This window comes from Rothia uropygialis (genome assembly GCF_004137765.1).
Lineage (GTDB): Bacteria > Actinomycetota > Actinomycetes > Actinomycetales > Micrococcaceae > Rothia.
The window spans coordinates 115344-230686 of sequence record NZ_NOIS01000001.1 but is presented as its reverse complement, the minus strand read 5'-3'; the positions used below and the strand labels follow the sequence as shown (position 1 = coordinate 230686).

Annotated in this window: 107 protein-coding genes, 2 tRNA genes, 2 pseudogenes and 1 riboswitch (2 of these 112 cut by a window edge); of the genes and pseudogenes, 46 read left to right on the top strand and 65 right to left on the bottom strand. The window is 61.2% G+C overall.

Features of this window, described 5'->3' with window-relative positions:
• The 4 genes from EWV35_RS01050 to EWV35_RS01035 form a co-directional block, all read left to right on the top strand.
• Positions 1–1067, top strand: the 3' portion of a protein-coding gene (locus EWV35_RS01050) for an ABC transporter ATP-binding protein (RefSeq protein WP_129657383.1). Its footprint begins 862 nt before the window's first position; the window shows 1067 of its 1929 coding nt (coding positions 863–1929); its start codon lies off the left edge, out of view; the stop codon is at positions 1065–1067.
• On the top strand, positions 1060–2898 hold the full coding sequence (locus tag EWV35_RS01045; RefSeq protein WP_129657381.1) for an ABC transporter ATP-binding protein: 1839 nt from the start codon (positions 1060–1062) through the stop codon (positions 2896–2898). The genes EWV35_RS01050 and EWV35_RS01045 overlap by 8 nt, the downstream gene beginning before the upstream one ends.
• A 25-nt stretch (positions 2899–2923) precedes the next feature.
• A complete protein-coding gene (locus tag EWV35_RS01040) occupies positions 2924–5851 on the top strand; it encodes an FAD-binding and (Fe-S)-binding domain-containing protein (RefSeq protein ID WP_129657379.1) in 2928 nt (975 codons plus the stop codon).
• 122 nt (positions 5852–5973) lie between these two features.
• Positions 5974–6050 (top strand) — tRNA-Pro (locus EWV35_RS01035).
• A 112-nt stretch (positions 6051–6162) separates the two neighbouring features.
• On the opposite strand, the gene EWV35_RS01030 is transcribed toward EWV35_RS01035, so the two are convergent.
• The gene (locus EWV35_RS01030) at positions 6163–7650 is read right to left on the bottom strand and encodes an MFS transporter (protein ID WP_129657377.1); all 1488 of its coding nucleotides are present in this window, start codon (positions 7648–7650) and stop codon (positions 6163–6165) included.
• Between the two features lie 176 nt (positions 7651–7826).
• Here EWV35_RS01030 and EWV35_RS01025 point away from each other — a divergent pair, with 176 nt between their 5' ends.
• Positions 7827–8894, top strand: a complete 1068-nt coding sequence (locus EWV35_RS01025; protein ID WP_129657375.1) for an NAD(P)-dependent alcohol dehydrogenase — start codon at positions 7827–7829, stop codon at positions 8892–8894.
• Between the two features lie 123 nt (positions 8895–9017).
• Here EWV35_RS01025 and EWV35_RS01020 read toward each other — a convergent pair whose 3' ends face one another.
• From EWV35_RS01020 to EWV35_RS01000, 5 genes are all read right to left on the bottom strand, one after another.
• Positions 9018–9578 (bottom strand): hypothetical protein, encoded by a 561-nt coding sequence (locus EWV35_RS01020; protein WP_129657372.1) that lies wholly within the window; start codon positions 9576–9578, stop codon positions 9018–9020.
• A gap of 109 nt (positions 9579–9687) precedes the next feature.
• On the bottom strand, positions 9688–10029 hold the full coding sequence (locus tag EWV35_RS01015) for a hypothetical protein (protein ID WP_129657370.1): 342 nt from the start codon (positions 10027–10029) through the stop codon (positions 9688–9690).
• Positions 10026–10340, bottom strand: coding sequence for an ATP-binding cassette domain-containing protein (locus EWV35_RS01010; protein ID WP_129657368.1), 315 nt, complete (start codon positions 10338–10340; stop codon positions 10026–10028). Before EWV35_RS01010 ends, EWV35_RS01015 begins: the two co-directional genes overlap by 4 nt.
• Before the next feature lie 89 nt (positions 10341–10429).
• Positions 10430–10690: an ATP-binding cassette domain-containing protein gene (locus tag EWV35_RS01005; RefSeq protein ID WP_274542929.1), complete on the bottom strand. Its 261-nt coding sequence runs from the start codon at positions 10688–10690 to the stop codon at positions 10430–10432.
• A gap of 143 nt (positions 10691–10833) precedes the next feature.
• The gene (locus EWV35_RS01000; protein ID WP_129657364.1) at positions 10834–11037 is read right to left on the bottom strand and encodes a hypothetical protein; all 204 of its coding nucleotides are present in this window, start codon (positions 11035–11037) and stop codon (positions 10834–10836) included.
• Positions 11038–11384: 347 nt separating this feature from the next.
• Between EWV35_RS01000 and udk the strand changes: the two genes are divergently transcribed.
• Positions 11385–12005: a uridine kinase gene (gene udk, locus EWV35_RS00995; RefSeq protein WP_129657362.1), complete on the top strand. Its 621-nt coding sequence runs from the start codon at positions 11385–11387 to the stop codon at positions 12003–12005.
• Between the two features lie 36 nt (positions 12006–12041).
• Here the strand turns inward: udk and EWV35_RS00990 are convergent, their stop codons facing one another.
• From EWV35_RS00990 to EWV35_RS00980, 3 genes are read right to left on the bottom strand one after another with little or no spacing between them, the layout of a single operon-like run.
• Positions 12042–12923, bottom strand: coding sequence for a hypothetical protein (locus EWV35_RS00990; RefSeq protein ID WP_129657359.1), 882 nt, complete (start codon positions 12921–12923; stop codon positions 12042–12044).
• Entirely contained in the window at positions 12920–14425 is a 1506-nt protein-coding gene (locus EWV35_RS00985; RefSeq protein ID WP_129657357.1) for a CoA transferase, read from the bottom strand. The genes EWV35_RS00990 and EWV35_RS00985 overlap by 4 nt, the downstream gene beginning before the upstream one ends.
• The gene (locus EWV35_RS00980) at positions 14422–15288 is read right to left on the bottom strand and encodes a 3-hydroxyacyl-CoA dehydrogenase NAD-binding domain-containing protein (protein WP_129657355.1); all 867 of its coding nucleotides are present in this window, start codon (positions 15286–15288) and stop codon (positions 14422–14424) included. The genes EWV35_RS00985 and EWV35_RS00980 overlap by 4 nt, the downstream gene beginning before the upstream one ends.
• A gap of 166 nt (positions 15289–15454) precedes the next feature.
• On the opposite strand from EWV35_RS00980, the gene EWV35_RS13500 reads away from it, so the two are divergent.
• Positions 15455–16339: a LysR family transcriptional regulator gene (locus EWV35_RS13500; RefSeq protein ID WP_165168268.1), complete on the top strand. Its 885-nt coding sequence runs from the start codon at positions 15455–15457 to the stop codon at positions 16337–16339.
• 39 nt (positions 16340–16378) lie between these two features.
• Here EWV35_RS13500 and EWV35_RS13595 read toward each other — a convergent pair.
• From EWV35_RS13595 to EWV35_RS00950, 4 genes and pseudogenes are all read right to left on the bottom strand, one after another.
• Positions 16379–17080, bottom strand: a pseudogene (locus tag EWV35_RS13595) (HNH endonuclease family protein); the annotation flags it as partial.
• A gap of 209 nt (positions 17081–17289) precedes the next feature.
• Positions 17290–17934, bottom strand: coding sequence for a LutC/YkgG family protein (locus EWV35_RS00960; RefSeq protein ID WP_129657353.1), 645 nt, complete (start codon positions 17932–17934; stop codon positions 17290–17292).
• Positions 17935–17936: 2 nt separating this feature from the next.
• Positions 17937–19697 (bottom strand): lactate utilization protein B, encoded by a 1761-nt coding sequence (locus tag EWV35_RS00955; protein WP_129657351.1) that lies wholly within the window; start codon positions 19695–19697, stop codon positions 17937–17939.
• Positions 19698–19699: 2 nt separating this feature from the next.
• Positions 19700–20503 carry a (Fe-S)-binding protein gene (locus EWV35_RS00950; RefSeq protein ID WP_129657348.1) on the bottom strand — a complete coding sequence of 268 codons (804 nt, stop codon included), beginning with the start codon at positions 20501–20503 and terminating at the stop codon, positions 19700–19702.
• Positions 20504–20924: 421 nt separating this feature from the next.
• Here EWV35_RS00950 and EWV35_RS00945 point away from each other — a divergent pair, with 421 nt between their 5' ends.
• Together EWV35_RS00945 and EWV35_RS00940 are read left to right on the top strand one after the other, a co-directional pair.
• Entirely contained in the window at positions 20925–22589 is a 1665-nt protein-coding gene (locus EWV35_RS00945) for an L-lactate permease (RefSeq protein ID WP_129657346.1), read from the top strand.
• 36 nt (positions 22590–22625) lie between these two features.
• Entirely contained in the window at positions 22626–23357 is a 732-nt protein-coding gene (locus EWV35_RS00940; protein ID WP_238653987.1) for a FadR/GntR family transcriptional regulator, read from the top strand.
• On the opposite strand, the gene EWV35_RS00935 is transcribed toward EWV35_RS00940, so the two are convergent.
• The 3 genes from EWV35_RS00935 to EWV35_RS00925 form a co-directional block, all read right to left on the bottom strand.
• Entirely contained in the window at positions 23321–24244 is a 924-nt protein-coding gene (locus EWV35_RS00935; RefSeq protein ID WP_129657344.1) for a phosphoribosylaminoimidazolesuccinocarboxamide synthase, read from the bottom strand. The two genes, EWV35_RS00940 and EWV35_RS00935, sit on opposite strands and share 37 nt — an antisense overlap.
• A 73-nt stretch (positions 24245–24317) precedes the next feature.
• The gene (purD, locus tag EWV35_RS00930) at positions 24318–25610 is read right to left on the bottom strand and encodes a phosphoribosylamine--glycine ligase (protein ID WP_129657342.1); all 1293 of its coding nucleotides are present in this window, start codon (positions 25608–25610) and stop codon (positions 24318–24320) included.
• A gap of 91 nt (positions 25611–25701) precedes the next feature.
• Entirely contained in the window at positions 25702–26796 is a 1095-nt protein-coding gene (locus EWV35_RS00925) for an LLM class flavin-dependent oxidoreductase (protein WP_129657340.1), read from the bottom strand.
• A 336-nt stretch (positions 26797–27132) separates the two neighbouring features.
• Here EWV35_RS00925 and EWV35_RS00920 point away from each other — a divergent pair, with 336 nt between their 5' ends.
• From EWV35_RS00920 to EWV35_RS00910, 3 genes are read left to right on the top strand one after another with little or no spacing between them, the layout of a single operon-like run.
• The gene (locus tag EWV35_RS00920) at positions 27133–28116 is read left to right on the top strand and encodes an ABC transporter substrate-binding protein (RefSeq protein WP_165168266.1); all 984 of its coding nucleotides are present in this window, start codon (positions 27133–27135) and stop codon (positions 28114–28116) included.
• An 8-nt stretch (positions 28117–28124) separates the two neighbouring features.
• Positions 28125–28988: an ABC transporter ATP-binding protein gene (locus EWV35_RS00915; protein WP_129657336.1), complete on the top strand. Its 864-nt coding sequence runs from the start codon at positions 28125–28127 to the stop codon at positions 28986–28988.
• Positions 28989–28995: 7 nt separating this feature from the next.
• The gene (locus EWV35_RS00910) at positions 28996–29865 is read left to right on the top strand and encodes an ABC transporter permease (RefSeq protein ID WP_129657334.1); all 870 of its coding nucleotides are present in this window, start codon (positions 28996–28998) and stop codon (positions 29863–29865) included.
• Positions 29866–30066: 201 nt separating this feature from the next.
• Here the strand turns inward: EWV35_RS00910 and EWV35_RS00905 are convergent, their stop codons facing one another.
• On the bottom strand, positions 30067–30684 hold the full coding sequence (locus tag EWV35_RS00905) for a TetR/AcrR family transcriptional regulator (protein WP_238653985.1): 618 nt from the start codon (positions 30682–30684) through the stop codon (positions 30067–30069).
• Between the two features lie 116 nt (positions 30685–30800).
• Between EWV35_RS00905 and EWV35_RS00900 the strand changes: the two genes are divergently transcribed.
• The 6 genes from EWV35_RS00900 to purM all read left to right on the top strand — a co-directional run bounded on the left by EWV35_RS00900 (position 30801) and on the right by purM (position 37148).
• The gene (locus EWV35_RS00900) at positions 30801–32312 is read left to right on the top strand and encodes an MDR family MFS transporter (protein WP_129657330.1); all 1512 of its coding nucleotides are present in this window, start codon (positions 30801–30803) and stop codon (positions 32310–32312) included.
• 128 nt (positions 32313–32440) lie between these two features.
• Complete coding sequence (locus EWV35_RS00895; RefSeq protein ID WP_129657328.1) at positions 32441–33436, top strand: asparaginase; 996 nt, start codon at positions 32441–32443, stop codon at positions 33434–33436.
• A gap of 3 nt (positions 33437–33439) precedes the next feature.
• On the top strand, positions 33440–33850 hold the full coding sequence (locus EWV35_RS00890; RefSeq protein WP_129657326.1) for a sterol carrier family protein: 411 nt from the start codon (positions 33440–33442) through the stop codon (positions 33848–33850).
• Entirely contained in the window at positions 33847–34203 is a 357-nt protein-coding gene (locus EWV35_RS00885; RefSeq protein ID WP_129657324.1) for an MFS transporter, read from the top strand. The genes EWV35_RS00890 and EWV35_RS00885 overlap by 4 nt, the downstream gene beginning before the upstream one ends.
• A gap of 113 nt (positions 34204–34316) precedes the next feature.
• Positions 34317–35966, top strand: coding sequence for an amidophosphoribosyltransferase (gene purF, locus EWV35_RS00880; protein WP_129657322.1), 1650 nt, complete (start codon positions 34317–34319; stop codon positions 35964–35966).
• Positions 35967–35996: 30 nt separating this feature from the next.
• Entirely contained in the window at positions 35997–37148 is a 1152-nt protein-coding gene (gene purM, locus EWV35_RS00875; RefSeq protein WP_129657320.1) for a phosphoribosylformylglycinamidine cyclo-ligase, read from the top strand.
• A 159-nt stretch (positions 37149–37307) separates the two neighbouring features.
• On the opposite strand, the gene EWV35_RS00870 is transcribed toward purM, so the two are convergent.
• Entirely contained in the window at positions 37308–37514 is a 207-nt protein-coding gene (locus EWV35_RS00870) for a DUF3073 domain-containing protein (RefSeq protein ID WP_129657318.1), read from the bottom strand.
• Positions 37515–37686: 172 nt separating this feature from the next.
• Positions 37687–38631: a Sir2 family NAD-dependent protein deacetylase gene (locus tag EWV35_RS00865; protein ID WP_238653983.1), complete on the bottom strand. Its 945-nt coding sequence runs from the start codon at positions 38629–38631 to the stop codon at positions 37687–37689.
• Positions 38632–38730: 99 nt separating this feature from the next.
• Here EWV35_RS00865 and EWV35_RS00860 point away from each other — a divergent pair, with 99 nt between their 5' ends.
• Positions 38731–39993 carry an alpha-hydroxy acid oxidase gene (locus EWV35_RS00860; RefSeq protein WP_129657314.1) on the top strand — a complete coding sequence of 421 codons (1263 nt, stop codon included), beginning with the start codon at positions 38731–38733 and terminating at the stop codon, positions 39991–39993.
• A gap of 137 nt (positions 39994–40130) precedes the next feature.
• Here EWV35_RS00860 and clpB read toward each other — a convergent pair whose 3' ends face one another.
• Together clpB and EWV35_RS00850 are read right to left on the bottom strand one after the other, a co-directional pair.
• A complete protein-coding gene (clpB, locus tag EWV35_RS00855; RefSeq protein ID WP_129657312.1) occupies positions 40131–42731 on the bottom strand; it encodes an ATP-dependent chaperone ClpB in 2601 nt (866 codons plus the stop codon).
• 167 nt (positions 42732–42898) lie between these two features.
• Complete coding sequence (locus EWV35_RS00850) at positions 42899–43486, bottom strand: hypothetical protein (RefSeq protein WP_129657310.1); 588 nt, start codon at positions 43484–43486, stop codon at positions 42899–42901.
• Between the two features lie 120 nt (positions 43487–43606).
• Between EWV35_RS00850 and EWV35_RS00845 the strand changes: the two genes are divergently transcribed.
• The 4 genes from EWV35_RS00845 to trmB all read left to right on the top strand — a co-directional run bounded on the left by EWV35_RS00845 (position 43607) and on the right by trmB (position 47459).
• A complete protein-coding gene (locus EWV35_RS00845; RefSeq protein ID WP_342210821.1) occupies positions 43607–44272 on the top strand; it encodes an HAD family hydrolase in 666 nt (221 codons plus the stop codon).
• Between the two features lie 132 nt (positions 44273–44404).
• Positions 44405–44836, top strand: coding sequence for a hypothetical protein (locus EWV35_RS00840; protein WP_129657306.1), 432 nt, complete (start codon positions 44405–44407; stop codon positions 44834–44836).
• A 227-nt stretch (positions 44837–45063) separates the two neighbouring features.
• A complete protein-coding gene (locus EWV35_RS00835; protein WP_129657304.1) occupies positions 45064–46584 on the top strand; it encodes an alanine/glycine:cation symporter family protein in 1521 nt (506 codons plus the stop codon).
• Between the two features lie 95 nt (positions 46585–46679).
• Positions 46680–47459, top strand: coding sequence for a tRNA (guanosine(46)-N7)-methyltransferase TrmB (gene trmB / locus EWV35_RS00830; protein ID WP_129658202.1), 780 nt, complete (start codon positions 46680–46682; stop codon positions 47457–47459).
• A 39-nt stretch (positions 47460–47498) separates the two neighbouring features.
• On the opposite strand, the gene EWV35_RS00825 is transcribed toward trmB, so the two are convergent.
• From EWV35_RS00825 to EWV35_RS00805, 5 genes are all read right to left on the bottom strand, one after another.
• Positions 47499–47939, bottom strand: coding sequence for a heat shock protein transcriptional repressor HspR (locus EWV35_RS00825; RefSeq protein ID WP_129358974.1), 441 nt, complete (start codon positions 47937–47939; stop codon positions 47499–47501).
• A gap of 3 nt (positions 47940–47942) precedes the next feature.
• Positions 47943–48962, bottom strand: a complete 1020-nt coding sequence (locus EWV35_RS00820; RefSeq protein ID WP_129657302.1) for a DnaJ C-terminal domain-containing protein — start codon at positions 48960–48962, stop codon at positions 47943–47945.
• Between the two features lie 178 nt (positions 48963–49140).
• Complete coding sequence (locus tag EWV35_RS00815; protein WP_129657300.1) at positions 49141–49764, bottom strand: nucleotide exchange factor GrpE; 624 nt, start codon at positions 49762–49764, stop codon at positions 49141–49143.
• Positions 49764–51623: a molecular chaperone DnaK gene (gene dnaK, locus EWV35_RS00810; RefSeq protein ID WP_129657298.1), complete on the bottom strand. Its 1860-nt coding sequence runs from the start codon at positions 51621–51623 to the stop codon at positions 49764–49766. Before dnaK ends, EWV35_RS00815 begins: the two co-directional genes overlap by 1 nt.
• Before the next feature lie 225 nt (positions 51624–51848).
• Complete coding sequence (locus EWV35_RS00805; RefSeq protein ID WP_129657296.1) at positions 51849–52583, bottom strand: hypothetical protein; 735 nt, start codon at positions 52581–52583, stop codon at positions 51849–51851.
• Positions 52584–52801: 218 nt separating this feature from the next.
• On the opposite strand from EWV35_RS00805, the gene EWV35_RS00800 reads away from it, so the two are divergent.
• From EWV35_RS00800 to fmdA, 7 genes are all read left to right on the top strand, one after another.
• Positions 52802–53380 (top strand): DUF4282 domain-containing protein, encoded by a 579-nt coding sequence (locus EWV35_RS00800; protein WP_129657294.1) that lies wholly within the window; start codon positions 52802–52804, stop codon positions 53378–53380.
• A gap of 39 nt (positions 53381–53419) precedes the next feature.
• The gene (locus tag EWV35_RS00795; protein ID WP_129657292.1) at positions 53420–53926 is read left to right on the top strand and encodes a low molecular weight protein-tyrosine-phosphatase; all 507 of its coding nucleotides are present in this window, start codon (positions 53420–53422) and stop codon (positions 53924–53926) included.
• Complete coding sequence (locus EWV35_RS00790; RefSeq protein ID WP_129657290.1) at positions 53923–54525, top strand: nucleoside/nucleotide kinase family protein; 603 nt, start codon at positions 53923–53925, stop codon at positions 54523–54525. Before EWV35_RS00795 ends, EWV35_RS00790 begins: the two co-directional genes overlap by 4 nt.
• A gap of 75 nt (positions 54526–54600) precedes the next feature.
• On the top strand, positions 54601–55800 hold the full coding sequence (locus EWV35_RS00785) for a multidrug effflux MFS transporter (protein WP_238653982.1): 1200 nt from the start codon (positions 54601–54603) through the stop codon (positions 55798–55800).
• A 55-nt stretch (positions 55801–55855) separates the two neighbouring features.
• Entirely contained in the window at positions 55856–56737 is an 882-nt protein-coding gene (locus tag EWV35_RS00780; RefSeq protein ID WP_129657286.1) for an aminotransferase class IV, read from the top strand.
• 91 nt (positions 56738–56828) lie between these two features.
• Positions 56829–57116, top strand: coding sequence for an FmdB family zinc ribbon protein (locus EWV35_RS00775; RefSeq protein ID WP_129657284.1), 288 nt, complete (start codon positions 56829–56831; stop codon positions 57114–57116).
• A 41-nt stretch (positions 57117–57157) separates the two neighbouring features.
• Positions 57158–58414 (top strand): formamidase, encoded by a 1257-nt coding sequence (gene fmdA / locus EWV35_RS00770; RefSeq protein ID WP_129657282.1) that lies wholly within the window; start codon positions 57158–57160, stop codon positions 58412–58414.
• Between the two features lie 69 nt (positions 58415–58483).
• Here fmdA and EWV35_RS00765 read toward each other — a convergent pair whose 3' ends face one another.
• The 5 genes from EWV35_RS00765 to EWV35_RS00745 all read right to left on the bottom strand — a co-directional run bounded on the left by EWV35_RS00765 (position 58484) and on the right by EWV35_RS00745 (position 63944).
• Positions 58484–59902: an FtsX-like permease family protein gene (locus EWV35_RS00765; RefSeq protein ID WP_129657281.1), complete on the bottom strand. Its 1419-nt coding sequence runs from the start codon at positions 59900–59902 to the stop codon at positions 58484–58486.
• 1 nt (position 59903) lies between these two features.
• The gene (locus EWV35_RS00760; protein WP_129658200.1) at positions 59904–60641 is read right to left on the bottom strand and encodes an ABC transporter ATP-binding protein; all 738 of its coding nucleotides are present in this window, start codon (positions 60639–60641) and stop codon (positions 59904–59906) included.
• A 194-nt stretch (positions 60642–60835) separates the two neighbouring features.
• The gene (locus tag EWV35_RS00755; RefSeq protein ID WP_129657279.1) at positions 60836–61627 is read right to left on the bottom strand and encodes an energy-coupling factor transporter transmembrane component T family protein; all 792 of its coding nucleotides are present in this window, start codon (positions 61625–61627) and stop codon (positions 60836–60838) included.
• Positions 61615–63276, bottom strand: coding sequence for an ABC transporter ATP-binding protein (locus tag EWV35_RS00750; RefSeq protein WP_129657277.1), 1662 nt, complete (start codon positions 63274–63276; stop codon positions 61615–61617). The genes EWV35_RS00755 and EWV35_RS00750 overlap by 13 nt, the downstream gene beginning before the upstream one ends.
• Complete coding sequence (locus EWV35_RS00745) at positions 63273–63944, bottom strand: ECF transporter S component (RefSeq protein ID WP_129657275.1); 672 nt, start codon at positions 63942–63944, stop codon at positions 63273–63275. Before EWV35_RS00745 ends, EWV35_RS00750 begins: the two co-directional genes overlap by 4 nt.
• 56 nt (positions 63945–64000) lie before the next feature.
• A riboswitch (TPP riboswitch) is annotated at positions 64001–64100 on the bottom strand.
• Between the two features lie 141 nt (positions 64101–64241).
• Here EWV35_RS00745 and EWV35_RS00740 point away from each other — a divergent pair.
• A complete protein-coding gene (locus EWV35_RS00740; protein WP_129657273.1) occupies positions 64242–64514 on the top strand; it encodes a DUF4235 domain-containing protein in 273 nt (90 codons plus the stop codon).
• A 72-nt stretch (positions 64515–64586) separates the two neighbouring features.
• On the opposite strand, the gene mnhG is transcribed toward EWV35_RS00740, so the two are convergent.
• The 6 genes and pseudogenes from mnhG to EWV35_RS00710 all read right to left on the bottom strand — a co-directional run bounded on the left by mnhG (position 64587) and on the right by EWV35_RS00710 (position 71382).
• The gene (mnhG, locus tag EWV35_RS00735; protein ID WP_129657271.1) at positions 64587–65060 is read right to left on the bottom strand and encodes a monovalent cation/H(+) antiporter subunit G; all 474 of its coding nucleotides are present in this window, start codon (positions 65058–65060) and stop codon (positions 64587–64589) included.
• Between the two features lie 126 nt (positions 65061–65186).
• Positions 65187–65444: pseudogene (locus tag EWV35_RS00730) on the bottom strand (monovalent cation/H+ antiporter complex subunit F); the annotation flags it as partial.
• Entirely contained in the window at positions 65441–66025 is a 585-nt protein-coding gene (locus EWV35_RS00725) for a Na+/H+ antiporter subunit E (protein WP_129657268.1), read from the bottom strand. The pseudogene EWV35_RS00730 and the gene EWV35_RS00725, both read right to left, overlap by 4 nt.
• 1 nt (position 66026) lies before the next feature.
• The gene (locus EWV35_RS00720) at positions 66027–67652 is read right to left on the bottom strand and encodes a Na+/H+ antiporter subunit D (RefSeq protein ID WP_129657266.1); all 1626 of its coding nucleotides are present in this window, start codon (positions 67650–67652) and stop codon (positions 66027–66029) included.
• Complete coding sequence (locus EWV35_RS00715; RefSeq protein WP_129657264.1) at positions 67649–68224, bottom strand: Na(+)/H(+) antiporter subunit C; 576 nt, start codon at positions 68222–68224, stop codon at positions 67649–67651. The genes EWV35_RS00720 and EWV35_RS00715 overlap by 4 nt, the downstream gene beginning before the upstream one ends.
• Positions 68221–71382: a Na+/H+ antiporter subunit A gene (locus EWV35_RS00710; RefSeq protein ID WP_129657262.1), complete on the bottom strand. Its 3162-nt coding sequence runs from the start codon at positions 71380–71382 to the stop codon at positions 68221–68223. The genes EWV35_RS00715 and EWV35_RS00710 overlap by 4 nt, the downstream gene beginning before the upstream one ends.
• A 207-nt stretch (positions 71383–71589) precedes the next feature.
• Between EWV35_RS00710 and EWV35_RS00705 the strand changes: the two genes are divergently transcribed.
• Entirely contained in the window at positions 71590–72927 is a 1338-nt protein-coding gene (locus tag EWV35_RS00705) for an MFS transporter (protein WP_129657260.1), read from the top strand.
• Here EWV35_RS00705 and EWV35_RS00700 read toward each other — a convergent pair.
• The 3 genes from EWV35_RS00700 to dcd are packed head-to-tail and all read right to left on the bottom strand — an operon-like array spanning position 72848 to position 75831.
• The gene (locus EWV35_RS00700) at positions 72848–73930 is read right to left on the bottom strand and encodes a MauE/DoxX family redox-associated membrane protein (protein ID WP_129657258.1); all 1083 of its coding nucleotides are present in this window, start codon (positions 73928–73930) and stop codon (positions 72848–72850) included. The genes EWV35_RS00705 and EWV35_RS00700 overlap by 80 nt on opposite strands.
• Positions 73927–75237 (bottom strand): P-loop NTPase family protein, encoded by a 1311-nt coding sequence (locus tag EWV35_RS00695; protein ID WP_129657256.1) that lies wholly within the window; start codon positions 75235–75237, stop codon positions 73927–73929. The genes EWV35_RS00700 and EWV35_RS00695 overlap by 4 nt, the downstream gene beginning before the upstream one ends.
• 9 nt (positions 75238–75246) lie before the next feature.
• A complete protein-coding gene (gene dcd / locus EWV35_RS00690; protein WP_129657254.1) occupies positions 75247–75831 on the bottom strand; it encodes a dCTP deaminase in 585 nt (194 codons plus the stop codon).
• A gap of 95 nt (positions 75832–75926) precedes the next feature.
• On the opposite strand from dcd, the gene EWV35_RS00685 reads away from it, so the two are divergent.
• Positions 75927–76000: transfer RNA gene (locus tag EWV35_RS00685), tRNA-Gly, on the top strand.
• Between the two features lie 81 nt (positions 76001–76081).
• Here the strand turns inward: EWV35_RS00685 and EWV35_RS00680 are convergent.
• Together EWV35_RS00680 and EWV35_RS00675 are read right to left on the bottom strand one after the other, a co-directional pair.
• Entirely contained in the window at positions 76082–76735 is a 654-nt protein-coding gene (locus EWV35_RS00680; RefSeq protein WP_129657252.1) for a class I SAM-dependent methyltransferase, read from the bottom strand.
• Between the two features lie 9 nt (positions 76736–76744).
• The gene (locus tag EWV35_RS00675; RefSeq protein WP_129657250.1) at positions 76745–77452 is read right to left on the bottom strand and encodes a hypothetical protein; all 708 of its coding nucleotides are present in this window, start codon (positions 77450–77452) and stop codon (positions 76745–76747) included.
• 59 nt (positions 77453–77511) lie between these two features.
• Here EWV35_RS00675 and EWV35_RS00670 point away from each other — a divergent pair, with 59 nt between their 5' ends.
• Positions 77512–78504, top strand: coding sequence for a hypothetical protein (locus EWV35_RS00670; RefSeq protein ID WP_165168262.1), 993 nt, complete (start codon positions 77512–77514; stop codon positions 78502–78504).
• Positions 78505–78525: 21 nt separating this feature from the next.
• Here the strand turns inward: EWV35_RS00670 and EWV35_RS00665 are convergent, their stop codons facing one another.
• From EWV35_RS00665 to EWV35_RS00590, 16 genes are all read right to left on the bottom strand, one after another.
• Entirely contained in the window at positions 78526–80460 is a 1935-nt protein-coding gene (locus EWV35_RS00665) for an NHL domain-containing thioredoxin family protein (RefSeq protein WP_129657246.1), read from the bottom strand.
• Between the two features lie 168 nt (positions 80461–80628).
• Positions 80629–82899 (bottom strand): cytochrome c oxidase assembly protein, encoded by a 2271-nt coding sequence (locus tag EWV35_RS00660; RefSeq protein ID WP_129657244.1) that lies wholly within the window; start codon positions 82897–82899, stop codon positions 80629–80631.
• Between the two features lie 79 nt (positions 82900–82978).
• A complete protein-coding gene (locus tag EWV35_RS00655) occupies positions 82979–84301 on the bottom strand; it encodes a Dyp-type peroxidase (RefSeq protein ID WP_129657242.1) in 1323 nt (440 codons plus the stop codon).
• Between the two features lie 13 nt (positions 84302–84314).
• The gene (locus EWV35_RS00650; protein ID WP_129657240.1) at positions 84315–84992 is read right to left on the bottom strand and encodes a copper chaperone PCu(A)C; all 678 of its coding nucleotides are present in this window, start codon (positions 84990–84992) and stop codon (positions 84315–84317) included.
• A gap of 14 nt (positions 84993–85006) precedes the next feature.
• Positions 85007–85654, bottom strand: a complete 648-nt coding sequence (locus EWV35_RS00645; protein ID WP_129657238.1) for a copper resistance CopC family protein — start codon at positions 85652–85654, stop codon at positions 85007–85009.
• Between the two features lie 79 nt (positions 85655–85733).
• Positions 85734–86372 carry a hypothetical protein gene (locus EWV35_RS00640; protein ID WP_129657236.1) on the bottom strand — a complete coding sequence of 213 codons (639 nt, stop codon included), beginning with the start codon at positions 86370–86372 and terminating at the stop codon, positions 85734–85736.
• 184 nt (positions 86373–86556) lie between these two features.
• Positions 86557–86841 carry an HU family DNA-binding protein gene (locus EWV35_RS00635; protein WP_129314580.1) on the bottom strand — a complete coding sequence of 95 codons (285 nt, stop codon included), beginning with the start codon at positions 86839–86841 and terminating at the stop codon, positions 86557–86559.
• A 68-nt stretch (positions 86842–86909) separates the two neighbouring features.
• Entirely contained in the window at positions 86910–87215 is a 306-nt protein-coding gene (rpsN, locus tag EWV35_RS00630) for a 30S ribosomal protein S14 (protein WP_129358897.1), read from the bottom strand.
• A gap of 5 nt (positions 87216–87220) precedes the next feature.
• Positions 87221–87391, bottom strand: coding sequence for a 50S ribosomal protein L33 (gene rpmG, locus EWV35_RS00625; protein ID WP_030015328.1), 171 nt, complete (start codon positions 87389–87391; stop codon positions 87221–87223).
• 2 nt (positions 87392–87393) lie between these two features.
• Positions 87394–87630 carry a 50S ribosomal protein L28 gene (rpmB, locus tag EWV35_RS00620; protein WP_129314578.1) on the bottom strand — a complete coding sequence of 79 codons (237 nt, stop codon included), beginning with the start codon at positions 87628–87630 and terminating at the stop codon, positions 87394–87396.
• A 276-nt stretch (positions 87631–87906) separates the two neighbouring features.
• Positions 87907–88764 (bottom strand): SGNH/GDSL hydrolase family protein, encoded by an 858-nt coding sequence (locus EWV35_RS00615; protein WP_129657234.1) that lies wholly within the window; start codon positions 88762–88764, stop codon positions 87907–87909.
• Between the two features lie 130 nt (positions 88765–88894).
• Positions 88895–89878: a siderophore-interacting protein gene (locus EWV35_RS00610; protein ID WP_129657232.1), complete on the bottom strand. Its 984-nt coding sequence runs from the start codon at positions 89876–89878 to the stop codon at positions 88895–88897.
• Positions 89875–90696: an ABC transporter ATP-binding protein gene (locus tag EWV35_RS00605; RefSeq protein ID WP_129657230.1), complete on the bottom strand. Its 822-nt coding sequence runs from the start codon at positions 90694–90696 to the stop codon at positions 89875–89877. The genes EWV35_RS00610 and EWV35_RS00605 overlap by 4 nt, the downstream gene beginning before the upstream one ends.
• Before the next feature lie 5 nt (positions 90697–90701).
• Positions 90702–91778, bottom strand: a complete 1077-nt coding sequence (locus tag EWV35_RS00600) for a FecCD family ABC transporter permease (RefSeq protein WP_238653978.1) — start codon at positions 91776–91778, stop codon at positions 90702–90704.
• On the bottom strand, positions 91775–92815 hold the full coding sequence (locus EWV35_RS00595) for a FecCD family ABC transporter permease (RefSeq protein WP_129657228.1): 1041 nt from the start codon (positions 92813–92815) through the stop codon (positions 91775–91777). The genes EWV35_RS00600 and EWV35_RS00595 overlap by 4 nt, the downstream gene beginning before the upstream one ends.
• Before the next feature lie 12 nt (positions 92816–92827).
• Positions 92828–93889: an ABC transporter substrate-binding protein gene (locus EWV35_RS00590; RefSeq protein WP_129657226.1), complete on the bottom strand. Its 1062-nt coding sequence runs from the start codon at positions 93887–93889 to the stop codon at positions 92828–92830.
• Between the two features lie 270 nt (positions 93890–94159).
• Here EWV35_RS00590 and EWV35_RS00585 point away from each other — a divergent pair, with 270 nt between their 5' ends.
• The 4 genes from EWV35_RS00585 to EWV35_RS00570 all read left to right on the top strand — a co-directional run bounded on the left by EWV35_RS00585 (position 94160) and on the right by EWV35_RS00570 (position 98179).
• Positions 94160–94894 (top strand): HAD family hydrolase, encoded by a 735-nt coding sequence (locus EWV35_RS00585; RefSeq protein WP_129657224.1) that lies wholly within the window; start codon positions 94160–94162, stop codon positions 94892–94894.
• Between the two features lie 271 nt (positions 94895–95165).
• Positions 95166–95858 carry an MFS transporter gene (locus tag EWV35_RS00580; RefSeq protein WP_129657222.1) on the top strand — a complete coding sequence of 231 codons (693 nt, stop codon included), beginning with the start codon at positions 95166–95168 and terminating at the stop codon, positions 95856–95858.
• A 57-nt stretch (positions 95859–95915) separates the two neighbouring features.
• Entirely contained in the window at positions 95916–97418 is a 1503-nt protein-coding gene (locus EWV35_RS00575; RefSeq protein ID WP_129657220.1) for an FGGY-family carbohydrate kinase, read from the top strand.
• A gap of 14 nt (positions 97419–97432) precedes the next feature.
• Positions 97433–98179 carry a GolD/DthD family dehydrogenase gene (locus EWV35_RS00570; protein WP_129657218.1) on the top strand — a complete coding sequence of 249 codons (747 nt, stop codon included), beginning with the start codon at positions 97433–97435 and terminating at the stop codon, positions 98177–98179.
• A gap of 70 nt (positions 98180–98249) precedes the next feature.
• On the opposite strand, the gene xylB is transcribed toward EWV35_RS00570, so the two are convergent.
• From xylB to EWV35_RS00550, 4 genes are all read right to left on the bottom strand, one after another.
• A complete protein-coding gene (gene xylB / locus EWV35_RS00565) occupies positions 98250–99638 on the bottom strand; it encodes a xylulokinase (RefSeq protein WP_129657216.1) in 1389 nt (462 codons plus the stop codon).
• A gap of 89 nt (positions 99639–99727) precedes the next feature.
• Positions 99728–101233, bottom strand: coding sequence for a mannitol dehydrogenase family protein (locus EWV35_RS00560; protein WP_129657214.1), 1506 nt, complete (start codon positions 101231–101233; stop codon positions 99728–99730).
• Between the two features lie 65 nt (positions 101234–101298).
• On the bottom strand, positions 101299–102990 hold the full coding sequence (locus EWV35_RS00555; RefSeq protein WP_129657212.1) for a dihydroxyacetone kinase family protein: 1692 nt from the start codon (positions 102988–102990) through the stop codon (positions 101299–101301).
• 129 nt (positions 102991–103119) lie between these two features.
• Positions 103120–104214 (bottom strand): zinc-binding dehydrogenase, encoded by a 1095-nt coding sequence (locus tag EWV35_RS00550; protein WP_129657210.1) that lies wholly within the window; start codon positions 104212–104214, stop codon positions 103120–103122.
• A 143-nt stretch (positions 104215–104357) separates the two neighbouring features.
• Between EWV35_RS00550 and EWV35_RS00545 the strand changes: the two genes are divergently transcribed.
• Complete coding sequence (locus tag EWV35_RS00545) at positions 104358–105305, top strand: sugar-binding transcriptional regulator (RefSeq protein ID WP_129657208.1); 948 nt, start codon at positions 104358–104360, stop codon at positions 105303–105305.
• A gap of 818 nt (positions 105306–106123) precedes the next feature.
• Positions 106124–106297 (top strand): hypothetical protein, encoded by a 174-nt coding sequence (locus EWV35_RS13110; protein ID WP_165168258.1) that lies wholly within the window; start codon positions 106124–106126, stop codon positions 106295–106297.
• Positions 106298–106640: 343 nt separating this feature from the next.
• Here EWV35_RS13110 and EWV35_RS00540 read toward each other — a convergent pair whose 3' ends face one another.
• Positions 106641–108071 carry an RbtT/DalT/CsbX family MFS transporter gene (locus EWV35_RS00540; RefSeq protein WP_129657206.1) on the bottom strand — a complete coding sequence of 477 codons (1431 nt, stop codon included), beginning with the start codon at positions 108069–108071 and terminating at the stop codon, positions 106641–106643.
• Positions 108072–108482: 411 nt separating this feature from the next.
• Here EWV35_RS00540 and EWV35_RS00535 point away from each other — a divergent pair, with 411 nt between their 5' ends.
• The 3 genes from EWV35_RS00535 to EWV35_RS00525 all read left to right on the top strand — a co-directional run bounded on the left by EWV35_RS00535 (position 108483) and on the right by EWV35_RS00525 (position 111266).
• Entirely contained in the window at positions 108483–109370 is an 888-nt protein-coding gene (locus tag EWV35_RS00535) for a MetQ/NlpA family ABC transporter substrate-binding protein (RefSeq protein WP_129657204.1), read from the top strand.
• Between the two features lie 127 nt (positions 109371–109497).
• Positions 109498–110556 carry a methionine ABC transporter ATP-binding protein gene (locus EWV35_RS00530; RefSeq protein WP_394342424.1) on the top strand — a complete coding sequence of 353 codons (1059 nt, stop codon included), beginning with the start codon at positions 109498–109500 and terminating at the stop codon, positions 110554–110556.
• Positions 110556–111266 carry a methionine ABC transporter permease gene (locus EWV35_RS00525; RefSeq protein ID WP_129657202.1) on the top strand — a complete coding sequence of 237 codons (711 nt, stop codon included), beginning with the start codon at positions 110556–110558 and terminating at the stop codon, positions 111264–111266. The genes EWV35_RS00530 and EWV35_RS00525 overlap by 1 nt, the downstream gene beginning before the upstream one ends.
• A gap of 88 nt (positions 111267–111354) precedes the next feature.
• Here EWV35_RS00525 and EWV35_RS00520 read toward each other — a convergent pair whose 3' ends face one another.
• A complete protein-coding gene (locus EWV35_RS00520; RefSeq protein WP_129657199.1) occupies positions 111355–113061 on the bottom strand; it encodes a long-chain-fatty-acid--CoA ligase in 1707 nt (568 codons plus the stop codon).
• 48 nt (positions 113062–113109) lie between these two features.
• On the opposite strand from EWV35_RS00520, the gene EWV35_RS13105 reads away from it, so the two are divergent.
• Genes EWV35_RS13105 through EWV35_RS00510 form a run of 3 tightly spaced genes read left to right on the top strand, consistent with a single transcriptional unit; the run spans position 113110 to position 115087 of the window.
• Complete coding sequence (locus tag EWV35_RS13105; RefSeq protein ID WP_165168256.1) at positions 113110–113253, top strand: hypothetical protein; 144 nt, start codon at positions 113110–113112, stop codon at positions 113251–113253.
• A gap of 53 nt (positions 113254–113306) precedes the next feature.
• Positions 113307–114038, top strand: coding sequence for a sugar O-acetyltransferase (locus EWV35_RS00515; RefSeq protein ID WP_129657197.1), 732 nt, complete (start codon positions 113307–113309; stop codon positions 114036–114038).
• A complete protein-coding gene (locus EWV35_RS00510) occupies positions 114035–115087 on the top strand; it encodes a hypothetical protein (RefSeq protein ID WP_129657195.1) in 1053 nt (350 codons plus the stop codon). Before EWV35_RS00515 ends, EWV35_RS00510 begins: the two co-directional genes overlap by 4 nt.
• A gap of 156 nt (positions 115088–115243) precedes the next feature.
• Here EWV35_RS00510 and EWV35_RS00505 read toward each other — a convergent pair whose 3' ends face one another.
• Positions 115244–115343 carry the final stretch of a dihydrolipoamide acetyltransferase family protein gene (locus EWV35_RS00505; protein ID WP_129657193.1) on the bottom strand. The gene runs 1586 nt beyond the window's last position, so 100 of the gene's 1686 nt are visible here — the last part of the coding sequence; its start codon lies beyond the right edge, outside the window; it ends in the stop codon at positions 115244–115246.

The following is a 115343-nucleotide window of genomic DNA, read 5'->3' as shown; positions in this document are numbered from 1 at the left end:
CGGCGGTCATCGTGACCGGCCGGCTGCGCAGCGCAGGCATGATCATCAATCTCTATGAGGCCTCCCATGTTGCGGCGGAGCGACACCGGCAGGTCATGACCCAGCCGGATGAAGAGTCAGTTCCGGTCCTCGGCGTCACTCATCCGGCTGCGGGCTGGGATCCTGACGACCTGGATGCGATGCCTCCGCCGGCCGCATCCTTGGCGTTCGACGGAGTGAGCTTCGCCTACCCGAAAGACTCCGGAGGGAGCCGCAGCGCGTTCGACACGTCGGGGGCAGGTACGACGAACGACATCCGGGCATCGGAGAGGGCAACAATGGTCCTCGAAGATGTCTCCTTCGACGTATGCCCTGGAGAAACCGTCGCTCTGGTCGGAACCACCGGCTCAGGAAAGTCCACGATTCTGTCCCTCGTGGATCGTCTCTACTCCCCCTCGACAGGACGAATACTGGTGGACGGCAAGGACACGGCGGATTGGGCTCTCGACGAGCTCCGTTCACAAATCGCCATCGCTTTCGAAGAACCCACGTTGTTCTCGACGAGCATTCGAGAGAACGTCCTCTTCGGCCTGCCTGAGCCTGTGGGCCGTGGCCAGGAGCCCATCGATTGGGAAGACCTCGACGACGCCCGTCGAACCAAACGTCAGAAAATCCTGTCCGAAGCGCTCCACGTCGCGGACGCCGCATTTGCACTGACTCTTCCGAACGGCGTCGAGACCCAGATCGGGGAAGAAGGTCTGAGCCTCTCCGGCGGACAACGTCAGCGCATCGCCCTGGCACGGGCGATCGCGGCCCACCCGAGGATCCTGCTGTTGGACGACCCGTTGTCGGCCCTGGACACCAAAACCGAGGAGACCGTCGTCAGACGACTGCGCGAGACACTGACGAATACGACCACACTTCTCACGGCGCACCGCCCATCCACCGTGGCATTGGCGGACAGGGTCGCGCTCTTGGACGAGGGCAAGATCATCGCTTACGGGACCCACCGAGAGCTCATGTCGCGGGCCGAGTACCGACACATCATGACGGCAGAAAACACCCTCGAGGAGGGCTACCGTGAGTGAACGACGCGCCGAAGGCGTAGGTGTCCGCAATGAGGACAAAATCGATCTGACCAAGAGCGAGAGCAAGGCCGTTCGCAAACGGTCCTTCCGCTTGCTGGCCTCCCTCGTCAAGCCGGTTCTCTGGCCTGCTGTGGGGACGTTGGCCCTGGTCATCGTGTCCGAGGGATTAGGCGCATTGGGTCCCGCGCTGACCGGCTGGGGCATCGACATCGGATTGCCTCAATTGAAGCAAGGCCATCCGGCGGCGCTGATTGCGATAGTCGTCGCATATATCGTCTCGGCGGTGATATCTGCCCTGACGGTCTACCTGAACGAGACGATCACCGCCAAAATTTCTCAATCGATCCTGTACCGGATTCGGCGTAGAACCTTTGCGCACGTCCAACGGCTCAGTCTGGATTTCCACGAGAAGTACACCTCGGGCCGCGTGATTTCCCGCCTCACCTCCGATTTGGAGACGATGCGTGAATTCCTGGATTCGGGGCTCTCGCAGATCGCCTCCTCGTTGTTGTCGATGGTCATGATGGCCGTCATCGTGATCGCCCTCGACTGGCACTCCGCTGTCGTGATCGGAATCGCGCTGATACCGATGATCGCGCTGACGGTCTGGTTCAGAAAGAGATCCGAGGTCCAGTACAGAGCCCAACGCATCTCATCTGCCCAACTGATCGGCAACTTCACGGAAACCATGACCGGTATTCGCGCCGTCATGGCCTTCCGTCGCCAACCGAGTGCACGGCGTTCCTACATGAAATTCGCGGATCGATACCGGCAACAGAACCTCAGATCGGTCCGTCTCTTCGGCATATACATGCCGGGAGTCATGCTGCTGTCCAACCTGACGGTCGCGGTAGTCCTGGTCGTTGGAGGGTACAACGTTCTGCACGGTGTTATCGCGGTCGGGGCACTCTTGTCCCTGGTGCTCTATACGCAACGGATTTTCGACCCGCTGATGGATCTCTCGAGCTTCTACAACACGCTCCAGTCCGCTACGGCTGCGCTCGAAAAGGTCTCCGGTCTTCTTCAAGAGCGCCCCAGCGTCGCAGACCCCGACCGGCCACGCGCTCCGGGAGGCACCTCAGAGTCTCGTGGCAGATTGCAATTCGACCAAGTCACGTTCAGTTATCGCGAGGAATCCACCAACCCGGTCCTGCCCACCCTCGATCTGAACATTCCGGCTGGCCAAAAAGTCGCCCTCGTCGGCCAGACGGGCGCAGGCAAGTCGACCATCGCAAAACTGATTGCCCGGTTTTACGACGTCAGTTCGGGGAGGATTCTTTTGGACGGCGTAGACCTACGGGATCTGCGAGATACCGATCTTCGCCAAGAGATTGTCATGGTCACTCAGGAGTCGTACCTCTTCTCGGGTTCGGTGGCCGACAACATCGCCCTGGGACGCCCCGGCGCGACTCGCTCGGAAATTGTCCGGGCTGCTCAGCAAGTGGGTGCGGACGAGTTCATTCGCAAACTGCCCGAAGGGTACGATACGGATCTCAATAGACGCGGCGGACGGGTTTCGGCAGGTCAACGGCAGTTGCTGTCATTTGCCCGCGCTTTCCTGGCGGATCCGGCCGTCCTGATTCTGGACGAGGCAACCGCATCCATGGATCTGCCTTCCGAGAAGCTCGTGCAGCGCGGTCTGTCCGAGCTGTTGGGCGGCCGAACCGCCGTCGTCATCGCCCATCGTCTGTCGACCATCTTGGATTCGGACCGCGTGCTGGTCGTCGCCGACGGTCGCGTGGTCGAGGACGGATCCCCTCAGACCTTGATCGACGCGGGCGGACGATTCTCGGAGTTGCATGAGGCATGGCTATCCTCCGTAGAACGGTGATTGCCACCCTCCTAAGATGGAAAACATGAGCTCCACCACACCGTTGACACCACCCGCGCATTCCCCGCTCACCGTATCGGAGGCCCCGCCGAGCCCCGATTTCGAAGCCCTCGCGGAGAGTCTTGAGGCCGGCTCCAGCGCCGCGGCGTCTTCGAAGGAAATTGACCGGCTCGCTATGGCGCACGACGCATCGCATTATCTTCTGGTTCCTCAAGGTATTGTGCGACCGCGTTCGGCAGACGACGTCGCCGCCGTCATGTCTTCGGCGTCGAAAGCCGGGTTGCCCGTCACCTTCCGGTCGGGCGGCACCAGCCTTTCCGGCCAGGCCGTCTCCGACGGGGTCATGGTCGACACTCGCCGAGCGTTCCGCGGGCTTGAGGTGTTGGACGATGGCCGGAAAGTTCGTGTGCAGCCCGGCGCTACCGTCGGAGCGGTGAACGGCGCTCTTCGACGGTACGGACGGAAAATCGGGCCCGACCCCGCTTCCTCGTCCGCGTGCACAATCGGCGGGGTGGTCGCGAACAATTCCTCAGGGATGTCCTGCGGAACCGAGTTCAATACGTACCGGACCCTGGATTCCATGGTCTTGATCCTTCCCTCGGGGACCATGATCGACACGTCGGAGGCCGACGCGGATGCTCAATTGCGTCGGCGAGAACCGCAAATCCACGAAGGGTTACGACGATTGCGACGCCGGGTGGTCGAGAACCCGGAATCGCGTCGTATCATCGCGCATCAGTATTCGATGAAAAACACGATGGGTTACGGGATCAACGCGTTCCTCGATTTCGAGGAACCGTTGCGCATTCTCGAGCATTTGATTATCGGTTCCGAAGGGACCCTCGGCTTCGTGGCATCCGCAACCTTCAGAACCCAGGAGATACTTCCCTCCGCATCGACCGGGCTCTTGGTCTTTCCGGACCTCATCTCGGCGACTTCCACGGTTCCTGGCCTCGTCGAGGCCGGTATGGCGACCGTCGAACTCCTCGACTCGACCTCGATTCGCGTGGCCCAGCGCTCGGGCAAGGTCGCCAACGCTCTGGCCCAGGTCGACGTCGACCAGCACGCGGCCCTGTTGGTGGAGTTCCAGGCCACGACCCCCGAGGAAGTCGTTGAAAGGCACGAGGGCGCTCGCTCGATGCTGGAGTCCTTGGATCTTTCATCTCCTGCGGAGATGACCACGGATCCCGGTCAACGCTCTCTCTTGTGGGCGGCTCGGAACAACTTGTACGCGACCGTGGCGGGCAACCGACCCACCGGAACCAACGCACTGCTCGAGGACGTTGTGGTCCCCGTAGGGACCCTAGGGGAGACCTGCCGAGACCTCGGCACCATGTTCGACGCGCACGGGTACGAGGATTCGGTGATCTTTGGCCACGCGAAGGACGGCAATATCCATTTCATGCTCAACGAGCGCTTCTCGGAGCCCAGCAAGCTGGAACGCTACCGCGAGTTCACCGAAGACATGGTTTCGCTGATCTTGGGAAATCAGGGGTCGCTCAAAGCCGAGCACGGGACGGGCCGCATTATGGCTCCGTACGTGCGCCGTCAGTTCGGGGACGAGTTGTACGGGGTCATGTGCGAGGTCAAACGCTTGATCGATCCGAGCAGCATGCTGAACCCCGGCGTCGTCATCAACGACGATCCGGATGCGTATGTGCAGAACCTCAAGGTTGCGGAGACCGTCGAGGAAGAGGTAGACCGTTGTGTCGAGTGCGGCTATTGCGAGCCGGTATGCCCTTCCCAAGACCTCACGCTGACTCCTCGGCAACGGATCGTGATGCGTCGGGAGCTCGAGGCAGCACGGGCGCGAGGGGATCACGCTCTCGTCCGGAAGCTGGAGGCCGACTGGGACTATGAAGGCGAACAGACCTGCGCCGTGGACGGCATGTGTGTCACCCGCTGCCCCGTGGACATCAACACGGGTGACTTGATTCGCCGTTTGCGCTCGGAAAAACAGCAGCCCACCGAGAGCGCAGGGTGGAAGGTCGCGGCCGAAAATTGGGGTCCCGCAAATATCGCAGCCAATTATGGGCTGCGCGCAGCCAAGCGCCTCCCCTGGCCCGTGCCGGTCGCCGCGACGAAACTGGGCCGGAAAATCGTTGGCGAAGACGTCATCCCCCAGTACAACAAGCAATTGCCCTCGGGTGGCCGACGCCGTGCGAGTCGCGTCGATGGCGGAGCCACCTTCGTTTTCTTCCCAGCCTGCGTCAATTCGATGTTCGGTGCGGTCGATGGGGCAGGGGCCCCTGCCGCGGAGAGCGCGACGTCATCGCTGATGAATTTGGCTCATCGAGCCGGCTTGCGGTGGAACACGCCGGAAGGCATCGATTCGATGTGCTGCGGGACGCCGTGGAAGTCCAAGGGGTTCACCGATGGTTATTCCGTGATGTCCGATCGGGTGCTGGAGGGGCTCTGGTCTGCGACCCGCGGCGGAGAATTGCCCGTCGTGTGCGATGCGTCGTCGTGCACCGAGGGGCTCGAAACCATGAAGTCCAAGGTGCTCGACGCCGCGACCACAGGCTCCCAGCAGGCTCCGGATGGCGAGGTTCGGGACTTCTCACGGATCCGATTCGTCGACTCGGTCGAATTCGTCGCGACGGCGATCTTGCCGCTCCTCAAGATCCATCGGAAGCTCGACTCACTGGTCCTGCATCCGACGTGTTCGCTGACCCATTTGGGTCTGGGGCCTCAGCTCGAGGAGCTGGGCAACGCCGTTGCCGAGGAATGCCACGTTCCGCTCGAATGGGGCTGTTGCGCCTATGCGGGCGACCGCGGCATGCTCCATCCTGAGCTCACCCAATCCGCAACCCGCGCCGAGGCAACCGAGGTCAATGCGCGACACTACTCGGCCTATGCTTCGTCGAACCGGACTTGCGAACAAGGCATGACCGAAGCCACCGGACACACATACCAGAACATTCTGCAGCTCGTGGAGTGGGCCAGCCGATAGCCGGAGGGAACACGACGTGCCCGGGGCCACTCTCGGCCGGTTTGCCGGGCTATGGTGGATCCGCTATTCTAGAGAAGTTGCTTGACGCGATATTCGGGTTTCCCGTGCGGACAAGTCAACATCGGGATGTGGCGCAGCTTGGTAGCGCGCGTCGTTCGGGACGACGAGGTCGCAGGTTCAAATCCTGTCATCCCGACCACCTGTTCGAGCCGCGAGATCATCAACATGATCTCGCGGCTCGAACTTTTTTGAGGCCGTAGGTCCATCCGAGATGAGCCTACGGCCTCTTGAGTTTCGAGACCCGTATCCGGCTACGAGGCGACGCGTTCTTCCCGACGCCCCTGAACCAAGTCGCGAATCCCGATGCACCCGGCGAGGATCACCACGACCGCAATCACGAGAAGCCCGACGACCATCGCCGTCGACCAATCGGACTTGGCAACCAGGGCGAAGACGATTCCGGTGATTGCCGCGATGCCGATGGACGTGCCCACGCGTTGCCCGGTCTGGAGGACGCCTCCGGCCGACCCCGCGTAACGCATCGGAACATCGGCCAAGGTCAGTGTCTGATTCGGGCTTACGACGAGGCCCTGGCCGCCACCGACGAAGGTCAGGCTGAGAAGCATCCACCACTCGCTGAGGCCAATTCGTCCGTGGAGGAAAACCAGCAATGCTGTCACCAGCAATCCGAATAGGACCGAACTCATTCCGATCAGTACCAGGGGACGGCCGATTTTCACGATGTATCGACCCGCGACCGGTGCACTGATGGCACTTGCGGTCGCCGCGGGGAGACCCATCATCCCGGATGCCAGAGCCGTGTGTCCCAGACCTGACTGCATGTAGAGGGCAACCAGAACCCAGATACTGGTGACACCGACGAAGTACAAACCGATCAGCATGGTTCCGTTGGCGAACGATCGGGTCTTGAACAGTTCCATGTCGATCATGGGTTCGCCACCGTTCCTCCGGTAACGCCTCTCCCAGAAGGCCCAGAAGACCAGCAGGGCTGCGGCCACGACGATGGACCCCCAGATCCACGGTCCGACCGAAGATTCCACGAACGGGAGCATTACGAGAAGCACGGCAAGACCGAAGGTCACCAGACCGACCGGGTCCAGATCGGCTTTTCGTTTGGGTGCGGCACTCGTCGGGTCGATGACTGGCAACGACGACGTCGAGTGCTCGGGAGGAACCGGTTTCCAAGCGGTATCCGGAAGCCAAGCCCTGACGAGCAAGAGGGCCACGATACAGATCGGAACGTTGACGAGGAAAGCTGCCCGCCAGCCTATTTCCTGCCCGAACAGGCTGATCAGAACGCCGCCGAGCACGGGACCGATGGCCACGGATACGCCGACGACGCCGCCGAACATTCCGAAGGCTTTGCCTCGTTGGGTCCCCTTGAAATATTGCTGAATGAGTCCAATGGCCTGCGGGTTGAGGAAACCCGACCCCAACCCCATCGCCACTCGGGCAATATTGAGCACGATGGCCGACGGCGCGAGCCCTGACACCAGAGCCCCCAGACCGAAGAGGCTGACACCCAGAATGAAAAGACGCCCCCTCCCGTACACATCCCCGGCACGGCCTGCCGCTACCAGGAGGACGCCGAATGCCAACGCGTAGCCGGAGAGGACCCATTGCAATTCGGAGCTGCTGGCACCGATGGACGTCTGCACGGCGGGAAGTACGACGTTGACGATGGACACGCTGAGCAGGGACATGAAGAGAGGCACCAGGGTCAGTGCCAGGATCCTCTTCTGCTCGGTGTTGAACTTTCCTGAGGAATCTAAGGGCATAACTTCTACTTCTACTCGGGCCAGTCCGGCACGTCCATGCCCGGTTGCACATCCTGAGTCATAATTCTGAGGAAACTCACACCCAATGATGCGTACGGCGAACGGCCCGGACATCACGGAGACATAGTCGTAGATTTATAAGTGATTCATCTAGTACGACTTCAGGAGACAGTTTCATGCCCATTTCAGTCAAGGCTCTCCAGAAAACCGGCCCGGACCAGCCGTTCAAGGTCGCCACGATCGACCGTCGCGATCCCCGGCCTGACGATGTCCTGATCGACATCAAAGCAGCCGGCATTTGCCACAGTGACATTCACACCATCCGCAACGAATGGGGCGAGGCTCATTTCCCGCTGACCGTCGGTCACGAGATTGCGGGTGTCGTCGAGGCCGTGGGCTCCGACGTGACCAAGTACAAGGTCGGAGATCGCGTCGGCGTCGGCTGCATGGTCAATTCCTGCGGCGAATGCGAGGAATGCCGAGACGGACAGGAACAGAACTGCACCCGTGGCGGAATGGTCGGTACATATGATTCCGAAGACGTCGACGGCAGCATCACGCAGGGTGGTTACGCGGAGAAGGTCGTGGTGAACCAGGACTTCGTTCTCCGCATCCCTGATGCCCTGGACTTCGACGTCGCCGCCCCGCTGCTGTGCGCCGGCATCACCACCTACTCGCCTCTTGCAACGTGGGATGCGGCACCGGGGAAGAAGGTCGCTGTTCTGGGTCTCGGTGGCTTGGGGCATATGGGTGTCCAGATCGCCGCTGCGAAGGGCGCCGAGGTGACGGTGTTGTCGCGCACGCTGAAGAAGGAACAGGATGCAAAGGAACTGGGCGCTACCCGAACCCTTGCCACGTCGGAGGAGGACTTCTTCAAGAATCATCGCGGTGAATTCGATCTGATCCTGAACACGATCTCCGCATCCATTCCGGTGGACAAGTACATGAGTTTGCTCAAGCCGCGGGGTGTCATGGCAGTCGTCGGTTTGCCGCCGGAGAAGCAGGAGTTCAGCTTCGGTTCGGTCATCGGCGGCCGCAAGGCGATTGCCGGTTCAAACATCGGCGGGATCCCTGAGACCCAGGAGATGCTCGACTTCTGCGCCGAGCATGGTTTCGGGGCCAAAATCGAGACGGTTTCGGTTCACGAGGTCGACGACGCTTACGATCGCGTCGTTGCCGGTGATGTGAAGTTCCGCTGCGTCATTGACACTTCCACGTTCGACGACGTCGAGGTCGAGGCCTGATCCTCACCACCTCGCCTTCCGGGACATCGCAACGTCCCGGCGTTCCGGGCGGCGCCTCCGGCCTTCGAAAGGCTGGAGGCGCCGCCCGGTTTTGCTTTTCTGATGCACTGTCTTCTCGCCCGCTTACAGGGATGGGTCTTCTACGCCCCTCTGGTAACTCGGTGCGGTTTCGGCGGCGTCCGTGATCGGCTCCCCGCTGAACGCAGGGTCACATGAGCGGAACCAGGTTCGAAGTCCTCGGCGGAGTCCCCTCCCGTCGCCGAAGCACGGAAGCAGAAATAGTCCGTGCCCCAGCCAGAACATGCTCATAGCCCTTTCCCCTACGGCGGCAATGACAAGCCCGAGGGCGATGCAAGTGCACGAACGTGAGATGGCAATACCAACCAACCACAACGGCGACATCTCTCCTTCCATGCCGACAGAGATCCTGAAGTTTGTGGTCTCAACCCAAACCGTAGAGACCCCAGGTGCTTTCGTGGCCAACACAAGGTGGGATGCCTCATGCAGGGTAAAAGGGAGAATCACGCCTCCCAGAAGGTAATACGTGAATCCGGACATCACCACAACAAGCGAGTCATTGTGGTCGAACACCGCAACCCAGGACGCGACCACCCAGCCGATTGCGTCAAACGCCAAAATCAACGTGAGGCGACCCATCACGACGAGAGCAATCAGAAACAGCATCCGAAAACAGTGCACGGGGATTCCTCACTCGACTCGGTGATTTGGAGGATCTAATCCAGCAAATTCCTCCTGTACGCTGCGAGTCTCCGATAAAAATACTGGGACAGGCTCACATCCGCACGCGGTTGGTGACGGGCAATTGGAATGTCAGAGCTAGAACTTCGTCGGATTTGGCAAATAGCACCTTGACGAACATGAAGAGAATAATCACCCACGTCATCGATGTGACGCCGGCGAGGCGCAGGAGCCAGACAGCCGCCGCAGACTCAATGTCCAAGTCCCGCAAGAAAACGTACGCCACCAATGACATGGCGGCCAGAGCAACGACCAACCCGGAAAGCAGGATAGCCCGCCTCAACCGGTTACGGAACAGGCCCGCCGATAGGACGCGCCGAACGAAGAAGGTTGCTAGATAACGGGTCAAAATGCCGATCGAAAGCGCAAGTTTCACCGCGGCTTCACTTCCGTGAGAAGCTCTTCGACCATACGGCCGAGGGTTCCGTAGTCCTGCACAAGGGTCGTCTTCGACTCGGACACGACAACGTTCCCCTGAATCATGAAGACAATCCGGTCAGCAATTCGCTCGAGTAGCCCTAAATCATGCGAACAGAGAAGCAGGCTGGACCCGTTTTTTGCGAGAGAGAACAGATCCGCCTCGCTACGTGCCAGCGCTTCGAGGTCCAGCCCGTTCAGCGTTTCATCGATCACCGTTAATTTACGACGTAATAACAAAGCCGAAACGAGCTGAAGCTTCTTCTTCATGCCGTGTGAGTAGTCCTCAATGAAATCGTGTGCCCTGAGACCCAAGGCGTAGCGGTCGAGAACCTCATGGACAGAGTTACTGCCGACCTCTAACTGTAGAGCTTGAACAACAGTTCAAGATATTCCATCCCGGTAAGAAACTCTGGCAGATCGTCATTATTCGATAAATAAATAGCTTCGCGTTTTGCTTTGAGGCCAGCATGGTCACTGCCACACACTGTCACACTTCCTGCAGCCGGTTGCAACACGTCAAAAATACACTTGATAAGAGTTGATTTCCCAGATCCATTCGGCCCGACAAGTCCTACTACCTCGTTATCGTCCATGTCTAGACGTATATCCTGAAGCAACAGAGCGGACCGTGTGTAGGAAAAGCTGAGATCTCGAATTGAGAGTAACGTGCAAGTTTCCCGCCAAACATATCGGTGCTGCCCGCACCGTCGAATCCTCCGCGACTACGGGCGGCTTTGAAGGGCCTCGAGACGCCAACCTCTCAACGGCGGCACTCCATCGACACCGAGAAACCGTTGGCCCAGCGCCAGTGACCGGTGAACCGACCATGGCGCTTAACCACGCACCACGCCGCCATACCCAAGAGAAGCGTCGCCCCCAGGGCCAGAAGAACTGCTACAAAGACAAGGAACCAAGCGTCGTAACGCAGAATTGCCTTGTCAAAGCCATGCTTCGCCGAGGACATGATCACATTTGTTCGACGATTAGCATATAAAGATTCTGTGATGTAGTGAACCTGAGGAGTACGTGCCGCATTCACTGCTTCATCCTTTCCGTGGGCCAGAATCTTCAGGTAGCAGCCAAAATTTTAACTACGTATGTGGCCTAAGACAACATACTTTCGGGGAGGAATTATGACGGCAACAGAAAAATATACATAGTTTTCTTAGCTTTATTTCTTCCGTAGGGCTGTCTGCCGAAGTCACATCGTGGCGCGTCTCGCACGACTGTTCGTTGAGGTGGCACGCATAATGGACCAAGCAAGGTGTCCGTTGAGGAAAATTTGGGAGCCCTTTCAGAAAGGCCACACACATGAAACCACTGGTCATCGGCATTGCCGGAGGCACTGGATCCGGTAAGACAACCTTGACCCGTGAGCTGGTCGCCAGCTTCGACAAACACGTCTCTGTGGTCTACCACGACAACTACTACAAGCGCCGCGACGATCTGTCCTATCAGGAGCGATGCCAACTTAACTACGATGCCCCAGAAGCCTTCGACAACGAGCTGCTGATCCACCATGTGGATCAGTTGGTCGCAGGAGAGAGCATCGAGTGCCCGATGTACGACTACACGGCTCACAATCGGGCCGACGAGACCATGATCATCGACTCCCAGCCGATCGTGATCCTCGAGGGGATTCTCATATTCGCCGAGGACAAGATCTGCGAGCGCTGTGACATCAAATTGTTCGTGGACACGGATGCCGACGTCCGCATTCTTCGCCGTATCAAGAGGGACGTTTTGGAACGCGGCCGTTCGGTGGAATCGGTGGAGAGCCAGTACCTCTCGACCGTGAAGCCCATGCATGAGCTGTATGTCGAACCGTCCAAGAGGCGTGCGGATCTGATCATTCCCGAGGGAGGCGGCAATCTGGTCGCCTTGGACATGCTGATTCACCGGATCAACCGTCAGCTGGAGACCAGCGGCTGAAGATATGACGGATGCCGACGTCGTCCGGTTCCGGGATCAGCACATGGCCAGACCTGTCATCGGACCTTCGAAAGTAGCGAGAATCCGGTCCTTACCGCTCGAACCGGGAAGCGGGACCGCTCGGATGGTCCCGGACAGGTCCGAGACGAACACCAGCCCACGTTCGACGTCAACGGCAAGGCCGATCGCTTCCTGGAACCCTTGGGCCAGGATCTCCGGTTCCTCACCTTTCCTGGCTGGCGCGGGTATCGCACCGCGGTTGAGGGTGTTGCCCTCCGACCCTGCTCCCCTGTCGGTCCAGTAGATGTACCCGCCGCTGAGCTCGATATCGATGGGTTCCGGCAGGTTCTCCCACAACGTCTCGACGCCGGGAAGGTCTGCCCTGTTGTCGGCCCGGTTCAAGGGCGCGCGCAGGATCCGCCCGAGGCCACCCTTGGAAGGACCTTTCTGTGTCCAATAGATCCACCCTCGCTGCTCGTCGACGGCCACGCCAACGCATTCATCGAGTTGGTCCCCGGGCTCTTTCGACACCAGATTCGCCAGCTTCGTCCCGTCCGTCCGGCAACTCGAGACTCGACAACCCTCGCGGTCGGACCAGTAAAGCCGTGTGCCGTGTCCTGTGAGTTGTTTTCCGGTCGTGAGGCTCCCGTCAGGGACGAGATCGCGGGCTCCGGTCCCATCCAGACGGACAGCATGGAGACCGCCGTTGCTCCGTGAGAAGTCGAGACCGGTTTCGTCGGCGAGGGAGAAGTCCCCTGCAGGCTCCCCCATGGTCGTCCAATACACCGTGCCGTCTAATACGACGATGCCGTCTGGGAACGGCCCGGCGTCCTCGACGAGAATGTCTGCTCGCCCGGTCGAAGGGTCGATGCGGAAGATCCTCGAGGGCACAAGCTGAAGGGCCAGCAAGTGCGTCACCTGTCATCTCCTCCGATCCATTGTGGCTTATGCGATCCCCGTGGGATCAACGGATACGCATATGCTCCGGGCGTCTGGGACATGCTGACCTGTTCGGCAACACCTTGGTAGCGTCCGAGAGGCGTTTCCGCAGTGAAGGTTTCCGGCGGCAAGTATTCGTGACCCGGCGCCTTTCCCGCGGTCGCCTGGGCGTACTCCTTGTCGAAGATCCCGAGTCCGCGCATCCAAAGGGCTGTACGGGTCAAGGAGACGGATACCTTGTAGGAGCCTCCGTGCTCGGCTCGCAGCATGAGAGCACGCAGGATTCCGAGCTCCAAGAACCACGATGTGATGTAGTCGTTGACCACCGGAACCTGAGGGAGCGACGGCACCCCGTCCTGGCCCTCTTCAACCAAGACACCCGCAAGTGCCCCGGCTGTCTGGTCGAATCCAACGCGCCCCGCCCAGGGGCCTGTTTCACCGTTGAGGTTAACACTCGCGTGGATGATTCCGGGACGAGCAGCTGACGCATTCTCGGCGTCCAGGTTGTGTCGACCTAAGTAACCTGGTCGGCGGTTGGCGAAGAAGATGTCCGCGCCCCGAAGAAGGTCCTGCATGGTTGCCGCATCCTCCTCGCGCCTGAGGTCCAAAGTGGTCGAGCGCATGCCTACATTGGACGTTCCGTAGAGCAGCGGGAGCTCGTATTCGTTCGGATCCCATACGTTCAGGACATCGGCCCCGTGGAGGGCAAGGGCGCGTCCGGCTCCGGCCCCCGCGATGATGTGGGCCCTCCCCAGGGCGCGCACGCCCTCAAGTGGATGGTCGACGCCGCCGGGAAGGGGCTCAGGGTCGCTGTCCCCGATTTTTTCCACTACGACGGGAGGCATGGTGGAGAGCACTTGTTCGTACTGTTGGGTCGCGATCAGCTCGTCCGTGGTCCGGCACATCGGCATGATCACGCCAGCCTTTTCGCCTGCCTCCTCAAGATCAAGCCCGTTCCACCGCGATATCGCTTCTGCCACGCGTTCCGGACGCTCAGGCACGTCCAGAAGTTCCGCGGTGTCGTGACGGAGTTTCGGATAGGGCCCCATGGGATGCATCCAGCGCCCGTCCGCGGTCCTGTAGAAGCTCGAAGTCGAGAACGCGTCGCTGACGGCTACCGGATCGCCCATCGGGTATCCATTGAGCAGTTCCCACCGTTTCTCGTAGAACGGGCATAACCGGCGAGGTGCGGTGCGCAGATCCATCGAAATATCTTGACCTCGGCCGCCCCTCATGCGCCAGAGCGCCGCAACAGCAACCGATTTGGCGACAAGAGCTATCGAGGTGCCGCCCGCCAAACGCAAAACGTCGGGAAGCACGGGATCGCTCCCTAGGAAGTCGATCGTCCCTCCGGAGTCCTTCGGGGATAGCCCCACGCTTCCGAGGAGGTCCGTCAGGGCGGCATGCGGGTCGAAATCGTCTCCCGTTGCGGGGGCGCTGTGCAGGCGGGCCGTCAATTCGTTGTTGGGTTCTTGGCTCATCGGGTTTCCTCCTCGTCGGACTTGGTCAGTGCATCCAGTACCGCTCTGGTTCGACGGTCCCGTCTTTCCACCAATTGGGCGTACGCGGCCTCGCCGACCCCGTAGGCATCTTCGACTGCTTCGTGAAGTTCGCCTTTGCGGCTCGGGTCCGGATGGCCGCTGCAGAAATCCATCTGGGCTCCGACGTGGGCGTCCAGATGTCGAATGCCTCCTGGTCCTCCGCCGAGATGACGGGACTCGAACGGCCCGATGGTCGACCACCGCAATCCGAGCGAGTTCCGGACCAGGGTGTCCAGCTCGTCGGGGGCGATGATGTTTTCCTGGACCAGGTAGGCTGCCTCGTCGTTGAAGGCTTTCTGGAGCCGGTTCCCAACGAATCCGCGGATTTCCCTTTTGAGACGTACGGGCTGGCGTCCGAGTTCGCGGTACACCTCTACGGCTCGTCGCACCGAGTCACCGGACGTGCTCTCCGAAGGGACGACTTCGACCAGGGGCATGAGCTGCGGAGGGTTGAAGGGGTGACCGACAAGGATGCGTTCAGCGGCCGGATTTCCCTCGCTCATGGCCGAGGGCAGGAGAGAAGAAGAGGACGATGCGAGGATCGCGTGCGGGTTCGCGTGCTCGGCGGCCGCCGCGAAGAGATCCTTCTTGACCTCGATTCGTTCGGGGCCATTCTCCTGAACGAAGTCAGCGCTCTCCAGGGCACGGACTAGATCCGGCTCAGCTGTCGCGCGGATTCCGGTCAGGACCTCCTCAAGGTCGGGTCGTGGATCGGATACGCGGACCTCCCAGCCGGCTTCCGAGAACAAGCGCGCCCAGGACTGGCCGATAACCCCGGCCCCAATAATCGTGACAATTGACAATTCTTTGTGCTCCTTCCAGCGACGGGAGCAAAGGCACCGACTCGGTCCGTCCCCTACGACGGGCACTGCGTTTCCTCTCGCTTCCGGTACCGAATCTAGGTCGTTGCCGTTTTCGAGGGAATGACCAAGTTTGCGGTCCGATTATGATCAATGCGATAACAATGGTGTGGACGTCAAACATTTGCGCTATTTCCTGGCCGTAGCTCGCGAACTGAATTTCACCCGGGCGGCCCGTTCCCTCTATATCTCGGTGCCTCCGTTGTCCCAGCGAATACGCGAGCTTGAAGCCGAACTCGGAAGCACCCTGTTCGAACGCAATACGCGCCACACCAGCCTCACTCCCGAGGGAGAACGACTGTTGCCCTTGGCCGCACGTATCGTCGCGGATATGGATCGCGTTCCCGAAACCGCACAGGGCACGGATCGACGTGTGCACGTGAGCCTCGGCATACCCGACCTCCTGGGCATGCCTCAGCGGAAACGGCTCGGGGAGCTCATGGACAAGACATCACGCGACTTCGACATCAAGGTTCGACACACCGCTTCGCTCGATATCGACAGAGCGCTGATAACCCGAACTATCGACGCCGGACTCTCCAGGGTCCGCTCGACCCACCCAGATCTCACGGAGGAAGTGATTCTTTCCGAGCGGTTGTCGATCGTCTGCGATGCCTCTCACTTCCCCGAGATCCAAACCATCCGACCACCGGATCTGACCGGATTCACGGTCGTGGAGGGCCCCCCGTACTGGGACCTGAGATCGGAAGCGGAACGCGCGCCTCTCCGCAACGCCGGTATCCGATTCGACCCGTCCCTCACGTACACAGATCTGGGCGGCATGCTGCTGTTGCTGCGGAAGCATCCACGGTTCAGCATCGTCCCGACGGACGCCGACATGATCCGTGGTCTGGACCCGAACGACTTTTCCGTGCATCCGCTGAGCAAGGATGTTCCCCCGATGACGCTGAGCCTCGTACGGCGCAGGTCGGACGGCTGGCTCCAGGACTTTGCGAGGCGATGCGTGATCATGCTCCGTGATAACGAAGGCTGAGAGACGGTACTCGGGGCAGTCTCCCAAGACCTTGAGAATCGCTCCCTTTTCTTCGGGCGTTACGCTCAGGCTGTACCGGGCCTTGATCTTCAGTTGCCGCGTCACATACGGGCAGTGAAATTCTCGACGGGGCGGAAGCCAATGAGAGGCATCGCTGCCGCCCTTGTCCTCATTCGCCCGGCCGTCCACTGCCAGGAGGTTATCGGGGTCGTTGGCGAAAGTCCGTCGCTTCTCGTTCGTCCACTCCGATGCCCCGGAGGCCCAGGCATTCGACAACGCCACCACGTGATCGATCTGGACTTTTCGCGATTCCTTCCCCGCGATGAATTCGACCGACTGACCCGTGTAGGGGTCCTCAAGCGTACCTTTCTCGACGACGCACAACCGCCGATCCCGAAAAGTCACCCTGGCCAGGTCCCTGGCCAGAATGTCATTCCGTGTGTCGCAACCGTTGTGGTCCTCGTCCGACCACGCCCGCCCGAAGGATTCTCTGTCGTACGCGTCCCGGACCTTATTGTTTTCCACGGAGAGCGCGGCCAAATATCCGGCCGAGTCCTCCGAGAGAACGACGCTTCCCGCCCCGCCCTGGGTCCAGGCGTGGACCCGTTGCCCGAGCCCCTCTCCAGCACGGCCATAGAGAATCCCCAAGCAAAACAGCACCAAGACGGCCAAAGCGACGACCGCGGACCAGACCGGGACCCGGAGAACCTGACCGGGAGACTTCACATTTTTCGACCTCATGGTCAGAAAGATTCCACGGTGCCGGGAAGCCGACCTTCAGCGCGGGTCGATAAACCCGTTCCTGTGAGCCAAAAAGCACAGATCGGCAATTCCTGAGGGCCTGTGGAGGCACCTCAGACAAAATACCCCCCCCCGGTCGCCGCGGTTTTCAAACTGCCGGGGCCCGGGGGGGTGCTCTTCTTCTCACCGGGAAAGAACCCGTGTCCGGCCTATTGATCGAGAATGATCACGTCCAGGGTCCTGGGGCCGTGAACCCCTTCGACTCGCTGAAGCTCAATATCCGAGGTCGCCGAGGGTCCGGAAATCATCGTAATCGGGCGTTCCACATTGACACGGCGCAAGGATTCCGGGATCAACTCGACAATCGTGCCCGCCGGGACCACACAAATGTGGTGATCCGGCACCAGAGTGATCGCACGGCGCCCCTCCGAATCCGAGGCGTTGAGGAATATCGTTCCTGTCTCCGCGCAGGAGACGGTCGACGAGGTCACCACCGCGTCGACGGCGTCCAGTTCACGATCGGTCAACGACCCGGCCTTCTGGCCATTTCCCGAGTCGACGAGGTGACGCCGGGCGGCACTGTCCTCGGGTAACCACGCAAGATCCAGCCCCTTCGGAATCACGTACCGGGACGACTTGCCCAGGAGCTTCTCGATGCGTTCGGCCACCGTCTCGACGGTTTCCTCATAGACGTTCGCCTTGTAATCGACCAGGCGGTCAACCAGCATTTCGCGGACCTCCTGCGCGGATTTCTCCGATTCCGTCCGGTAAGCCCGCGTGGCGACGGGCGCCACCGGGCTATCGACCAGCGATGCCCGAACCCGTCTCAGAATCTCTGCCTTTGCTTCCGACATAGTCAGTCGCGCCCTTCCTGCGAGCCTTGGGCCTTGCCCGGCTTATTTGCCGAGTCCGGTTCAGCGTCCTTGAGCAACTCATTCTCCCGCCGGGCGATCTCGGGATCCCGCCGCTGCTCCTTCTTGAGCTCGTGGGCTTGCTTCTCGGCCCCTTCGCGTTGGTCCTGAGCCACAGTGGCATACTGATCGTGCAGCTGCTCTGCGAGTCCGGCATTCTTCGCCATCAGAGCGTCGATATCAACTTTCTCGGATCCCGCACGCTGCTTCGAACCGTTCTTCTTGTTCTTCTTCCACCAGTGGCGGAAGGCCTGCTTGGGCGGCTGCGGAATGTCACGGTATTTCGTCCAGCCGCCGACGAGGCCAGGGAGCCAGTTGATCTTGTGATCACGTCCCGCCGCGAGACGCCCCGCCGGCAAGCCGCGTTCCGCAAGACCGAGGAGTTTGGAGTTGGAGAACATCGCCTTGGCACCGGCCATAATCGCGTCCATTTGGTCGGGTGCCTGCCGCTTCGTGCCTTCGTCGCCCTTGCCGTGTTTGGCATCCACGTCTTTGCCGCGCAGGTGAACCAGCACATCAGGGATGTTGATCTTGACCGGGCATGCCTCGTAGCAAGCACCGCACAACGACGATGCGTAAGGCAACGAGTTGTTCTCTTCTGCTTCGACTCCGGTCAGCAACGGCGAAAGGATAGCGCCGATCGGGCCCGGGTAAACCGACCCGTAGGCATGTCCGCCGGCCCGCTCGTAGACGGGGCAAACGTTCATGCACGCCGAACACCGGATGCAGTGGAGCGCTTGGCGCCCCATCTCATCGGCCAGGGCCGCCGTGCGGCCGTTGTCCATGAGGATCACGTGAAGATTCTGGGGCCCATCCCCGGGTGTCACACCGGACCACATCGAGGTATAGGGGTTCATGCGCTCGCCCGTCGAGGAACGGGGCAGCAGCTGCAGGAAGACTTCCAGATCCTGGAAAGTCGGGACCAGCTTCTCGATGCCCATGAATGAAATGAGCGTGTCCGGCAGAGTGAGGCACATACGGCCATTGCCTTCGGACTCGACGATGGTCAGCGTGCCGGAATCAGCAACGCCAAAGTTGGCGCCCGATATCGCGACCTTGTTACGGAAGAATTTCTCGCGCAGGTGGTGACGGGATGCCTCGGCCAACTCCGCGGGGTTGTCCGAAATACCTGGATTGATGCCCGGCATCTTCTTCAGGAAGATGTCGCGGATCTCCGAGCGGTTGCGGTGAATTGCGGGAACCAGGATGTGCGATGGCTTGTCCTCGCCCATTTGCACGATTTCCTCGGCCAAGTCAGTCTCGACCGCGGAGATGCCTTGTTCCTCGAGGAACTCGTTGAGGCCGGTTTCCTGGGTCGCCATCGACTTGATCTTGATGACTTCTTCGACTTCTTGTTCCCGGATGATGTCGAGAGCAATCTGATTCGCCTCGTCGGCGTCCCGTGCCCAGTGAACGTGTCCGCCGCGCTCGGTGAAATTCTTCTCGAACTCCTCGAGGAGCTCGGGGAGGCGAGCCATGACGTCTTGTTTGATCTCGGATCCGGCGGTCCGCAGATCTTCCCAGTCGGGAAGTTCCCCGACGACGTTGGCGCGCTTCTCGCGAATCGTATGCGTCGCGAATCCGAGGTTGGCGCGCAATTGCTCGTTCTTGAGCTCCCGGCCGGCGAAGGACGTGAAGGATTCTTCGGCAACGATATTGCCGGTTCCGTGGAAGACCTTGGGCATGCCCAGCTGTGTAACGGTCATGGCTATTTTCCTCCTGTAGTGGTGGTCATCGCCACCGGTCCGGAGACTTCGAGCGGGTTTTCTTTGGTGCTGGCGAGGATCTCGGCGAAGTGGAGGGTCGTGACGTCGGATCCCTTGCGCGAGAGGGCTCCATCGATATTCATGAGGCAGGAGACGTCGCCGCCCGCGCACAACTCGGCACCCGTAGATTCGATGTTCTTGACCTTGTCAGCGGCCATCGCCCCGGACGTATCAGCGTTCTTGAAGGAGAACGTACCGCCGAAACCGCAGCATTGGTCGATGTCGGGGAGCTCAGCGAATTCCAGACCCTCCACGGTACGCACCAGGTCCGATTGGCGCGTGCCCAACTTCATGATCCGCATGCCATGGCAGCTCGAATGGAACGTGACTTTGTGCGGGAAGTAGGAACCGAGTTGCTCCGAGGCATTCGTGATCCCCAAGACGTCGATCAGCAGCTTCGACAGTTCGAAGGTCTTACCTGCAACCTCTTCGGCCGCAATGGCCGTTCCCTCGTCACCGGCGTGCCGAGCAATCATCGGTTGCTGGTGGCCCAGGGAAACGACGCATGAGGCCGAGGGCGCGACGGCGACGTCGTAGTCCCAGTCCGAGAACGACTCGACGTGGTTCTTGACGATGGGGTATGCGTCGTCGAAGTAGCCGCTGTTGACGTGCATTTGGGAACAACACGTCTGGCCCGGAGGGAAAATCACGTCGTGGCCGAGTCGTTCCAGGATGTCCACGGTCGCCTGGGCGACCCGCGGGTACATCGCGTCGACGATGCACGTTGAGAAAAGTGCGATCCGCATGGCGTCTCCATTCCAATAAGTGCGGGCCATCCTCCTCAAAATGGGACCAGGAGGAGGTCCGCCAGACATCCCCCACCTTAGTGACAATTTATTAACGACCTCCAATAAGGAGCGCCTAAGTTGCTCGAATCGGACCCCGGAAACCTTAACTTGCGCGTCATTTCAGGAAACACGAGCGAATTAGAAAAGGTTTTTATCTCCTAAAGACCTATTACACGGCCACGGCGCTCGCGCCGCACCCCGCCCGCGTTGGCTCCGGTTTTGATTTCTTCACGAACATCGGTATGGTGTCGGTCTGACCACAGAGTAATGCGGGACACATCTCCCTATGAGATCCTTAGCATTAGTGGCTTAATTCACTCACTGCATCAGCGTTGATGCTCGTCGAAACGCGTGCGTCAACCCACTCCAAGGAGACCGCGTGGACACATTCACAGCCACGACCAACGCCGTCGGCGGTTCAATAGGGCTCTCGGCACTCGTCGCGATACTTCCGCTCCTGGCCTTTTTCATCATGCTGCTCGGGGTCAAAGCCAGCGCACATATCTCTGCACTCACGGCCCTTCTCGTATCCATCATCGTCGCGGTCATCGGCTTCAACATGCCGTTGGGACTGACCTTGATGTCCGGGACCCAGGGACTCGCTTACGGCGCGTTCCCTATCGTCTGGATCATCGTTACGGCGCTGTGGTTCTACCAGGTCACGGTCGAGTCCGGACGTTTCGAAGATCTTCGTCTGACCTTCGACCGCATCGGCGGCGGAGACATTCGCATCCAGGCAATACTGATCGCCTTCTGTTTCGGTGGGCTCCTCGAGGCCCTCGCCGGCTTCGGGGCCCCGGTCGCGATCACCGCGACCATGATTCTTGCCCTGGGCGTCAAACCGCTGCGAGCAGCGGTCACCGTCCTGGTTGCCAATACCGCGCCGGTGGCTTTCGGTGCTCTGGCCATTCCGATCACCACCGCCGGAACCCTGACCGGTGAGAACCCTGCACATATCGGCGCCATCGTCGGCCATCAGGCCCCATTCGTCGCAGCGCTCGTTCCCTTCATCCTGCTCTGGCTCCTCGACGGATTCCGAGGGGTTCGCGAGGCCTGGCCTGCGGCCCTGGTCATCGGGCTCTCCTTCGGCATCGCACAGTGGTGGTCGGCGACGCACTTCTCGTATGAGCTGACTGACATCGTGGCTTGCCTGGTGTCCCTCGGGGTCGCCGTGTTGTTCCTCAAGGTCTGGAAGCCGCGCGGCACGGAGGCTTTCCGCGAACGCTTCGGCATCAAGGCCCCGCCGGCCTCCGAGAAGCTCCAGCCGGTGCGTATTTGGATGGCGTTGTTGCCCTATCTGGTAGTCGTCGGAGTCTTCGCGATCGGCAAGTTGTGGAAGGCGGGAGTGAGCATTCCCGCAGCACTGGCGAAGACGGACATCCGGATCCCATGGCCCGTCACGTCCGGAAACATCGTCAACGCGTCCGGCAAACCGATTTCCGGAACCACCTACAGCTTCCAGTGGCTGTCCAACCCGGGAACCATGCTGCTCATAGCGGGTTTGATCGTGACGGTGCTCTACGGCGTATTCAACGAGAAGGGCCGTTACAAACTGGGCTTCGGCCATGCGATAGCCCAGCTCTGGCACTGCTTCTACCGCATGCGGTGGTCGGCTCTGACGATCGTCTCGGTCCTGGCCCTCGCGTACGTCATGAATTTCTCAGGACAGACCGTGTCCATCGGAACATATCTGGCTTCGTTGGGCGGGATCTTTGCCTTCCTCGCGCCAACGCTCGGCTGGCTGGGAACCGCAGTAACTGGATCAGACACCTCTGCCAATGCGCTGTTCTCGAACCTGCAGCACACCGCGGCCTCCAACGCTGGTCTCGACCCGAACCTGATGCTCGCGGCCAACACCAGCGGTGGTGTCGTAGGCAAGATGATCTCTCCCCAGTCCCTCGCCATCGCGGCCACCGCCGTTGAAATGGAGGGCAAGGAATCGGAAATCTTCAAAAAGGTTGTGCCATGGTCCCTTGCCATGCTCCTGATCATCTGCACCCTCGTGTTCTTGCAGTCGAACGTCTTGTCCTGGATGCTCCCTTAAACACCAAGTAGTAATCCGAAGCTAGGGTTGTGTTCTGTGGAGAACAAGATCTACAGCATTGTGCTACAGAATATCGAGGACCGGTTGCGCAACGGCGAGCTTTCCGTGGGCGACCGGCTCCCTTCGGAACGCACTCTCGCGGAAGAGTTCAGCATTTCTAGAGCTTCTGTCAGAGAAGCTATTCGAGTCTTGGACGCAATGGGCCTCGTCCGCTCAGGCGTCGGCTCTGGCCCCAGCGCAGGAGCGGTAGTCGTCTCCGAACCTTCTGCCGCCCTTGGCTGGGGCCTTCGCATGCACTTGGCGTCCAACTTCCTGCCCGTGCGGGACGTGGTGTCGACCCGCGAGCAATTGGAGTCCCAAGCCGCGGCGGAGGCAGCGACCCGCTGGTCGAACACGCAGGACAAAGTGGTGCTGACCAAAGCAAACCGCTATCTCGACGAGATGGACGACCCCCTATTGCCGGATGCCCGATTCCACGAGTTGGATGCGCAATTCCATTTGCTCATTTCGAGCCTCGGAGGCAACGTCGTGGTCACCACGATCTTGGATTCCCTACGGCAAGCAACCGTCGGTTACGTCCGAGAGGGAGTTCCTCGTCTGGGAGACTGGCCCCAAGTTCGACGCCGTCTCCAGGAACAGCATCGAGCCATCCTTGCCGCGGTTCGCGAACGCCGGCCCGAAACGGCTGCCGAACGCGTTCGCGAACACATCCAATGGTTTTATGGCGTCGCTTATGCAGAGAATTCGAAGCCGGTCAATTTTTCATAGGCCTCGACATAACGTGCGCGGGTCTTGTCAACGATTTCCGCGGGCAACTCGGGCGGCGTCGACGAGCCGTCCCATCCAGAAGCTTCGGAGGACAACCAGTCCCGCACGAATTGCTTGTCGAAGCTGGGTTGCGGCCGTCCCGGGCCCCATTGTGCACCATCCCAGAACCGTGACGAATCCGGGGTGAGTACCTCATCGCCCAAGGTTACTTCCCCGCGGTAGGAGTCCAGTCCGAACTCAACCTTGGTATCCGCCAGAATGATTCCGCGTTCACGGGCTATTTTTTCTGCGGTCCCGTAGATGTAGAGCGTCAGTTCCCGAATTCTCTCGCCCATCGCGCGGCCGACGGCATCCGTCATTTCTTCGTATGTGATGGCTTCGTCGTGCTCACCAACCTCTGCCTTGCCCGTGGGCGTGAAGATGGGTTCCTCAAGGCGGGATCCGTTGACCAAGCCGTCCGGCAACTCGATTCCGCATATTGCGCCCGTGCGCTGATATTCCTTGAGGCCCGAGCCCGTCAGATAGCCGCGCGCGATGCACTCGACCGGGAACATCGACAGCGACTTGCAGATCATTGCTCGGCCCGCCACTTCGTCCGGGACGTTGGTCGAGAGCACGTGGTTGGGTACCTGATCGAGTTGCTCGAACCACCAGAGGCTGAGCTGGGTCAGGATTTTTCCCTTGTCAGGGATGGGAGTAGCCAGGATGTGATCATATGCGCTGACCCGGTCCGTGGCCACGACCATGACGGACCCGGCGCGGGCCTCGGCATTGTCGGCGAAGGAACATCCGATGACGTCATTGCCCTCCTCGGGGACGTAGAGGTCCCTGACCTTGCCAGAATAGATGTGCTTCCAGCCCGGAATGGTGGTGGGCTCTGGGGACATGCGCTGCGCTCCTGGGTGTGTGGTTGATGATCAGCCCCACGCCGCACGCGCGAGGCCCGATGCGAAGTGAAATCTATAGGGTAGGCACTTGGATCTGGCCTGCCGCGGCTTTCTGCGCGATATCTCGACGGTACTGCGCGCCTTTCCAATCGATCTTCTCGACGCCCTTGTAGGCTCTGCTTCGGGCGTCGTCGAGGTCCTCCCCCAAAGCAACCACGGCGAGCACTCGTCCCCCCGAAGTCACCACGGACGTGGTCCCGCTCAGCGACCGCTCGCGCCGGGTTCCCGCATGCATGACCGAAACGCCCTCCAAGGCTTCCGCCTCCTCGAGTCCGGAGATTTCGTCGCCCTTACGCGGAGTACCCGGGTAATTCTCGGCCGCCATGACCACGTCTACCGCGGTGCGAAGGTCCCACCGGAGGGATTCCCGCCCGTCGAGTTCGCCTTGGGCCGCGGCGAGAAGCAGTTGCCCCAAGGGCGTCTTGAGACGGGCCAGCACCGCTTGGGTCTCCGGATCCCCGAAGCGAGCATTGAACTCGATGACTCGGATCCCACGCCTTGTCAGGGCCAATCCGCAGTACAGCACGCCCACGAAGGGAGTTCCTCGGTCCGCCATCACGTCAACCGTTGGCTGGGCGACGCGCCGGACGACCTCTTCGGTGAAGTCTTCGGGAAGCCACGGCAACGGGGTGTACGCCCCCATCCCTCCGGTATTGGGGCCCTCATCGTCATCGTGGATTCGTTTGAAATCCTGTGCCGGACTGAGCGGGACTGTTCGCTGCCCATCGCAGATCACGAAGAGCGAGACTTCGGGGCCGTCCAGGAATTCCTCGATGACGACCGACGAGCCGGCGTCGAAGCAGGATTGGGCGTGAGCCAGAGCCTCATCACGATCCTGGGTGACGACCACGCCTTTGCCAGCGGCAAGGCCGTCGTCTTTGACAACGTACGGCGCGCCAAAAGCATCAAGACAATCCCTGACGGTCGCGGCGTCGTGAGCAACCCGGGCCATGGCGGTCGGAACATTGGCCTCGGCCATAATTTCTTTGGCGAAGGCTTTCGAGCCTTCCAGCTGGGCGGCGTCGGCGTTCGGACCGAATACCGGGAATCCGGCTTCACGCAGGGCGTCGGCGACTCCGGCGACCAACGGGGCTTCAGGCCCTACGACGATCAGGTCGGCATCCAACCGTTCTGCCAGCGCAGTTGCCTCTTCGGGACTGTTGGCGTCGATGGCATGGGTCGGAACAACTGCGGCGATTCCCGCATTGCCGGGAGCCGAATGCACTTCCGTGACTGCCGGGTCGCGCAGCAGCGCAGCGATAATTGCGTGTTCACGCCCACCCGGGCCAAGCACCAAAACCTTCATAGAGCAACAATAGCGAATAGGTAACGACGAGTAGGCATCGCATGCTATCGGGCCCGGCTGGAGCGGTTAATACAGCTACATCCTGCGAAGGCTAGATGAGCCCGTCCGACTCGAGGAGGGGCCGAACCCCTTCACCGAACCAGAATGCTTCCTCTAGGCACGGATACCCGGAGAGCACGAACTCGTCGAATCCGACCGATACGTATTCCTTGATCAGATCGGCCACCTCACGGTGGGATCCCACCAGTGCCGTCCCGGCGCCGCCGCGGACCAGGCCGACACCGGCCCACAGCCCGGGGTGGATCTCCAATTCGGAGGAGGAACCTCCGTGCAGATCAAGCATCCGGCGCTGGCCCTCCGACTCGGATTTTCGCAGGGCCTCCTGCTGCTTTCGGATCAGTGCGGGGTCGATATTGGCCAGCATCTTCTCTGCCACGGCCCAGGCCTCCGCCGAGGTATCCCTCGAAATCGTGTGCAGTCTTATACCGAACCGAACCGTGCGACCTTGTTCCTCGGCCAATCCACGGATCCAGTCGATCTTCTCTTTCGCTTGCTGCGGCGGCTCCCCCCAGGTGAGGTACACGTCCGAATGCGCCGCGGCAACCCGCCCTGCCGCCGGAGAGGAACCGCCGAAGTAGATTTCCGGGCGCGGGTCGGGCGGGTACGCCAACCGAGCTTGTTCGACGTGGACATGCTCACCGGAGTAGTCGAAAGGGTCTTCGTGATCCCACAATCGGCCGACGACATCCAGGAATTCGCCGGTTCTCTCATAGCGGCCTTCTTTGTCGTTGAAGTCGCCAAAGGCTTTCTGCTCGGCCGATTCGCCCCCTGTCACGATGTTGATGTTGAGGCGGCCATTGGTGATGTCCTGATACGTGGCCGCCATCTGAGCGCCCAAGGTCGGCGAGATGGCGCCCGGCCGGAACGCGACCAAGAACTTCAGCGTCTCGGTGTGCTGGGAAATTGCGGCCGTGGTCAGCCATGAATCTTGGCACCACAAGCCCGTTGGCGTCAGGACGGATTCGAATCCGTTGTACTCGGCGGCTTGAGCCACTTGGGTCAGGTAGCGCAGGGAAGGGGGACGGATCGCAGCCGTACCCTTCACTTCCGCACCGTGGCCGCCGCCGACAACACCCCGGGAGTCGGAGCTCGTCGGCAAGAACCAATGCAGTTTTATCGCGCCCATGGAATTCCTTAGGTTCGTGATCTTGATTTGCTCGACACGGTACGCCCCCGAGTTCACGGTCGAAATCGCTGACGACATGCGGAGAAAAGCGGCGTCATAAATTACGCCCAATTCTCTCTTTTCCTTTTCTTACCCGCTTATTGATGCAGGGGAACCGGGTTCGTATTGTCTATTCTCAAGAATTATCGGAAACCTGAATTAGATGAACCGAGTCGCCTTCAGGCACACCGCAAAAGCAGCTGATACCAATTTCCGTGGAGGAGAACGCCCTTGGTCGCCCCCGTCACTCCCCCGAATTCACCGCCCGGCCTCCGCCTTATCGGAAGGCGAAGGGCTTTGTCGGGCTTGGCCGGGTTGGCCGGAATCGCTGCCACGGCGTCGCTCGCCGGTTGCGGGCAGTCCTCCCAATCCGCAGAGGTCAGCCGGGTGGTGCGATATCAGGGTTGGCCGCAGACAGTGCTGTTCGCCGAGCTCGCCCAGGATCTGGGGTACCTGCCCACGGCGGAGCTGAAGTACATCGGCAATACGACGAGCGGACCACAGGACATACAAACCGTTGCGACGGGAGATTCCGACATCGGGCACGCCTTTTCCGGAGCCGTGATCAAACTCGTGGAGGCCGGAATTCCGATTCGGGCGGCGTCCAATTATTACGGATCCGACGAAGAGACTTATGTCGGGCTATATTCTTCGAAAGACGCAGACACCAAGAACCCTCTGGACCTCATCGGAAAAACCGTAGGAATGAATACTCTGGGCGCACACTCGGAAGCTTTTATCTTTCAGTTGTTGGAACATTCCGGCGCCACCCCGGAGCAGGTCAAGAACGTCACTTTGGTCCCCATCCCTCCCAGCGACATCGAGATCTCCATTCTTCGGGGCCACATCGATGCGGGTGTGATCGACGGCATCGCGCAGGATCTCGTCCGGGAGCACGGAACACTCCGTGAGATGGCCCGCGACGTCGACCTTTTCGGCAAATTCTCCGCTGGCCAAATGGTCATGCGCCAGGAATGGATCGACCAGAACCCGGGCCTCGCCCGGGAGGTGGCTCACGGCTCCGACCGAGCCGTTCGCTGGGCCACCGAACAACCTCGCGAAAAGGTCGTCGAGCGCATGGTGAAGATCGTCAGCGACCGAGGACGGGGCGAAGACCCCGCTCCCCTCCAGTATTGGAAATCCACCGGGCTCACCCATGGCGGGATCATGCAGGACAACGATTTTACCCGGTGGGAAGAGTGGCTCCGCACTCGGAAAATCGTCAGCCAACCGGTCGAACCGGGAAAGTACTACACCAACGATCTCATCCGGCAGTCTTGAGGAGTCCCATGAGCGAGCATGTATCGAAAATAGAAATCAAAGGTCTCGGCAAGGAGTTCTCCACGCCCGGCCGGTCTGCGTCAACGCCCACGATCACGACCGTTCTGGACGATATCAATTTCAGTATCGAGCAGGGACAATTCGTCACTCTGGTCGGTCCGTCCGGGTCAGGTAAAACGACGATCCTCGACCTCTTGGCCGGATTGACCTCGGCGACTACGGGGCAGATCTTGATCGATGGAAAGCCTCTTCGGGGGCCAGGACGCAACCGCGGTGTCGTCTTTCAGCAATATGCGTTGTTGCCGTGGAAGTCCGCCCGGGACAATGTGGTGTTCGCGCTCAAGAACACCGCGGCCAAAGGTTCGCATCTCAAGACTCACGACCTGCGCGAGAAGGCCGACCGTTTTCTTCGGTTGGTTGGTCTGGACGGATACGAGGACCGGTATCCGCATCAACTCTCGGGAGGAATGAAGCAGCGGGTCGCAATCGCGCGGGCATTGTCCTACGAGCCGGAGATTCTCCTGATGGACGAGCCGTTCGGCGCACTCGATGCCCAGACCAGGGAGACTCTTCAGACCGAGCTGATTCGCATTTGGCAGGACACCGGGACGACGGTCCTGTTCATCACGCACTCGGTCGAAGAGGCCGTATACCTGGGCCAGCGCGTCGTCGTCCTTGAGTCCCGGCCCGGTCGGGTCAAAGACGTCGTCGAGGTCGCGAACCATACGGTCGAGCCCGGACGGGACGTCCGTTCGAGCGAAACCTTCGTCAGGGCACGCCACGAGGTATGGAGCCTGCTGCACACTCCAGCTTCCGAAGATCCGGCCTCCCCGGAGGCCAAGACAGAACCCGCAACCGCCGGTACGCGTTAGGAAACCCATGAGCACCACAACCGCGCAAGCATCTGTTGATTCCGCTTCGCCTACGTCACCCGACGCGGGCCGTGCGACTTCGCCCGGCCGCCGCCCCCGTGGTCCGTCCCAACAGCGGCCGCGGCTCCGGAAATCGGTTCTGGGTTCCATTCCTATCGTCCTTTTCGCGGTGCTCTGGGAATTCGCTCCGCTTCTCGGAAGCCCCACCTTCCAGGTTTTCCTTCCCCGATTCCATGTGGTGGTCGGCGCGTGGTGGGATCTTCTGGTATCGGGCGAACTGTGGTCGCATTTCTCGGCCAGCCTCGCCCGGTCGTTAGTGGGATTCGTGATCGCCGCGGTCCTCGGAATCGCATTCGGTTTGGTCATCGGCTGGTACCGGGCCGCCTACGAGATACTGAATCCGCTTCTGGAGATTTTCCGAAACACGGCCGCACTGGCCCTGTTGCCAGTCTTCGTCCTGCTTCTGGGGATCGGAGAGCTGTCCAAGGTGGTGATCGTCATCTACGCGGCGTTCTTCCCGGTTTTGCTCAACACGGCGGCAGGTCTCAAAACGGTGGACCCGCTCTTGATCCGTTTCGGCAAGACGCTCGGGCTGAGCCAGGCAGCGCTGTTTCGGCACATCATTTTGCCCGCGGCCGTCCCGACGATCTTCACCGGCATTCGCATCGCGGGTTCGGCCGCGATCCTGGTGCTCATCGCGGCGGAGATGGTCGGGGCGAAGTCCGGGCTGGGGTTCCTCATCACTTCCAGTCAGAACAGCTTCCTGATCCCGCAGATGTATGCCGGCGTCCTGACCATTGCGCTGCTGGGACTGATTGTCAATTCACTGCTGGTTGGACTGGAATCGCGTTTCTCCCGGTGGCGCACGGATCAGTAGGTCTGCGCGAGACGCGGGTTATTTTCCCTGTACCCTGCGGCAGATCCGAGGACAACGACACCGCTCACCCTGCATATCAGGAACCGACTGAAGAGATTCTCCGGCAGGTAACCTAACATCACGGTCTGGCTAGCACCAGTCATGACGGAAGGAACCAAGGCATATCTGGGTGCTCGACTCGCACATCCATCCCGCATCACATCATCGACGCAATAACCCCGTCCCGACGATACTCCGCAACTGCGCGCGGCATTCGCGGTAGACATCTACTGGTTCCTTCACTGTCCCCTGGATAGCCTGTTCACCCCATTGTCGCCAGGCGACATGCCACCCCATCAGGGCCGTCTCGCAGATCAGGAGCCCTTGAAGCCCTGCATAGTCGGGAAGCTGTTCCCTGAGTCGGTCGAGGAGTCTCTCGAGGAGCTCTTTTTCCTCTCCCGTAGCCGCCACAGTGAACTCCGGGTCTCTGGCTAGGAGCCGAGAGATACGACGGTGGTCCTCGATTTCGGACGCGGCTGGTTCGGACAGGGTCGCCTCCATCATGTCTTCCACAGTCTCGAGGACCGCGGTCGGTTCGGAGGCCGAGAATTCCACTCGGTCGATGGCCCGCGCCATGGTGCGTTGGATCGGCAACGCGGCTTCTTCCTTGGTCGAGAAGTAACGAAAAAAGGTGCGTGGAGAAACACCCGCTCGAGCCGCGATCTCCGGAACTGTCGTTGCCCGGACGCCTTGCTGTTCGAAGAGTTCCAAGGCTGCACGATGTATCTCCCGCTCAGTTTGCAGTTTGCGTCGTGTTCGCAGGTCAACCGTCTGATCCATGGGGACCCCTTTCGACATTACGGCCATGCCAAATATCACACGCCCATGGCACTTACGCCAAAGTGGCACTCCGTGACATCATCGGGGTTCACCCCTCACAGAAATCAGGTACGTGCATGTCCCCTGGTCCTTCGCCAGCGAGCCCGCAAACAGGGCAATTCTCGGAAGTCGTCGCCACCGAGGCGCGAGCCACCCCCGAGGACCAACCCGAGGCTCTACCGACCAAACACATCGTCGGCGTATTGGCTGTACTCGTAGTCTCCGCCCTCATCATGATCCTCAACGAGACGGTCCTGACCGTTGCCCTACCGGACATCATGGCGGACTTCGAGATCAGTGCCGCCACCGCACAGTGGCTCACCACCGGCTTTCTCCTCACGATGGCCTGCATCATTCCGACGACGGGCTGGATGCTCGAGCGATTCACCATCAAACGCCTGTTCCTGGTCGCGCTGTCGCTCTTCGTCATGGGCACGGCAATGGCTGCTTTCGCACCGAATTTCGCAACGATTCTGGCGGGGCGCGTCATTCAGGCGGGCGGCACGGGGATTGTTCTGCCTCTCCTCATGACGTCCACCCTGATCATGGTCCCGCCGGCGCACCGAGGCACCGTCATGGGCCTCAACTCGGTTGTCATCGCGGTGGCCCCTGCCGTTGGCCCAACTCTCTCCGGAATCATTGTCAACGCGCTGAGCTGGCACTGGGTTTTCCGCATGATGCTCCCGTTGGGCGTCATCGTCCTGCTCGTCGGTTTCTTCCTCCTCAAGCCCACGGGCCACACTCGGAAGCTCCCCTTGGACCTGGCTTCCGTCGTATTGGCAGTTCTGGGCTTCGGCGGCATCGTCTACGCACTGGGCTCCGTGAGTGCAATCGCAGAAGGCCGCTTGACCCCGCTGATCGGTTTGGTCATCGGCATCATCGCGCTGGTCCTCTTCACCTCGCGCCAACGGAAACTTCAGAAGGCATCCGGATCGGCTTTGTTGGATCTGCGGCCCTTTGCCGTGCGCAACTTCCGGCTGGCGGTATCCGTGCTCATGATCGCGATGGCCGTGATGTTGGGATCCGTGATGGTCCTGCCGATTCTGATGCAGTCCGGTATGGGCATCAATGTGATGACGGTCGGGCTGGTCATGTTGCCCGGCGGCCTCCTGCAGGGTCTGCTCTCGCCGCTGATCGGGCGCGTCTACGACAAATTCGGGCCTCGCCCCATGGTCATTCCCGGCACGGTGATGCTCACTGCCGGGCAGTGGCTCTTCTTCCTGATTCATCCGGATACCAGCGTCGGGTTCATCGTCGGGGTCCACATCGTCTTCAGCCTCGGCATGGCCATGATCATGACGCCGATGATGACCGTCGCCTTGGGATCTCTGCCCCAGAACCTCTACAGCCACGGTTCGGCCATCATGAATACCCTCCAACAACTCGGTGGGGCCACGGGCACGGCGATCCTGACCGCGGCTCTGACCGTGGGCACCGGAATCGCGGTCGCCACAGGCTCCTCGGCCGGGGAGGCACAAGTCAGCGGCTCTCACGCGGCCTTCTTCGTCGGAGGGGTTCTGGGTATTGTTGCGCTCGTCGTGGCGCCTTTCATCCGCAAGATCACGGAAACACACCGCACGATCGACTAGTGCGGCGTCCTATAGGGATCGGGGCGGCGTCAACGCAGACAGGCTTTCACCACGAGGCCGCCTGCTTCTGCGCTCGGCCGACGGGCGGGCACAGCCGTCACACGGGCGGTCGTGGAACAATGACCTCTATGCAGACTTTCAGCTGGGAAAATGCGGCCGAGCTGGCCCTCGTCGAGCGGAGCGGCTTCGTGGAGTCCCGCCACATTGGCGCGGCCGCGGTGGTCTCACCCGACGGCGAAATCGCCCACACGGTCGGCGACACCGATGCCCCGATCTTCCCCCGCTCGACCCTCAAACCGTTTCAGGCCATCGCCTCGCTCAAGGCAGGCGCTCCCTTGCGCGGCGCGGAGGTGGCCATCGCCGCAGGCTCGCACGAGGGCTCATTCGAACAGATCCAAGTGGTCGCGGACATCCTGCAGAATGCGGGGCTCTCGCCGCGCGATCTGCAGTGCCCCGAGGCCTTCCCCAAGGACGAACGCGCGCACTCCTACTTGCTCTCACATGACATGGGAAAACAACGTATCGCCTTCAACTGCTCCGGAAAGCACGCCGCGTTCCTTGCAGCCTGCGTCCACAACGAGTGGGACACCGGGACATATTTGGACCCCGAACACCCTTTGCAACGACTCGTCATGGAGATCGTGGAAGAGTTCACGGGCGAACCGGTCCAGACCATTGGTGTGGACGGATGCGGCGCACCCGTTCCGGCATTCAGCCTGAACGGTTTGGCGCGCGCATACGGAACTCTGGGCGAGGCAATACGCAATATCAAGGCGGATGCCCGAACCGCGACCTTGGCGACCGCCATGGCCGACTATCCGGAAATGGTCCAGAACCACGGCAAGCCCAATACCCTCGTCATGGAACAGCTCGACGTCATCGCCAAATTCGGCGCGGAAGGGGTCTTGGCCATCGGCACCCGGGACGGGGCGGCGGTAGCAGTCAAGTCGTTGGACGGGTCCTTCAGAGCTGTCACGTTGGTAGCTCTGACTCTCCTGGCTCGGCAGGGATACATCGCCCAGGACTCGGTCGAAGCGCTCCTGCCCCGCGTGCTCCAGCCCATCACAGGCGGAGGCAAGCCGGTCGGCCAGGTTCGGCTCGGATCCGCGTTCGAGGAGGACTGACCCATGGCCCGGCGCAAGATCACCGACGAGGTCGGCCTGGCAGCACTCCATTCGTGGGAATCCGACCCAACGGCGACGGATCGCAAGACCAAAGCCACCGCCGTCCGATACGCTCTCGAGGAATTGGCCCACCGTGCCCCCGGCAATTCGGTCGAGGTCCGGGTCCCGCCCTTCGGAGTCACGCAGGCCGTCGAAGGCCCGCGGCATACCCGCGGCACTCCCCCGAACGTCGTCGAGACCACGGCGGAAACATGGTTGGGCCTTGTTACCGGCCTCATGACTTGGGAAGAGGCCCGCGCAGGTGGCTCGGTGGATGCCTCTGGGAACCGTAGCGACCTCTCATCCCTCCTACCCCTCTTCTCAACCCGGACCGCGATGAAGCGCGCGTCGGAAAAAGGTAACCTGAAGCAATGACCGACTCCTCTTCTGCTCCCCCGGAATCCGACGAGCCCTCGGCCCCCCGGGAGTCTCCGAATTCTGACCGTGGTCCCGCCGAACGCGAGGTGCTCGTCCGTCGCGCGCCCTCGGTCATTGCCTTCCTCGTCACCGGCCTGGTGCTGGGCCTGATCGTCGCCGCGATCTCAACGTTCTTGGGTCCTGCGGACCAGAAATACACCCTTGGCGCAATCTTCGGCATGATGGCCGTCATCTTTGGAACCCTGGGCGCGGTTCTCGGCGCCGTTGTCGGGCTGATCGCCGACAGAATTTCCCGGAAGAAAGCCACAAGGTTCCGCGCGGTACGCATTGACGAGGATCCTGAGGACTGATTCACCTCTCGCAGGACGGCTAGTTCCGGATAGACTTGGACTTGTTCCCGTTGCTCAGCGCCGGCGGCAACGGCGCTGAAGAACACTGACCGCACATTCAGGAAGAAGCTTTCGTGGTTCGACCCGACGGAAAACTGTCACACGACCTCCACCCAGTTGACAAAGGCCCACAGGATGAATGCGGTGTTTTTGGTGTCTGGGCTCCGGGCGAGGACGTAGCGACTCTCACCTATTTCGGTCTTTACGCATTACAGCACCGCGGACAGGAGTCCGCGGGCATCGCGACGAGTAACGGCGAACGCATCTCGGTCTACAAGGACTTGGGCCTGGTTTCCCAGGTATTCGACGAAACCATCCTCGGCACACTCGGTGGACACATGGCAATCGGGCATTGCCGTTACGCCACCACCGGCGCGACCACGTGGGCCAATGCCCAGCCGACCCTCGGATCAACGCCGCACGGCACCGTTTCTCTCGCGCACAACGGCAATCTCACCAATTCGGCGGATCTCTACGATCGGCTCATCGACAAGTCAGGTTTCCCATCAGCAGGTGAAGTCGCTCAAGGAAATACCACCGACACGGCGTTGGTCACCTCGCTCCTCGCAGAGCACCCGCACGATTCACTCGAGGAAGCAGCAATGAAGCTGCTCCCCACCGTGCAGGGCGCGTTCTGCCTCACTCTGATCGATGAGAACACGCTTTATGCTGCCCGTGATGCTTACGGCGTCCGTCCGCTCGTTCTCGGCCGTCTCGATCGCGGGTGGGTCGTGGCCTCGGAGTCGGCTGCTTTGGACATTGTGGGTGCAACCTATGTCCGCGATGTCGAGCCCGGTGAATTCATCGCGATCGACGAAGACGGTGTGCGTTCCCGTCAATTCGCCGAGCCGACGCCGGCCGGCTGCGTGTTCGAGCACGTGTACCTGTCGCGTCCGGATGCGGTGATCAACGGCCGCGCGGTGTACGAGTCCCGCGTGGAGATGGGCCGCCAGCTGGCACGAGAACATGGCGTCGAGGCCGATTTGGTCATGCCCACGCCCGAATCCGGGGTCCCTGCTGCCATCGGCTTCGCAGAAGAATCAGGGATTCCGTACGGAAACGGCTTGGTCAAAAACTCGTACGTCGGACGAACCTTCATCCAGCCGACCCAGACGATGCGGCAAATGGGGATCAAGCTCAAGCTGAATCCGTTGCGTAGCGTCGTTGCGGGCAAAAAACTGGTCGTCGTCGACGATTCGATCGTTCGCGGCAATACTCAGAGGGCCCTGGTGCGGATGCTCCGAGAGGCCGGTGCAGCTGAGGTCCACGTCCGCATTTCGTCCCCGCCGGTCAAGTGGCCCTGTTTCTACGGAATCGACTTCGCTTCCCGGGCCGAGCTGATCGCCAACGGTATGTCCGTCGATGAAATCGGCAAGTCCCTCGGCGCGGATTCACTCGGGTACATCTCGGAAGCCGGAATGATCCAGTCCACCGAGCAGCCCAGGGAGCGGCTGTGCACCGCGTGCTTCACGGGCGATTATCCCATTGCTCTGCCCGATGCCGATCGTCTCGGGAAGAACTTCTTCGATGCGCATCGTTCCTCGTCCGCGGGCTCGACGAGGTCGACTCGAGCCCCGCGCCCGATCTCGTCCGATCCCTCGGCACCCAGAGTCACGCCGGAAGACGAGCAGACAATGGCCGAGAACTCCTCGTGCGAACCCGGGCCGGATTCGGATCTGGAATCGCTGATTCTCCCTCAAGACCGAGCTTCACACAAGAACTGACAGCACCCCACCGATTTCAAAGGACCATAGATGGCTCAACCCCACCAGACCACCGCGCCCCTGACGTACGCGAGCGCAGGCGTCGATGTCGAGGCCGGTGATCGTGCCGTCGAGCTCATGAAAGAAGCCGTCAAGCAGACGCACAAACAAGGCGTCGTCGGCGGTGTCGGCGGGTTTGCGGGGCTCTTCGACATTTCGGCCCTGACGCAATACCGGAAGCCGTACCTTGCGACGTCGACGGACGGTGTGGGAACCAAAGTGGCGATCGCCCAGGCTCTGGATATTCACGACACGATTGGTTACGACCTGGTCGGCATGGTGGTCGATGACATCGTCGTTGTCGGTGCCAAGCCGCTGTACATGACCGACTACATAGCCTGCGGCCGCGTGGTTCCCGAGCGTATCGCGGACATCGTACGAGGAATCGCTTCCGCATGTTCCGTCGCGGAAACCGCCCTGGTGGGCGGGGAAACCGCGGAGCATCCGGGCCTCCTGGGCGAGCATGAGTACGACGTCGCCGGTGCGGCCACCGGAATCGTCGAAGCTGACGAGCTCCTCGGACCGGATCGCGTGCGCGAGGGCGACGTCGTGATCGGCATGGCTTCTTCCGGCATCCACTCGAACGGCTATTCACTGGTCCGCAAGGTCATCAATCTGGCCGGCTGGTCCCTGGACCGGGAGGTCTCCGAATTCGGACGCACCTTGGGCGAAGAGCTGCTGGAGCCGACCCGGGTCTACGCCGCAGACGTCCTCGATCTGGCCCGCACCTTCCCGGTGCTGGGCGGAGACGGCCAGCTCGGTCACGGCGTCCGCGGATTCTCGCACGTTACCGGCGGAGGGCTTGCGGCCAATCTGGCCCGCGTTCTCCCCCAGGGCCTCGAGGCTCGCGTGGATCGGGCTTCCTGGGAGATCCCCGCGATTTTCCGCGTCATCGCCGAGTTGGGGAAAGTTCCGGAGCCGGATCTGGAACGTACGCTGAACCTCGGTGTGGGCATGGTCGCGATCGTGGATCCGTCCGTGGCGGAGGACGCTGTGAGGCACCTCAACGATCGAGGCGTGAATTCGTGGACGCTGGGAACCGTTGCTCAAGCGAATCCGCCTGCAGACAAGGGTCCCGACTACGTCCAGGGCGCTAAAGGCGTCAACGGCGGCGCGGTCCGCATGGTGGGATCCTACAGCTAGACCTCCGACCGTTTGACAGACGGCGCTCCGTGCCATTGTGGTGTGCGGCGCCGTCTGCGGATCGGTTCAAACAGAATATTAGACAGAAGCGCACCGGTTGACGTTGTCAACCGGTGCGCTTCTGACGATTGGGTGGCAGGCGCCAACGCCCGAATGAGCTTATCGATCCTCTGCGGGATCGTCGCCGTACTCGTCTGCGTAACCCGAGTACTCGTCCTCATTCGAGTGGACATCGTCTCGCTCGGCTCGCCGATCCTTCGCCGCGCTAAGTTCTCGTTCGAGCGCCGAATAATCGGTTTGCGGGCTGAAGTACTTGATCTCCCGCGCCTGCCTCGTTGCCTTAGCCTTCTGACGGCCGCGCCCCATGGCGTGACCCCCTCTTATCGCTCGCTCCGGCGGCGGCACTGTGATGGGCACACAATGCGGCACCGGAATATCCGTCAATCTTCCGTCTGTTAAGGGTACATGGTTTGTCAGTAGTATGCTCACCGGGGAACGTAGGTGACACGGGCATCCGGTTCAGCCCTGGAAGAAAGCGCTATAGTCCCAGCTCATCAAGCAGCGAGAGAAAGGCCGGTTCCACCGGGCTCCGCCAGAGGTAAGTGGCCCTCGTATCCGCGCGTCCGGGGCCACCATTGATGATGGCCAATGGCTTTCCTTGCCGCAAACCGTCCAGGACGATGCGCAATCCGCTCATGACGGCCAGCGACGACCCCGCCACGAGAACTGACGTGCATGCGGCGAGCATCTCACGAGCGGCCTGTTTCCGAACGGTCGGCACGGGTTCACCGAAGTACACGACGTCGGGCTTGAGGAGCGTCGAGCCGCACACGAGGCAACCGACCATGTGAAAACGTTCGACCCATTCCCCCGTGAGCTCGACGTCGCCGTCCGGGTTCACCAGGCTCGGGTCCAGGGTAATGGATTCCAGGTACCCCGGATTCGCAGCCTTGAGGCGGAGGTCGAGGGCACGCCGATCTTCCGTGTGCCCGCACACGAGACATGCGACCCGACTGAGGTCCCCGTGCAATGGCACGAGCCTCTTGCTTCCAGCCTGCGCATGGAGCCCGTCGACATTCTGTGTCACGACGCCGCCCACGAGGCCTTCCTGCTCGAGCTCCGCCAGAGCGTAGTGAACAACATTGGGTGCGGCTTGGTTCATGAGGCGCCAGCCTACGAATGATCTGGCCCAGTAGCGGTGCGAGGCATCCGGGTCGTGCCGGAATTCCTGGTAAGTCATGGGGCGATGTCGACGGAGGGAGCCCTTCGGTCCCCTGTAGTCCGGTATCCCGGACCCTGTCGAGACCCCGGCTCCCGTGACGATAAGCGCCGGGCCCTGCCGGAGAAGTTGGGCGATGCCTTCGCGAGCTTCTCTTTCCGGTGTCGGTGTCGCCGTTTCGTCCACCACCCTGGCGATGGAACGAAGTGCCGCTTGATGCGCGTTGCCGAGGCGATCCGCGGCGTCGGGTGCTGGAGAAGTCACACTCCCACAGTATCGGACGTCCATGAGCTCCTCACAGGCGATTGGCGCTGCGCAAAGACTAGGGTGAAAGCGCAGACCCGCTCGAGGAGAAGGAGAGCCATGTCCATAAAGTCCGCCAGGAAGAACCGTCTGGCCCCGCTGACCAGGCAGTTCCCGGACCGTCAGATGCTCAAGGATTTCATCAAGCTCGAAGGTCTGCCGGTGGACAGACGAGCTCACCGCCTCGAACGTGCCCAGGACATTTGGGATCTTCGCGAGATCGCCCGCCGCCGCACACCCAAAGGCCCCTTCGATTATGTGGATGGTGCGGCAGAGCGTGAGTTGTCCCTCGGTCGGGCCCGGCAGGCCTACGACGATGTGGTCTTCCATCCTCAGGTTCTTCGCGACGTTTCCGATGTGAACCTCACGAGGAGCGTCTGCGGCTCCGAAGTCTCGATGCCCTTGGCGATCGCACCGACTGGCTTCACGCGCATGATGCACAGCGAAGGCGAAATTGCCGGCGTGCGTGCAGCCCATGCGGCTGGGATCCCGTTCTCGTTGTCGACGATGGGGACCGAGACGATCGAGCGCGTCGCCGAAGCAGGCCCGGACGGGCGCACATGGTTTCAGCTCTACCTCTGGAAGGAAGATCGGGAGACATCTTTCTCCCTCGTGGACAGAGCCGCGCGAGCAGGCTTCGATACCCTGCTCGTTACGGTGGATACACCGGTTGCCGGTGCACGCCACCGCGATGCGCGCAACGGCATGTCCTTTCCGCCTCGGCTCACACCCAAGACATTCCTCAATGCTTCCTATCGACCGGAGTGGTGGATCAATTTCCTGACCACGGCCCCGCTGGGCTTCACGAATTTCGGTGGGACACCGAGCCACAGCCTTGCAACGATTGGTGACATGTTCGATCCAAGTCTCGACATCAGCGAATTGACGTGGCTTCGTTCCCATTGGGACGGGCATTTGATCGTCAAAGGCATCCAGACCCCCGAGGACGCCGAGCGCGCGGTCGAGGCCGGGGCGGACGGGATTGTGCTGTCGAACCACGGTGGCCGTCAGCTGGATCGCGCCCCTGTTCCGCTCCTCATGCTCCCGAAGGTGCGTGAGCGCCTGGGCGAAGAGGCAACCATTCTGATCGATACGGGAATCATGTCGGGCGCGGACGCCGTCGCTGCCGTCGCTTTGGGTGCCGATGCCGCACTGATCGGCCGCGCGTACCTCTACGGCCTCATGGCCGGCGGGGCGGAAGGCGTCGCTCGGGGACTGTCCATCTTCCGCGCCGAGATGCAGAGAACACTCCAGCTCATGGGCATCCCGGACATCAATTCTGTCGGTCGGGACCACGTCGGATTGGACTGGCGTGCCGCGTGAGCGGCTGCGAAGCAGAATCGGTCGGCAACGGATGTGATGAAGGCACCGGTTGCGGACGCAACCGGTGCCTTCGTGCCGATCGAATGTGACTGACGGCAAGACACCATCTTCACCTCGGTCCGTTGGTGGGCGAGAAGCTAGCGGCTCGACGTCACCGTTAGCCCGTCCGCGGCGACGTCCGGGTTCACGTCCACGTGGACGACGTCGCCGTCGTGAATGTCTCCGGACAGGATTCCCTTGGCCAACCGGTCGCCGATTTCCCGTTGCACCAGACGGCGCAATGGACGCGCGCCGTATGCCGGGTCGTACCCGGTCATCCCCAGCCATTCGGTCGCTGCGGGCGTGACGTCCAGGGAAAGCCTCTTGTCGCCCAGACGTTTGCCCATCGCTTGGACCTGGAGGCTCACGATCTTGGACAGGTCCTCGCTCGAGAGCGGGTCGAACATGATGATCTCGTCCAGCCGGTTCAGGAACTCTGGTTTGAAGGATGCGTTGACCACGTTCATGACGGCTTCGTGCTTTTCCTTCTCGTCCAGGGTCTGGTCGACCAGGAATTGACTTCCGAGGTTCGAGGTCAGGATCAGGATCACATTTCGGAAATCGACGGTACGGCCCTGACCGTCGGTCAGGCGGCCGTCGTCGAGAACCTGAAGCAGAATGTCGAATACCTCGGGGTGGGCTTTCTCCACTTCGTCCAGAAGAACCACTGAATACGGACGACGCCGCACTGACTCGGTTAGCTGCCCGCCTTCCTCGTATCCCACGTATCCGGGAGGCGCGCCGACCAAACGAGACACGGAATGCTTTTCCGAATACTCGCTCATGTCGATACGAACCAAAGCATGTTCGTCATCGAACTGGAATTCCGCGAGCGACTTCGCCAGTTCCGTCTTGCCCACGCCCGTGGGCCCAAGAAACAGGAACGAGCCGATCGGACGATCCGGATCCGCAACACCGGCACGCGAACGACGAACGGCGTCTGCCACGGCACCCACGGCGGTCTTCTGCCCAATGAGGCGTTTCCCCAGTTCGGATTCCATGTTGAGCAGTTTCTGGGATTCGCCCTGGAGCATTCTGCCGGCAGGAATTCCCGTCCAGTTGGAGATGACCTCCGCGATGTCGTCAGCAGTGACTTCCTCGGAGACCATCGTCTCCTTGGCCGTCTGTTGCTGGTTCTCTTCCTTCTGAGCCGCGTCGAGCTCCTGTTGTTTCGCGGGAATCTCCCCGTACAGGAGCCGGGAAGCCTCAGCCAGATTGCCTTCTCGCTGGGCCACTTCGGCTTGCGAGCGCATCTCGTCGATTTGGGTCTTGATGTCGCCCACGCGGTTCAGGCCGGCTTTCTCGGCCTCCCACCGCGCATTCAGCGCCGAGAGCTCTTCACGCTTGTCGGCCAGGTCCACGCGAAGAGCCTCCAACCGCTCGATCGAGGCCGGATCCTTCTCATTGGACAGGGCCAGCTCTTCCATGGTCATACGGTCCACGGCGCGGCGGAGCTCGTCGATCTCCTCAGGGGCCGAGTCAATCTCCATCCGCAGACGCGAAGCGGCCTCGTCCACGAGGTCGATCGCTTTGTCCGGCAACTGACGCCCGGTGATGTACCGATTCGACAACGAGGCCGCGGCAACCAGTGCGGAGTCGGCGATCTGAACCTTGTGGTGGGCCTCGTAACGCTCTTTCAGCCCGCGGAGAATCCCGACGGTATCTTCCACGGTGGGCTCACCCACGTAAACCTGCTGGAATCGGCGTTCGAGCGCGGCGTCCTTCTCGATGTTCTCCCGGTACTCGTCCAACGTGGTTGCACCGATGAGACGCAGTTCCCCACGGGCAAGCATCGGCTTGAGCATATTTCCGGCGTCCATCGAACCTTCGCTCGCACCGGCACCCACAAGGGTGTGCAACTCGTCGATGAAGGTGACGATCTGCCCCTCGGACTTCTTGATCTCGTCCAGAACCGCTTTGAGACGCTCTTCGAACTCGCCACGATATTTGGCGCCGGCGATCATCGAACCGAGATCCAGGGAAATGAGACTCTTGCCCCTCAAGGACTCCGGCACGTCACCCGAAACCATCCGCTGGGCCAGGCCCTCCACGACGGAGGTCTTTCCGACACCCGGTTCGCCAATGAGCACGGGGTTGTTCTTGGTGCGACGCGACAGAACCTGCACCACTCGGCGGATCTCGGAATCGCGTCCGATCACCGGGTCCAGCTTTCCGGAGCGCGCGACGGCGGTCAGGTCCGTGCCGTACTTCTCGAGGGACTGGAAAGTCCCTTCCGGATCCGGCGACGAAACGTTCTGGTCCCCTCGCACGGAGGGCAGAGTCTTCTCAATAGCGTCAGCCGTTGCCCCGGCATCGGCCACGGCACGAGCGGCGTCGCTGTCAGACACCTCGGCCAGCCCCAGGAGGAGAACTTCCGTGGAGATGTAGTCGTCACCCAGCTTGGTCCCGGCCTCCTGCGCGTTCTGGATCGCCTTGAGCGACTGGCGCGAGAATTGCGCTTGGGCCACCGAAGACCCGGAGGACGAGGGCAATTTCTTGATCAGGTCACTGGCTTGCGCCGAGAGAGCGTCGATATCGATGCCGAGAGACTTGAGCACCGCAACTGCAACACCTTCGCGCTGGTCGAGAAGCGCCTTGAGGATGTGTGCTGGCTCGATCTGCGGATTCCCGGCAGTCTGAGCGTTCATGTTTGCGGCGTTCAGAGCCTCTTGGCTCTTGGTAGTGAATTTAGTATCCAAGATGGGCTCCTTTGCTAGTCACTAATGGATTGCGTGTGAGGTGTTCAGTTAACTTGAGTCTACTACGCTCAAGTTTCACTGTACAGGGGATCCCGGAAAGTTTTCCACAGGTTTTGCGGCGATTCGGCGGGATTCTCATGTCTTCGTTCATCCCGACTCCGCGCTCTTCAGTACTCGCCGTCGTTGTAATTCATCGCATCCAGGACCTCGTCCTCTGTCGCGGGCCGGCCACTGGTTTTTCGGGCGCTGTATCGCTCGTGATTGATCGCGATGATGAGCGTCCCGAATGCACCCACGAAGGTCAGAATCGCGAAGGTGTTGCCGAACCCGGCCGAAAGCCCCACGAGGTCATGGCCGAAAACTTGGGAGAGGGCGGAGACGGTCTCGCCGTTCACGCGGTCGGGGATCAGGAATCCGAAGAACCCGGCCAGAATCCAGGTCAACGCTTGGATCGAGGCGAGTACCCCGGACGTCGAGCGAGCTTCGTACCGGTTCGCATCCGTATACATCCGCCACGACGCCAGGAGCATGACCACCAGGTACAACGGCCCGACGCTGACCAGAAAGGTCCCAACGAGCGTGCCACCGGCACCGAAGAGCGATCGCCCGGTCGTGATCCAGAAGGCCCCGACCAACGCCATCGGGAACCCGACCCAGGAGGAGAGGCGCAACAATGCCGCATCCCGCCTCCCCGGCAACTGACCGGCGGGTGCTAGGGCTTCAGCGGGGCGGGTATCGGATTCGGCAGAACTCACAGGACCAGTGTATGAGATGCGGCTCTGGCATGAGGTGGCAGAGCCGGGCATTCAATCGTCGGCGAATCGCGGGAGCTTCCCGCCTCACCTGGGTGGCGCCGGCACCAGTAGGCTATTGGCATGACTTCTTCTCTCCCCGCGGCAATTTTCTTCGACCACGACGGCACTCTGGTGGACACCGAGCCTTTGTGGGCCCAATCCAAATCTGACCTGGCCGTCCAGTTCGGCAAGAGATGGACTGAAGAAGACACTCTCGCTTGCTTGGGTCGCCCCATGACGGACACGCTCGTTCGTCTGCAAGAACTCGGCATTCCCCTGTCCAAGCCGGAGCTACTGGCACGATTGACCACCGACGCCCGTGAAATCATCTCGCGCACCGACGTGCCGTTCCTGCCCGGCATTTCCGCTTTTCTCGAAGAACTGGCCCAAGCACAGATTCCGGCGGCGATCGTCACCAATGCCACCGCGGAAATCGCGAATATGACAGCTAGCCGGACCCCGGAAGGATTGATCCGCACCGTGATAGGCAACGAGGACGTCACCGACCCCAAGCCGAATCCGCAGCCCTATCTCATGGCCGCGCAGCGTCTCGGCGTCTCACCCGAAGACAGTGTCGCCGTGGAGGATTCTCCCTCCGGTGTCGCGAGCGCTATGGCGGCAGGGATGACAACGATCGTCGTCCCGGGGATGCAACCGGTCGGGCCCGAGCAAGGGAGCATTCACCTGAACCACGAGGACCTGACCCTCGAAGCACTCCGCGATCTGTTCGCCCCGCGTCCGGCCTGACCCAGACCGTATGCCGTGTGACGAACTCCTAACGCGACCGTGCGGCCACGGTATAGAGTTGGGATCAGGTGGGTTGCGTCAGAGTAAACGCTGATCAGCCCGAACCTATAAACCTTAAGAAAGGAAATGATCATGGCCTTTTCCCTCCCCAACGCGGTTCTCCGCGCTGTTCCCGGTGCATTCATCCTCAATTCCGGATACGGCAAGCTGAACCTCGACGAGCAGACCGCCGGCCATTTGCAGTCCATGGCCGCCAACGCATTTCCCGCCGTCAAGGATCTTGACGCGGCAACGTTCGGCAAGGCCATCGCGTACTCCGAACTGGTTGTCGGCGGCGCACTGGTCACCCCCGTGATCCCCAGCCGCCTTGCCGGGCTGGCTCTCGGCGCATTCGCCGGTGGCCTGCTGGCCATGTATTTCAAGACCGAGGAGATGACTGAGGACGACGGCATCCGCCCCTCCCAGGCCGGCACGGCTGTTGCCAAGGATTCGTGGATCGCCGCAATCGCTCTCGCGCTGATTCTCCAGGGCAAGGGCAAGAAGAAGGCCAAGAAGAAGAAGTAGTCTCCGCCGTCGGCAACTTACGACGCCGCCCACGCGTTTTCCGGACAACAGGACGGCAACGCGTGGGCGGCGTTTTGTGTGCCCGCCGGGTGCGGGCACACAAACAACCGCCCGATATGGGTCGGGCCCGCAAATATTGCTACCCTCATATCAGTCTGCGAAAAGCATCGGGAACTGCCGCTGACTAGCGGCTATATCGAATATCTTGCCTGGAACGAGGAATTCTAGTGGAACAGATCAGTTCCATCGTCAACGCGGTCGACAGCTTCGTCTGGGGTCCATGGTTGCTCTTGCCGCTTCTCCTCGGTACCGGAGTGTTCCTGACTTTCCGGCTTTCGGGTGTCCAATTCCGCTACTTCGGAAAAGCGATGTCACTGGCCTTCGGACGACGCAGCCGGCAGAGCGGAGAAAAGGGCGAAATCTCCTCCTACCAGGCCATGGCAACGGCCTTGGGCGCTACGGTGGGCACGGGCAACATAGTCGGCGTAGCACTCTCGATCCACATGGGCGGCCCGGGCGCACTGTTCTGGATGTGGGTGACAGCGCTGGTCGGGATGGCATCCAAATACAGCGAATGTTTCCTCGGAGTACGTTTCCGCACTCGGGACAAGAAGGGAGAGCTAACGGGAGGGCCGCAGGTCTATCTCGTCCGAGGCATACCCAACAGATTCGGGTGGCTCCTGTCCGTCGCATTCGCGGCATGCGCCGTCGTTGCGACTTTCGGCGTCGGCAACATGACGCAGTCCAATGCCATTGCGGCAAACCTGGACAATACTTTCTCTGTGGCTCCATGGGTCACCGCCGTGGTCATCGGAATCATGACACTGATCGCCCTGCTCGGAGGCATCAAGTCCATTTCCAAGATCACGGTGTTCTGCGTGCCTCTCATGATCGCGCTCTACGTCTTCGGGGGCCTCTACATCATTGGCGTCAACTATGAAGGGATCCCTCAGGCCATCACCCTGATCTTCGGAAATGCCCTGACGCCCCACGGCGTCGGAGGAGGGATCGTCGGCTCCCTGCTGATGACGATCCAGATCGGAGTCGCCCGCTCTTTGTTCTCCAACGAGTCAGGCATGGGCACGGCGTCGATCCCCTCGTCGATCGCGCAAACTTCCCACCCCGTCCGCCAAGGCCTTGTCTCGATGACGCAGACTTTCGTGGACACACTGGTTGTTATATCGATCACCGGTTTCGTGATCATCACCACCGGTGTGTGGGAGAAGGACGATCCTGACGTCATGACCTCTCATGCTTTTGCAACGGGCCTGCCAGGCAATTGGGGCGGAGTGGTGGTGACCATCTGCCTGGTGCTTCTGGGATACTCGACCGTTCTTGGCTGGGCCTACTACGGAGAACGGTGCATCGAGCGCCTCGGAGGAGGGACCTTCGGGATCACAACCTACAGGGTCATTTTCGCTATTGCCTGCGGGTTCGGAGCAGTGGCCCCTTTGACGCTGGTCTGGAAATTCTCCGACGTCATGAACGGCATCATGGCGATCCCGAACCTCATCGGGCTCATCATCCTCTCCGGCCTCGTGGTGCGGGAGACCCGCCATTATCTGCGTCACGACCCGAATTTCGAAGCCAGTACCGCAGAGATTGACGAGTTTATGGGCTCCGACCTCGGCGCCTTGGACGCGCAGATCGACCATCAGGTCGATTTGTCGCAGAAGCACTCGAGCCTGTCGCATCCGGGAGGCCCGGAGGAGAAGAGCGAGGAACCCGCAGGTGTCAGAGGAGGCTGAAGAGCGTGCGATAAGCTGATGCGGCGGCCCGGTTGATCCACGGATCCTTCCGCGACATACGTCAGTGCGCGGGAGCTCATCGGGCCACCGCGACCCTGCCGCCCCATCAGATCACCGGAGCATCCTTGAGCGACGTCCCCCAAAAATTCCATCGCCAGCCTTACTCTTTCGTCCGCCGAGGCGACAGACTCACTGCTCGCCGCCAGAAGGCATGGGACACCTACGCTCCGACACACGTCCTGGATGTTCCTCGCGAGATAACGGATACATCCGTGGCCGAGTCCGCGGAATTCAACCATGAAACCATTTACGGGAGAAGAGCGCCGCTCGTCGTCGAAATCGGTTCCGGACTGGGCGAGGCCATAGTTCACGCCGCGAGCGAGCATCCGGAGAATGACTATCTTGCCGTAGAGGTCTACAAACCCGGAATCGCAGACCTGCTCCTCAAGATGGGGCAAGCCGAAATCACCAACGTCCGATGCGTCCAGGCGAACGCTCCCGAGGTGCTCGAGAATCTGCTTGAGCCGGATTCCGTGGACGAAATCTGGGTCTTCTTTCCGGACCCCTGGCACAAGTCGCGCCACCACAAGCGCCGTCTGGTCTCGCCCGGATTCGCCGAAAAAGTCGCGCGCGTTCTCAAACCGGGTGGCATCTGGCGTCTGGCCACTGATTGGGAAGAGTACGCCTGGGTGATGCGCGAAGTCATGGAAGCCGCACCGGACTTCGACAATTTGCATGCAGGCGAAGGCGCAACCGAAGACGATCCCCAGGGCGGATGGGCTCCACGATGGGAAGGGCGCGTCCTCACAAGTTTCGAACGCAAAGCAGGCGAGGCCGGGCGCAGAGCGCACGACCTCGCCTATCGTCGTCGTTGATGAGACGGCAGCGCCAGTTGATTCCCGACGCGTGTAGCCTTACCGGTACGGAAGCTGGGGCCTGGCAATAGCCAGCGCTTTACTGGGCGTTTTGGCGCTGGGACGTTGCCCACGGCCCAGCTTCACGACGTCGCCGCCGATCGTCGCGGCAAACACCCGAGAGGATTCTTCGAGTCGGTCCTGGGCGTCCTGCAACTCCTGCGTGAGTTCTCTGACGCGGGCTTGCAGCGCGTCGACTTGGTTCTCCAGTTGTAGGACCCGCTTGATTCCCTCGAGGGAGACCCCTTCGTGGGACAGCTGCTGGATCTGCCGGAGCCGGACGACGTCCTTCTGCGAATAGCGTCGCGCGCGTCCCGGTAGCCGCGACGGTGTCACCAAACCGAGCCGGTCATACTGCCGAAGCGTTTGCGGGTGCATCTCCGCCAGCTCGGCCGCAACCGAGATCACGAAGAGTGGTTGGTTCACGTCGCCGAATTGCATGGGTTACACGACCTTTGCCTTCTCCGCCAGGCCGGCCCGTGGATCACCTTGGGAGGCCAGCTCTGTGAATTTCTTGAGCGCCTCTTGGGCCTCCGGGGACAGGTCCTGGGGCACCTGAATCTCCGGAATCACGTAGAGGTCGCCGGTGTGCTTCTTCGTCTTCACGCCTCGGCCTTTGACACGCATTCTGGTGCCGGGCTCCTGACCCGCTTTGAGACGCAGACGAACTGTTGATCCGTCGGTGGTCGGCACGGAGAGGACCGTGCCGAGCGCCGCTTCCTCGTAGGAAACGGGAACACGGACCGTGAGATTGTCTCCGTCCCGTTCGTACAACTCGTGCGGGCGGACGTGCACCGTGACGATCAGATCCGACTTGCCGCCCGGGCCGATGCTTCCTTTGCCGCGAAGGCGGACTTTCTGGCCATCGCGCACGCCCTCGGGCAGACGGATAGTGGTGCTGCGTTGATCCGGACGGTTGACCTTGACTTTGGCGCCTTCCAAGGACTGTCCGAAGTCGATAGTCACGCTGGCCTCGACGTCGGGGTTACGGGGGGCCTGTTGTTGGGCGCCGAACGGGTTCTGACCGCCGAAGTTGCCGCCTCCGCCGAACAGGTCCGCAAAGGGATCCCCGCCGGAGCCTCCGAATGGGCTGCCGCCGTACGTGGTCCGCGTTCGGCCGCCACCGAACATATCCCCGAACAGGTCCTCGAACCCGCCGGCGCCGGCAGGCCCGCCCGGCCCGCCCGAGCCGCCCGGGCCGCCAGAACCAGCGCTGAATCGAGCTCCCGAACCCATGGCACGAATGGCATCGTACTGTTTGCGCTGCTCCGGGTCGGAAAGGACCGTATTGGCCTCGGAGACCTCTTTGAACTTTTTTTCTGCGGATTCGTCCCCGGGGTTCTGATCCGGGTGATACTTGCGCGCAAGTTTCCGGTAAGCCTTCTTGATGTCGGCTTCGCTGGCATCCTTGGAGACGCCCAGAACCTTGTAGAAGTCTTTTTCTAGCCAATTTTCGCTAGCCATTGACGCCTCCTTTCAAAGCGTTGCGTGGTGTGTTCTCTTCCGCTCTTGGTATATCTCAAATTAGTGGAAACGAACGACGCCGAGGCCCTCCCCCGCCACGGAGGCAGAGGTTCGGTGCCCCGGCGTCGATTCGCTGGAAGCGGCGCGGCTGGGCCGAGACCGCCGGTCGAGCCTGTGGTCAGCCCTCGGCTACCGCCACAGCAACCTGGGCAGGACGCAGAACTCGGTCCTGGACCCGGTATCCGCTGCGGAAAACCATGGACACGTGGTCGGGTTGGACCTCGCTCGTGGGCTGCTGCATCACGGCTTCGTGGACCTTGGGATCGAACTCTTCGCCGGTATCGCCATAACGCTCCAAGCCGTGCTTCGTCAGCGCGTCCTCAAGCTTGTTGGCGATCGACGCGAACGGTCCGTCCTCCAGATCGCCCGCCTTGCGAGCCGCATCGATATCGTCGATGACGGGGAGCAAGGAGCTCACAACGTCGGCGACCACGAACTGTCGAAGCTGATCCCGTTCTTTCTGGGACCGGTTCTTGAAGTTCACGAATTCGGCTTGCAGACGGCGCAGATCCTCGAGGCGCTCGTTCGCGGTCCTCTCAGCCTCCGTGGCAGGGTCCTGTATGGGCTCCGCTTCGGAGGGGTCCGCGGCGGCCTCCGCCGCGGACCCGTCCTGACCGTCAGCCTCAGCACCTACACCCTCGGCGGTCTCCGCCTCGGGAGCTCCTTCCGCGTCGGGAGCGTTGAAGGCATCCTCCTGCGGGTCGTTCCCCTCAGGGTTATTGGTGTTGTTCGGCTCAGTCATTAGTTCTTCTTTTCATCCTCATCGTCAATGACCTCGGCGTCTACGACATCCTCGTCATTGGCATCGGCGTTCGCCTCGGAGGTGTCCTCCGTCTCGGCTCCAGCCTGCGCCTGCGAGTAGATCGCTTCGCCGAGCTTGGTCTGAGAAGCCTGAAGCTTCTCGAATGCGGACTTGACCGCGTCGTCGTCGTCGCCCTCAAGGGCCTTCTTGACCTCGTCGACGTCTCCCTGGACCTCAGTCTTGATGTCCTCGGAGACCTTGTCCTCGTTGTCCTTGAGGAGCTTCTCGATCTGGTAGGCGCTGGACTCCGCGTTGTTGCGCAGATCCGCGGCCTCACGGCGAGCTTTGTCCGATTCGGCGTTGGCCTCTGCGTCCTTGACCATGCGGTCAATGTCTTCCTTGGACAACGAGGTACCGCCGGTGATGGTCATCGACTGCTCGGTACCGGTGCCCTTGTCCTTGGCGGAGACGTTCACGATGCCGTTGGCGTCGATGTCGAAGGTCACCTCAACCTGCGGGACACCACGAGGCGCCGGAGCGATCCCGGTCAGCTCGAAGGTGCCGAGCGACTTATTGTCACGGGTGAACTCACGCTCGCCCTGGAAAACCTGGATCGACACGGAGGGCTGGTTGTCCTCTGCGGTTGTGAAGGTCTCGGAACGACGCGTCGGGATGGCCGTGTTGCGCTCGATGAGCTTGGTCATCACACCGCCCTTGGTCTCGATGCCCAGCGACAGCGGGGTCACGTCGATCAGCAGGACGTCCTTGCGGTCGCCCTTGAGCACGCCGGCCTGCAGGGCAGCGCCCATGGCCACGACCTCGTCCGGGTTCACGCCCTTGTTGGGCTCCTGGCCGCCGGCCAGCTTCTTGACCTCTTCGACGACCGCCGGCATACGGGTAGAACCACCGACGAGCACGATGTGCGCGATATCGGCGACCTTGATCCCGGCTTCCTTGATGACGTCGTTGAAGGGCTTCTTCACGCGGTCCAGGAGGTCCTGAGTCAGGTCCTGGAACTTCGCGCGGGAGAGCTTCTCATCCAGGTGAACCGGGCCGTCGGAGGTCACCGAGAGGTATTGCAGCGAAATGTTGGTCGACGATGCCGAAGACAGCTCCTTCTTGGCCTGCTCGGCAGCCTCGCGGAGACGCTGCAGAGCAATCTTGTCCTTGGACAGATCCGCGCCGGTCTTGGACTTGACCTGCTCGAGCAGCCAGTCAACGATGCGCTGATCCCAGTCGTCGCCGCCCAAGCGGTTGTCGCCCGAAGTCGAGCGAACCTGAATCGTCGAGAATCCGTCTTCGTCCTTGCCGACTTCCAGCAGGGAGACGTCGAAGGTACCGCCGCCGAGGTCGAAGACCAGGATGAGCTCATCTTCGTTGCCCTTGTCCAGACCGTAGGCCAGAGCAGCCGCGGTGGGCTCATTGACGATACGCAGAACGTTGAGTCCGGCGATCTCGCCGGCTTCCTTGGTGGCCTGGCGTTCGGCGTCGTTGAAGTACGCGGGAACGGTGATGACGGCATCGGTCACGGTGTCATTGAGGAAGGACTCCGCGTCACCCTTGAGCTTCTGCAGAGTACGTGCCGAGATTTCCTGCGGGGTGTACTTCTTGCCGTCGATGTCGGTGTTCCAGTCGGTGCCCATGTGGCGCTTCACCGAAGAGATGGTGCGATCCACGTTGGTCACCGCCTGGCGCTTGGCGATGTCGCCGACCAGGGTCTCGCCGTCCTTGCCGAATGCAACAACTGACGGAGTGGTGCGAGCGCCCTCGGCGTTCGCGATGACGACGGGCTCGCCGCCCTCGAGTACGGCAACCACAGAGTTGGTGGTACCGAGGTCAATGCCTACTGCACGTGACATATGTTTTTCTCCTTACGTAGTCCGAAAACCGGGGGCACATTCCGGCACTCACGATGCTGCTTCCGCAGGGGAGGCCATCGATCTTGCGCGCCCGGAGGTCTCACTTCTTGAGTTGTCCTGACTCAAGTCTGCCACTTCTCGGAAGAAAGTCAAGAGACTTGAGTGGAGTGGACTCAACTTTATTTACAGAAGACCGCCTAGGCTACAGATGGGACCGGAAGCCGATCACCACTCCTCCCCGCCGAGCTCCTTCTTGGCGTCATCAGCCGTTCCGGCATTGCCAATGGCGGCCCAGTGGTCACCCTCGAGACCCCATTCGCCTTTGTCCTCATCCATGGCCGGGGTATTCAGTGCATCGCTCAATGAAGACTTCACGTCAGCCTCACGCTCGGAATAGATGCCGACGATGAGCTTGGTGTCCTCCTCCGCACCAGACAGGGCCTGGAAGTCGCTCAGATCGATATTCGAGCAGACATACACCTGAGCGTCGTCAGGGAAGTCCTCCTTGGGCAGAACCGAGTCCAGCAGCGTCTTGTCCAGATCACTACATTGCCCCGCCCCCTGAGCGGATCCAAGATTCTGCACCTTGTCCCGGAAATCGCTCTCGTCCTTGATCTTGTGCCCGCCCAGCACACCGGTGAACACGAGAGCAAGTATGACGACCAGGGCTATGACGATCACACCGCCGCCTATGGACAGACCAAGGATCAAGCCTTTGCGAGATTTTCGCTGCCCTTCTCCGTACACCTGACGCCCAGGGTGCGCACCTGGGGGAAATTGCTGAAAATTCGTCGGTGGGCAACCCGTCTCATGCGACGTGTTGGGCTGGTCGGAACCGGGCGATCGCAACGGACCACAGTTGGGCTCGTTGGGCTCGTTGGGCTCGTTGGGCTCGTTGGGCTCGTTGGGCTCGTTGGGCTCGTTGGGCTCGTTGGGCTCGTTGCCGGGATGATGACTCACGATTAAGCCTTTCCTGCCCACTATTTCGGAGCGATTGATGCATTTTTCCAAGCGTATGTATTCCAAGAGACATCTAACAGTGTTTCGATCTCGTCGTCAGGAATTTCTCGACAAGAGGGCGATTTGCGACCGTTCAATGAATAGACTGGTCGCATGGCACTTTCCGTCAGTGACTTGCCTTAACTTATGAGAGTTCAAAAGCACCTGGAGTATTAACCATGTCTGATCACGATCACGAGGAATCAAACCAGCAGGACAATTCGTCGAATAAGGGGACCGGGTCGAGCCCGGACAATTCGGAACCCCATCAGGACCCCCGTCGGTCCGACGGACCGTGGCAGTCGCCACAGAACTCCTCTCGCGGCTACGGACAGGCTCCACACGGACAGGCCTACGGACAGAACCCTCAGGGGCAGCCGAATTACCCCCAACAGAATGGATATCCGGGGCAGCCACGGCAACAGGGCTACGGCCAACCAGGCTACGGACAACCGCAGGGCCAGGGCGAGCCGGGATTCTTCCAGGCCATGTTCGACCTTTCGTTCCGTCATTTCGTGACCATCAAGTTTGCATCGGTCATCTACGTCATCGGCCTGATCGTGATCGGCCTGGGCTGGCTCTTTTCGGTCATCGCGGGATTCGCGGAAAATGCGTGGGCAGGAATCGCCTTCCTGGTCCTCGGGGCCATCGTGGCGTTCGTGTACATCATTCTGTTCCGCGTGACCCTCGAGTTCTACGTAGCAATGGTCCGGACATCGCAGAACACATCCATCCTTGTGGAGCGTGATCGGCGCTGAACTCACACGTCGCCGCCCGCCCCCGGTAACGTGGTGGCCATGTATCGCATCGTTACCGTTTGCACCGGCAATATCTGCCGCTCCCCCATGGCCGAATACCTTGTGCGCAACGCCGCGCAAGACGCGGGGCTGGGCGGCGTCGTCGTCACATCTGCTGGTGTGAGCGACGAAGAACAAGGAAATCCCATCGATCCTCGGGCTCGAAAAGTCATGGACCGGCTGGGCATCGACACCAGCGGCCATTCTGCCCGCCAGGTAACGCGCCAGGATTTGGAAGACAACGACCTCATTCTGGCTCTGGACGTCCCCCATTTCAGGGCTCTTCGCCGCATGGCCGCAGATGAGGCCCAAGCTGCCAAGATCCATCTCATGCGAGAATTCGATCCTTCCGTGGCCGGCGAGCCGGTCGAAAAAATTGGCATCTATGACCCGTGGTACGGCGACGCCTCGGATTTCGACCGAACTTTCGGAATGATCGAGGACTCCGTCCAAGGCGTGATCGACGAGGCATCTCGACACCCGGAGGCGCGGAACGAGGGATCATGACGGTCGATCCTCGCAATTGCGCATACGAACGCCAACCGATCTGGGTCATGTCCTCGCACACAATTGTGCCGAAGGACGAGCAGGACTTGTGGAAGGCCATCGGCCAGGCACGCTTGCTTGCACCGGGCCCTGAACCGTTCGTCCTGGCCATTGACGGGCGCTCCGGCGCGGGCAAGTCGAAGCTGGCTGAACGTCTCCTGGAGCGTGCGCGCGCCGAAGACGGATCGGATGCCGTCGCACTCTTCCACCTGGAAGACATTTATCCCGGCTGGGAAGGCCTCGAAGAAGGCGTCGACACGTATGCGGAGATGCTCGAGCGCTTGATGCGAAATGAGGACGCGACCTGGCAAGCCTGGGACTGGACGCGGAATCAGTATGCGGAGGAAATGCAAGTATTGAGTGCAGACCCATCGCTCATCATCGTCGAAGGCGTCGGCTCGACTGCCCCGGGACATCCAGAAACACGCCCTCACTTCGGGGTTTGGCTTCATCTCGAGGCGAATATCCGCAAGTACCGTGCCCTCAAACGCGATGGCGACATGTACCGGCCTTACTGGCAGTTGTGGGCCTCGCAAGAGGACAGGCTGTTCGCGCGATAACTTCGGCGGCAATTTTCGCACACGGGCATCGGCGTCCCCGTGAGCCGCCCTCAACCTGAGAAACGTGAGGTCAGATTGAACCCCACCGCATCGCGCATTCCGGTGCCTCTCCTCATCCTGCTGGGGACACTCACCGGCATAGCGCCTCTGGGTACAGACATGTATCTGGCGGCTTTCCCCCAAATGACGCAGGACCTCGGAACGGCGGCCTCACTGGTTCAGCTGACGCTCTCAGCATTCATGGCGGGCCTGGCGATGGGGCAGATCGTTATCGGTCCGTTATCTGATCAGTGGGGTAGACTACGCCCCCTGGTGATCTGCTCATTCATTTGCGTGCTAGCCACCATAGGGTGCGCCCTGGCGCCAACGGTGCACTTGCTGATCGGCTTGCGGTTCTTAATGGGATTCACCGGTGCGGCGGGACTCGTCCTGGCCCGCTCAGCGATCACCGACCTCACGGAAGGCCATCAGACTGCCCGGTACATGAATTTCATGATGATGATCAACGGGGTCTCACCGGTCCTGGCCCCGACCCTGGGCGGCATCATCCTGGGATTCGCGCCCTGGCGTGCCGTGTTCTGGGTCCTCACCGCGATGACCCTCGCGATGGCCATCGGAGTGTTCTTCCTGTTTCCCGAATCGTTGCCGACGGACCGCCGGCACGGAGGAGGGCTCGCGGCTTCCGGCCGCGGCATAGCACGCGTCATTCGCCGTCCTGCCTACATGGCATATATGTTCGCGTTCGTCTTTTCCTTCGGAACCTTGTTCTCCTATATTTCCGGTTCCACCTATGTGCTGCAGAACAACCTCGGGCTCACGGCCACCCATTATGCTCTGGTATTCGCGGCAAATTCCTTCGGGATCCTGGCTTTCTCATGGGTGTCAAATCTCTTGCTGAAAAGATTCCGCCCTCAAGGAATCGGGTTGAGCGGAATTGTCATCTCGAATGTCGCGACACTGTGTTTTCTGGTCCTCGCATTATTCGGGCTCTCCCTCATACCAACGCTCATGTGTCTCTTCGTCACCGCCGCAGCCCAAGGGCTGGTCTTCGGGAATGCGACATCGTTGGCGCTCGGGCACGGCCGAGATTATGCAGGGGCGAGTTCGGCATTGGTTGGTGGACTTCAGTGCACGATGGGCGGGGTCGTTTCCCCGCTCGTCAGTGCCGCTGGCGCGAATGCGGTGATCCCCATGGCGGCAATGATGGTCGGTTGCAGTCTGATTGCCTTGGTTCTTTTTCTGCTCGCGTCCCGAATTTTCGAACCGCGAATCTGAAAATCCGCGCGGGTCCTCGAACAACGCTCTTGCGGCATGGCGTTTAATGAGGTGTATGACACTCACGGTTGTTCGCATAGATCAGAATTCTCCGACCGGAACGGTCCTCGACGCCTCGACTCCCATGATTCGGATCGACGATGAAGGCTATACCCGTGGGGACGGCGTATTCGAAACGATGCTGGCCGTAGACGGTTCGATTCGCAAATTCGATCTCCATCTCACGAGGCTCGGAAACTCGGCCCGCCTCCTCCACCTGCCGAATCCCAGTGAGGACTCATGGCGCTCGGCATCGGCCCTGGCTCTGGAATCCGCAGGAAACGGCACCCCATCTTCTTTGGGAGCGGAGCACACGGTGAAACTCCTCATCAGCCGCGGAACGCCGGAAGAGGGTCCGTACGGGCTCGTCGTCGTGAGCTCCGTTCCGGAGGCGACCATCGCTCAACGCGAGGAAGGCGTCAAGGCACTCCTTCTTCCACGGGGGCACGATCCCGCTGAAGACACGGCCTACCCCTGGCTTCTGGCCGGCGCCAAAACCCTTTCCTACGCGGTGAACATGGCCGTCTTGCGACACGTTAGGTCCCTCGGCGCGCAGGAAGCCATTTTCACGGCTTCGGATCGACGAATTCTCGAAGCTGCGACCAGTTCCGTGATCATGGCTCGTCAGGAAGGCGACCGTCTTCGACTCTTCACCCCGGAACCCAACCGGGGGATTCTTCCCGGAACCACTCAGGGCGCAATTTTCCAAGGAGCGCGGGAGGCAGGTTGGGACGTCGGTTTCGGACCGCTCTACCCGACGGACCTGATGGAATCCGATGGCGTCTGGCTCACCTCATCCGTCCGCCTGTTGGCGCCGGTGACCCATCTCAATAACCAAGAGCTCGTTCTCAACCCAGGTCTCACGGGTGAATTGATGAATTTTCTTCGCTCCCGCTAGGTAATATGCTGTTTTTCCTTTGACCGGTCATCACGGCGGGCGTAATCTCAAGGCGTTAGTGTTTTGGATCACAGCATCATTTGGGGTGTGCATGCCGCTGTACGAATTCCGGTGTCCGCGTTGCGGGGTCTTCGAAGCCCAGCATTCTATGTCCTCCGTCCCCGCCGAGCGGAAGTGCCGCACCTGCGTCGAGACCGCAACGCGTATCTTCTCCCCAGTCGGCCTCTCGAAACTCGGAACGGCCCGCGCGACGGCAATGAGTGAGGCCGAACGCTCGGCCCATGAACCCGACGTCGTAACCCGCCTCCCCGGTTCGCCCGACCCCACGGCCTCACATGCCTCCCACGATCCGCGACACCTCAAGCTTCCTCGTCCCTGAGGTCTCAAGCCCCTGTTTATCGTTCGATCGAGAGGAACACCATGCCCGAGGTTCTATTTCCGCTGGACTCTGCCAAGCCGTTCTCCGAACAGGAAAAAATCGGTCACAACCGGTGGCACCCGGACATTCCTCCCCTCGAGACCCTGAAGCCGGGCGAGACATTCCGGGTGGATTGCCGCGAGTGGTTCGACGGCGCGATCAAGAACGACGACTCCGCCGACGACATCCGCGATGCACCCATCGACGTCGTCCACGCTCTTTCAGGACCTTTTGCCGTGGAAGGTGCCGAGCCTGGCGACCTGCTGATCGTGGACATCCTGGATCTGGGTCCTATTCCCCAGGAAACCGGCCCGCTAGCAGGCCAAGGCTGGGGCTACACGGGGATTTTCCCCAAGAACAACGGCGGTAGCTTTCTCGTCGACCAGTTTCCGGATGCCTACAAGGCCGTTTGGGATTTCACCGGCGACGTCGCCACGTCGAGACATATCCCTGGAGCCAGCTTCACGGGCATCACCCATCCCGGGTTGATGGGAACCGCGCCGTCCACCGATCTTCTGGCCACATGGAACAAACGGGAAGGCGATCTGATCGCAACCGACCCAAACCGTTTGCCGCCCCTGGCGCTTCCTCCTGAGCCCAAGAGCGCAATCCTCGGGCAGCTCGAAGGCGCGGAATACGACCGTGTGGCATCCGAAGCGGCTCGAACCGCCCCTCCCCGGGAGAACGGCGGCAACCAGGACATCAAGAACTTCACGAAAGGCTCGCGCGTCTTCTACCCCGTGTTCGTCAAGGGCGGCAACCTGTCGGTCGGCGACCTGCACTTCTCACAGGGCGACGGGGAGATCACCTTCTGCGGCGCGATCGAGATGGGAGGGTACATCGATCTGCGTGTCGACGTGCTGAAGGGCGGCATGGAGACCTATGGCGTGAGCGAAAATGCCATCTTCATGCCTGGCCGCACTGCGCCCCAGTACTCGGAGTGGCTTGCCTTCTCGGGTACCTCCGTGACCCTGGACGGTGAACAACGCTATTTGGACTCTCAGCTGGCTTATCAGCGCGCAATCCTGCATGCGATCGACTATCTGACCAAATTTGGCTACTCCCCCGAGCAAGCTTTCCTGTTACTGGGCGCCGCCCCGATCGAAGGCCGGTTCTCAGGCGTCGTCGATGTGCCGAACTCCTGCGCGACCGTTTATTTGCCCACGGAGATCTTCGATTTCGACGTCAGCCCTCAGGCCTCGGGGCCGGTGCAGATCGATCCTGGTATGGGTGCGCCCCGTTCGGCGAATCCAGCTTAGGGACGTTTCGGCCGCAACGAGCATGACGGGCGCCCCTCAACTTGATCGGGGGCGCCCGTCGCATCGTCGCTAGGTCAGCGCGAGGGCCCTGACGGGCGATTCCTTGGCCGTCTGGCGCGCGGGAAGTGCGGTGGCAAGGCCGGTAATGACCAGGCATCCGACGACCACGCCGAGGAGCACGGTCCACGGCGGGGTCGGCCCAAAAATTCCGACACCGTCAACCGCGGCGAACATGCAGAAGGTCCCGGCCCACCCGTAGAAGAGACCCAAAGGTATACCCAGGCATGCCGCGGAAAGTGTCAGTTGGGCAGTCTCCCCGAAGATCATGCGCCACATTTGACTCGTGGACAGTCCCACGGTCCGAAGCATCCCCAACTCGCGACGACGTTGCAGGATTGCGGACTTCATGTTGTTGGCCACCCCGATCGCGGCGATGACCACCGAGAACGCGACCATCCCGTAGACGAAGAGCAGCGAGTTGTCGACCACCTGGTTGACGATTGCCACATCCTCGGGCCGGTACTCGCCGCTACCGGCCATACGCTGGACCACCGATTTCAGGGTCGAGCCCAGAGTACCGAACATCACCACGAGCGTAATTCCAATGACCAGGCCCATGGAGGTCCTCGCCGAGCGCAGAGGGTATCGCCGCGAATTGGCGACGGCCATCCGCCCCGAGGTCCCGTGACCGACCACTTTCCCCGAAAGGGCGAAAAAGGGCGGCATGATCCACGCGGATCCCAGGGCGACACCGCCAAAACTCAAGAACCCTCCGAAAACCGCGGGAAGGACCCCCGCGGGGCCCGTCAGCCCCATCATGAGTCCGCCGCCGAGGAACAATGCTCCCAACACGACCAGCGCTATCGAAAGCCCGAGTGTCCAAATTCGCTTGCGCAGAGTTTTCAGGGCCGGTTCGGCGCTTCGACGCGTGCCTTCGAGAGGAGAGACTGACAGAACCGGACGCGCTCCGTTCCATGCGGCGATCCAACTCGTGAGGGCCACCAGCACGGCAGCAGTGATCATCCACGGGTTGATTGCTGTGGCTTGCAAACCGCTGCCGGCGCCCTTCGCCTCCGCGGTCAAGGCGATAACCCACGTCGTCACGGCGCCCAAGCCGAGTCCGACGACGGAACCGATCATCCCGACCAGAAGCCCCTCACAAGCTACCGCACGCCGCAGCGTCGAGGCTTTCGCGCCGATCAGACGCAGAAGCGCCAGCTGCTGTGTTCGGCCCGCGACAACAATAGAAAATGTATTGACTACCACCATCGCCGCGACGAACAGGGCGATCGCGAAGAACGTCATCGACGTCAGCAGGAGCATGACCAACAGCGTTCCGTCGGCCTCGCCCGCGGGATCGAGAATCTTGTACAGCAGTCCTACGGCGCCGATGAGGCCGGAACCGAACATCGAGCCGATGACCACAACGAGGAGGGTCGATAGGTGCTGTCGAGGATGCTGAGTCAGTTCACGAACGGCATTTTTCACGTCAGTTCACCTCCAAGGAAAGCATCATCTGGGCGATGTCCTCTGCCCGAGCCGAACTATTGCTCTGGTGGACAATCTCGCCGTCCGCAAGGTACACCACCCGATGCGCGTGAGCCGCGGCTTTGGGATCGTGCGTGACCATGACGATTGACTGCCCGAGTTCTTGGGCGGCCATTCTCAGCAGCTGGAGGACTTCCAGCGCCGAGCGCGAATCCAGGTTGCCTGTCGGCTCGTCCGCCAGGATCAATGCCGGTCGGGTCGCCAGCGCGCGCGCAATCGCAACTCGTTGTTGCTGGCCTCCCGACAGCTCAGCAGGACGGTGGTTGACGCGCTCGGAGAGTCCCAACCGGCGAAGAAGGTCCTCGATCCACGCACGCTCTTGACGGTCTGGCGAACGCCCATCCAGGTCAAAGGGCAACAGGATATTCTCTCGAACATCCATGGTCGGCATCAGGTTGAAGGCCTGGAAAACGAACCCGACACGACGACGCCGGATCTCCGTGAGTGCGGCGTCGTCGAGATGCGTGATCTCCTGCTCTCCGATCCACATCCGCCCGCCGCTCGGGGACTCCAGCCCGGCCATGAGATGCATCAACGTGGATTTTCCGGACCCGGACGGTCCCATCACCGCGACGAATTCACCTGGGGCGACGTCGAGGTCGACATTGCGGACGGCCGAAACGACGTTGTTGCCTTGTCCGTACGATTTGCTGACGCTCTCGGCCCGAGCGATGGGCATGACGGCCCGGGGCGCTCCACCGGGGGCCTGGGCTTCACGAGTCTGAGGTGACATTTTTCGCTCCAAAGATGCTTGATGGCTGGTGCATCTCTTACTTTTCCGCCGACGACGCCCGCGAACAGTGGAGCGAGCAGTATTTGGGGGTAGAGCTGGGTCTAGTTTGTCCAGGTGGAGCACACCCTAGGCGCGCAGCCCTAGTGGAAGAAGCGATACGTGCCCAAGGCCAGCGAAAGACCGATGGCCGCCGCGGGAATCCCGAGGCCGATGACCAAGGCGACGGCGTCCCGCCACGAGTACTCCGGGCGATGCACCCAGGTTCTCGGCCCGGCGCCGAAGCCGCGTGCTTCCATGGTCACGGCAAGTCGGCTCGCTCTACGCAAAGCCTGAACGATGAGCGCGAAAGCTTGCGCCGCGAATCCGGTGATGCTCCCGATGACGCCGCGGTCTGCTCCCAGGCCCCGGGCGCGACGCGCGGCAGCGAGAGTTTCCCACTCCGTGATCATGATTCCTACCAGTCGGAAAGCCGCCACGGCCGAGAGCACGAAGCGCGCCGGCAGCCTGAAAGTCTGGGCCAGCGAATCGCCGATCTCTCTGGCGTCCGTCGTCAACAGGAGCAGGACAGAGACCATCGCGAGGGCACCACCACGCAAAGCGATCGCAATCCCCGCATCCACCGAGTCGGTGGTGAACAACAGTGGGCCGAAGTCGAGCACGGTCCTGCCCGTCTTGGCGGACAGAAGGGCCGTTGCCCACCCGCTGAACAACGCTGCCGTGAAAACCGGCCATAGCCGAATGATGATATTCCAGGGATTGATGCGGCAGCCCGCCATGACGAGTATCAGCGCGATCAGGCCGACGCTCGAGGTGACCCAGTCCGCGCTCGCCAGGAAAGCTAGGGTCAGGACAAAGAGCAGGACGATCTTGACGGCCGCGTTGACTCGCCCCAACCCCGACTCGGCGGCGCTGGCATTGTTCAAGAGGTCCATGCTCGGTCTCCTGTTCGAGCCGTGTGCTGCCGCGTCCCGGCAGCGTGGAGGCAGTTCAACCTGTACTCGCTGCCTCCGAGAGCCTCGATGAAGGCTTGATCGTGAGTCACCGAGACGACCGCCGTACCCGCATCCATGACCTCGCGCAGCAGGTCGACCAGGCTAGCCCAGGTGGTCGCATCCTGCCCGAAAGTCGGTTCGTCCAGGATGAGAACATGTGGACGGGCCGCGAGCGCAGTACCGACTGAAAGTCGCCTTTTCTCCCCGCCGGAGAGTGTAAACGGGTTCGCATCCGCGACGTGGCCCAGGCCGAGTCGTTCGAGCAGCTCAGCCGCCCGATCCTCGGGGCAGTCCCCGTCGTTTACGGAACAGACGCCTCGCGGTGCCGCATCGCGGGCCAGTCGTGCGCCGAGGGCCAGCTCCTCGGCGACCGATGCTTTGACGAATTGGTGTTCCGGTTCCTGGAACACAGTTCCTATCCGCGCAATCAGCTGGCTCGAGGTCCACGACAGGGGGTCCCACGACAGGCCACCGGACCGGTCGAGCTCTAGGCTCGCCCCTACGTATCGGAGTGCATCGGATGCAGCAACATAACCCGCGGCCGGCGCGAGCAGGCCGGCGAGGGTCAGGGCCAAGGTGGATTTGCCGGAGCCATTTGGCCCTGTGACCGCCAGATGCTCCCCTCGACGTACACGGACGCAAATATCCGAAGCCGCGACGGTCGCATCCCGGTGCACCGGGATGGGTCTTTCCGCTGAGCGAGCGGTCGCGCGACGTCGTTGTCTGAGCCACTTGCGCGCGGGTGCTTGACGAGACACCACAAGGTCGTGCGCCTCGAGAAGCGCCTCGCCGTCCCCGGGTCCCGTAAACGCCCCCGAACCGTTGCGCGGAAGCCGGGGGACGTAATCCGGGACCCATACTCCTGCTCGGAGCAATTCCTCTCTCGCTTGATCCAGAACCTGCCGTGGAGGCCCGTCGTGGCTGATCCCCCCGTGGGGACTGAGCACGATGACCCGATCAACGAACTCCGACCAGACCGAGACGCGATGCTCGACCACGACCAGGGTCGAACCGTATTCTTCCGCAGCGTCCAACACGGCGTCGCGAACTTCGATGACGCCGTCCGGGTCGAGGTTGGCCGTCGGTTCGTCCAACAAGATCAACTCGGGCTCCATGGCCAGAACGCCTGCCAATCCAAGCCGTTGTTTTTGGCCGCCGGACAGCGCCGACGTGGAACGATCCCACGGGAGATCCAAGCCGACCGAACGCAGAGCTCGTTCGCACCGGGCAACTATGGCCGTGGGGTCTGCTCCCAGATTCTCCGGTCCGAATGCGAGGTCGTCTCCGACGCGCGAGAGAACGATCGACGACTCTGGGTCTTGTTGCATCAGACCGACCGCGCCCCTGGATTGTTCGGGCCCGAGGCCATTGATCGTTGCCCGCCCCAGAACGGCGTCTCCGTCCTCGTCCTCGAGCACACCCGCCAACGCGTGGAGCAATGTCGATTTTCCTGCCCCCGAAGGGCCCAACAACAAAACCCTTTCACCGGGTCGAATATCCAGATTTACACCGTGGAAAGCCGGCGCTTCTCGACCGGCGTGGTGCCAACCGAAGTTCTGGGCCAGGACCCGGGCCCCGTGGGCCGTCACGGGCGAACCTTGGTGCGCCGAGCATCACGACCCGCGGCAACGGAACCGAGGACGCCCGTCGAGATCAACGCCCTCATCAGTGCCCATCCCAGAAGTCCCGCGATGATGACACCGGAAATCGTGCCGCACACGATGTAGACCACCTGATACTTCGCTTCCCAGAAGCCGTAATACATCATGACCTCGCTGACGCCCATGAACACGCCGGAGACACCGCCGGAGAACATGGCCACGGTCAGCCCGAACCGGCGGTACAGAAACAGAGCGAAGACGATCTCGGCACCGATGCCCTGAATCAGCCCTGACAGCAAAACGCCGGCGCTGTAATGGGTGCCCAGTAGGGCCTCGATTACGGCTGCGAGAATCTCACAGTAGATCGCGGCACCGGGTTTCCGAATCACCAGGCCGCCTACGACCCCCGCGATGAGCCAGCCTCCGCCGATCAGGCCCGATAACGGTGGGAAACCAACGGTCGCGGTTTGCGTTGCCGGCGAAACGGCATTGGACCAAATCCAGAAGATCACGCCGCAGACAACGGCCAGAACCGAGGCAATGACGATGTCGATCACGCGCCACGAAGCTTTCCGGCGATTCGGATACTTTCCGTTACCAGTCTCGTTCGATGACTGAACCGTCTGACCGGACTCGTGATGGGATGTGGTGTTCATGGGTCTTCCTCCTGCGGTTTTCAGGAGGGGAGGCCGTACCCGCACTGTTCCTGGATACGCCCGAGATCTCGACTCCCTACGTCGGTGCTAACCGCATCAGGTCGAGGGTCTGCTTTCGCACTCTCAGCCTCATTCGAGGCTCCCCTGTCGTTCTTGAACGTCACCCAGTCTATCTGACTCATTTCACTTCAGGTGAATCGCCCAGCAGATTGGGACAAACGCAAACTCGTGCGATTAGGCTAGAGAGAGCTGAACGTGACCGGCCGCACCGCCGGTGCGAATGAAGAGGAGAGATGGATGAGCAATCCCGTTATCAAGATCGGTTCCACGGTTGCGTCCTTGGCCGGAGTGTTCGCGGCCAACAAGGTCATGACGCTGGGCTGGAAGAAGGTTACCGGCAACGAACCGCCGTCAAGCAATCCGGACGCTGAGGAAAGCATCCGCGACATCGTCATATGGACCGCAATCAGCGGTGTCGTCGCGACCCTCATCAAGTTAAGCGTCACGCGGCTGGCCAACAAGATGGAGCACAAGGAAGAAGTCGAGACCGGCGGCCAGTCCGAAGTCTGATAGTCCTCCCCTCGATGCGGACAATGGCGGGCGTGTGAATCCCTCACGCGTCCGCCATTATTCTCCCGTCGCTCAGTCCCGCTCTGCTTCCAGGTCGCTCTCCGGTTTGGCCTGCGTATCGTTCCCGAGACCGGCTGCGTCGGCGTCGACCTCACGTGGTTCGTCGGTTGCTTCCGCCGGAGCCTCTTCTTGTTCCTCTTCACGGTTCATCTGCTCGACGAGGTCGGCGAGCTCGTTGACCGTGAGGGCCGAAGCGGTGAAGTGACGGTTACGGAAACCGGAACGTCCGACCATGTGCGAGGAGACGGGTACCGCCAGGATTTGGAGGGTCCACGCCAATACGAGCGCTGGAACCAGCGCCCATGAACGCGCCGCGAATCCGATCCCTGCCAAAAGCAAGAACAAACCGAAAACCTGCGGTTTGGCCCCCGGGTGAAGTCTCGAAAGCACGTCCGGGAAACGGACAATGCCGAGGGCGGCCCCGAGAGACATGAGGCAACCGAGGATCAGGCAGATCCCGGTCAGGATGTCGAATACGAGGTCCATCTAACGATCACCTCGCTGGCTCTTGGATGTGCCGGGAGAAAGTTTGGAAGGCTTGCGCGTACCCGCAGGCTTCGCGGGCGAAGTGCTCTCCGCCGAACCTGCTCGAGGTTCACGTTCATCCTTGCGTTCGCGCTTGTTGTTTGCGAAGCGAGCAACTGTCACGGACCCCAGAAAACCGACCAGGGATATCACGACGAGCATGGTGATGTTCTCATAGCTATCCCGGTAGACCATGTCCACTGAGAGCCCCGCACCGACGATAGCCAGCAACACGTCGGAGGCGATCACTCGATCCAACAGTGAAGGCCCCTTGGCCAGGCGCACTATGGTCCCGATCGCGGCGAGGACCAGAATGACGCCGCAGATGACAATGACGACGGTCATTGCGACACCTCCTCAAGGCTTCCGGATTTCAGGGCCTCGTGGCTTTCCCTGGTGCCCATTACCCGGATGACCAAGTTCTCGATGGATCGCACGCTCTCCTGGAATGCACACACTTCATCTTCCGTGTTGATATCGATCACATGGAAGTAAATCGTCGCGGTCCGACGGTCGACCTCAACCACCAGGGACCCCGGAATGAGGGAAACAATATGTCCGACAACCGTAATGAGAAGATCACTGTTGATACGCAACCGGACGGAGACCACAGCAGATTTCGGCGCGCCGCTTGGCCTCACCGTGAACCACAGGATCTCGAAACTCGCCTTGGCGATCCACCACACGAATTTGGTGCCCAGGACCGCACCCCAGAAAACGTTGAATCTTCCCGATAGCTGGACCGGCGGGAGGTAGAAGACCCGGACGATCACCAGAGCCATGATCAACCCGAAAACTAGGTTTCCTATCGAGAAGTCCTGCCACAGAGCACCCCAAACCAAAACCAACCAGAAGATCAGAGGCAACTCGGTACGCAGTGTGTTCTTGGGCCGCACGCGAGGCGCGCGGTGAGCGGACGGACTCATGTCAGTGGCCCCCTTCCACAGAGGTTCCGTGGTCCTGCCCCAGGACGGCATCGATGTAAACCTGCGGGTCGCTCAGGTTTTCCGCGGCTTGATGAGAAAGGCCAAAGAGCGGACCGGCCACAATGGTGATCGCGACGCCGACCGCCACGAGACCAATGGTCGAGGCCATCATCGGACGGGGCAGCAATGTCACATCCTTGCCGCGGTAACGACGCGACTCGACATCGAGCTCTCCGGACGTCCTCACCCCGTAGTTACCGTCCTGGTCCTTGGCGAGCAGAATGGGGTCCGGGAACTCCGCGTCTTCAGGTTTCCGCCAGAACACGCGATTCCAGATTCGGGCCAAAGTCAGCAACGTCAGCAGCGATACGAACACACCGACTCCCGCCAAGGCATAACCCTGCCATGTGCCGGCATGTACGCTCGCGTCAATCAGTCCGACTTTGCCGAGGAATCCCGAGAACGGCGGAATACCACCGAGGTTCATGGCCGGAATGAAGTACAGAATACCCAGAACCGGGGCGATCTTGGCCAACCCTGCCAAACGGTCCGTATTCGCGGAACCACCACGACGTTCGATCAAGCCGACAACCATGAAAAGACTGGTTTGGATCACAATGTGGTGTGCGATGTAGAAGACCACGGCCATCATGCCTTCCGGCGTGGCCAGGGAGATGCCCCAAATCATGTAACCGATGTGGCTGATCAGAATGAAGGAGAGAGTTCTCTTGATGTCGCTCTGCGTCAGGGCACCAAAGATTCCGACGATGAGAGTGGCCGCCGCGACCAAGGCCAGTAAATTGTCTACCCGGCTTCCCGGGAAGAGCAGTGTCTCGGTGCGAATAATCGCGTAGACGCCGACCTTGGTCAGCAATCCCGCGAACACCGCGGTCACCGGAGCGGGCGCGGTCGGATACGAGTCCGGAAGCCACAGGGACAGGGGGAAGACCGCTGCCTTGATCCCGAAAGCGACCAGGAGCATGAGGTGAAGTTGGAGCTGCGTCCCGACCGGTAAGTCAGGTGCCTTGGCCGCGATATCGGCCATGTTCACGGTCCCGAGCGCGGCGTAGATCATTCCGATCGATATCAGGAACAACATCGACGAGATCACGGAAACGACCGTGTACGTGATGCCGGCCCTGATTCTGGGTGCCGAACCGGACATGGTCAGCAACACGTAACTCGCGGTCAGGAGGATTTCGAACCCGACGTACAGGTTGAAAAGATCGCCCGCGAGGAAGGCATTCGACACACCCGCCAGCAAAACCAGGTAAGTCGGATAGAAAACCGAGATCGGGGCATCGGAATCTCCGTCCGCCAGGCCCTGGCCGGTCGCGTATATCATCACTGCGAACGAAACCAACGTGGAAACCACGAGCATCAGCGAGGACAGTTGGTCCACGACCATCACGATGCCGAATGGAGCGGCCCAGGCTCCCAGAGTCACGGATTGTGGTCCGGTTCCCCACGTGGAGACCAACAAGATCGATTCGAGGCACAACGTCGCGAGCATTGCGATGATCGACAAGAGACGCTGCGCATTGGGGTGCCGGTACAGCGTGAAGTTGGCACCGGCCGCCATGAGCGGAAAGACAACGGCGGCGGGGGCAAAGTCAACAGCGTTCACACGTGCCACTCCCCTTGGTCCCGGTCGCCACGCCCGAGGTGAGGGTGATGCTCACCGGCAAAGCCGGGCGACTCGTCGTCGGACGTCGAACGGGCGCCCTCCCGTTTGGTTCGCTCGGCATGTTTGCGCTGACGATAGGCTTCCTCTCGTTGTTCCTCAGAGCCCTCGAACTCAGACGGTTCGATGGGAGCGGCGTCGTCGTCTTCCGGATCGTAATCAGGCTGGGCGGCGACGCGGCGGTCCTCGGCGTCGTCCTGAATATCGTCCCGGCGGGAGAGAACCCAGCTGCGGTAGATCATGCCGAGCATCAGCGCGGTGACCGAGAATGAAATCACGATGGCTGTCAGCACCAAAGCCTGAGGCAATGGATCGAAGTATTCGTCCCCGTCGACCGCCGGGTCGAAGAACGCTGGCAGCCCCGACAACCCACCGGTGTGCAGGATCAGGATATTGGTTGCATTGGTGATGAGCATCAAGCCCAAGAGGACCTTGGTCAACGATTTCTCGAGGATCAGGTAAACGCCCACCGCATAGAGAACGCCCATGACCAAGAGCAGTGCAGCATCGATCATTGCGTCCCCTCCCCTGAATTATTCGATGATTCGGACGCCGATTGAGCTTTGCCCCGTGAGGAAGACTCGTGCACCGGTTCCTCTTCGCTTGTGGCGGTGACCGGACCCGAAGGAATGACGGAAGTCTGTGGCCCACCCGAGCGCCGGACCTTGATGCGGCGACGCTTCCGGCCGGTGATCCTGGCTTTTTCGCGTTCTTTCTCGCGCTCCTCCTCGAGGACGGAGTCGATTCTGCCTCCAAGGCTCCGGAGTACGTCCAACACCAGGCCGATCACGACGAGGTACACGCCGACGTCGAAGATCGTGGAGGTCACGAAGTGGACCTCTCCGAAGAGCCATAGGTCGAGGTCAACGTTGTACGACGTGAAAACTGTCCCGCCCCATGCCAGGGGAAGAAGCGCGTAGAGGGCCGCGATGATCATTCCCGAGCCCAGGAGAACGCCGGCGTTGAGAGGCGTCGCTTCTTCGAGCTCATAGCGCCCACCGGCGAGGTACCGAAGGCCCAGTGCGAGCCCGGCAAGCAGGCCTCCCGAGAAGCCCCCGCCGGGCAGGTTGTGCCCGGCAAGCAACAGGTAGACGGACGTGAGCATGATCGTGTGGAACAACAACCGGGTGATGACTTCAAGCATCAACGAACGGTTTTCTGGCGCGAGGGTGCGGCCCGCGACGAGGAAGGGATCTCGTTTCACGTTCATGAAGCGCCCGGCGACGCGAACCCCGGGGCTCAGCCCGGTTCGCCCCGCGTACCGCTTGGTCACAGCTTTGATGCGTCCCGTGTCGAGGTCAGGATTGTTGCCGCCGCCGTCCTGGCGGCCGGCGATGAATATCAAACTGGCCACGCCCGTGGCCGCAAGCGCGAGGACCGAGATCTCTCCGTACGTATCCCAAGCACGCATGTCGACGAGCGTCACGTTCACGACGTTCTTGCCGTGCCCGATTTCGTAAGCCAGTCGCGGCATATCCACTGAAATCGGCGCCTCGGTGCGCGAAGAAATCGAGAAAGCCGCCAAGGCCATCATGAAAAGGCCGAAACCTGCCGCAATCGCGATGCGGACGGGCTTCCTGGTCGTCTTTCTCTGGCCCATACCGGATGGCAGCATCCGCAAGGCCAGAACGAAGGCGATCAACGAAATGGTTTCGACCAACAGCTGGGTCAACGCCAGGTCAGGGGCTCCACGAAGGGCGAAAATCAAGGCAAGGCCGTAGCCGGTGACCGAGACCATGAGGATCGCGAGGAATCGCTTGTTGGCCCGAACCGCGACCAGTGATGCGCCGACCATAACAGCCGCAATGGCCCACTGCGCGGGAGAGTCCGACCAAACGAAGGGATTCAACGGCGGAGTCTCAACGATAAAAAGTCCGATAGTCGGCACGACGACCGCCGTCACCAGGATGACCGCAAGATAGAAGCTCAACGAACCCCGCTGCGTGTAACCCGTAATCCGGACGGCCAAGTAGTCGATCGCGCCGACGACAGCCCGATACACGGTGTCCGCGGTCGGGAAGCGAGGCAAAGCGAGTTGGAATCGTTGGATAGGGACGCGAAGGGCGAAGAGCGCAAACCCCAACGCAATAATGACGAGGGAGATGCCGAGGGCCGGGGTGATTCCGTGCCAAAGCGCCAAGTGCTGTTCCAGTGGGCCGCCCGACCTCGCATAGTCGTAGACCATCGCGTGCAGAGGTTCCGGAAAGAGACCGAAGGCAACCGTCAGAACCGTGATGAGCCCGGGGGCCAGTGCGAAGTTGAAGGGGATCACGTGGAAGTCGGTCGAGTGAACCGAGCCTCCCTGGATCAGATCCGGATGAGCATCTCTGGCCTTTTTGGTTGCGAATGCGCCCCAAATGAACCGAGCACTGTACGCCAGCGTCAACACGGAGCCGAGCGCTATGCACACCAAGACCACCGCGGATTCCGCGGTATTCAGCGTCCCCATACCGTGGCTCAGTCCCTCGACACCCAATTCGAGGATGCCTTCCTTCGTCACGAAACCGGCCAGTGGGGGCAGACCCGCCATGGACGCTGCGGACAGGGTGGCCATGACGAACAGCCCTGGAGCCTTCCTCCAGATGCCGGAAAGACGGGTGATCTCACGAGTACCGGCCTGGTGGTCGATAATTCCCGTGGCCAGGAACAAGACCGATTTGAAGAGCGAGTGCGCGACCATCATGGCCAAACCGGTATATATCGCGGCCGGACTCCCAATGGAAACGACCGTCATGATGAAGCCAAGCTGGCTCACGGTCCCGTACGCGAGGATCAGTTTGAGATCGAATTGCTTCAGCGCTTGGTAACCGCCGAACAGCATGGTGAACAGACCGACCACAACCACCAGACCGGTCCAGGGAGCGACGTCGGCGAACCCGGGGGCAAGTCTGGCAACGAGGTAGATACCGGCCTTGACCATCGCGGCAGCGTGAAGGAACGCCGAGACCGGCGTTGGGGCGGCCATGGCGCCAGGCAGCCAGAAATGCAGAGGGAACAAGGCCGACTTCGACAACGCTCCGACCAGGATCAGCACGAGGGCTGCGCCCACCGCGACCCCGCCGCCCGGTGCACTGATGGTCTGAGGAGCTCGTGCAACGACGTCGGAGAGGAGGTAGGAATCGCTGGCGATTCCCAACATGATGACGCCGATGAACATTGCCAAGCCACCGGCCGTTGTGACGATCAATGCTTGCAGAGCCGCCCGGCGAGCGAAGAAACGCACGTGAGCAAATCCGATCAACAGATACGACAGGATGCTCGTGACTTCCCAGAACACGAACATCACGATCATGTCGTCCGCCGTGACCAGGCCGAACATGACGCCGGCGAAGAGCACCAACTGGGCGCCGAAAGCACCGGAATATTGGTTGGTATGTTTGAAGTACGACGCGCAGTAGAAAAGGATCGGAGCACCGATACCGAGAATCATCGCGGAAAGAATCCAGGACAATGGATCCAACCGGAAAGTAAGACTGATCCCCAATTGCGGGATCCATGGAAAGCTCTCAGTGACGTCGTGCCCGCCGAAAACAGCAGGGGCAGTCGTGCAGAGCCATATGAAGGAGACTGCGGGAACAACCGCAAGGCCATAAAAACTGGTGCGGCCCCATCGTCGGAAACATACCGGGCAGATGAGGGCCGCTAGGCCATGGACCAGGATCACGAAGCTCACGAAGGATCCTCCTCTTAGGGCCTCGGGGTCTGGTCCCCACCAAGAATACCAGCGCAGTTATGTGTCGTTTGCCGGGCAAGCTGAGAGCTGACTATTACGTTGCGCAATGCAAACATGCGAGTACCTGCCCATGTCCTCTCCACGATCCGGGACTTTGAGAGTTCGTGGAGACGCGCGAACACCCAACTCGCTTGTACCCTAAGCACTATGAGCTATGACACCTCCGCGGAGGTCCCTGCCCAGACCAGGAAACGAAAGCCCGTACTCCCCTGGGCTCTCTGGGACGCGGGGGCCTCGAGCTTCCACGCCGTCATGACGACCTTCGTCTTCAACGTCTACCTCACGAGCGAGCTTTTCGGCACGAAGACGCACACGACGCAAGTTCTCTCGGCAGGCCTTGCGATCGCGGGGCTGGTCATCGCGCTGACAGCCCCTGTCACGGGGCAAAGAGCCGATCGCAACGGTTCACGTCGCCTGTCCCTCGCCGTGACCACGGCAGGCGTCGCTTTGTGCGTCGCTGCGTGCTTCTTCGTTCGTCCCGATCCGTCCTATCTGTGGTTGGGAGTAGGGCTGATCGCACTGGCCAATGTCTTCAGCGAAATTGCCACCGTGCATTACAACGCTCTTCTCCCCTCGGTATCGACGCCGGAAACCGTTGGTCGAGTCTCCGGAACAGGATGGTCCTTCGGGTACTTCGGCGGAATCATCGCCTTGGTGGTCGTTCTCTTCGGGTTCGTCTCACCGGGCTTTCCGAGTCTTCCTCACGAAGATTCACTGAATTTGCGCGCTGTGGCCCTTTTCTCGGCCATCTGGCTCGCCGCCCTGTCCTTGCCTATCCTGATTCGCTTCCCCGGAGTCACGGCCCCCGAAAGCGGCTTCGGCTCGGCCACGGGCGAGATTTTCTCCGGAGTCCGAGATTCTTGGGTTGATTCATATCGCCGCCTCGGGCGCACTCTGCACCGTATGTACCGCGAAGAACCCGTAACCCTCAAATTCCTTATCGCCTCGGCCGTCTTCCGGGATGGTCTGGCCGGGGTGTTCACTTACGGGGGTGTCCTTGCCGCGGGGACCTTTGGCTTCTCGACGAGTCAAGTGATCGTGTTCGCCATCGCAGGCAACATCGTCGCTGGTCTCGGCGCAGTACTGGGTGGCCGTCTGGACGATTCGCTCGGGCCTAAACGCGTCATCGTGGGGTCGCTCATTGGTTTGCTCATCGCGGCGGCACCTCTTCTGTTCTTCCAGGCCCCCGCATTGTTCTGGGTCTGTGGTCTGGCGCTCTGTGCATTCGTCGGGCCAGCGCAGTCTGCCTCCCGTACTTACCTCTCGCGTCTCACGAAACCCGGTGACGAAGGGGAATACTTCGGCTTGTACTCCACGACCGGCCGGGCCATGAGTTTCCTCGCCCCCGCGCTCTTCGCACTCTTCGTCGGTCTCTTCGGTGCCCAGGTCTGGGGGATCCTCGGGATCATGCTGGTTCTTGCCGGGGGCTTGGTTCTTGCCGCGCGGCTTCCAGCTCAACCTGGATGTCCTGGACAAAAATGGTGATGTCGGGTGCCCCGTTGACCGGGCCACCTGCGAGCAGGCCGTCGGCCCCCAGGAGGACGGCACTCGGGGTCCCCGCCAAGCCCAACAAGTCCGCCATGAAGTCGCCGACGTCGTATAGGGCCGATTCCCAGAGCGATTCGTCGGCGACCGTCTCCAGGACCTCCTGGCGCGAGGCGGTGACCAGGTGGACTCCAACCGATGGGTCCAGGGCTTTGGCCCATTCCGGTGCGGAGGCGATGATTTCCGTGCATGAACCGCAACCCGGCGAGACATAGAGGAGCAGGCGCGCTTGCACCGAGGCCAGACGCGGGAGGGCAACGAGTTCCCCCTGGGAGTTCTTGACGACGAGACCGGGGATCGGGCGCCGCACGTATTCCTCGGCGTCGTCCTCCTCAGCAGAACCCGTTTGTATGGAAGACACTACGGCATCCGCGCCCTCAACCGGATGGTACTGCCGAGCCGACCCTCGTTTGGCCTCCGCGGCGCGGCGGGATGCCGGGGAGATCGCGAGAAAGAGGGTTCCCCCAGCACAAGCAAGTCCTACAATCCACAGGAGATCGTTGCCCGAAACTTGGACGAACAGCCCGGGCGATGACGTGAAGAATGACGTGACGAGCCAGAAAGCGGAAAGAAGAACAAGCGCCGTATTGCGCCACAGAGTCCAGTGGGTCACCGGATCCGAATTGGCCTTTCCGAAACAACTGCACGCGACGGGCTGATCGAATCCCAAGGCCTGATATATCAAGGCCCAATACGCTGCGAACAGTGCGAAGGCAATCAAGGCCACGACCGGGGCAAACCAGCCTGGCGTCACGAGAAGAAGAACGCCAAGAGCGACCTCGCCCCAGGGGAATGCGGCTCGTAGCCACGGTCGGTCCAGGGCAGAAGGCACCTTGAGGTCTTTGAACGCCGCGGCGACGCCACTGCGGTCACGGAGCTTGGCGAGCCCGGAAACCCACAGGACAACGGCAAGAATCAGTGCCGGAAAGAGAAGTGCGGTCATACTGATTTCTCCGATTCGATGTACGGAGCCGTACGCCCTCGCGCATCGACTCGAATAATGGTGTTGTCGTTGGCGATCTCCGAAAGGAGCCGGCTGAAGACGCCTTCCGGAGGAGGACCGTACATTTCGGACAGTTTGTTCTCGAGCTCTTGCCGCGTTTTTCCACGCCCTGCCTCAATCCAAAGGTCTGCAGCGGGCCTCGTGTAAATGACGGTTCGGTTCACGTGCATCAGCAGGGCTCCGTCGTCCGTACCGATACCGCAAACATGACTGTTCCGGGCGAAAGAACCCGAATTTTCGACCGGACCGATGGTCTCGGGTCTGATCTCGGGAGGTTGCGTATCCGGCATATCCCAATACGGCTCCGCCGGAGGAAAGTATCTCCACTCCTCCTCGGCAGGGGACTGATTCGCGAGCTCGGACAGCAGATCGGGCAGGTCGGACGCCTCCCGATAATCCACGACTCTGATGCCACCGACTCGGTCGGCCAGAAGCGCAAGGCCGCGAAGACCATCAGGCGTACGGGCCAGTCCGGAGGACTGTTCCGCCAGAGCCTGCAACCCGTTCAGCAACGGCATGTTACTGACACCTTGAGCGGATTCCGGATGCTCGCCGCTACTGCCCGACTCGAAGTTACTGTTTGCCGCGGACAGCTCGCCTCCGCGCCGCAGAATGACGATGTGCGCGAGCCTGGGCTCGGGACCCCCAGCCCTCCCCACGGTGCGCAGGCCCAGCTCCGAAGCGGCGATCTGCGCTTTGGGCTCGCCGGACCGCTGAATGATTGAAAGCGGTTTGAGATACGGAACGACTCTTAGGGTATTCGGGTCGATCGCGCAGGTCTCATCGCTCAGATAAACCCAGCCGGTCCGGGCAAGTACCCGGGCTGCCGTAGTCTTGCCTCGTCCAGAAGGCCCTACGAGTGCGACGACTTCGCCGGTTTCCGGGTTCATCAACGACGCGGAATGAAAAAGATGTAATTTCACGACGTGATGCCGAATCAGAGCGAGCGTCACCGCTGAGGTGAATTCCTGGGCGGCGGTGGCAATATCAGCGTCACTGACCACAACTGCCGAAATAGGCTCCCCAGCCGCTTCGGACAGCTGGTGGAAAGGACGGTCCTCCGTGACCAGAGCGATGGTCACGTGGCCCGGCATGGGGTCGGACGTGGGCGAAGAGGCGCGTTGCGGTTTGCAGTCCGCCCAGGATGCGACCAAGGAATCGATGAATCGACTGGACACATCGGATTGAGCGAAAACGTCGACGACCGCCCCCATAGCCCTCATGGTAAACACAAGGGTCTCGGTCATAGTCTGTTTCTAACTCCCGAAAACGTCGGTGGTGTGGAAATTCTGGTAGCTGCGTGATGCTGTCGGCCCCCGTTGGCCTTGGTAGCGGTTCCCATAGGCCCCGGAACCGTACGGGTAGTCCGTCGGCGAGCTCAACCGGAAAAAGCACAGCTGACCGACCTTGGATCCAGGCCACAACAGGATCGGCAACGTGGCCATGTTGGACAGCTCGAGCGTCACATGCCCCGAGAATCCGGGGTCGATGAATCCGGCGGTCGAGTGGGTCAGCAACCCGAGACGCCCCAAAGAGGATTTCCCTTCCAGGCGGGCCGCGACATCCTCGGGCAAAGTGACCTGCTCGTAGGTAGAGCCGAGAACGAATTCTCCGGGGTGCAGAATGAACGGTTCCCCCGGTTTGGTCTCGATCAAACGAGTCAGCTCGGGTTGGTCCTCCCGAGGGTCGATGTATGGGTACTTGTGGTTGTCGAAGAGCCTGAAGTACCTGTCCAAGCGAACGTCGATGCTTGCCGGCTGCATCATCGAAGGATCGTAAGGATCCAGCTGTATGCGTCCGCGCTCAATGTCCTGGCGAATGTCGTGGTCTGAGATCAGCACGCTTTAAGAATAAGACATCCTCGACAAACTCCTGATACCGGTTCGCACCGATTCGGACGATGCGCTAGGATGGCTGCTGGTCCTTGATGGACTTTGCGGCTGTAGCTCAATGGTAGAGCGCACGCTTCCCAAGCCTGATACGCGGGTTCGATTCCCGTCAGCCGCTCCACAACACATGGCAATGGGCCGCGGATTTTCTTCCGCGGCCCATTCTTCGTATGGCCCGAAACCGATCGGCGAATGCGTGGGCCTAGCCGAGCAGACTAGTTCGTTGGCCCTGGACGTTGGCTGGATTCACGGGTTTGCGAAGAATCGACACCAGGAAGTTCGACTCCTGGTCGAAGGGCTCCAAATCCCAGGTTCCCAGAGTCAAACTGGGTTCGAGGCCGGCAGCTTCGGCATCGGAAAAATAGTCTTCGAACGCGTAACCGCGGCCGCCTCCGAAGCCGATCGCGGCCCGTCCCCCGGGGGTCAGCACGGTTCGAAATCCTTCGAGGACTGCACGACGTGTTGACGGCGCCAGGAAAGTCATGACGTTTCCGGCACAGACAATCACGTCGAACGTGCCCAAAGACTCCGCCGGAAGGACCGTTCCCAGTTCCGCGAGATCACCCGTCAGCCAAGTCGCCGAAGGATGATCACGATTCGCTTGTTCCACGAGTTCGGGATCAACATCGACCCCGACCACCTGATGCCCGCGCCGGGCCAGTTCCCCACCCACGCGTCCCGGACCGCACCCTGCGTCGAGGATCGTGGAGCTTCGATGCGTCAGCGCGTCGATGGTACGAGCCTCGCCGTCCAAGTCCGCGCCATTGGCCCGCATGGTCTCAAATCGCTCTATGTACCACCGGGAATGCCCCGGATTCTTTCGTTTCTGGATCTCCCACAATGACGGTTCACGCATATGAAGAGTCTAATCTGCCCCGTGCGTCAGGCCCTCATGAGCGCCCAGGAACTCGGGCCAAATGCCCAGAACGAGGATCAGCGCAAGGAAGACGAGCCCCAGTATGGCGATCACCGTCGACCGGAACGCGGGATGCAATTCGGTCCAACTCACGAGGCCCTTGTGTTCGGTGGCGAGTTCTGTGACGTTGATCGAGCTGTACATGGTTGTTTGCGGTGTGATCTTGCCCGAGAGTTTGCGGAGGGTTTTGGTATCCCATACACGCCCGTCGAAGCGCATCAGTGACTTCCCTCGGGAGTCGATGAACCACAGACCTGGAATTCCCCGGTACCTCAGTCGGGCCCAGGTTCCTTCACTGGCTCTCAAGGCTGCTTTGGGCTTCAGTTTCTCCACGAACACAGTATGTTCCACGCTGTTCCGCGGGACGGCTTTCCAGCCGATCAACCGGCCTCTGAGAATATGCGTGTCCGTCACCACGGCCACGGCAGGCTTCAAGATCGAGTAAACAGCCGTGGCTGCCAACAGCTCCATGACGAGCACCACGATCACGAATGCCGCCGCCGGACGTTTGAAGTACAGAATTGCGAGCAGTGCAATCGCGAGAAGGATCGTCGGGAGGACAGACAGGATACGGCGACCGTAGGAGTTAATGCGCGGGTAGAACCCCTCTTGGAGCGCGCCGTATTTGGCGGGAACATCCCTTAGATTTTCTGCCATGCTTACAAGCCTATTCGATGCGCATCCGTCGAGTTTTCATCGCCGATATGCTGGTACTCATGTTTCCCCGATCCCCCGTAGCACGCGCACTTGCCACCTTTTGCGTCGGATTGCTCGTCGCGGTAGCTCTCGCGGTGGCCACGATGGCGTTGATCGCCCAGTACGCCTTCGGCCCCACCGCACCGGTTCGGGACTACATCCAGGCCATCCAGAACGGGGACGGAGGCAAGGCCATGGCTCTGCTGGACGCGGAAGTTCCCGATTCGAATGCTGCCATGCTGGACGGGCGGCCTCTCTCGGAAGCAACCAAGACCCTTGACCATGTCGACTACACCGTACGGCAGACATCCGGCGACTCCGCCGTGATCACCGTGACCTATCAACTCAACGGAACGACGTCGAACACCGATTTCCCCGTCCACCGGACCGGCGTCCACGCCGGTTTCCTCGAGGACTGGGCCATCGACTCGACGACCCTTCCCACAGTTGAGGTCTCCGCTCCCAGCGTCGAGACGGCAACGGTCAACCGTCAAAAGGTCGGTGTGCCGGGAAGCGACGAGAAATTCTCGGTCTTCTACCCCGGTGTCTACACGGCCGAATACTCCTCCTCGCTTTTGGAAGCACCGGAAACCACCACGACAGTGACCAATTCGGATTCGGTCAAGGACGTATCGCAAAAACCGGTCCTGTCGCTGAAACCGGCACCGAGTCGACATGCCCAGGACTCGATCAAATCCCAAGTATCCGAGAAACTCGACGCGTGCGCCGAGCAGGATGCGCTGTACCCGAAAGGCTGTCCTTTCGAGTACGACTTCCGGGGGCGCGTCCAAGGAGACGTGCACTGGAGCATCCTCGAATATCCGAACTCTTCGGCAACGATCGACAGGGATGGCCAATGGAAACTTTCAAACCCTAAGGGAAAAGCCCAAATAGAGTTTCAGTCACTCGACCTCTTCACGGGAAAAGTCAGCACCGTCAAGAAGACCATTCCTTTCCAGCTGAACGCCGGTTTGCAGGTCAACGGTGATCAGGTCACCGTCAAAACCAAATAGGAACCGCCCGGGCGGCTGCTGTCAATTGACTCCCCGCAGGTCCAGCGTCATGATGCGCTCATCCTTTTCGTCGCCCGTGACCCGAACCGGGATGCCCCAATCCTGTTGATAGAGGTGACATGCGGCGTGATCCGGGATCTCACCGCCAGGCTCACCATCGCAGGCTGCGGCCCGAGCCGTGACGTGGAGGACGGCGTCAGTAATCTCCGGATTCAACGTCAACGTCCGAGCCAGTCCTTGCTGTGCACCTGAGCCTTCTGTGATGAATTCGGGCGGGGTGGCCGAGATCTTCAACTGTGTGGGATCGCCCCAACGGTCATCTAGTTTCTGGCCCGTGGGAGCCGAGAACCGCGAGACGATCTCCAGGGTCCCTCCCGCCAGAAGAGACGGCGGCCGTTGCGTCTGGGAAGCTCCCTCGTCAACCCGCTGGGCTTCCTTGGGGATTGGCAAGCGGACTACCTGGTGAGCATTCGCCTCGACCACGAGGAGAAGAGGCTCTTGACCTTCCCCTCTGTCTTCGAGCAGAACGTCCGACGGCTCGGCCAGATCACGGGCCAGGGTGGTCAACTCGGCCGTCACAGGATCCCACCGCCGCACGGCACCGTTGTACGTGTCCGCGATTGCTACTGACTGGTCGGGCAGAACCGCGACACCCAGGCAATGCTGCAACCGGCCTTCTGCGGAGGAACCGTCGCGGAATCCGAAGTCAAACAGGCCTTGGCCGACCGCCGTGGTGACCACCGGACCGTTGTCCTGGAATGAAATTTTTCTCAGGGCCGAGGTCTCCGAATCGGCAACCCAAATGGTTCCGTCCTCCGCCTGTGCCAGGCCCGAGGACTGGGCGAACCATGCTTCCGCAGCACTACCGTCGAGCAGGCCTTCCGCTCCCGTTCCCGCCAGAACCTGGACCATGCCGGACACGGGGTCAAAGGAAAAGATTTGGTGCGTACCGGCCATTGCAACGATGAATGACTCGCTGGCCTCGGACCATACGAGGTCCCACGGCGAAGACAATGAGACGGATTGGGGGTCGGCCTCGGGATCGATGAAGTTGGGGTCCCCCGTGCGCGCACCCTCAGCATCGAGCAACCGCTGCACACCGTTGCCGGCCACCGTGGTGACTTCCCCATCGTCCAGCCGAACACCACGAAGGCGGTGGTTGACGGAGTCCGCAACGACGACGTCGTACCCGACCTGGTCTCGCAACTCTTCCGGCACGATCGCCAGGCCCTGCGGCTCATTGAAGCGGGCGTCGTCGGCCGAACCGTCCTGATACCCTTTGGCGTTGCCTCCCCACGTCCGGAGCACCTTTTCCAACGACGCATCCAGCTCGACGACGCGGTGTCGGCCGGTATCCGTAACAAGGTATGTCTGTCCCTGAGCTTCCCGCGCGCGCAGTTCGGCAGGAAGAGCATTGATCTTGCCGGGGAAGGAAAGGATCCCTTCCGATTTGGGGCGAGGCACATAGGGGCCGCTCCCCCGGTGCAGAGTCCCTTTGGCCTCGTGTTCCTGAGCCAGCTCGTGAACCAGGGAAACGAGCCCTTGGACGTGCCCCTCGCCCGAGAGGTGAGCGACGATGTACCCCTCCGGGTCCACGACGACGAGGGTCGGCCATGCTCGGGCCGTGTAGGCCTGCCACGTGCCTAGCTCGGGGTCGTCCAATACCGGATGCTGAATGTCATACCGGTCCACGGCCGCGGCCAGGGCCTCCGGGTCCGCTTCGTGCTCGAACTTCGGAGAATGGACGCCCACCGTCACGAGGATGTCAGAGAACTCCTCTTCCAAGGGCCGCAGCTCGTCCAGAACATGCAGGCAATTGATGCAGCAAAAGGACCAGAAATCCAGAACGACAATCTTGCCGCGCAGATCCGACCAATTCAGGTCTTTCCCTCCCGTATTCAGCCAATTTCGGCCGGTCAATTCGGAGGCACGTACTCGGGGCGCGCGTTCAACCATCGGATCCTCTTTCCTGGAATCTTCCACGGTTCGTTCTGGACTGTTCGTGGGTGCTTGCAGAAGGGTAACAAGCCGCAGGGCGCGGATGTTCCCTGTTTCGTAGCAACGTCATGCGACGGTGGATGGGCGTCATATTTCAGCGATGTACGCCGCCATGGTGGAAGACAGTTACCGCCGCTCCCCCGGGCGCGAATCGATGCCTTCGTTGAGCTTTTCGAACATCTCGTTGTACGCCTCCAACTCGGCGTCACCATCGCGATCCGCCTGGCGATCGAGCCTCTTCGCCAGGCGTCCGTCGGCAATAGACCATTGCACGCCGACGACGACCGCAATCATCATGGTCGGGATCTCTCCCATCCCCCACATGATGGATCCGCCCAATTTCTGGTCAGCGATGGCCGACAGCCCCCACGGACGTCCGAGGTTTCCGAACCAGGAGGCCTGCAAAAGGGCATTGGAGCTCATCAGGGCAATTCCGACGAATGCGTGGTAACCCAGGGTCGCGATGAGAACAACCAAACGAAGCGCATATTGAGGACGTCGAGGAATGGGATCGATGCCGATCAGAACCAGCAAGAACATGTAACCGGTCAACAGGAAATGAACCATCATGAACTCGTGCCCCACGTGGAAACGCAACGCTACACCGAACAGCGGGGTGAAATAGAAGATCACGATCGATCCTGCGAAGTTGACACCGGCGACGATCGGGTTCGTGACGATTTTTGCCCAGGTGGAATGTGTGAATCGCAATATCCACTCGCGGGGGCCCCGCGTACCGTCCTGTCGCGGCTCCAAGGCTCGGAGCAATAACGTTACTGGTGCCCCCAAGACCAAGAAAATTGGAATGATCATGGTCAGGAGCATGTGCTCGACCATATGCGCCGAGAAGAGGACCCTCGCGTATACGGTCAGGGACCCCGAGGTCGCGAATGTCAGGAAAGCGAGCCCCAGGACCCACGAGAACAACCGCAAGGGGTTCCAGGTCCCACCTCTGGCCCGGACCTTGAAGAACGCCCAAATATAGAACCAGAGAGCAAGAACGGCAATGGCGACCCACAACCAGTCCCAGCGCCACGTCGTGAACCAGGAAGCGGTCGTCGGCTCCGCTGGCATCTCGTACCACGTGATGATGCGGGCCGGGGAGGCATCCGGCTTCAGCTCTTCGGGAACCGGCGGGGCCGTTCGGGAAAGGGTCACTGCCACGCCGGAGACGGTGCCCATAATGATCAGCTCCGCCAGGATGACCTGCCAAATGCCCCGGAATGCGCTGACGGCACCGGATTCGATGCGCGGGAGGAGATACATCCGGTGAGCGGCGCCGGCGATGCCCAGAAGAATGGTCAAACTTGCCTTGGTCACGATCAGGGCACCGTAGGTGGTACCGAGGTCCGACAGACCGAAAATGCGGATATCGGCATTGATGATGCCTGAGACCAACACCATGACGAAGCCGACCAGCGCGACAGCGGAATATCGTCGAAGGACCGCGACCGCTATCGGCGCCCGTCGAGCGTTTGCACTGAGCGACCCGCGGGTCTTCTCGGGCACGGTGCCCGTCCCGGCCTCGGGTCCGGAGAGCTGACGGGACAAGTACGCAAGCACCACGAGGCCGCCGAACCAGAGGCTCACGCCCAACAAGTGAAGCCCCAGGGAGTTGACGGCGCCCATATGGTCATCGCCGCCCGAGGAATGCCCGCTGAGGGCAAGCGCCACCAAAGCGATCATGGACACACCGAAAGTCAGCAAGAGACCCAGCAGCTGGCGCACGGCGAAGATCAAGGTCGTCACGACCGCCGCAACCACGACGATCGTCGTTTGCTCCTGCCCACCTGCGATGCTCTGCATGTAGCTGAGCAACTGCGTTGTAAAGGCTTTGTCGCTGCCGACGGAACTTCCCGAGACATCGGCATAGGACAGGATGAGCACAGCGACTGCCGCGATGGTCCACGTCATCGCGGCCACCGCACCGAAGTTCAGCGCCGAGGTGAAGGGCGGGTACTCGGCCTTGCTGTTGTCCTCCTCTTGCCGGAGCTCCTCGGCCTCGTCTGCAGACGCATTGGCCAGGTCCTCGACGCTGGCGTCATCCGCATCGGCAGCGCGCTTGAGCCGGGAGCCTCGGCGTCCGCGTCGAGTCGCGTCGACAGCGTAGCGGGGGATGAAGAAGACCGTGAACAGCAATGAACCCATGGTCGCCGCCATCGCGACATTGTGAATCGCTTCGGCCACCGGCAGAGCCCAGCGGACAAAAGGCCCGGGATCGTTGAGCTCCGTCCCGGCCGCGGTGCCCGAAAGAATGAGCGAGACGACGAGGAATACGAGGGTCGTACCCGGAACCACGAGCAACCACGGCCTGTGTAATCCACGCGCGATTCCTTGCGGTATCTCTCGCCGTGGCGCGGTGGTCTTACCGGCGGCCTTCGGCTTGCTGCTCGTCATCAAATCCTCGGATCGAAAGTGGTGTGTCGGTGCCTGCGCGACCTCGGCCGAGGCCGACCGAGGTCGCGCGGAGCCGGACCTACGTACGGAACAGGAAGTCCCCGATGAAACCGCCCTCTTCGCACCCCGGAGGAATCGCGAAGACCGCGGACCCAATGGGGACGGTCCAGGTATTGAGCATGTCCAACTCGGCCAGACGTTTTTGAATGGGTACGAATTGTTTGACCGGATCGGCTTGGTAGGAGGCGAAGATCAGCCCAGTACGGCTCACTCCGCCTTCGCTGGAGCCGGCTTTCGCTAGGCCAGACGCGTTCGAAACCGGTAAATCATAATTGTACGGCCGTCTCAGAATACGTTCGACCGGGGTTTGGGCGGTCGCCCTTCTGATGTGGGCGTAATCAGCGATCACCGGAAAACCGACCGGCGTCTTGGCGGAAAGGTCGGCCGGATCCGTTTCTTTCCGGCCGGTCAGTGGGGCACCGTTGGACAGCTTGCGTCCGACGGAATCCTCGCGACCGGGATTGTCCACCTCATCCCACGTATCCAAGTTCATATGGATACGGCGGATGACCAATGACGTTCCCCCTTCGGCCCAGGGTTCGAGCCCGTCAGCCTTTCCATAGACGATGTCGTCCATGCTCGTGTCGTCCGTACTCGGATTGATCGTTCCATCAACCTGACCGAACAGGTTCCGCATCGTCGTGCCCTTTTTCAAAGAGCCCGCTGCGTTACGAAAACCTTCCTGTACCCAGTGCACGCTGCCGAAACTGCGCGTGTCCTTGAGGAGCATTCTCTGTGCGTGGGCCAATGTCATTTTGTCATCGCAACAGATTTGCAACAGGAGATCGGACTCGCCGTACTCCTCCCCGAGCCGATCGATCTGTTCAAAAGCCGGAAGAGGTTTGAGCCAATACGGTTTGGACTTCGGATCGACCAGGTCAAAGATCTTCTCCCCGAAACCGATGGTGATGGTGAGGTTCGCGGCTATTTCAGCGAGCTCGGGTTCCTGATCGTTGATCGGGCCTTTCCCGGATGTCAGCGATGCGGCGTCGTCGCTCACGATGCGCAGCATGCGGCGGACGTCTGCCGAAGCCAGGTCCGGACGCAAACGAATCCCGATGAAATGACCAAAGGCCGGAGCCGGAGTCGCGACCCCGGCCTGACGCTTCCCGTGGAAACCAACTGTTGACGAAGCGAGCGATGAGCCCCCGTCCACGGCTTGGGGATTTCCCTCATTGCCTTCGCCTAAGGGCGATGACGAGCCGCGGTGGCCGCCGCGGAGGGCGAGCTCGATGCCCGCTCCCGCGGCGGCACCTACGGAGGCAGTCGCCCCTCCGACGAGCAGATGCCTACGGCTCCACAGGGAACGTCGTGGCGCCGTAGCTTCCTGTTTGTCGGACATTGGGGTCACTCCCTTACGACGAGCAGCTGGGGAGCTTGCTCGAGCTCGGGCTCATGGACGACATATCGTGACCGGAGTGATCGCTCGTGTCATGGCCGGAATGATCGTTCATGTCGTGACCGGAGGCGTGTTCCGAGGACGAACCGGATTCTTCGGACGGATCGTAGTTCTCTTTGGCGCCCGAGTAGTCCCGGATCGGCGCGTCGACATCAATGGATTTGTCGTCCGAAGTCTTGAGCGTGACCTTGAGACTGTCGCCGGCCAACATCGAGCACTTCAAGTCCATCAGCATAATGTGGTTTCCGCCGGGCTTGAGTTCAAGCGATTCACCAGGCTTGATCGTGAATCCGTCCTTTTTCTCTTGCATTGACGAAGCACCGGTTTTGCTGTCGGTCACTGTCTCGTGCAGCTGCACCATGTCAGAGGCCTTAGTTTCCGCCTGGGTCACTTTGACCTCGTGATCCGATGTGTTGGTCAGCGTTCCGAATACTGCGGTCATGCCGGAATCTGCAGCTTTGGCCCACGGGTCCTTGACGGCAAGGCCCGAGTCCGAGGCATTCGCTCCGGAGGAAGCCGAGGCCTTGGAAGAGCTGTCATGGCTTGCTTCCTGGGACCCTCCGCAACCGGTCAACGCAAGCAGAGTGCTCACCGCGAGGGCGGCAGGGACGAGAACAAACCGAGATGTTTTCATGTTGGTCACCACCGTCAACGCCTTTCGTCGTTCTTCTTGGCGCGAATCCGCGCGATGAGCAGCACAACGACGGCCAGAACCGCTAGAGCGATCACAGCACCGATGACGGCACTCACCCACACGGGCAGACCGGAGCCCTGCTCCTTCTTGTCGGAGTCATTCGCCTCGGCGGAAGAGGAATCATCGCTCGGGCCGGCTGACGCTTCATTGGTTGCCGATGCCTGGTCCCCTGAACCGCCCTGGCCCACGGTGAAGTTGAAAGCCCCTTCGATCGGGTGGCCGTCTTCGGAAACAACACGCCAAGCTACTTTGTACGTTTCGTCCTTGGCATCCGAGGAGACCTTCTGGGTCACTTCCTTGCCCTCGACGGTTGCGTCACCGGTGCTCACGGTATTGCCCTCGGAGTCCGTCACAATGACCTTGTTGCCATTGTGAACTTTGGTGATGTTCCCGGAGAAGGTCAACGTGACGTGGTCAGGGGCGGTGCTGACCTTGCCGTCCTGGGCCGGATCCGTCTGCACGAGCTGGTCGTGCGCTTGAGCCGCCGTTCCGCTCATGAAAAGTGCCACGATCACCAGCGCAATTGTCGCTGGCACGGCAGCGATGCGACGTCGCATCGTCGGGTTCTCAAGGTTTTTGGTGCTTTTCATTATCAGGGCCATGCCTGTACTCTCTTTCGTCGCTGAATTCTCCGGGGCGGCATGGGCGAAGGCCCAGGCTGCTGGCCCGGAGTCATTGGATTTATGCGGAGACGAAAGGAGCGGGAGGCCCTCGGAGCGCGACGGGGCCGGGGTAGGCCTTGTGGACCAGTACCCGAACCATGCCGGCTACCGGCAACGGGCGGAACGCAGGAACTACCGCGACGGCTTCGGGCAGGATGGGAGAAACTCGCTCAAGCCCGATCCGAACGGCCAATGACAGCGCGGCCAGTGCGGCGTCCCCGCGGCGAATAGCAAGGTAGGTCAGCAATGCTGCCGCAAGATGCATCATGACCATGCCGCTCGAAAGGTCGGTCGATTGCCCGCTGACGGAAGCGGTCAGAGAACCGGTTCCGTGGGACATGTGGGCGGCATGACCAACCATGGGCTCTCCGTGGGCTTGCGTCATGACGACATCATGGCCTGTCTGCGCGAAGAGCCAGTGAAGAATCCCCTGGGAGCAGATAACGCTCAGAGCGGTTGAGAAAACCGACCATCTGATGCCGGAAACCAGCACGCAGACCAGGCCGGACAGTGCCCAGCAAACGGCCACGAGGGCCGGAGGCGGTACATGTCCCATGGCCAGGACGTGGGAGGCGACGCCGGTGAAGGTCGCGATACTGGCCAAACTCCAACCACGAACGAGGCGGGACAAACGACTCGGCGTGGCACGGAAAGTCACGACGGTCCACCCCCTGAGTTCCTCGACATGACAGCGATCAGCCTGAAAGACGCACTCAGTCTACCAATGGTTTCGCCCTGGGCGATCCGCTAGTACGAGGGATCACACGACGTCCATGAGGACAAAGAAAGCCCCGCATTCCTGAACAGGAACGCGGGGCTTTCAAGCGTCTGCAGTCGGATGACTACTTCTTGGCAACAGCTGCTTTGAGCTTGGAACCAGCGCTCAACTTGACGCCATGACCAGCGGGGATCTTGATGGCCTCGCCGGTCTGCGGGTTACGACCGGTGCGTGCTGCACGATCGGTGCGCTCCACCGACAACCAGCCGGGGATGGTGATCTTCTCGCCCTTGGAAACCGAGGATTCGAAAACCTGGAAGACAGCATCCAGAACGCCATTGACGGCGGCCTGGCTCATGCCTGACTTCTCGGCAACCTCTGAAACGAGTTCGCTACGGTTCTTAGCCATATCTGTGTCCCTCCTGAGACTTGAATTTTCTTGGCTCAAGCCGACTATACCGGCCTACAACCGAAAAATTACCAGCTTGACTTGGTAATTCCCGGCAATTCGCCGCGGTGCGCCATCTGGCGGAAGCGAACACGGGAAATCCCAAACTTCTGGAAGGTGCCGCGCGGACGACCGTCGATCTGGTCGCGGTTACGGATACGGATGGGAGAAGCATTGCGGGGGAGCTTCTGCAAGCCCAAACGGGCCTCTTCGCGCTCCTCCGGGGATGCGTTCTCGTCTACAAGGGTCTTCTTGAGGGCAGCACGCTTCTCCGCGTAGCGCTCAACGATGACCTTGCGCTGCTCGTTACGAGCGATCTTGGACTTCTTGGCCATTGCTCTTAGCGCTCCTCTCGGAAATCAACGTGCTTGCGGACAACCGGGTCGTACTTCTTCATGACCAGGCGGTCCGGGTTATTGCGGCGGTTCTTGCGGGTTACGTAGGTGTAACCAGTGCCGGCAGTGGACTTCAGCTTGATGATCGGACGAACGTCCTTGGTATTCGATGCCATGCTTAAATCTTCTCCCCGCGTGCAAGGATGTCGGCTACGACCGCGTCGATACCGCGGCTGTCAATAACCTTGATGCCCTTGGCGGACACGTTCAGCGTGACGTTGCGGCGAAGGGACGGGACCCAGTAGCGCTTCTTCTGAATGTTCGGATCGAACCGGCGCTTGGTGCGGCGGTGCGAGTGCGAAATGCTGTGTCCAAAGCCGGGAACAGCTCCGGTCACCTGGCAGACGGCTGCCATAGTTTCTCCTCCAAATGTTGACAAAATGACGGTGCGCAGTTGTTGCCTACACGAATGCGGGCCTTCCGAGCGCTCCGTCACCTACTTAGAGCACCGGGTTATTCGCCGGGCCAGAGTGTGGAACAGGCGCCTGCGTGAGATTTTCAGGTCCTGTCCCCGCCGCGGGATAACGGTGAAGCTTTCTTCGGTGCCGAGAGGTGGACTCACCACTACGACAGCGTTAAATACTATGGAATAGCCGTACCAAGCGCAACCTGCCCAGGGCAGAACATGGTCTTAATCACCGGATTCGGCCGCCTCATCAACCCTAGGCTCCGTCACCGTCATACTCTGAAGCTCGGGGTATTTCGGTGACAGCAAATCGCCTGATGAGGTCCCCCTCAGTCTACGCCCGACCCACGGCAACGCGAATTCGCGCACCCAATCGACGTTGGCACGGGTGGTTTGCACGCGTGAAACACGACGCATTTGCGGCAGTGGCTCCAATCCGAGATCCACCGCCGGGGTCACGTCCAGCGCTTCAAGGACCTTGCCTGCAAGTTTTCGGTGGCCCCGGGTGTTCATGTGCAAACGGTCCGGTGCCCAGTAGCGAGCATCCGAGAACTCTTTGCTCATGCGCCAGAAATCGACCAAGATCACTCCGTGACGGTCAACGATTTCCCGCAGGAGTTCATTGTAGATCGCCGCGCGACCCCGGGTCCCCTTGAAGACACCGTAGAAATTCTTCGCGTCGAATCCAGTAAAGGTCAGGACGTGGGCCCCGCTCGACCGCAGACGCGAGATCGCGTCCTCATAGCCAACCATCAGCTCATCCACGTCCACGTTGGGTCGCAGAATGTCGTTTCCGCCGCCGTAAATGCTCACGAGCGTCGGTTCCAGAGCCAATGCCGCCTCGATCTGCTCATCGAGAATCGGACCCATGGTTCGGCCGCGAATCGCCAAATTCGCGTACGTCGTCCGAGGGAAACGGAGCGTAAGCTGCTCCGCAACACGGTCGGCCCACCCACGGACTCCATTCGGGCGTGTGGGGTCCTCGTCCCCAACTCCTTCCGTGAAGGAATCTCCGAGGGCCACGAATCGGATGGGCTCCCGCTCTGCGCGATCTTCCGATTCCTCATCGGCGACTGTGGACATAACTCTCCAAACCAACGCGTACTTCCATGGATCACAGGCAATTCGCCCCCATGCGAAGCACCCACACCCACGACGTTAGGCCCGCCCACAGCGGACCGCAACACGCCGGGGCAAAAAGCCCAGCACGGCCCTAGGACTCTGCGTGGCCTGCTTTCCAGTAGCCCATGAAGGAAATGCTCGACTTCTCGATATTGGCTTCGTTGACACACACTCGGCGCGCTGCACGAACCACGGAGGCCTCGCCCGCCAGGTAAACGTACGTGCTGCCCGGGTGCTCAGTGGTCTTCCACACGATTTCATCCGCGGCAACCTTGACCCCGAGGGGGCTGTCCGCGTCCTCGTCGTGCGGTTCGATGCCCAGCGCCTCGCGCAAAGCCTGTAGCGTGAGTTTTCCTCGGACCATGCCTTCTCGGCGTTCGAGCCAGTGGAGTTCGAGGTCGCCGTGCCGTCGGGCCTCCTCGATCAACGGCTGTGCATGGCGGTCCAATTCGGCGTTGCCTTCCGGGACCTCCAACAGGAATCGGGCACGAGCACCCTGCGGCAAAGTGCGCAAGACCGACATAGCGGCGGGAACAGCAGTCTCGTCGGCGCACACGATGACAGTGTCAGCCTGCTCGGGCTTCCACATCGACCAGAGCTGCCCTTCACGGGATGGGCCGATAAAGCTCAAACTGTCGCCGACCTTCGCTCGGGAAGCCCAGGTCGCGCCGGGCCCCATCTCGGGCGGCTGGTCACCGCCTTCGGATTTTCCCTCCGGAGGATGCAGGACGAAATCGACATCGATTTCGACTCCCTTGCCTCCCGCAGGGGAGGTCCAGGCCCGGGAATCCCGAAGGGTATAGGTACGGATCCAGCCGCCGCGTTCCTTGGGATCCGCGGCGAACCAGTCCTTCCGCCAGGTGTCATTGAGATCCAGGCGCACGGGGCCCGATAGCTCAGGATGCGGAATGAAGAGCTTCAGATAGGAGTCGAGGACCTGGCCGCTCCCGTCTCCCGCCGGGGCAGCCAACCTGGTCAGCTGTTCGGATGCGAGCCTGATTCGGACGAAGTCACGGCTCAGGCGTTCCGTCCCCGTGACCTCGGCTTCAAAGAGTTCCATGGGGATGTTGCTCATACCAGTTCCTTTCTGGGAGTCGGCACGACGACGGGTGACCCACCCTCATCCGGGCTCACGACCGCGTCGAGGCCGAAGACATCGGCCAAATTCTCTCGAGTCAAGACCTCAGCCGGCCGACCCGCCATCTTGATCTCGCCGTCCTTCATGGCCACAAGGTGGTCTGCGCAACGCGCTGCCAAGTTCAGCTCGTGAAGGACCAGAACCATCGTGGTTCCCCTCGCGCGATTCAGGTCCACCACGAGGTCGACCAGGTCCACCTGGTGAGCGAGGTCGAGGTACGTGGTCGGCTCGTCGAGGAGAAGGACATCGGTTTCCTGAGCCAGGGCCATTGCAATCCACACGCGTTGGCGTTGCCCGCCCGAAAGCTCAGCGACGGGAATCTCGGCAAGCTGATCGGTATGCGTTGCTTCCAGCGCCCAGGCGACTGCGGCGTCGTCCTCACGGGATGCTTTGGAAAACATGCCCTGATAGGGATATCTCCCTCGGGATACGAGGTCGGCGACCGTGATTCCGTCCGGCGCCACCGGGTGCTGCGGGAGCAGCCCCACGCGACGTGCGAAGTCTCGCGAGCCATACTTGGACAGGTCTTTGGAATCGAGGTGAACTCGACCACCGGCGGGCTTGAGCAAACGAGAGAACCCGCGCAGCAGCGTGGACTTGCCGCATCCGTTAGGGCCAATGATCGCGGTAACCTGGCCGGCAGGGACCTCGAAGTCCAGGTTCTCGACGATGTTGCGGCCACCGTAATTGAGAGTCAGCGATTCCGCGCACAGACGCAGCTGTTGGGAAGAAGAAGAAGGACGGACTTTGGCCATAAGGATCAGGACCTCTCTTTCTGGGCTGCGGCGACCAGCCACAGCAGAATGGGCGCACCCACGATGCCGGTCACGACGCCGACGGGGAGCCGACCGCCCGGAATCAGATTTGCCGCGACGAAGTCGGCCAGGACAACGATGGTCGCGCCGATGATCGCGGAAGCAGTCACGGAGTGTCTGCCGCCCACGCATTTGCGGGCAATCGGCCCGGACACGAATGCGACGAAGGTGATCGGCCCCGTCATGGCGACCGCGAAGGCCACCAACGCAACGGCCAAAGCCACGTAGAGCCACCTGGTCATGGTCACGGGAACGCCGAGCCCCGAGGCCAGTTCGTCTCCCACCTCCAGGGAATGAAGGTTCTTGGAGAAGATTGCGATCAGGGGCAGCACGATCATCAGCACGACGCCAAGCATCGAGATTCGCTGCCAATTAGCGGACCCGAGCGAGCCGGTCAGCCAGATTGCGGCATCCGCAGCTTTGTAGATGTTCACGCGAGATAGCAGGTAATTGGCCAGGGCCACCGCGAGGACTGATATGCCGAGGCCGATCAGGATGAAGCGGTTGCCGACCATCCCTTCCCGCCCGATGGACAGGCTGAAGATCACGACCACGCACACCACGGCGCCGATCAGACCGCCCACGGCCATCCCGGTTCCGGCCGCGCCGAACAAGGAAACCGCGACGATAGCCCCGAGGCTTGCGGAAGAATTGACCCCGATAATGTCCGGGCTGGCCAGAGGGTTGCGGAGGAGCAGTTGGAAGATTGCTCCGGCGGAGCCGAAGGCGAGCCCCGCGAAGGTCCCCAGAATTGCGTGGGGAAGCTTGTCTTGCAGAACGATGAACTTCGCACCGGCAGCACCCGGAATGGTCTTGCCGGAAAGAATCGAGAAGAAGTCAGGAATTGTGACGGTGTAGGTACCGAGGAGGACCCGGGCCGCGATCGCGCACATCAGGGCCACGGCGAGAGCGACGACTGCCACGACAGGTCGCGCGGCTCTGCGGCGTCGCATCGTAGCCACGTCGTAGGCCAGGGTTTCTTCCGACTTCCTCTCGGTCCGGTCTTTGACGGTGACGCTCATAGGTTGACCGCCTTCCGTGAACGAATGAGGTAGATGAATATCGGGACCCCGACGATCGCCATGGTCACGCCGACCTCGATTTCCGTGGGCGGCAGAAGGACTCGCCCGACGACGTCGGCCCACAGCAGGACGACGGGGCCGGCGAACAAGCTCAAGGGCATGATCCACCGGTAATCGGGGCCGATCACCGCACGCAGAGCATGCGGAATCATGAGGCCGAGGAACGCAATCGGCCCGGCGAGGGCAACCGCACTTCCGCACAAGGCAGTGATTCCCACGAAGATGACGAATCTCTTGAGGGCGACTTTCTCGCCCAAGGACTTCGCCATGTCGTCGCCCAAAGCAAAGTTGTTGATCGAGGAGGCAAGGCCCACGGTCAGCACGAGGCCGAGCGCGATCAAGGGCAGAATCGTCAGCAGATCACCGTAGGTCGCCCGGGAGAGGGAACCGATCTGCCAGTGACGGAATTCGTCCAGGGTTTCCTGTCCTTGCAGGATCAAGGCGTTCGTCACGGACATCGCGCCCGCACTGAAGGCCGCGCCCACCAAGGCCAGCTTGATCGGCGTCGCCCCTTCCCGACCCATGCTTGCGATGGCATACACCAGGACTGCCGCGAAAGCGGCACCGACCAGCGCCCACACCGCGTAGGCCGCGGCACCTGAAGCGCCCACGAGGGCGATTCCGAGAACGACGAAGCATGTAGCCCCGGAATTGATACCGAGAATCGCAGGATCGCCCAGTGGGTTGCGGGTGACACCCTGCATCGCGGCGCCGGCGGTCGCGAGGACGGCGCCGATCACGACTCCGATGACGGTCCGGCTGAGACGACCGGACATGATGACGGATTCCGGGGAGCCCGCGCTGGGATCGAGGAGAGCGTCAAGCGCGGAGACCGGATTGACCGGCTTGGAGCCGATGAACAGGGATCCCAGGAGTGCTATGACAAAAAGGGCGAGTACGCCGACCAGGACCGCGCCCCTGCGGGACCGCTGTTTGGCCGGCGTACTGTGTCGAACGGGTTCGACTGCTGTGGACATCAACGATTCGAACTACTTCTTGCCGTTCGTCACGGCGTCGGCGATCTGCTTGACGAAATCGGTCTCGTCCAGGAGCCATTCGATACCCAACGGGGTATTGCCCATGCCGAGGCCCTGCTTCTTGTCGTAATCCAGAACAGCCGCATCCTTGGCCACTGCGGGAATTTGCTTGAGGACATCATTGGACTTGATCTTTTCGATGCTTTCGGCCGAATCGACCCACGAGTACAGCATGTCCGAGCTCAGCTCTGATGCGCGCTCATTGGACCAGGTGCCGTAGAAAGTCTCCGCCTTGACGGACTTGGCGGCATCGGACATCTTCATGCCGAGGGTCTGCAGGAAGTTCACGCGACCATCGCCTTCCGTGTAGACGCTGATCGTAGGCTGTGCCTCGGACACGGAAAGATTGGATGCCACGAAGGTCGCGTCCTTGAGCTGTCCGTATTTGCCGGCCTCGTCGCTCAACTTGGATTCGACCTTCTTGACCACGTCTTCGGCGGCGGAGCTTCGCCCCAGCGCCTTCCCGATGGTGCGGGTCGAGTCCTGCCACGGGACCATCCAGCCGTCCTTGTGGTCCTTGCTGTAGACAACCACGGGAGCGATTTCCTTGAGCTTGTCGAAGGTCTCCTGGTCCATGCTGCCGACCGCGGCCACGATGAGATCCGGTGAGAGCTTGGCGATCTCCTCGAAATTGGTCCCATCGGTTTCCGAGAAGCGAGTGGGCAGCTCTCCGCCGAGCTCCTTGACCTTGTCGTCGAACCAGTCGGTCGAGTGGTTGTCGTTCTCGCCCCAACCCACATAACCCGACCCGATCGGCACTACACCCAGGGCGAGCACGATCTCGGCGTTGATCCATCCAAGGCCGACAATTTTCTTGGGCTCGGATTCGATTGTGGTTTCACCGAACGACGACTCAAGGGTTACGGGGAAGGCGTCGGCATCGGCGGAGGACGACCCTCCGGCGGACGAAGAATCCTTGTTGTCGTTGGAACCCGTCGAGCAACCAGCAAGAGCGAGCGCGGCAGCCGAAGCGGCGGCCGCCTTCAGGAAGGTGCCACGAGAAATGGAAACCATAATGTGTTTTATCTCCTATGAAGCTGGGGCTCGAATCGCCCCCAAATGGGTCCGAACCACGAGGGTTCAAGTATCGATGAGGATGCTTAGTCAGGCGCCAATTCGCCGATGATCTAAGGCAAGCCTCATCATACTATGGCCCGGGCATAATTAGCATAGGTAATTATGACGAAAAGGGTATATCCGCCGAGATGCCGGCATCCGGTTGCTGACGGATAGCCTTGACAACCTCCGCTCGCACGGAGGGCTTCATCCTGGAAGGATGAAGGTATGACTTTCACTCGCCGATCCGCCCCCTTGAGCCGATCCACTTTCCCCACCGACTGGACTCCGACCGCCGTGGTTTTCGATTGCGACGGAGTCCTCATGGACACCGAAAAATCATGGGTTGCGACCATAGCCCGGGTCAGCCACGACCTCGGACTGGACAGCCCCCAAATCCTCGCCGACAAACTGACTGCCCTGCCCGCCTCGACGATCGCCGAGGCCCTAGCCCGTGAAGAGCTGCCCGACACTGCGCAGCAGGCGGAGATCGAAGGTCGCGGATCGGAGATCCTGTCACTGCTGTCCGACTTGGACGTTCAACGCATCGAACAGGGAGTCGATCTCATTCCGGGGGCAATGGAGCTAGTCCGCGAGTGTTCCGAGGTGCTGCCCGTCGGAGTCGCCTCCAATTCCACACGAGCAATTCTCGACGCCAAGCTGGAGACCACGGGGTTCAAGCGTTTCCTGGGAACATGGGTTTCCTGCGACGACGTGCCTTACGGCAAACCTGAACCAGATATGTACGTGAAGGCAGTGAAGGAGCTCCAGGGCTCGTGCGAGCGCGCACTGACATTCGAAGATTCCGGCCCAGGCGCCGCGGCGGCCGTTGCGGCCGGGACCCGGGTTGTCGCCCTCGCCGAGGACGTCACCGCTGCTCCCCCAGCGCACTTTGCGACGTCGAGCTTCGAAGACCCCGACTTCCGTGAGCGCATGCGTACCTGGCTGGGAACTTCGGGCTAGGACGGACCCGGCATACTCGGATCGCCGTTTAACAAGGCAACACCCGGCGATTCGAGGCTCGCACTTCCTCGAATCGCCGGGTGTTGCCTTGTCAGGCTAACCAACCCTTCTGAATTTTTGGTGCACCCGAGCTGAGTCGATCCTGAAAATCGAGTTCTCTACCGGGTACCGGCCACCGGGTTACAACCCACCGTCAACCGGCCTACCATGGAAAGACAGGATGTCCACGACGTTCTGGAATGTCACAGACGGTCGAAGGGAGGTTCCGGTCATGAGCAGCACCCGAGATGCCACAAACGGCCCGGAAGGCGAATACGAGGCTCCCACCTACGGCATCAGAATCCCTGAGTCCGAGTGGACTGGCTCAATGCTTTCCTCAACCGACGAACAGTCCGAGCCACGGGGGCTCCAAAGCCTCCGAGCCCGCGCCACCGCGTACCGGCGAATGGCCGGTGGACTCTCCTTCGCCAGCTGCATGCTCGGCATTCTCATGATCTTCGGGCTCGTTGCGGCCTCGCATCCTCGCTGGGCGTTTGTGGGGATCGCCCCGTTATCGGTAGGCATCGCGGGGCTTGTGTCCGTGCGCTGGCGTCTGGCACCGGCCTTCCGAGACCAAGAGGGCCGCAAACCCACGCGCTACGTGAGCCGATGGTTCTGGGCCCCTGTGATCATGGTCGTTCTCAGCGCCGCATTCTTCGTGGTCAGCTACATGGTCCCTCGTTGGATGGAGGGCTCCGACACTGTTCTCGTGCGCAATCACGTCGTGATGTGGTCCGAGTTGGGGTTCCTGTTTCTCCTCCTAGCGAGCCTGTCCGCCGGCCTCATTGCTCTGGGCCTGTGGAGCACGCCCGATCACGACGACGCAATTCTCCGCGAGACGGACTATGCCGAACGCCGTCGTGCCAAAGACAGCGGCCAAAGCCGGGATCTTTACGATTCCGATTGGATCAAGGGAAACGGATAGCGATACAAACCGTCGCCTGAATGGCCCTGCGATGTGATCTGTACCAATATGGAGTACATGGCAGCTTCTGCGTTCTTCGGTCTTGACGTCGGCACATCCAGTACCAAGGCGGTTCTGGTCTCTCCCGAGGGCGATGTCCTCGACTCACGAACGCTTGAGCACGAGGTCGAACGATTGCCCAACGGCGCCGTCCAAATGGACATGAACATCTGGTGGAGTGAATTCCGGGAACTCTACGCGGATCTCCTCCGTAGCAACCCTGTGCAGGTCCGAGGCATCGGCGTCTCCGGGATGGGCCCATGCATCGGCGTCGCGACCGGTGACGCGCCGATCGCTCCGGCTGCCCTCTACGGGGTGGACTACCGGGCACGGGAAGAGATTGAGGAAATCGCCGCGGAGCTCGGACAACTGGAAATCCTCAAGCATTTCGATTCCCAGCTCACGTCCCAGGCGGGCGGCCCCAAACTCTTGTGGTTCGCTAAGAGATACCCGGAAGCATTTGCCGAGGGTGTCCGCTTCTACATGCCGTCCAGTTGGATCATCCAGCATCTGACGGGCGAATACGTTCTGGATCGTCACTCCGCGAGCCAATGCACGCCCCTGTATGACCCTGAAACCCAGGAATGGGACACCGAGATGTCCGAACGCTTCGCCGCCGGCGTGGAAATGCCCCGGCTCGGCTGGAGCAACGATATTTGCTCTCGGACGCGCCTCGTCGAGGATTTGCCCGAACTCGAAGAGGGCATCCCGGTGATTTTCGGCAGTATCGACGCTTGGTCAGAGCAGGAATCGGTTGGAGCCACCGACGACGGCGAGCTGTTCCTGATGTATGGAACCACGCTCTTCCTCATAGCCAATTCCCGTGAGCGCCTCCGCCACTCGGCCATGTGGGGAACGACCGGAACTCGACGAGGTACCCGCAACCTCGCGGGCGGATTGGCCACGTCGGGGGCGCTCACCCAGTGGTTTCGGAACATTTCCGGAGTCCAAGACTACGCGCGGCTCATCGAGGCCGCCGAGCAGGTCAGTCCAGGGGCGGAGGGCCTTCTGACATTGCCGTACTTCGCGGGAGAGCGTACACCCATCCAGGACCCCGACGCGCGAGGCGTGATGATCGGGCTCACCGTCGAGCACGGCCGCGGGCATGTGTACCGGTCTCTCCTCGAGGCCACGGCCTTCGCCGTCCGACACAATATCGAGGTTATGGAGAAAGCAGGCGCGAGCATCGAATCCATTACCTGCGCAGGCGGCGGGGTCGGATCTGACCTCTGGCCGCAGATCGTCTCTGACGTCACAGGGCGGCCTCAACGCATCCATCGATACACCGTGGGGGCGGCATACGGCGACGCCTTCATGGCCGCCCAGACGCTCGGTGTCGTGGCGAATCTCGACGATTGGAACCCCGTCGAAAAAGTCATTGAGCCACACGAAATTCCCGTCTATGACGCCCTGTACGAGGACTATCGCAGCCTGTACGAGGCGACTGCGCAGATTCAGCATCACTTGGCCGGGCTGGGCAGCGGGCAAGCCCGCGTATCCGACCCGCCGACCGACAAATAACCCAAGGAGTAGAAATGACCGAGAAATCTTTTGCCGGCAAGATCGCGATCGTGACGGGAGCCGCGAGCGGTATCGGCGCGGCCATCGCCGAGCACCTGGCCGAAAAAGGCGCGTGTATAGCCGGCGTGGATGTCTCGCCCGCACTCGACGCCGCCCTGGCCTCCCTCCCGGGTGAAGGCCACGCGGGGTTCCGCGCCGATCTTTCGGATCCGCAGGAAGCGGTCCGTGTGGTCGACGGCGTCGTCGAGCGGCTCGGCACACCGCACATCCTGGTCAATTCCGCTGGCGTGGTCTTTCTCAATCCAGCAACGGATCTCGCCGCCGAGGATTGGAAGAAGACCATCGACATCAACCTGAACGGCTCGTTCTACATGGCCCAAGCGGCCGGGCGCGTCATGACTGAAGCGGGCTACGGGCGCATCGTCAATCTCGCCTCGCAGGGGGCAGTCGTCGGGCTGGACCAGCACGCGGCCTATTGTGCGTCCAAAGCGGGAATCGTGGGATTGACCCGCGTTCTCTCACTCGAGTGGGCGCCCCGTGGTGTCACGGTCAATGCGGTCTCCCCGACGATTGTCGAGACGCCGTTGGGCAAAAAAGCTTGGGCAGGGGAAAAGGGCGAGCGGGCCAAGGAGCAGATCCCGGCGGGCCGGTTCGCACTGCCCGGAGAGGTCGCCGCGATGGTCGGCTATCTTGCCTCCGACGACGCCGCAATGGTGACCGGATCCAATATGATCATCGACGGTGGCTACACGAGCGTATGACCTGCTGGGGGACCTTCCACCGCGGAGATCCCTCGGAGGCTGGCCTTATTCGGGCCTCTACCCTGACGGCCTACTTCGCGTCAGGGTAGAGGCGATTGCGGAACTCGATGTACCGCTCGTACACCTCGGGCGTAGGATCCGCGGTCACTTCCTCGGTATTCGCGGCCTCCCACACCGGGGGCTCGGTCTCGCCGGAAAGAACCCAAGCAGCCTGGCGGGCAGCCCCCAGCGCCACGAATTCGCGGGACTCGGGCAACAGAATGGGGCGCCCGATCACGCCGGCGAGGATCTTCTGGAAAGCCTCGGACTTGGCCCCGCCGCCGATCAGCAGTACGCGTTGGGGTTCGGTTCCCGTCTGTTTCTGCACTTTCTTGAGGCACTCGGCCATCGAGCAGGCCAAGCCCTCCATCATTGCGCGGGCCATGTTCTGACGAGTGAAGTCCGAGCCGAGTTCGAGGAATTGTGCACGAGCTTCCGGCAGGTTCGGAGTCCTCTCCCCCGCGAAGTACGGGACGAAGACAGCTCCCGCAGCGCCCGGCTCCGCGGCCAGGGCCAGGGCCGAGAGCTCTTCGTGGCCGACACCCAGCAGGTCCGCGGCCCTGTCGAAGACCTGTGCGCCGTTCAGTGTGGTGGCCAGCGGCAGGTAACGACCGGACGCGTCCGCGAATCCCGAGATCGACCCCGAGGCATCATGCGACGGCGCATCGCTGACCACGGCCACGACCCCGGAAGTACCGATCGAGATGCTGACATCGCCCGGTTTCATGCCGAGCCCCAGCGCCGCGGCGGCGTTGTCCCCCGTACCCGGGCCGATCAGCGCTCCCGAGGACGTCTTGCCCACGGATTGCTGCGGCTCGGCCAGGCGCGGCAGGCTGACGTCATGCCCGGCGACCCACGCGGCGACATCAGGCAGCCATTCGCGAGAGGAAGGATCGTAGTACGAGGTCCCGGAAGCCTCGCCGTGGTCGGTCCAGAGCTCATCGGATTCGTTGAGAATCCAGGTCAAGTAGTCGTGGGGCAGAGCAATCCGATCGATGCGTTCGGCATTTTCCGGTTCATTCTCGCGGACCCATAGGACCTTGGTCGCGGTATAGGAGGCCACGGGCACGCTGCCGGTGCGACGCGCGGCCTCGTTCGGCCCTCCGAGCCACGCAACCAACTCTTCGGCCTGCGGAGCCGAACGGGTGTCATTCCACAAGAGTGCGGGGCGGATGACCTCTCCGGCGTCGTCGAGCAGAACCATGCCGTGCTGCTGGCCGCCGATCGCGACGGCCGATGCACGAGGCAGAAGCTCCTCGGTGACCTCCTCGAGAGCACTGCCCCAGGCGGTGGGGTCAACTTCGGTGCCCTCCGGGTGGCTCGCGCGCCGTTCGTCGACGACCTCACCGGTCGCGGCATCGGCCAGAACGGCCTTGCAGGACTGGGTGGAGGAATCCACGCCCAAGACGTAAGTACTCATGCAGAACGCTCCTTCACAACAAGGTGTGGCATTGAAAGTCCCCGGCAGGTACATAGATACCCGCCGGGGACCCGCAATGCCACGGTATATCAATCGGCCAGGAGCTTCTCCAACGTCTTCAGGCTGCCCACCTCATGCAATGAACGAAGAACCTTGACGTATTCGTCCGTGAATCGCGATTGCTCCGCCAAATCACCGAAGAAATCCTTGTCCCGCAAGAATGCGAGTTCGTCGTCCTTCTGAGCCTGCGCCGCAGCCCGGACTTTGTCCTCAGCGTTGTCCACGATCTTGATGGGGTGTCCTTGCTCGTCGATCCCTTCGGCGTAACGGGCCCAACTGGCCACGATGGCTGCCGAGAGACGTACATCCCCGCCATCTCGCAGATTATCCTGGACCACCGGGATCAGCCATTTGGGAATACGATCCGAAGATTCGGCGCACAAGCGCGGAACCGTGTCCTTGACGTACTTATTCGTGAAACGACTGATCAGGGTACGGGCGTACTCGTCGACGTCGATACCTTCCAACGGATCGAGTGTGGGTTTCGCTTCCCTCATCATGTAGGCCATGAGGAAATCCGCAATCAGCGGATTCGAAACGGCTTCATCGACCTTGTGGTAACCGGCCAGGTGCGCGAAATAGCACAGTCCCTGGTGCGATGAATTCAGCATCCGAAGCTTGAGCTTCTCATACGGTTCGACGTCGTCGACCATCTGCACTTCGACGTCCTCATACGGCGGTCGGCCGTTGACGAAGTCGTCCTCCATGACCCACTGGATGAAGTCCTCGGTAACCACCGGCCACCCGTCCTCGTATCCGAAGGCGTCCTGAACGTACTTCCGGTCTTCGTCGGTCGTGGCCGGTGTGATGCGGTCGACCATGGAATTCGGGAAGCTCACGTGCTCCTCGATCCACCCTGCAAGCTCGGGGTCCAAAGCCCTCGCGTGCGCCGTGAAAACGTTCTTGGCCATATCGCCGTTGGCCTGGATGTTGTCACAGCTACGGACGGTAAACGGCGTGACGCCACGCTCCCGGCGCAGCTTCAGAGCCTGCGTGACCAGGCCGAATACCGTACGCGGATGCTCGGGGTCGGCCAGGTCTGCGGCGACCAACGGGTTTTCGAGGTCGTAGGCGTGCGTGACCTGATTGAAGTTGTATCCGCCCTCAGTCACGGTCAGCGAAACGATCTTGATACTTTCCTGGGCCAAGTATTCGACCGCCCCGGCGGGGTCGTCCGGCGCCCATACGTAGTCGATGATCGATCCGATCACCCGAGTGTCCTCGTGGCCGTCCGGGAATCGCGCGACCAGAGTGTAGAGATAGTCCTGCTCGGCCAAGGTATCGCGCATGAATTTGTCATTGGGCAGAACGCCCATGCCGCAGATGCCAAAATCCTTGGCCTCGCCCTGGGTGAACAGCTCGTCCAGGTACCGTGCCTGATGAGCGCGGTGGAAGCCTCCGACGCCGAAGTGCACGACGCCGACGCTCAATTCGCTCCGGTCATAGGCCGGAATACGGAAGGTACTGCCTTCGGAGAGGTGGGACTGAGCGGTCCGATCGATCTCCTGGAGGGTGGAATTCTTGAGTTTGACCATGATTGCGGCCTTTCCGTGGCGAGCGGCCTTCCCGACAGCTCGCCCTCGATACTGGGGGACTGTGGCTAGAGGCTCTTGCCGAGAAGCTCGAGGATCATGGCCATCGAGACCGCTCCGGGATCCGGATGGCCGACCGATTTTTCGGCCAGCGGACGGGCACGTCCTTTTTGGGGCCGGAGTTCAGCGGTCTTCTCGGCGCTGTCCTTGGCCGCCTCTGTCGCCTTGCCCCAGACCTCGCGGAGGTCGCCTTCCTGCGACTCGAGCGTATCCGCGAAAGGTAGGAGGGCATCCAGCAGGGTCTTGTCCCCAACTTTGGCGCCGCCCAGGGTGACCATGGAATCGGCGAAAGTGCGGACGGCCCTCACCAGGTCTTCGCCCGTGAAGCTCTCGGCGGCGTCGTCGATCGTATTCGCGGCCGCTTCGAGCGAGGCGCCCCAGAGGACACCCGATGTTCCGCCGGCCTGCATGGCCCAAGAGCGCCCCGCGGCTTTGATGAGCGACGCAGGGCCGGCCTTCTCGGGCGCTGCGTTGACGGTGGCCAGCGCGGCGTCGCTGCCTTTGACCATGCCACGCCCGTGGTCACCGTCGCCGGCGTAGGAATCGATTTCGCCGAGGTACGTCTCCTGGTCGTGCATCAGTTCTGCAACCGAGGCTACCGCCTTGCGGACGCGCTCGGAGATCTCAAGCGCTGCCGGGCTGGCTTCGATGAGAGACTCCTCGTCGAGCGCGGAAGTCTTGCCCTCGTAGGTCTCCTCGATGGTCTCCAACGGTGCCGACTGCTTGCGGTACGCAGCTGCGTAGGCGTCAGCGGTCCAGAGAGGCTCCAACTCGTCGTCGAGCCACAGGACGGTCAGGGAGACTCCGCCCATGTCGAGGCTCGTGACCAGCTCTCCGACTTCGGGGTCCACGATCTCGTATCCTGCTTCGCGCAGCAGCGGAGCGATCGTGCGGTAGAGAAGGAAGAGCTCCTCGTACTTGGTGGTCCCGAGTCCGTTGACGATCACGCCGATGCGGCCGCCGGGATTCTCGGGTGCATCCTTGAGCACGGTGCGGACCAGAAGTCGACCGAGCTCGGCCGCCGAGGGCCGGACGTCGTCGCGTATCCCGGGTTCACCGTGAATCCCGAGACCTACGCCCATTTGTCCCGTCTTGACCTCGAACAGCGGTGTTTTGGCGCCCGGCATCGTGCACCCGGAGAATGCCACACCCAGTGTGCGCGTCCGTCGGTTGGTCAGATTTCCGAGCCGCTCGACCTCGTCCAGGCTTTTGCCCGCCGCAGCGGCCGCGCCCATCGCCTTGAATACCGTGAAATCGCCAGCGATTCCTCGACGGTTATCGAACTCAGGGTCGGAAGCGATGTCGTCCTTGACCACCACAACCCGGGTGTCGATCCCCTCGGCGCGCAGCATTTTTGCGGCAATACCGAAGTTCATGTTGTCGCCCGCGTAATTGCCGAACGTCAACACGACGCCCTTGCCCTGGTCAGCCGCTTTGGCCACCGAATACACGTGGGCAGCAGACGGTGAGGTGAAAATGTTGCCGACCACTGCCCCGGAGGCGAAGCCGGGACCCACGAGGCCGGCGAAGGCCGGATAGTGCCCGGAACCACCGCCGACGATCACCGCGACCTGGGGAGTTTTCGGAGGCAGAGAAATCACTCCGCCGGGGACCTGAGCCAGCCGGTCCGAATACAAATCGACGAATCCTTCGAGCTGCTCATCGGAGAACTCGGCGGGATCGTTGTAGAGCTTGGTCATGGGAGCGGTCTCCTCCTGGTGATCTCCGGGTGAGGCGCGAGCCGCTGACCCGGTTGTCAGGTGTGCGGGTGGCCCTGGCGTCGGGCCGCTTCATGCGGGCCGGGATGCTCCGGCCCGCACTATGGCTGATTACGGCTGGGGAAGGATCGAGACCTTGATGGACGAGCCTGCCGAATCGGCGACGCTGTCCAGGGCCTCCTGGAACTTCTCCAAAGGGAACTGGTGCGTGCAGACTTCATCGAGTGGCAATTTGCCGGATTCGATGAGGCTGATGGCCTTGGGCCACGTGTACGGGCCGAGGTGAGCACCCAGAACGCTGAGCTCTTTGTCGTCCGAAATGATGGACCAGTCCACGGACACGTCCTGACCGAAGACCGAGTACTCGACGTAAGTTCCGAGCTTGCGGAGGAGGTTGAGCCCCTGCCCGACGGCCGAGGGATGACCCGTGCACTCGATGTAGACATCCGCACCGTATCCGTCGGTCATCTCCTTGATCTTTGCAACCGCGTCTTCGTCGGCGATGTTGATGGTCATGTCCGCGCCGCACTTCTTCGCGAGCGCGAGCTTGGCGTCGTCCATGTCCAGGGAAATGATCTTGAGAGGATTCTTCTCGCGGACGCCCATGATCGCGCCCAATCCGATGGGGCCGGCGCCGGCAACAACGACGACGTCCTCGAACTTGATGTTCGCGCGCTCGACGGCGTGGAGCGAGCAGGCAAGGGGTTCGGCGAATGCGGCGTGCTGCGGCTTGACGTCTCTGGAAATCTTGTGAACCCGGGCGCGTTTGGGGACGAGCATGTACTCGGCCATTCCACCGTTGAAGTTGCGGAAACCGAACATGTCATGCGGTCCGCACATCCAGTACTCGCCGCGGAGACAGAAACGGCACTCCTCGCACGGAACGATCTGCTCGACGACGATCCGGTCGCCTTCATGGACTCCGTGGTAGTTGAATGCCTGGTCCGTTCCGGAGACCACGGTTCCGGTGATCTCATGACCGGGGATGATGTCTTCCTGGGCCCACTGCGGACGGTTCTCGTCGCCCCAGAACTTCACGGCCCCGTGGTAGCACTTCAGATCGGAAGCACATACTCCCACTGCCTCGACCTTGATGATCAAGTCATCGGTACCGAGTTGCGGTACCGGTCGGGTCTCCAGGGTGTAGTCCTCGGGCTTGTTGCAAACGACTGCTCGCATCTCGGTCGGTAGAGCGGTGGTGCTCATGGTCACTCCTTTGTGTCGCACGCGTATGTCACGCACCACACATTCTTGAAGACCCGAGCACATATGTCAAGCACATATGTTCACATCATGAGTGATCGGGGTTACGATGTAGCGAAACCTATAGCACTACGAGCGAGTACTTCATGGACGACAAGAAGAACCTCAAGGACTTGTACGACGTCGATCGCCTCTACGCGGTTGCGCGCATGTACTACGAGGAAGAAAAAGGCCAATCCGCCATCGCGGAGGCTTTCAAGGTCTCGCGGCCGACCGTCAGTCGCATGCTGACGCATGCCCGGACGATTGGCATGGTGCAGATCCGAATAGTCCATCCGGACGCCGAAGGTCGCTCCGACCTGGCCGAGAGGCTCCGCTCCGCCCTGCATCTCGAAGAGGTTTACCTCGCCCGGGGCATGCAACCTTCAACCATGGGCCAGGGAATGCTCCCGCCGGTGCAACGGGCGCTCGATGCCATGCACCTCGCACCGGGCGACGCGCTCGTCATCTCATCCGGAATGGCGCTCTACGGCATAGCCCAAATGCGGCTTTCCCGGCTCGATGGGGTCAAGTTGGTCCCCTCCGTTGGCGGTGTCTCCGAACCGGAGGCCTGGCACCAGACCAACGAGATCGTTCGCATGCTCGCGCAGAGCACGGGAAGCACCCATTCACCCCTCTTCGCGAGCGCGATCCCGTCCAAAAGCATTTATCAAGCCTTACAAAAGGATGAGTCCTTCGCGGAGGTCCGGCGGCTCTGGAGCTCTGCGAAGGGAGCTCTCGTCGGCATCGGCTCCCCGACGACGGGCCGAACCTCGCTGTCTTCCGCGATCCCGAAGGACAGCTTGCCCGATTCGATCGGCGACGTCTGTCTGCACTTCTTCAACAGGGAAGGCCGAGAACTCACTTTTCCCGGCTCCGAGCGAACCGTCCGCATTCCCACGAAGGACCTAGCCGCCATCCCCTTCTCGACCGCGGTGGCCGTGGGTGAGGAAAAGTGTTGGTCCATCGTGACCGCGGCATCGATGAAGTACTTCCGCCGGCTGGTCACGGACGAGGCCACCGCAACGCACATCCTGCGGGCGCTGCGAAGCTGAGGGCCCACAGGTCGGCCGGCACCTTGCCACCACGCTGCGAACCCCTAGGGCAGTAAGTAGACCCATCTTTTTCCTACCTGGAACCACCAGGGAAGACGCCCGCAACCACGGGGATGCGAAGACATGAGCACCACCGTCCGGATTATTGCCCTCCTCATGATGCTCACCGCATTGATCGTCATGATCACCACGCAAAGGATGCCAATCCTTTGCCCTCTTGCCGGCCTGTGCCGGCACGGCCCTGTGGGGTGGCGACTACTTCTCAACGACCGCCGCACCACGCAAAACACCCATGCGGCACGACGACCTCTACGAATAGGGACACAGCTGCTCAACGGAGAAGCAGCCATGCACATATGTACGCTATGCGTCATAGCGAGTGCGGCCTTCGACCCTTCGGAGACGCCTGTCCCCTGGTCAGTCGTGGGCACCGCTCTCGGGTGGGCAGTGGCCCCTTGGTCGTTTACGCGACCATCAGCCAGGCCGCATTCCATCCCAAGGTGCGTACCGGCGTTGAAGCTGACGGCGAGGGGGCGGGGCCGCCCCACCCACGGGAGCTGGGGCCGGAGCCGTCCCGCCACACTCACTGACGGAGCGACACGGGCACGAAATCGGCGACAAAATCCGAGAACGGCTCAGGCGAGAGCTCACCCCACCGCGACGAAAGCATCGCCAGGGTCTGGCAAGTTCCACGAAATCACCCCACCCGCTCATCCAAAGTTGGGAGGTTCCTCAAAGTTTCCGATCGACCAGGTCAGTGCCGGGATTCCCGACGCCGAGACGCAGGACTATGCCCCAATACTCAACGGGAGGCCTACTTGCCAACCTCCGAAGAGCTCAGGGATCTTGGCTACTCCGAGCAGTTCATCAAAGAGCACGAGCAGTTCGTCGGGACATTGCCCACCGAGGTCCGGAAGGCCAGCGACGCCACCCGCGAGCATGAGGAGCGAGAGTTGGCGAAAGCCAAAGAGGGAGCCTCCTCGCACAAATAGAGACCCCTAGGGGCGTTCCAGGATTCGTGCACTCTGACGGCATGACGGTCAGACCTGCCGCTCGATCATCAACCCATCCGATTCCACCTAGGGGAGTATGCATGACGTGGCGACGATCGACGCATCACTCAGCGGTCGGCCCACTCCCGAACAGCGTTGCTCTCGAAAGAGCTTCAGTTCAAGCTTCCGCAACGACCCGTCCGGATGCGGCGGACAACATCGGCCAGCCGAACCTGGCTTCGGGCGACTGAGGCTGAACCTGCGGCAGACAGCCGGAAACGACGACGCCCCCGCAACGACCGAAAGGTCGCGGCGGGGGCGTCGTCGTGAAGCGGGAGAAGAACTAAGTGCGGTCCCCCGGCTGCTGGATCGTCACATTGGAATTGCCGCCCTCGCGAGCCTCCTGGATCGCAAGAGCCTCCGTGTCTGCTTCCTTGATCTTGCGACGATGCTCGGGATCGTCCTGTTCCGTCCTCAAGTTGCCGACCATAACGAAAGCGCAAGCGTACAGGGCCACGAACACCCAGATCACGCTGGAGTTCTGCGCGAAAGTGCTCATTCCCAGGGCACCGGTCACGTTCAGGACGATGGCGACGACGGCCGTGCCGAGGAACGTGGCACCACCGGCTGCCGTGGTGTACATGGCCATGGCCGCGCCCCGGTGCAACGGTGCGTTGGCGGGCATGATCGCGCCCATCGGCACGAACCCGGCCAGGAAGATGCCGTAGCACACGCCGGCGATCACCGAGAGGACATACCCCCAAGTGGAACCCGCCGGCACCATATGCGGCACATACCACCAGGCCAAGAGGGAAACCGCCGAGGCGAATACGCCGAACCAACGGACCGTCGTGACCCATCCGAGCCGGTCACCGAGGTTGCCGAAGAAAGCGTTGAACAAAATGTTGCCGGCATACACGCACACCGTCATCGCCAACCAACGCGACTGGCCCCAGCCGAGGGACGTAGTGATCACGGCCGGCATGATGATGAACATGCCGAATTCCGGCGCGGTATTGATCAGGCGCACCAGGAAGCCCTGCAGAACCTTGGCGTTGGTGAAGGTCAGACGCAGGCCCGAGAAAAGAACCTGTGAAGCGCTTTCCCCTTCGGGCGCGATCCGCTTCTTACCCTTGGAGTCATGGCAACCGAACCACACGAGCAGGAAGCCCACGACATTCAGCACGCACGAGAAAATGATGGCACCCGCTTCACCGATCACGCCGCCGCCGAAGACGGGGATGGCACCGATGGCCACCAGTGAACCGAGGGTGGGCAGACCACCCGTGAACATCACGTAGAACCACCCGACGGCGGTTCCGGCCTTGGACTTCAGCGCCGTGATGTTGACCCACACCAAGAAGGAGAAGGTGAACAGAGGCATGCCGAATCCGCGGAGGAAGTAGGTAACCGCTACCAGCCAAAAGACCCCACTGGCGGCCGCCAGAAGGAAGCCGGCCTGAAAGACAGCCCACACGATGAAGCCGATGAGCATCACGCGCTTGGGGCCGATCAGGTCGGACAGAGCGCCGGAAAGATAGCTGCCGACGAGCACGGCCAGCGAATACGAGGCGATGATGCCCGCAACGGCACTCTCGGGACTGCCCAGAACCTCCACGAGGTAGGGGGTGAGGATATTGGACTCGACGCCGATACCGGTCATGAACAGCAGAACCCCTAGGAAGCCCCATTTGAGGACCGAGGGAATGCCTATTCGGTCGAGGTAGTGACCCTCGACTTGCAGCGGTACCGAGCTATCGCCAGTGGAAGACATAAGGTGCTCCTTCTTGGGGGTCGACGTCCGTCCCCGTTGACAAACTCCGCCCAGGGGACCTTCTCCTCATTCGGTGACAATGGCGAACGTGAGGCGCCCCACAGGCATGCGGTTAGCATAGGCGCCGATTGCCGCTTCGCACAACCGTTCTGAACAAATGTGCACACGAGCAACGTTCCGGGACAAGGTCGACTTGGCCTCCCGGCGGGAAAATGCGCACCCTTGGCAGCGGCCCCTCACCTGCCACTCGCCAGTATTTCGAATTATGACGCCCCGTGAAAGGCACGTCTACACATCTCCGTCGCTTCAAGTCATCGGGCGAGCGCGTGTTGTAATAGGGCTGACGCGGAGGCTCCGGGCTATTCCGTCGACCCCAAAAACTCACCGCACCGAGTAGAGAGATTCATAGCCGTGAAGAAAAAACTTGGCGCCCTCCTGGCGATTGTTCCCCTAACCCTTGGGCTTGCCGCATGCGGGGGCAACGACACCCCCAGCGGTCCCGAAACCAAAGACGGCAAGACGGTCGTGAAGATCGCCATCGCCAAGGAAATGGACGTCAATACCGTCCTCAAGGAAGAGGCCGCCAAGCAGGACATCGACATCGAGTACAAAGAGCTCGACAACTACACCGAGGCGAACCCGCAGCTGACGCAGGGGCAGGTTGACCTGAACTGGTTCCAACACATCTCCTACTTGGCCAATTACAACGTCGACAACGACGACGATCTTCAGATCGTCGGCCCCACCGCGATCTTCCCGATGGGTCTCTACTCGAAGAACCACAAGTCCCTCGACGAGATTCCGGAGGGCGGAAAGATCGCAATCCCGAACGACGCGGTCAATCAGGCTCGCGCGATCAACGTCCTGAAGTCGGCCAATCTCCTGAAGCTCAAGAGCGATACTCTCCAGCCGACCGAAAACGACATTGACAAGGACAACTCCAAGGTGACGGTAACCTCGGTCGAAGCGAACCAGACCGTGACCTCGATGTCCTCCGTGGATGGTTCCGTGGTCAACAACGACTTCCTCGATGATGCAGACCTCGATCCCAAGAATGCACTCTTCCAGGACGACGCGTCCCAGGATTCGGCCCTCCCGTACGTCAACCTGTTCGTCGCCCAGAAGGGCCAGGAGGACAACGAGACGTACAAGAAGATCGTGGATATCTACCACAGCAAGCCCGTTCAGGACGCCCAGCAGAAGTCGTCCAAGAACACCGCTGTCGTGGTCGACACCGACGTCAACAAGTTGCGCGATGTCCAGAAGAAGCTCGAGGACGAGAACAAGGAAAAGAAGTAAACCAGAGTTTCACCACTCGTCTCGGTGACCGACGCCGGCCCGACAGCTCAGCTGCCGGCCGGCGTCGTCCGCTCTCACGGTGTGAAACGATCGAACCCCTCAACAGTCGACAAGCAAGGGAATGCACATGACCGAGCACACGAGTCCCGTGTCCGAGGCGCACTCTTCGGACATGGTGGTCCTCGATCACGTCTCCAAGGTATTCAAAACCGGGAAGAACCCCGTCAGAGCCGTGGACGACGTCTCGCTCACGATCAAACGTGGACAGATCTACGCGATCATCGGCTATTCGGGTGCCGGAAAGTCCACATTGGTCCGCCTGATCAACGGCCTCGAGGCCACCACATCGGGAACCTTGACGGTAGAGAATACGACAATCTCAGGGGCCAAAGAGGCCGACCTGCGCAAGGCCAGAACCAATATCGGCATGATCTTCCAACAGTTCAACCTCATGAACTCCAAGACCGTTTCCGGTAACGTCGATTTCCCGCTCAAAGTAGCGGGCTGGTCGAGTGACCGTCGCAAGAAACGGGTCGAGGAGCTCCTGGAGTTCGTGGGGCTGGGTGAGAAAGCCAAGAGCTATCCCGATCAGCTTTCGGGCGGTCAGAAACAGCGCGTCGGCATTGCCCGCGCCCTGGCGACCGAGCCCTCTCTCCTCCTCGCCGACGAATCCACGTCTGCGCTGGATCCTGAAACCACAGAGGAAGTTCTCGGACTTCTGAAGAAGGTCAATGAGGATCTGGGGATCACCGTCGTCGTGATCACCCACGAAATGGACGTGGTCGCCTCGATCGCGGACCGAGTCGCGGTGATGGAGAAAGGCAAAGTCGTAGAAGAAGGCAATGTCTACGACGTCTTTTCGAATCCTCAGACCGCGCCCGCCCGACGGTTCGTGTCCACGACCGTCAAACCGACCCCTTCCGGAGACCGAGCCAGCGAGTTGATGGAACGCCACCGTGGCTATCTCGTCAGCGTCGAGGTCACGGACCAGACCGAATTGGGAGATGTCCTCTCACGGCTCGGCGATCGCAATGTGCGCTTCAACATCGTCGAGGGCGGCTTGGAAACCCTCCAGGGACGAACCTACGGAAAACTCACCCTCGAACTGCTGGGCGAGGTCTCCGCGGTCGATGCCGCCGTTGAACAGCTGAAACTCGTTACACTCGTCCAGGAGGTGCGCGCCTGATGTCGCTGAATCCCCACTCCCTCATCGCCGCCACCATCGAGGCAAAGCCCAAGACCGACTGGAGCGAGGTCCGCCCCGATCTGCTGCAGGCGACCTTGGAAACCATCCAAATGGTCGCGATCACCATGGTGATCGCGGGCATCGGAGGATTCCTGATCGGTTTGCTGCTGTACACAACCCGTCGCGGGAATATCTTGCAGAACCGGCCCCTCAACTGGATCCTCAACCTCGTGGTGAACTTCGTTCGCCCCATTCCTTTCATCATCCTTCTCGTGGCGCTGGGGCCCGTGATGCTCGCGACTATCGGCACCACGATCGAGATGAAGGCCGCCGTATTCGGCATGGTCGTCGCCGCGATCTTCGCCGTCGCGCGGATCGTGGAGCAGAACTTGGTGTCGATCGACCCGGGTGTGATCGAAGCAGCCCGGGCCATGGGTGCCTCAAAGGCTCGCATCATGTTCTCGGTCATCCTTCCCGAGGCTCTAGGCCCGCTCGTTCTCGGTTACACGTTCCTGCTCATCGGTGTCGTCGACATGTCCGCAATGGCCGGTTACATTGGCGCCGGCGGTCTGGGCGATTACGCGCTTTCCAAGGGCTACCAGCGTTTCAACTGGGACATCACCATGGCCTCCGTGCTGATCATCATCGTGATGGTCCAGTTCGTTCAGCTTTTCGGAAACTGGCTCGCTCGCAAGATCATGCGGCGATAGCCCGTTTCGACTCCCCCAACGACGACGCCCGCCGTGCCTTCTCGAGAAGGCACGGCGGGCGTCGTCGTGGTTGATAGCGGACCAAGGCCTACAGCTTCTCCAGAACCTCTTTTTTTACCTCGCGGCGCAACGTCTTGCCGAGCATCGAACGGGGGAAATCATCCAACTCGACGATGCGGCGAGGGACTTTGTACCGGGTGACTTTGGTGTAGCAGTGTTGACGCAGAGCCTCAGCATCGAGAGCGTGACCGGCAGCCATGATGACAGCCGCCACCACTTCTTCTCCTCCTCCCTCGGCGGGAATTCCGACGACCGCAGCGTCCTTGACCGTATCGAACGTTTTCAGAGCGGTCTCGACCTCGGAGGGAGACACATTGAATCCCCCGGTGATGATGACTTCCTTGAGCCGGTCGACGACGAAGAGGAATCCGTCGTCATCCATGGTCACCACGTCACCGGTGCGCAGCCAGCCGTCCGTGGTCACGGTCTCTCGCGTTGCTTCCTCGTTCTTCCAATATCCGCGGAACATCTGAGGGCCTTTGACCCACAACTCGCCAGCTTGCCCGTCTTCGGCGTCCTGGAAAGTTTCGGGGTCGACAATACGGATGTCAGTTGAGGGGAACGGCGTCCCGATGGACCCCGCCCGGCGTGATTCGTTCAACGGGTTGCAGGCGACCAACGGCGCGCATTCGGTCAGGCCGTACCCTTCGACCAGATATCCGCCGGTTTTGGCTTCCCAATCGGCCACGAGCTGCGACGGCAGGTTCATCGCACCGGAAACGGAATACCGGATACCGGAGAGGTCAGTGCCCCGTTCGTTGGCCATGTCCAGCATCCGCTGGTAGACGGGTGGCACAGCAGGGAGAATAGTCGGTTTGGACTTCTTCATCGCACCGAAGACGAGGTCGAGGTCCACGGTTGGAAACAGAACGAGCTTCGCCTGGACCGCGACGGCGATCCCCAGGCCGAGAGTCATTCCGTAGGCATGGAACAGCGGCAGCAGACCATAGATGACCTCCTCATCGTCTAGCCCGATCCATTCCTGGCCCATTTGCGCATTCGACTCCAGATTCCGGTGCGTCAGCATGACGCCCTTGGGATCCCCCGAGGTTCCTGACGTGTAGAGCAGAAGAGCCGTATCATGGGCGGTCGGCCGATGATGGTCTTCTGCGATCGGCTCGTTCTTGATCATCTTGCGCCACGGCGTAGTGTCCGGGGCCGGCCCCTCGAGCTTTTCGCGGGAGTCCTTGGCCTTTTTGAACGGCAATTTCAGGGCCAGCCGCATGTGCGTCGGCATCGCCTCGACCATGTTGACCGAAACAATCTCTCGAGGGCGGACGTCCGCAGGCTGGTGCGTGACTTTGTCGGCGATCTTGTCCCACACGAACGCGATCTTGGCGCCGTGGTCCTCGAATTGGTGCCTCAGTTCGCCTTCGGTGTACAGCGGATTGTGCTCGACCACGACCCCGCCCACCCTCAGAATCGCGTAGAACGCGACGACGTGCTGCGGGCAGTTCGGCAGAATTACGGCGACACGATCCCCCGGCTGGACGCCCAGCAGACGCAGCCCCTCCGCAACCCGGTTGACCTGGTCCCCGAGGGTTGCGTAACTGGTCGCCGCGCCGAAGAACTCCAGGGCGGTTTTGGAACCTGCCGCTCGCACGGATCTCTCCATCACGTGGACCAGTGAGGTCTCCGGGAGATCAAGCTCGGTTGCGGTGTCGGGATTGTAATTCTTGAGCCACGGTCGTCGACTCGTCAGGGGCCCTGAGGCGTCAGTCTGAGGTTCTGGCATATACGAGATTCTGCCATGAGGGCCTCTGCACCTGGAATACTGTCCACCATGAGTGCACGCCGCAATACGCAATGGTCAAAAGAAGAAGTCCGAACAGTCATGAGGGAAATCAACAAAAGGATGCTGATCGGGGTCGGCATCGCGATCCTGGTCGGACTGGTCATCATCGGACTGGCCGCCCTGTTCTCCTGAATTTGCTCTTCCCACCAGGCCGCACGGAAGCGGTCACGGAAAGGTTCCGTCGAATGACCACACCTCAGACAAGTCACGATGACATGACCATGCGCGAGCGCATGCACTCCGGGCTCCCGTACCGGGGTGAGACGACGGCGAACGAGACCAATAACGATGCACACCCGACCCATCGCACGTCCGCCGAAGCTGCGAGAATGACGGACCGCTATCACCGGCTTGATCTGGAAGAGGATCCGGCCGCTCTCGTCCTCTTGGGCGAACTGCTCGGAAGCATGGGCCGCGACGTTCGTATCCGAGCGCCGCTTCAGGTCGACTACGGGTACAACATTCACATCGGCGACCGGCTCTTCGCGAATTTCGGGCTCACGGTCCTGGACGTGTGCGAGGTCAGGATCGGCGACGACGTGCAGATCGGCCCGAACGTCCAATTGCTGTGCCCAACACATCCGTTGAACCCAGTGGACCGCAAGAGGGGGTGGGAAGGCGGGCTGCCCATCACGATCGAGGACAACGTCTGGCTGGGTGGCGGCGCAATCATCCTGGCTGGCGTCACCGTGGGCCATGATTCTGTGGTGGGAGCAGGTTCGGTGGTCACTCAGGACATTCCGCCGTCTTCCGTGGCCGTCGGATCGCCCGCGCGAGTCATCAAGACCGTAGACCCCGAAGAGCGTTCGGGACAGTACGCCGTCGGGAATTTTCCACGCGTGTACAGGGAACAAGTCGCCGCGGAATCGCATGGCCCTGGAGACACACGAACAACAACACGAGAGGAACTCGTATGAGGAACCGGAACGAAGGACCGTGGGACGAGGGTCGGGGCGGCGAATCCGACGCTGACCTGAACGATTCGAACCGTACGATCCCCTTGGACGGCGACCCCACGGAGGTGCTCTCCGACCAGCGGAGCCAGCAGATCGACGAGGACCGTACCGAGGTACTCGACGGCGGTCGGACGGAAGTCCTATCGACCGACGATCAGCGAACACAGATCCTGGACCACGGCTCATGGGGTTCCTCGGCTGCTGAGGACTCCAACGTCACCCGACCCCTCCCGTCGTACGGGGAGGCAACGACGTCGCCGACCGCGCAGAGGAGGTCCGGCCTCGAATACGACGATCAAGCATCCGTGCCTCAATCCGGTCCGCGGGAATTCACGCCCGCGGAATACCCCGGATCCGGCTCGTCGCAAGCCCGGCCGACGGCGGTCCCGCCCGGAGGTCCCGGTCAGCCAGGGGGCTACGCGGGCCAAACACAGGCGCCGTCCGGTGCTGACCTGCGGGCAATGGTGGTGCGACGCCAGAAAGCGGAATACGGCCGGCTCCAGCTCCTCCCAGGTCTCTTGGGGTGGCTCGTCGCAATGACGCTCATCGGTTTCCTGACCTGGATCGTCGGGGCTGTTGCCCCGAGTGCGGCCGGAACAGGGGTTCCCGCTCATGTAGGGGACTCGATGCAGAATCTCGTCCAAGGTTCCGGGAACGGGGCGGTATGGGGCGCCGTGTTCGGTGTGATCTTCTTCGTCTCGTACGTGGCCGGTGGATACGCCGCAGGCCGCGCGGGGCGATTCTCCGGGGTCAAACAGGGCGTGGCCGTGTGGCTCTGGCAGCTCATGGGGACCGCGGTGACGACCGTGCTGACGCTGTTTCTGGCGGATCGCATGGGAGACAGCGTGCCGCTCGGCTCGGTTCAGTCGCTCGGAGGTTCGGACTTCATATGGGGGCTGGCCGCGGCGGTCTCCGCGCTCATCGTGGGTCTTATCGGGGCAATCCTGGGCGGACTGTGGGGCACGCGCTTCCACCGCGCGGTAGACCGTTGGGGCTTCGAAGGACGCTGATCTTCGCGGCGTATACGGCTCGATGAAGAGCTATGCCGTCTCGCCCTCTCGAGCCGGTACCCAGCGCAGAAGACGCTCCCGCGTTGCTTCGATGCCGAAAGGCGAGGAAGCAACGCGGGAGCGTCTTTATATGGCTCGCTCCGTGGGACCAGCCGCTTACATGTCCAGCAACAGCGCGGGCTCTTCGAGCACGGCGGCGACGTCGGCCATGAATCGCGCCGACAGGTCGCCGTCGACGATGCGGTGGTCGAATGAC

Coding starts and splice junctions, on each gene's coding strand:
- EWV35_RS00680 (WP_129657252.1), bottom strand. CDS start 76,735: ATGCGTGAACCGTCATTGTGGGAGATCCAGAAACGAAAGAATCCGGGG.
- EWV35_RS00895 (WP_129657328.1), top strand. CDS start 32,441: ATGCAGACTTTCAGCTGGGAAAATGCGGCCGAGCTGGCCCTCGTCGAG.
- EWV35_RS00900 (WP_129657330.1), top strand. CDS start 30,801: ATGTCCCCTGGTCCTTCGCCAGCGAGCCCGCAAACAGGGCAATTCTCG.
- EWV35_RS00775 (WP_129657284.1), top strand. CDS start 56,829: ATGCCGCTGTACGAATTCCGGTGTCCGCGTTGCGGGGTCTTCGAAGCC.
- EWV35_RS00825 (WP_129358974.1), bottom strand. CDS start 47,939: ATGCAATTCGGCGACGTGAACCAACCACTCTTCGTGATCTCGGTTGCG.
- EWV35_RS00570 (WP_129657218.1), top strand. CDS start 97,433: ATGACCGAGAAATCTTTTGCCGGCAAGATCGCGATCGTGACGGGAGCC.
- EWV35_RS00760 (WP_129658200.1), bottom strand. CDS start 60,641: ATGCCCATCGCTCGGGCCGAGAGCGTCAGCAAATCGTACGGACAAGGC.
- EWV35_RS00740 (WP_129657273.1), top strand. CDS start 64,242: ATGAGCAATCCCGTTATCAAGATCGGTTCCACGGTTGCGTCCTTGGCC.
- EWV35_RS00655 (WP_129657242.1), bottom strand. CDS start 84,301: ATGTCCGACAAACAGGAAGCTACGGCGCCACGACGTTCCCTGTGGAGC.
- udk (WP_129657362.1), top strand. CDS start 11,385: ATGAAACCACTGGTCATCGGCATTGCCGGAGGCACTGGATCCGGTAAG.
- EWV35_RS00790 (WP_129657290.1), top strand. CDS start 53,923: ATGACGGTCGATCCTCGCAATTGCGCATACGAACGCCAACCGATCTGG.
- EWV35_RS00660 (WP_129657244.1), bottom strand. CDS start 82,899: ATGACGAGCAGCAAGCCGAAGGCCGCCGGTAAGACCACCGCGCCACGG.
- EWV35_RS00915 (WP_129657336.1), top strand. CDS start 28,125: ATGAGCGAGCATGTATCGAAAATAGAAATCAAAGGTCTCGGCAAGGAG.
- EWV35_RS01000 (WP_129657364.1), bottom strand. CDS start 11,037: ATGTCCTCGGCGAAGCATGGCTTTGACAAGGCAATTCTGCGTTACGAC.
- EWV35_RS00800 (WP_129657294.1), top strand. CDS start 52,802: ATGTCTGATCACGATCACGAGGAATCAAACCAGCAGGACAATTCGTCG.
- EWV35_RS00550 (WP_129657210.1), bottom strand. CDS start 104,214: ATGAGCACCACCGCTCTACCGACCGAGATGCGAGCAGTCGTTTGCAAC.
- EWV35_RS00840 (WP_129657306.1), top strand. CDS start 44,405: ATGGCCTTTTCCCTCCCCAACGCGGTTCTCCGCGCTGTTCCCGGTGCA.
- EWV35_RS00530 (WP_394342424.1), top strand. CDS start 109,498: ATGACCGAGCACACGAGTCCCGTGTCCGAGGCGCACTCTTCGGACATG.
- EWV35_RS01010 (WP_129657368.1), bottom strand. CDS start 10,340: ATGAAGAAGAAGCTTCAGCTCGTTTCGGCTTTGTTATTACGTCGTAAA.
- purM (WP_129657320.1), top strand. CDS start 35,997: ATGGCTCAACCCCACCAGACCACCGCGCCCCTGACGTACGCGAGCGCA.
- EWV35_RS01040 (WP_129657379.1), top strand. CDS start 2,924: ATGAGCTCCACCACACCGTTGACACCACCCGCGCATTCCCCGCTCACC.
- EWV35_RS00610 (WP_129657232.1), bottom strand. CDS start 89,878: ATGAGCAACATCCCCATGGAACTCTTTGAAGCCGAGGTCACGGGGACG.
- EWV35_RS00845 (WP_342210821.1), top strand. CDS start 43,607: ATGACTTCTTCTCTCCCCGCGGCAATTTTCTTCGACCACGACGGCACT.
- EWV35_RS00515 (WP_129657197.1), top strand. CDS start 113,307: ATGACCACACCTCAGACAAGTCACGATGACATGACCATGCGCGAGCGC.
- EWV35_RS00985 (WP_129657357.1), bottom strand. CDS start 14,425: ATGAGCCAAGAACCCAACAACGAATTGACGGCCCGCCTGCACAGCGCC.
- fmdA (WP_129657282.1), top strand. CDS start 57,158: ATGCCCGAGGTTCTATTTCCGCTGGACTCTGCCAAGCCGTTCTCCGAA.
- EWV35_RS00525 (WP_129657202.1), top strand. CDS start 110,556: ATGTCGCTGAATCCCCACTCCCTCATCGCCGCCACCATCGAGGCAAAG.
- EWV35_RS00700 (WP_129657258.1), bottom strand. CDS start 73,930: ATGACCGCACTTCTCTTTCCGGCACTGATTCTTGCCGTTGTCCTGTGG.
- EWV35_RS00540 (WP_129657206.1), bottom strand. CDS start 108,071: ATGTCTTCCACTGGCGATAGCTCGGTACCGCTGCAAGTCGAGGGTCAC.
- EWV35_RS00905 (WP_238653985.1), bottom strand. CDS start 30,684: ATGGATCAGACGGTTGACCTGCGAACACGACGCAAACTGCAAACTGAG.
- EWV35_RS00870 (WP_129657318.1), bottom strand. CDS start 37,514: ATGGGGCGCGGCCGTCAGAAGGCTAAGGCAACGAGGCAGGCGCGGGAG.
- EWV35_RS00575 (WP_129657220.1), top strand. CDS start 95,916: ATGGCAGCTTCTGCGTTCTTCGGTCTTGACGTCGGCACATCCAGTACC.
- EWV35_RS00745 (WP_129657275.1), bottom strand. CDS start 63,944: ATGAACACCACATCCCATCACGAGTCCGGTCAGACGGTTCAGTCATCG.
- EWV35_RS00555 (WP_129657212.1), bottom strand. CDS start 102,990: ATGACCAAGCTCTACAACGATCCCGCCGAGTTCTCCGATGAGCAGCTC.
- EWV35_RS01020 (WP_129657372.1), bottom strand. CDS start 9,578: ATGCTGTTTCTGATTGCTCTCGTCGTGATGGGTCGCCTCACGTTGATT.
- EWV35_RS00820 (WP_129657302.1), bottom strand. CDS start 48,962: ATGGCTAGCGAAAATTGGCTAGAAAAAGACTTCTACAAGGTTCTGGGC.
- EWV35_RS00510 (WP_129657195.1), top strand. CDS start 114,035: ATGAGGAACCGGAACGAAGGACCGTGGGACGAGGGTCGGGGCGGCGAA.
- EWV35_RS00910 (WP_129657334.1), top strand. CDS start 28,996: ATGAGCACCACAACCGCGCAAGCATCTGTTGATTCCGCTTCGCCTACG.
- rpsN (WP_129358897.1), bottom strand. CDS start 87,215: ATGGCCAAGAAGTCCAAGATCGCTCGTAACGAGCAGCGCAAGGTCATC.
- xylB (WP_129657216.1), bottom strand. CDS start 99,638: ATGAGTACTTACGTCTTGGGCGTGGATTCCTCCACCCAGTCCTGCAAG.
- EWV35_RS13105 (WP_165168256.1), top strand. CDS start 113,110: ATGAGTGCACGCCGCAATACGCAATGGTCAAAAGAAGAAGTCCGAACA.
- mnhG (WP_129657271.1), bottom strand. CDS start 65,060: ATGGACCTCGTATTCGACATCCTGACCGGGATCTGCCTGATCCTCGGT.
- EWV35_RS00590 (WP_129657226.1), bottom strand. CDS start 93,889: ATGGTTTCCATTTCTCGTGGCACCTTCCTGAAGGCGGCCGCCGCTTCG.
- EWV35_RS00885 (WP_129657324.1), top strand. CDS start 33,847: ATGACCGACTCCTCTTCTGCTCCCCCGGAATCCGACGAGCCCTCGGCC.
- EWV35_RS00595 (WP_129657228.1), bottom strand. CDS start 92,815: ATGTCCACAGCAGTCGAACCCGTTCGACACAGTACGCCGGCCAAACAG.
- EWV35_RS00670 (WP_165168262.1), top strand. CDS start 77,512: ATGTTTCCCCGATCCCCCGTAGCACGCGCACTTGCCACCTTTTGCGTC.
- EWV35_RS00695 (WP_129657256.1), bottom strand. CDS start 75,237: ATGACCGAGACCCTTGTGTTTACCATGAGGGCTATGGGGGCGGTCGTC.
- EWV35_RS00815 (WP_129657300.1), bottom strand. CDS start 49,764: ATGACTGAGCCGAACAACACCAATAACCCTGAGGGGAACGACCCGCAG.
- purD (WP_129657342.1), bottom strand. CDS start 25,610: ATGAAGGTTTTGGTGCTTGGCCCGGGTGGGCGTGAACACGCAATTATC.
- EWV35_RS00520 (WP_129657199.1), bottom strand. CDS start 113,061: ATGCCAGAACCTCAGACTGACGCCTCAGGGCCCCTGACGAGTCGACGA.
- EWV35_RS00890 (WP_129657326.1), top strand. CDS start 33,440: ATGGCCCGGCGCAAGATCACCGACGAGGTCGGCCTGGCAGCACTCCAT.
- EWV35_RS00605 (WP_129657230.1), bottom strand. CDS start 90,696: ATGGCCAAAGTCCGTCCTTCTTCTTCTTCCCAACAGCTGCGTCTGTGC.
- EWV35_RS00860 (WP_129657314.1), top strand. CDS start 38,731: ATGTCCATAAAGTCCGCCAGGAAGAACCGTCTGGCCCCGCTGACCAGG.
- EWV35_RS00560 (WP_129657214.1), bottom strand. CDS start 101,233: ATGGTCAAACTCAAGAATTCCACCCTCCAGGAGATCGATCGGACCGCT.
- EWV35_RS00705 (WP_129657260.1), top strand. CDS start 71,590: ATGAGCTATGACACCTCCGCGGAGGTCCCTGCCCAGACCAGGAAACGA.
- EWV35_RS00545 (WP_129657208.1), top strand. CDS start 104,358: ATGGACGACAAGAAGAACCTCAAGGACTTGTACGACGTCGATCGCCTC.
- EWV35_RS00615 (WP_129657234.1), bottom strand. CDS start 88,764: ATGTCCACAGTCGCCGATGAGGAATCGGAAGATCGCGCAGAGCGGGAG.
- EWV35_RS00795 (WP_129657292.1), top strand. CDS start 53,420: ATGTATCGCATCGTTACCGTTTGCACCGGCAATATCTGCCGCTCCCCC.
- rpmB (WP_129314578.1), bottom strand. CDS start 87,630: ATGGCAGCCGTCTGCCAGGTGACCGGAGCTGTTCCCGGCTTTGGACAC.
- EWV35_RS00650 (WP_129657240.1), bottom strand. CDS start 84,992: ATGAAAACATCTCGGTTTGTTCTCGTCCCTGCCGCCCTCGCGGTGAGC.
- EWV35_RS01030 (WP_129657377.1), bottom strand. CDS start 7,650: ATGCCCTTAGATTCCTCAGGAAAGTTCAACACCGAGCAGAAGAGGATC.
- rpmG (WP_030015328.1), bottom strand. CDS start 87,391: ATGGCATCGAATACCAAGGACGTTCGTCCGATCATCAAGCTGAAGTCC.
- EWV35_RS00580 (WP_129657222.1), top strand. CDS start 95,166: ATGAGCAGCACCCGAGATGCCACAAACGGCCCGGAAGGCGAATACGAG.
- EWV35_RS00635 (WP_129314580.1), bottom strand. CDS start 86,841: ATGGCTAAGAACCGTAGCGAACTCGTTTCAGAGGTTGCCGAGAAGTCA.
- EWV35_RS00600 (WP_238653978.1), bottom strand. CDS start 91,778: ATGAGCGTCACCGTCAAAGACCGGACCGAGAGGAAGTCGGAAGAAACC.
- EWV35_RS00675 (WP_129657250.1), bottom strand. CDS start 77,452: ATGGCAGAAAATCTAAGGGATGTTCCCGCCAAATACGGCGCGCTCCAA.
- EWV35_RS00715 (WP_129657264.1), bottom strand. CDS start 68,224: ATGATCGATGCTGCACTGCTCTTGGTCATGGGCGTTCTCTATGCGGTG.
- EWV35_RS00960 (WP_129657353.1), bottom strand. CDS start 17,934: ATGTCGGAAGCAAAGGCAGAGATTCTGAGACGGGTTCGGGCATCGCTG.
- EWV35_RS00955 (WP_129657351.1), bottom strand. CDS start 19,697: ATGACCGTTACACAGCTGGGCATGCCCAAGGTCTTCCACGGAACCGGC.
- EWV35_RS00725 (WP_129657268.1), bottom strand. CDS start 66,025: ATGAGTCCGTCCGCTCACCGCGCGCCTCGCGTGCGGCCCAAGAACACA.
- EWV35_RS00780 (WP_129657286.1), top strand. CDS start 55,856: ATGACACTCACGGTTGTTCGCATAGATCAGAATTCTCCGACCGGAACG.
- EWV35_RS00665 (WP_129657246.1), bottom strand. CDS start 80,460: ATGGTTGAACGCGCGCCCCGAGTACGTGCCTCCGAATTGACCGGCCGA.
- EWV35_RS01025 (WP_129657375.1), top strand. CDS start 7,827: ATGCCCATTTCAGTCAAGGCTCTCCAGAAAACCGGCCCGGACCAGCCG.
- EWV35_RS00585 (WP_129657224.1), top strand. CDS start 94,160: ATGACTTTCACTCGCCGATCCGCCCCCTTGAGCCGATCCACTTTCCCC.
- EWV35_RS00950 (WP_129657348.1), bottom strand. CDS start 20,503: ATGCGGATCGCACTTTTCTCAACGTGCATCGTCGACGCGATGTACCCG.
- EWV35_RS00755 (WP_129657279.1), bottom strand. CDS start 61,627: ATGGACCTCTTGAACAATGCCAGCGCCGCCGAGTCGGGGTTGGGGCGA.
- EWV35_RS00645 (WP_129657238.1), bottom strand. CDS start 85,654: ATGGCCCTGATAATGAAAAGCACCAAAAACCTTGAGAACCCGACGATG.
- EWV35_RS00925 (WP_129657340.1), bottom strand. CDS start 26,796: ATGGGCGCGATAAAACTGCATTGGTTCTTGCCGACGAGCTCCGACTCC.
- dnaK (WP_129657298.1), bottom strand. CDS start 51,623: ATGTCACGTGCAGTAGGCATTGACCTCGGTACCACCAACTCTGTGGTT.
- EWV35_RS00935 (WP_129657344.1), bottom strand. CDS start 24,244: ATGTCCCCAGAGCCCACCACCATTCCGGGCTGGAAGCACATCTATTCT.